Source organism: Acidobacteriota bacterium, assembly GCA_039028635.1.
Lineage (GTDB): Bacteria > Acidobacteriota > Thermoanaerobaculia > Multivoradales > JBCCEF01 > JBCCEF01.
Window position 1 is genome coordinate 1 of the sequence record JBCCHV010000019.1, and the last position, 97972, is coordinate 97972.

The following is a 97972-nucleotide window of genomic DNA, read 5'->3' on the forward strand; positions in this document are numbered from 1 at the left end:
CGCCGATCACCCAAACGCTGGTGCGCCCGATGCCCGGTCGGCGCCGGAAGTAGGCCACCCCGAAGCCCCAGATGACGAGCGCCGCCAAGGTTTCGTAGAGCTGAGTCGGGTGCACCGCCATCAGTTGCGAGTCGGGAATCGAAGCCGGGATGTCGACGGCGAAGCTGTCGCGCAGGACACCGGCGGTGGTTTCCGGCAGACCATGGGGAAAGGCCACCCCCCAGGGCAAATCGGTCGGCACGCCATAGTCGTCGCCCACCAAGAAGCACCCCACCCGGCCGACGGCGTAGCCGAGGGCGAGGCCCAGGGAAGCGGCGTCGATGGTCGGCCAGGGCGCCAGGGAACGGCGCCGCACGGTCCACACGATGGCCACCACCGCGAGCACGAAGCCGCCATACCAGACCAGTCCCGAGCGGGCGAACAGGAGTTGCCAATCGCCGTAGAGCATGGCGTAGTAGGCCTTGGCTCCGACGATGCCGCCAACGCCCCCCGCGAAGACCAGCGAACTGGCATCGTCGTCGGTTCCGGCACCGCTGCGCAGCAATCCCCAGCGCAGTTGGTAGTAGGCCGACAAGAAGGCGAGCACCATCATCACCCCGAACGGACTGATGGCGAACGAGCCAACACGGAACAGCTCAGGAATCATCGCGGAATCTCGATTGACGGGCGGACGGAAAAGTCTCGAAGGGCAGGGTGAAGATGGATCGCCGACGGTCGCTCGCCGATCCGGAAGCAGGCCCCGGGCAGCAGGCGAGGGCGCCGATGCTACCACCCCCGGTGCGCCCCGACGAGTCGTCGTCCGAAGTGCTAAAATAATCGATGGAGGAATTCATCGCGCACCGCAACAGCCGGCCGTCACCCCCTCCACCCTTCCCCGAAATTTCCCGGACCCAAGGCTCACCTGAGCGCTAGATAAAAAGATGCATAGTTCTAGTGCGCGCCGAGAACGAAACCGGGACAGGAAATTTGTGCTACCCTTAGGACGTGATTGCCTAACGAGGGAATGGAGGGTGACAACATGGGGATGGTCAAAGAAGAAGTCAAGCAGATCGTCGAGCAACTGCCCGAGGATGCCACCTGGGACGACTTGATGTACGAAATCTACGTCAAGCAGAAGGTCGAAGTGGCGGAGACCGCCGTTGCCGGAGGCAAGGTCGTCTCCCATCAAGAAGCCCGTAAGCGCATGGGGCGGGCGTGAGCCTGGCCTGGGCCGAGCCCGCTCTCACCGACCTGGAAGCGATCCAGGAGGTCCTGGGCCGGGACTCGGAACCCTTCGCCTCGCGGGTCCTCGATCGTCTGATCGACGGCGTCGAGCGGGTCGTCACGGTGCCGCGCATCGGTCGTATCGTCGCCGAGATCAGCGACGAGCGGGTTCGCGAGCTGATCTTCCACAGCTTTCGGATCATCTACCGCGTCGAGCCGTCGCGCATCGTCATCTTGGCGGTGCTGCAGGGCGGACGGACCCTGGCCGACCGGCGCGAGCCGCGACGCTGGGAAGTCGTCTAGTCCAACCTCCTCGCCAGGGCCGGTTCTAGGCTCTGGAAGCGCGGGGACGACCGATCGCCCTCCCCATCCCCGATCGGATCCGTCCCAAGGAGCTCCGTCTCCAACCCTTCGCGCCAGAGTAATCTCCGCCGTTCTCAGGCGCCCTTCTCCTGCGAGCCGCAAGCTTCCCACTACTCCCACTCGATCGTGCCCGGCGGCTTGCTGGTGACGTCGTAGACCACCCGGTTGACCCCCGGCACCTCGTTGACGATGCGGCTCGCCGCCCGACCGAGCAGCTCGTACGGCAGGGGGCTCCAGTCGGCGGTCATGAAGTCCTGAGTCTCGACGGCACGCAACGCCACCACCTTCTCGTAGGTCCGGTAGTCGCCCATCACGCCCACCGTCTTCACCGGTAGCAGCACGGCGAAGGCCTGGCTGGTCTTGTCGTAGAAGCCGGCGGCCCGCAGCTCGTCGATGAAGATGGCGTCGGCTTCGCGCAGCAGGTCCGCCGCCTCTTCCGTGACCGGGCCGAGCAGGCGCACCGCCAGCCCCGGCCCGGGGAATGGATGCCGCCCCACCAGATGCTCCGGAATCCCGAGCTCGCGACCGAGCTGCCGGACCTCGTCCTTGAATAGGAAGCGCAGCGGCTCGATGAGCTCGAAACCGAGCTTCTCGGGCAGACCGCCGACATTGTGGTGGGTCTTGATCACCGCCGACGGACCGCGCACCGAAACCGACTCGATGACGTCCGGGTAGAGCGTCCCCTGGGCCAGGAAGGCCATGTCTTCGAGGGCCGCGGCCTCTTCCTGGAAGACGGCGATGAACTCGCCGCCGATGATCTTGCGCTTGCGCTCCGGATCGGCCACGCCGTCGAGGGCGCGATAGAAGCGTTGCCGGGCGTCGACGGTGCGGATGGGGATGCCGAGGCCGTCGCGCAGGCTCTCCTCCACCTGGCGGCGCTCGCCCTTGCGCAGCAGTCCGTGATCGACGAACACGGCCAGAAAGCGATCACCGATGGCGCGCGCCAACAGCGCCGCCACCACCGAGGAATCGACCCCTCCGGAAAGCGCACACAACACCTTGCGCTCCCCCACCTGGCGGCGAATGTTCTCGACCGCCTCGTCGAGGTACGAAGCCATGCCCCAGTCCCCCGTCGCGCCACATCCCTGGTAGAGGAAATTGTGCAGCACCTGACGCCCGGAGACGGTGTGCGACACCTCGGGATGGAACTGAATCCCCCACAGGCGGCGATCGAGGTCCTCGCACGCCACCACCGGCGCGTTGTCCGTCGAGGCGATGACGCGGAAGCCCGGCGGCGCGGTGCCGACCCGATCGCCGTGGCTCATCCACACCGTCTCTCGCCCCTCGAGGCCGGCGAGCAGCATGCCGGGCTCGTCGACCTCGACCTCGGCGCGACCGTACTCGCGCTCCCCGGAGGCCTCGACCACGCCGCCCAGAAGGCGGGTCATGAGCTGCAGCCCGTAGCAGATGCCGAGCACCGGAACACCGAGGGCGAAGAGCTCGACGGGCGCCTGCGGGGCGCCCTCGGCATAGACACTCTCGGGACCGCCGGAGAGCATGATGCCGATCGGATCGCGGCGCCGGATCTCGTCCAGCGGATGGTCGAAGGGATGAACCTCACAGTAGACCCCGAGCTCGCGAATGCGGCGGGCGATGAGCTGGGTGTACTGACTCCCGAAATCGAGAACCAGCACCGTCTGGTGGGGTGCGGTGGTCATAGGATGGTCTCCGGTTTGAGCTCACGGGTCATCAACTGCTCGAGGGCACGTCGAGGGTCCTTGCCCTCGTACAACAGGGCGACCACCTGCTCGGTGATCGGCATGGCGACGCCGAGGTCGGCGGCGAGGCGGGAGATCGCCAGCGAGGTGCGGATGCCCTCCGCCACCATCTGGGTTCCGCCGGTGATCTCGTCGAGGGTCTTGCCGGCGGCCAGCTCGATGCCGGTCTTGCGATTGCGCGACAGTCCGCCGGTGCAGGTCAGGACCAGGTCGCCGAGGCCCGCCAGGCCGGCGACGGTGCGCTCGTCACCGCCGCTCGCCACCACCAGGCGGGTGATCTCGTGCAACCCACGGGTGATCAGGGCGGCGAGGGTGTTCTGTCCCAGGTCGAGGCCGGCGACCACTCCGGCGGCGATCGCGATGACGTTCTTGGTGGCGCCGGCGAGCTCGGCACCGACGACATCACTCGAAGAGTAGAGGCGCAGCGCCGGCGACGCCAGGCGCTCGCGCAACAGGGTCGCCAGGCTCTCGTCGTGGGCTGCCACCACCAGCACCGTCGGCAGACCGCGGCCGAGCTCGGCGGCGAAGCTCGGTCCGGTGAGCACCGCCGAGCGCACCGCCGCACCGCTGGCTTCGCTTTCCTCCCGGGCCACCCGACTCATCCGCGCCAGGGACTCGACTTCGATGCCCTTGGTCGCCGACACCACCGCCAGAGGCTCGGGGTCACGACGCCGGTCGAGCAGCGCCCGCAGCGCCTCGCGGTAGCCGTGGGAGGGCACCGCCATCAAGGCGATGTCGCAATCCACCAGATCGTCGAGGTCGGCCGTCACCCGAATCGTCGGCGAGAGCTCGACGCCGGGCAGATAGGTGGCGTTCTCGCGCGCCGTGGCGAGGGCATCGGCCAGCGGCGGGCGACGGGCCCACAGGCGAACATCGTCGGCGACGGTGGCGGCGTGCACGGCGAGGGCCGTGCCGAAGGAGCCGGCCCCCAGAATGGCAATCGATTTCAAAGCCTCATGTCCCCCTCTTCTGCCACAGATGACTCAGAGGCCGCTCATCGCCGGAGCGCAGGCGGCGAAAATTCGAAAAGTGCATCACCAGAACCAGTAGTGCCACCACCGGCGAAGCGATCCAGAGGGCCGCCTCGTCGCCCACCCAGCCGAGGCGCTGGAGCCCGTAGAGCAAAGCCGGGTAGGACGCGGCGCCGAGCATCGACCCGAGGGAAACATAGCGCGTCACCAGCACCGTCAGCAGAAAGACCACCATCACCGCCAAGGCCACCAGCGGCGCCATCACCCCGAGGGCTCCGATCGCCGTCGCCACCCCCTTGCCGCCACGGAACCGGAAGTAGAGCGGAAAGATATGGCCCACGACCACGGCGATGGCGGCGGCGGCCACCACCACCGGCGCCAGGCCCAGCCGTTCCGCCAGCCAGACCGGCAGCATGCCTTTGGCGACGTCGAGGAGGAGGGTCGTCAGGGCCGGTGCCAGACCGGCGGCGCGCAGCACATTGGTGGCGCCGGCATTGCCGCTGCCGATGGTCCGCACATCGCGGCGACGCACCGCCCGCACGATCAGGAAGCTGAACGAAACGGAGCCCAGAAGATAGGCCCCGAGCACCAAGAGGAGGGCGCCCGTCATGGCTGGAAGGCGACCTCCGACAAACTTCGGTAACGCACTCCTCCAGGTTCCTGGAGGCTCTCGAAGAGGGCTGCGCCGAGGGCGCGGAAGGGCTTGCCCCAGGCGCCGGCAGCCCGCCCGACGAAGGCTTCGCGGGCGCCTCGCGGCCAGGGCCGGCGGCAGCGGGCGACGGTGACGTGAGGGCGAAACGGACGAGCCTCCGGACCGTGATCGAGGGCCTCTCGAACGGCGGCATCGACGGCGGCCTTGAGCGCCATCAATGGCGGTACCGGCTCGACCCCGGCCCACAGCACGCGACCGCCGAAGGAGCCGCCATCGACGAGCTGCAGAGAGAAGCTCGTACAGGGCTGCAGGTGCCGGTGCAGGGCCTCTTCGAGGCGCCGCCGGCCGTCCTCCCCCAGCTCGCCGAGAAACCGCAAGGTGACGTGAAGATTGCTGGCCGCGATCCAGCGCGCCTGCGGCAGCTCGCCACGCCATGGCCGCGTGCGATCGATCAGCCCCCGACGCACCACCGAGGGCAGCGGCAGCGCGACGAAACTTCTCACGGCAGCAACCTTCGGCGCAGCATTTCGAGGGCGATCTGGCTGGTCAGCCAGCGCACCCGGCCGCGATCGCCGGCCAATCGAACGCGTCGATGGTCGACGCCCTCCGGCCCAGCGCAGGCCAGGTGAACGGTGCCCACCGGCTTTTCTTCGCTGCCGCCCCCGGGTCCGGCGACGCCGGTGACGGCGAGGGCATAGTCGCCGCCGAGGCGGGAAAGGGCTCCCGCCGCCATCGCTCGGGCCACCGCCTCGCTGACCGCGCCATGGGCAGCCAGCAGATCCTCGGCTACGCCGAGCTGCGCCGTCTTGAGCTGGTTCGAATAGGTCACCGCCCCACCGAGGAAGTAGGCGCTGCTGCCGGCGGTCGCCGTCAGCCGCTCGGCGATCAGGCCGCCGGTGCAGGATTCCGCCGTCACCACCGTCCGGCCCCGTTGCCGCAACAGCTCGCCGACGGTCCCCTCGAGGGTCTGGTCACCATCGTCCGTGAACACCGCCGGCCCGACCAGCTCGCGCAATCGCCGGGCGATGGTGGCGAGCCGGCGCTGGCGCTCCCCCTCGCGCCCGAGGGCGTGGAACTGGAGGCGCACCTCCCCCGGCTTGGCGAGCACCGAGAGGGTCTCCCGACCAAACTCCTCATAGGCCGGCGCGATGCGCTCCTCGACCGTCGATTCGGGCAGGCAGGCGACCTTCAAGGCGGCGGTCTCGAGAACCTGGTCGAGGCCCCGGGAGCGCAGCCAGGGCTCGAGGTGATCGCCGATCATGGCCTCGAGCTCGACGGGCACGCCGGGAAACAGGAAGACCGCTGTCCCGTCCGCCTCCAGGCGCTGGCCGGGAGCCGTGCCACGCCCATTGGCGAGCACCTCGGCGCCGGCGACGACGAATCCCTGTCGTTGATTGACGGCCGGCATCTCGAGACCGTACTCGCGGAAGCGACGGCGCAGGCCGGCGACGATGTCGTCGTCGAGAGCGAGCTCGCGGTCGAAGGCATCGGCGGTCGCTTCCCGCGTCAGATCGTCGGCCGTCGGTCCCAGGCCGCCGGTGATCAGCAGCAGCCCGTGGACCGCCGCCAGCCGCCGAATCTCGGCCCCCAGGGCGGCCCGATCGTCTCCCACCACGGCCTTGGTGGCGAGCTCGACACCAAAGGCCTCGAGCACCTGCGTCAGGCGAAGTGAGTTGGTATCGAGGCGATCCGTCCCGAGGAGCTCGGAACCGACCGCGAGAATCGCCGCCTTCATAAGCTCGGCATGATACCCGCCGCCAGCGGAAGCGCAAGACGATCACGACGTTGACAGCCGGCAGGGCGTCTTCGATACGATGCTGGCGTCTATGAATACTGCTCGCCAAGCCTCCCTCCTGCTCGTTTCCGGACTTTTCGCCTTCAGCCTCGGTGCGCTCGCCGATAGCGCATCCGCGGCACCCCAGGCGGACTCCTTCCAACGCACCGCCACGGTGCGCCTCGCCGGCGATGGGGAACGTCTCGACGCCGGCATTCGCGAGCGCTCGGGACGCCAGGAGCTCGTCCTGTGGCGGGTGACCGACGGCACACGACGGCGGGTTGCAGCGCCCCCGGGCCAGAAGGCCAAGCTGCGCAGCGAGCCCCTACCGATCGTCGAGGACGGCTCCCTCACCGCCCTCGCCTGGCTCGAAGGGGATCGACCGTCGGCCATGGCGGTGCGCTTCGCGGCCCGCCTCGGCGATGGCTGGGCTCCGGTCCAAGTGGTCGCTCCGCCGGGCCCCGGCACTCAGATCGGCCTCGCCGGCGCCGCCCTCGACGAGGGCAGCCTGCTGCTGCTGTGGGCGGCCTTCGATGGCCAGGACGACGAGATCCTGTGGAGTCGCTGGAGCGGTGGCACCTGGAGTGACGCCCGGCCGTTGGCGGGCGACAACGCGGTTCCCGACATCACGCCGGCGGTGCTCGCCGTCGACGGCGGCGCGCTGGCCGCCTGGAGCCGCTTCGATGGCCGCCAGTACCAGCTCGTCACCGCTCGCTTCGACGGCCGTCGCTGGAGCGAGCCGATGGCGGCGGCGCCACCGGGCTCCCTCTATCCGTCCTTCGCCGAAGGCCCTGCCGGGCGACACCTGATCTACCGCAGCGCCGCGCCCCGGGGTTGGGGCTCGCTGGCTCTCGACGGCAGTGGCCGAATCGTCGCCCGCACCGTGCTCCCCAGTGCCGAGCTGGCCCGCCCCAGCATCGAGGCGCCGGACCGCTGGCGCTTCCCGAGCGGTACGGCGGCGACGATCCGCTGGGAGGTGACGCCGTGATTCGCCTCCTGCTGATCGCCTCGCTCCTCGCCTTGGCTCTGGTCCCGGCCGCCCAAGGGCAGCGCTATATCGCCTTCGGCGACTCCATCACCCAGGGCGTCGGTGACGACCCGGATCGCGCCGAGCAGGGCTATCCGCCCCGCCTCGAGGATCTCCTCACCGCCGGCGGGGCCACCGCGACGGTCGAAAACCAGGGGCTCGCCGGAGAGACCACCGCCGAAGCCCTCAGCCGCATCGACGGCGTGCTCGACGGAGGCGGCGACATCCTCCTGTTGATGGAGGGCACCAACGACATCAACGATCGGGTGAGCAAGGAGACCATCCGCTTCAACCTCGATCAGATCTCCCGGCGCGCCGGCGGTCGCGGCATGGAAACGGTGCACGCCACCCTGGTGCCTCGCCTGTCGACGGCCAACTTCGACGGCAGCAACCGGGTCACCGGCGAGGTCGCCGGCGAGATTCGCAACCTCGCCTGGTCCAACGGCGAACGCCTGGTCGACCCCTTCGAGAGCTTCTTCAACGGCTCGACGCCGTTCGCCAGCTTCTATGTCGGTGGCTCCGACCGACTGCACCCCAACCCCGAGGGATACGATCGGCTCGCCCAGGTCTTCGCCGACCTGCTCGGCGGCAGCGACAACCTGCCGCCGGTCACCGGCCTGGTGTTCCCGAGCGATGACCAGCAAGGCCTTCCCGGCGACACCGAGGTCGAGGTGGAGCTGTTCGATTTCGGCGCCGGCATCGATCGCAACACCACCGACCTGTTGATCAACAATGAAGTGGTGACGGCGCAGGAAACCGGTGACGCGCAGCGGCTGGTGATGCGCTATCGGCCGACCGATCCCTTCGTCGGCGTGGTTTTCGTCGGCCTGCGCACCCAGGACCTGGCGAGCCCGAGCAACAGCCGCAACACCACCCTGGCGCAGTTCGTCGTCGCCGGCACCGACTTTTTCCGCGGCGACATCGATCGCGATGGTCGGGTCGACGGTGCCGACCTGATCAACTTCGCGCGCCGCTTCGGCGCCCGCCGCGGCGATAGTCGTTTCCGCGGCTTCGCCGATTTCAACGGCGACGACATCATCGACGGCCAGGATCTCGCCATCCTGGCGGCCAGCTTCGGCCAGACTTCCTTCTAGGGAAGTCCGCCTATTCGGCGGTGATGCGGGTGCGCAGGAGGGTGGGTGGCTCGAGCCCTTCCGGCGAGATCTCGAAGCATTCCCGGAAGGCCGCCATCAGGGCCGGATCTTCGCGCCGTAGATAGACCCGGGCAAGCTCTTCCCCGCTCTCGACGGAGTCGCCGAGGCGTTTGCGGTAGTGCACCGCGACCCCCTGGTCGATGGTGCTTCCACCGGCCCGACAGGCGTCCGACAGCAGCATTCCGAGCCGTCGGTTGTCGACCCCTGAAAGGTAGCCATCGGCAGGACCCTCGAGGGCATACTCGATCGGAGCGAGCTCACACTCCGGCGACGCCAGCCAGGCTGCTTCGGCCCCCTGCAGCTCGGCCCAACGGTCGAAGCGCTGGCGCGCCCGCCCCGAGGACACCGCCGCCTCGAGATCGGCGGAGCTGCGATCGCAGCCGGCGAGAGCCGCCACCTCGACGCCGAGGGCGTAGGTCACCGCCATCAGATCGGCCGCACCGCGGCCCTCGAGGGCCTCGAGGGTGGCGAGGACCTCGGCACCATGACCGATCCACTCGCCAAGGGGCTGACTCATATCGGTGATCAGGGCGCTCGAGCGGCGCCCCAGCCCTTCCACCGTCGAAACCAGCAGTTGGGCGAGCGACTCGGCGTCCTCCTGACGCGGCAGGAAGGCGCCGCTGCCGGTTTTGACGTCGAAGACCAGAGCGCTGGCGCCGGTGGCGAGCTTCTTCGACACGATGCTGGCGGTGATCAGGGGTAGCGAGTCGATGGTCGCCGTCTGATCGCGCAGGCGGTAGAGACAGCGGTCGGCGGGGGCGATCTCGGCGGTGGCGATGCCGATCGCCATGCCGACCTCGTCGAGCAACCGGCAGCAGCCGGCGCGATCGAAGTCGAGCCGCAAGCCCGGGATGCTCTCGAGCTTGTCGGCAGTGCCGCCGGTATGGCCAAGGGCCCGGCCCGTCAGCATCACCACCGGGACGTCGCAGGCGGCCAGGATCGGCGACAGAATCAGCGACACCGTATCGGCGACACCGCCGGTGGAATGTTTGTCGACCAGGGTCGGTATTTGCGCCGCCAGATCCCAGGTCTCTCCGGACTCGAGCATGGCGACGGTGAGAGCGCGGGTTTCGTCGCCATCCAGCCCATGGATCGCCGCCGCCATCAAGAAGGCGCCGAGCTGAGCCTCGCTCCAGGAGCCATCGGAGGCACCGGCGGCAACCGCCCGGATGTCGTCCGTGGACAGGCCTTGGCCGGCCCGCTTGCGTTCCAAGATGTCGAAAGGTTGGGTCACTTCAAAGCTCCGCGCGCCGGCCGACCAGCGTCGGCCGGACCTGCCAGCCGCGCCGGTGGGAGGACCGGACTCAGGCCCCGAGGCCGGCCGTCGGTCCGCTCTTCTGCCGCGCCACGGCGGCGAAGGCCGACTCCGGATACTCCTCGACCAGACGCTGGAAGGCGGACTTGGCGTCGTCGCCGCGGTCGAGCTCTTCGTAGGTGGTGCCGAGCTCGAACAGAATGACGTCTCCCGGCAGAGGGCGAGCCTCCGGATTGAGCTCCATCATCGCCTCGAGCTCACTGGCCACCTCCGCTTGCTTGCCTTCGGCGCGGTCGAGGGCGAGCAGGTTGCGGCGCACCTGACCGGCGAGCAACTGGCCCTCGTGATCGGTCAGGAAGCCCTCCCAGTGCTGACGGGCACCGGCGAGATCGCCGCGATCGGCGGAGATTCGCCCCAGGTAGACGGCGGCGACGCCGCCGGGGCCGGTCGCCCCATAGCGCTCCACCACCTCCTGGAAGCTCACTTCGGCGGCGTTGCGGCGGGCCTCTTCGTCGCTGAAGGAGGGCTCGTCGGCATCATCCCCGGTCTCGCCTTCGGCGACGATCGGGGCGTCATAGGTCTTCATCGCCTGCTCGAGGGCATCGCCCGCCTTGCGCACCTTGCTGGCGTTCCACTGCACCAACGCGACGATCAGCAGGACCAGCGCGATGACGCCGGCGAGAGCGCCGACCAACAGCTTGACGTGGCCTTCGGCGTACTCCACGGTACGGCCCAAGGCCTCGGCGAACTCGTCCTTCTTGATCTCCTTGCGCGTCAACTTCTGGGCCATGGCCGACTTCTCCCTCGAATGGAACCGGGCTCATCGCCCGAGCTTTTTACCCAACCTCGGCTCTCGAAACGCCCGCGGGCGCAGAAACACGGGACCGATACCGCCCTCGTTCTCCTGCGCACCGCTTTCCGGATACGGCGGGGGGCGCCTCGCGGAGCCGCCTGAATTCTTCAGGCGCCGGGGCGAGAAGCCCCGGGCCAGGACGCCGGATCGGCGCCCGCATGAGGGCCGAAAGCTACCACAAAACGGCCCCTTTTCCGCAGTCCCGGGCGACGGCCGCGAGAGCCCGGAACGTGACCTGACCTAAGGACAGAGGTCGAAGGTCGAGGTGTCCTGGATCGCTGTGAAGGCAGGACCCTCGTCCTGACGGTAGACCCGCGAGCGGCCGGTCGAGAGATCCTCGACGGTCAGCTCGACGCCGCGATTGGTCAAGCCGCTGGCGAAGACCCAGGAGCCGCCCACCGTCGAGCAACCGTCGATCGCCTTGACCACCACCTCGACGTTCTTGCCGTCGAAGAACCAGAAATAGCCGGTGTCGGCGGTCCAGTTGACGGCCTGGGCCGAGCGCAGCTCGGTGCCCTCCCTCCAGCCGAGGGTGACCCGGAAGCGGCCATCGAGCAAGCACAGGGTGGAGGCACTGGGGACGCAACCACCGGTCACCTCGAAGGCCCCGATGTCACAACCGTCGCCACTGCCGCGGCGCTCGCCGCGCTGGTCCATTTCGGCACAGGCCACCGCGGCCACGGCGTCGCGAGCCGGGCTCGACGGCAGCAGCGAATGGGTCGGCGTGCCGCCACCATTGAGGGCCAGGGGCCCGAGCTCGGGCTCGAGGATGGTCGCACCACCCACCAGGTCTCCCGCCACCCCGGCGACCACTCCCTGGCAACCACCGCCCTGGCCCACCAGATTGAAGCCGGCGCTCTCTACCTGGCCGTAGCAGTCGGTGCCTCCCGCCCAGGTGAGATTGCGCGCCAAGATCGATGCCTGGACCCGTGCCGAGGCCAGACCGTGCACGTAAACTCCACCGCCGACCTTCATGGCGCGGTTGGCGTGCAGCGTGCTGTGCCGTAGGTCGAGGTCGCCACCGGACGCGACGTAGAGGCCGCCGCCATACTCGTACTCGGCATTGTTCTCGGAGAAGGTCGAGCCGGCGACCTGCAGGCTGCCGGAGCCGGCCACCGCGCCGCCGGAGCTCCCCGCCTGGTTGCGAATCAGGCTGCTGTAGGTGATCTCGACCGCCCCCTGGCTGTAGATGGCACCGCCCAGGGCGTGGTCGGCGAGGGCCTGACTGTCGGCGATCACGCTGCGATCGAGCACCACCGTGCTGTCATTGTCGAGGGCGCGCACGGCGCCTCCGGAATGGCTCCCGGAATCACCGTTCTCCAAGCGCACAGCGACCAGCTCGAGACGCACCGCGCCGCGCAGGTCGAACAGTCGGTCGAGACCGCGGCCATCGATGCGGGTGCGGTCGGCGCCGGCACCGATGATGGTCAGGTCATCGGACAGATCGAGGTCACCGGTGGCGGCTTGATCTTCGCCGCGGCCACCCAGGGTCAGGAAGTAGGTGCCCTCACCGAGAACCACCACGTCCGCACCGGGGCGGCGATTCGCCGCCCGCACCGCATCGCGCAGGGTGCAGTCGGCACCGCAGCGACCGGAGATGCCGTCAGCAGTGTCGGTAGGGGTCCACACGGTGCCGTGGGCGACACCGGCGAGCAGAACGAACAGCGACAAGAAGAGAATGCAGCGCAATGCCATGAGGGAGGCTCCTCTGAAGCAGTTTCCGCGAGCGATGAAGAGGGTAGATTCGGCGCGGATCCTAACATCTCGCGCCGGCCGGCGGGCCCGGACGGCGCCGCTCGGACGAGCTCGAGCTCAGGCCTCGTAGGCGCGCAGGGCGTCGCGCAGCTCGTCCGGAATGCGCACCGGTACCATGCCTTCTCCCTCCCTCTGCATGCAGGCGACCTCTTGCTCGCCGCGGGCGATCAGCTCGAGGTCGTCGCCGTGCACTCGGAAGTAGTCGAACAGGAGACCGATGCGATTCTGCTGGATCTTGCCCAAGGTCATGCGCAGCAGGATTTCATCGAAAGCCTCGAGCTCGGCGAAGTAGTCGCAGGACACCCGCACCGTCGCCAGGGCCAGACCGTCGGCGATCTGCTGCACCACGCCGGGAGCATGGGTCTTGAGGAACATCTCGCGGCAGCGCCCCTGCCACTTGAGGTGATTGACGAAGTAGACGTTGCCCACCAGGTTGGTCTCTTGAAACCCGATGATGTGGCGCAGCTCGAAGCTCTTCATCGCTCGGCACTCGCCAGCACCGCCAGGGCGAGACCGCCTTCGAAGCCTTCGACCGGCGCCACCAGAGTGCCGATCACCAGATTGCCGGAGCGCAGCATCAGCCAACCGTCATCGGTCGCCGACTCGAAGACCAGCGGCGCATTGTGTGGCGTGCCGGCCTTGCGCAGGCATTCGCCGGCGGCCCAGATGCGGGTGGCGGCGGCGTCCGGATTCTCGCCCTCCTCCCCCACCAAGCGCTCCGCCAGGTGGTAGCGATCGGCGCCCAGCATCTCGCTCCACAGATCCGGCGGCCGCGCTTCGATGGCCTCCGCATCGCACCCCAGGGGGCCTTCCCCGGAGATCGCCAGCACCAGCTCGCCGGCATGGGCGACGGAAACGTCGGCGCCGGCGGTCTCGGGCTTGCCGTCGGGGCGGCGATGGACCTCGCCCTCGGCGCCCTGGCCGTGGACCACCTCGAGGATGGCGCGATCGCTGTCCTCCTGACGAACCTCCGCTTGGCGCTGCCGGATCACCACCTTGGGCTGCTCGCCGGGGAGCAGCTCCTGCAGCCGGCGCTCCACGTAGGGCGCCAGGATCGGCGCCTTCCAGGGCTCGGCGACGCGGTTGCGATCGACCGCCTGGAGACGCAGCCCGACCCAGCGCTCGCGCACCTTGCCCTGGGCGTCCACCAGCTCGACGTCGTAGGTGAAGAGATCGCCTTCGCGCCGCCGCTCCTTGGCCGCCAGCACGAAGTCCTCGGCCGGCGACAGATCGCCCAGCTCGATGCGGTCGACACCCACCGGCAGAATCGTCGAGTGGGGAACGCAGACCTGAATGCCGTGCAGCAGAGCATCGCGCACGGCGGCGTCGCCGAGCAACATCTGCGGCGGCAGGTAGCGACCGAACCAGGGCACGGCGCCATTGCCGGAGATCTCGGCAATGCACTCGCGGGCCGACAGGCTGCGGTAACCGCGGATGCGCCGGAAGCGGCCGGTGTGGAAGAACAGCGGACCGTAGAGATCGCCCTCGGCTTCGAGGGGCAGGACCTCGCCGGCGTCGGGCAAGGCCGCCGGCAGGCCGGTGGCGCGCTCGCCGGAGAAGCGGCAGAGGGCGCGAAAATCGTCGGTGCGGAAGTCGCTGGCGGAAGACCTCACCACCAGCTCGATGCGGCCGTCGAGGCGGCCGATGGCGGCCACCCGCAGAGTCAGGGTCTGGCCCTCGGCCACCACCAGCGGGCGCCGAAACTCGACCTCTTCGAAGATCGGAAGATCCCGCCGGCCGATCATGGCCGTCGCCGTCTGGGTCATCGCCTCGAGGCCGATCACCGCCGGCAGCAGACGCTCGCCGCGGAAGACGTGCTCGGTCAAATAGGGGTCACTCTCCGCCGAGACCTCGCTGTCGACCACCAGCTCGACGCCCGGGAAGAACACCCGCGGGCTCTCGAGGAAGCGCAGCAGCGGCAGCTCCGGGGTCGCCATCTCCATGGTCGGAGGCATGCCGAAGCGGCTGCTGACCACCAGCGACACCGGCGAGGTCGGCAACTGCAAAAGACGCGCCAAGAGCTCGACGCCGAGATCCGGGGGAATCGGATGGATGCCCTCCTCGATCAGGGTCTCGACGCGCCCCAGGCGCTCGCCCATGCCGACCCCGGACCACACCGACCATTCCAGGCACAGGCAGCGGCAGTCCGGGTTATCGCTGGCGAAACGCTCCGTCTCCATCGCCATCCATTCGTTGGCGGTGGCATAGTCGGCCTCGCCCCGTAGGCCCATCCGGGCGATGATCGAGCCGAAGGTCACCAGCAGGCGCAGGGCGGCCGGATCGACCGCCGCGAGGACATTGTGCAGACCGGTGATCTTGGGCGCCAGGGTGCGACGGAAGGCCTTGCCGTCGAGGGCGGCGAGGAGGCGCGGCGTGTTGAGCCCGGCGCCGTGCAGGATACCGGTGACGGTGCCGATCTCGGCCGCCGCCCCGGCGACCGCCGCGGCCACCGCCGACGCATCGTTGACATCCGCCGAGACGTAGCGGAAATCGATGCCGGCGGCACTCACGCGATCGAGATTGGCGGCGAGCTCGGGACTCTCCTCAGGTCGCGAGCGGCCGAGCAGAATCAGCCGAGCGCCGGACTTGCGGGCCAGGCGCAGCGCGCACTCCGACGCGATGCCCTTGCCGCCGCCGGTCACCAACACCACGTCGTCCGGTCCGAGCACCGATTCGCCCTCGCCGGAGAGGATCGGGTAGTGGTCCCAGAGGGGCACTTCGCGGCGGCCTTCGGCGTCGTAGCGAGCCTCGCCGTAGCCCGTGACGGCCACCGCCTCGGCCGCCGCCCAGAGGGCCGCTTCCGGACGATCGAAGGGCACGTCCACCACCGCCGTGTCGACCTCTGGAAGCTCGAGATGGAGAGTGCGGGCGAATCCCGCACCGCCACCACCGGCGTGCACCACCAGCAGGCACTTGGCGGCGGAACCGTCGAGCAAGGGGCGAGCAGCTTCGAGATAGAGGTCGACGCAGCCCGGCTCCAGTTGCGCCGGCAGACAGAGGGCGACGCCGCCGCCACCGGCTTCGCGCAGGGCGGCCCGCAGGCCGGCGACCAGCGGGTGATCCTCCGGCGCCACCACCTGCCAGCCGGTGGCCGGCGGCGGCGCCGCGCCGACGGCGAGGGAACGTTCTTCCCACAGCAGATCGAAGGCGGCGATCCAAGATCCGGCACCGGCCACCTGGCCCTCCTCGACCTCTTCGCCCGCCGCGCCGTCCCGCGCCTCGCCCTGCAACAGCGCTTCGGCGACCTCGGCGACGGTGGCATCGGCGAAATCGTTGGGCGAAGCCGGCGACTCGCGCCCCAGGCGCCGCGCCGCTTCGACCACCAGTTGGCCGACGGAGATCGAGTTGAGGTGCAGGTCGCTGAGCAGCCGGCTGTCCTCGGCGATGGCGCTCGCCGGCAGCTCGGCGCGATCCGCCACCAGCTCGCGCACCAGGTCGATGGGTGCCAGGTCATCTTGTGGCTCCACCGCCGGCGCCGGCTCGTCGGCCGCCGCCACCGGGCTGGCCACCACCGCGACACCGTCGGCGCGCCGCTCGATGTCCTCGCAGGAATTGGCGAAGAAGCGCAGCGGCTGATCGGGATCGAAGGGCCGGCTGAAGCGGCCGGCGAAGAGGGCCGTGGGATCGACCGGCGAGCCGAGGCAGTAGGCCGCGCCGGCGGCTTCGAGAAGGCCCTTGAAAGAATCGCTGCCGGCATCCAAGGACAGCGCCGCGCCGAGGTCGCCGAAGTCCTCCAGCAGACCGCTGAGCACCCAGCCGGGGCCCACCTCGAGCCAGAGATCGACCTCGCCGCGCAGCGCCTCGATCGCCTCCGTGAAGCGCACCGGCGAAGTCACCTGGTCGACCAGCAGGCGACGCAAATCGGAATCCCCGGTGAGCACCTCACCGGTGACCGTCGACACCACGGTGCGCTGCGGCGCGGTCAGATCCTGCACCGCGAGGCAGCTCTCGAGGGCACCGGCAGCGGCCGCCACCAGCGGCGAGTGGAAGGCGTGGGAGACCTTGAGACGGGTGGCATTGAGGCGTCGGCTGCGGGCCTCCGCCACCAGGTCTTCGATCGCCTGCTCGTCGCCTGAGATCACCGTCCGCCGAGGCGAGTTGAGACCGGCGATGGTCACCCGCTCCCTACCGCGCAGGGCGGCGAGCTCGTCCGGCCCGACGCCGATGGCGGCCATCGCCCCGGAGGCGTCGCCGAGATCGGCCATCGCTCGGCCGCGGGCGGTGGCGACCTCGAACAGGGTCTCTTCGTCCATCGCGCCGGCCCAGTGCAGGGCCACCAGCTCACCGAGGCTGTGACCGACCGCCGCCGTCGCCTCGATGCCGAGCTCCGCCAGGGCGAGCAAGGCCGCCGTTGACGAGGCGGCGATCGCCGGCTGCGCCACCGCGGTGTTGACCGCGTCCCCGGCCGGCAGCTCGAAGTCGTCGTAGAGGTCGACGACATCCTCGAAGCGGCGTCCGAGGGCACCCGCCGAGGAGCGCGAGGGCGACCCCTGACCGGGAAACAGGAAGGCGATGCGCGGCGTCCGGGTGCCGCCACCGAGGAACACCCCCTGGCGCACGTCGAGGCGCTGATCGACCCCCTGTTGGAGCCACTCGCCGAGCAGCTCGAGGCGACCGTCCAGCTCGCGCGGCGTGGCGGCCACCACCGCCGCCCGCACATAGCCCGCCGTCGAACGGCGAGCCAGCTCGGCGGCGAGGTCCGTGAGCTCGGCGCGAGAGATCCGGCGGGCCGTCGCTCGCAAGGCTTCGACCCGCGTCGCCAGCTCGCCGGTGCTGGCGGCGTAGAGCAGGAACAGCTCGCTGTCCTGGGGCGTCGCCAGCAAAGTGCGCTCGCGCGCCGACAGCTTGCGCCGCCGGTCCTTCGAGCGTCCCTCCATTACGATGTGGGTGTTGATACCGCCGAATCCCATCGCCGAGACTCCTGCCCGCACCGGCCCACCGCGCGGCCAGATCTCGGCCTCGAAGGGCACCCGCAGGGCCGGCGCTTCGTCCTCCAGCACCGGGTGCGGCGTCTCGCAGCCGGTGATCGGCGGGATCAGGCGATGCATCACCGCCTGCGTCGCTTTGATCAAACCGGCGACGCCGGCGGCCGCCTTGGTGTGGCCGAAGTTGCCTTTGATGGTGCCGATGGGCGTCGGCCGCCCGTTGGCTCCGGCCTGCCGGAGGGAGCTCGACAGGGCCGACAGCTCGGTCGAGTCGCCGACCGCGGTGCCGGTGCCGTGGCCTTCGAAATAGCCCACCGTCTCGATGCCGAAACCGGCGCGCCGATAGGCCCGCCGCAGAGCCAGGGCCTGGCCTTCGGCTTCCGGCCGGGTGATACCTCCGGCGCCGTCCGAGGACACGCCCCAGCCGCGGATCACCGAGTAGATGCGCCGCTGCTGGGCGATCGCGTCCTCTTCCCGCATCAAGAAGACGAAGCCGCAGCCCTCGCCCGGGAAGAAGCCCGCCGAGCGGGCGTCGTAGACCCGCATCTCCTCCGGCGCCAGGGCGCCGGTCTGGGAGAAGCCGACCAGCTCGAAGGGATCCATCGAAAGATCGACGCCGCCCGCCAGGGCGTAGTCGAGATCGCCCGCCACCAGGGCCGAGCAGGCCTGGCAGGTGGCCAGCAGAGAGGAGGCGCAGGCGCCGTCGACGGTGAAGCCACCGCCGTGAAAGTCGAAGTAATTGCACACTCTGCCGGCGATGGTGTTGGACAGGCCACCGGCGAGGGTCTCCTCGGTGATCTCCGGGAAAGGCTGTTTGTAGGAGGCCTCGAGGCGGGCCAGGAACTCGGCGGCCTTCTCCTGATCCCAGCCTTCGGCGAGCAGCGAGGCGCCCACCACATGGCGTACATAGGGCCAACGCAGTCGCATCTGGTTGGCGCGCGAGAACTCTCCTGTCAGGGTGTTGCCCAGCAGCACCCCGGTGGCCTCGCGCTGCAGTCCCTGGCCTTCCGGAAAGCCGGCGTCGGCGAGCGCCCGCGAGGCGACGTCGAGGGCCAGCCAGTGGGCCAGGTCGGCGGAGCGAAAGGCCCGCCCGGCGACGCGGAAGCGCACCCGATCGAACTCGTAGCCCTCGATGAAGGCGCCCTCGGTGCCGTAGGTGCGGTCCGGCAGGCGATCCGGGCTCTGATAGTCGTCGAGGCGCAGACGCTCATCCGGAAAGCGGCGGAAAGCCCGGCGCCGCGCCAGCACCGTTTCCCAGAGATCGCTCGGCGAGTGGATGTCCGGATACTCACAGGCCATCCCGACGATGGCGATGCCTCCCGTGCGGCTCATGCTGTCTGGCTCATGCGGCGACTCCCGCGCTGGTCAGGGTGTGCTGGATCTTGGTCCGCCAGTGCTCGAAGGGCGGCCGTTCCTCGGTGAGTCCATGACCCGACGGCAGGTCCGTCAGGGCGTGATCGGTGGCCGCCGCCGCGTCTTCACAGGACAGACCGCAGAGGACCTGCGCTCCGCGGGCGGTGTTCTGGTCCGCGAAGCCGCCACGCAGCCGCGCCTTGGCAGCGAAGGCGGCTCCCTGGGCGAGGGCCGGCCGATGGCCGCCGGCGGCCTGCCGCAGGCGCTCGAGGTGCTCCACCGGCACGCCGCCGGCATAGGTCGCCGCCAGGCCGACGCCGCTCCACAGGTCGTGGTGGCGGCTGGGGGCGAAGGTTGCGAGGCGCGCGATCACGCGCTCGACATCGGCCGCCTCGCTGAACCACAGGCTGCGGCCCAGCCCTTGGTCGAAGGCGCGCCGAGCGTAGCCCTCGAGACGCCCCGGGACGCGCGCCTCGACCACCGTCCGGCGATGGTGGAAGAAGCCTTCGTGGAAGCCATAGCCGTCGAGGGCCAGCCAACCGAGGAGCGGATCGAGGCGCCGCAGCAGCCAGCCGGTGGGCAGGCGCAGCCGCGCCATCGCCCAACCGGCGCCGACGTGGATCAGGTAGGTGTAGGAATCGCCGGAATCGGCCAACAGGGCGTCGAAGCGGCGCAGCGGCCGCCAGGGGGTGAAGGCATCGAGCACCGTCAGACCCATGCCGGCGCCCTCGTAAACCCAGCCGCGAAACTCGTCCGAGACCGCGCCGAGGCGGACCTTCAAGCTCTCTGGAGACGGATCTTCGAGGGCCGCGTGATAGCCGTCGAGAAAGGTCGTCGCGACCCGCTCGAGGCGCTGACGAACCTCCGGCGCGCCGTGAAAACCGCGTTTGGCGAAGGATCCCTCGCTCGGATCGACGCCGAAAATCCGTCGGGTCAGCACTCCCATACGCTCTCCTCCGGCTGTCTCCCTCGCGGCGACGACGCGACCCATTTCCCGGCGTCGGCGAGCCGCCCCGAGCTGGTTCCTCGGCTTCGGTCGAGGGCCATTTCTAGCATGGCCCCGAAGGCGCCGCAATTCCCCCCTTGCGCAATGCAGGGCGGAGTTTCGGAGCCATCCGCCGGAACGACTGCCCACGCCGCGAAGCCGTCGACCTACGTCTTCGAAAAGCGTATTTCCACCATAGAATCAATAGTTTGATATTACCAAACCCACGAATATCTTTCAAGCTCGAAGCTTCCCCGGAAGGCCCTCTCGGCATCCCTCGACGGCGCCTCCGAATCGGAATACTATTGCGGCGTCCCACGACGACCCACCGATGACCACCTCCTACGACGCCTCATCGATCGAAGTCCTCACCGGTCTCGAACCGGTGCGCAAGCGTCCGGGGATGTACACCCAGACGGAGCGCCCCAACCATCTGGTGCAGGAGGTGGTCGACAACAGCGTCGATGAAGCCATCGCCGGCCACTGCCAGGAGATCGTCACCACCCTGCATGATGACGGCTCGATCTCGGTGCAGGACGACGGTCGCGGCATGCCCGTCGATCAGCACCAGGAGGAAGGCGTCTCCGGCGTCGAGGTGATCCTCACCCGGCTCCACGCCGGCGCCAAGTTCTCGCACAAGGACTACCGCTACTCCGGCGGTCTGCACGGCGTCGGCGTGTCGGTGGTGAACGCCCTTTCCCGCCGTCTCGAGGTGGTGATTCGCCGCAGCGGCCAGGAGCACGCGATGAGCTTCGCCGACGGCGAGAAGGCCAGCGAGCTCGAGGTCGTCGGCAGCGTCGGCCGGCGCAACACCGGCACCCGCATCCGCTTCTGGCCGGACCCGCAGTTCTTCGATTCGGCGAAGGTCAACGTGTGTCGTCTCAAGCACGCCCTCGAGGCCAAGGCGGTGCTCTGCTCCGGCTTGCAGATTCGCTTCGTCCACGAAGAGGATCCGAGCCAGAACGAGGAGTGGTGCTTCGAAGACGGCCTCGAAGACTATCTGCTGCAGGAGCTCGGCGACGTCGAGCGGCTGCCGGAGCGTCCCTACCGTGGAAGCTTCCAGGAGGCCGATCGCGAGGTCGACTGGGCGGTGCTGTGGCTGCCGGAGGAAGGCGAGCCGGTGGGAGAGAGCTACGTCAATCTGATTCCCACCGCCCAGGGCGGCACCCACGTCAACGGCTTCCGCACCGGCCTGACGGAAGCACTGCGGGAGTTCTGCGACTTCCGCAATCTGCTGCCGCGGGGCCTCAAGATCAGCCCCGACGATGTCTGGTCGCGCTGCTCCTACATCCTGTCGGCGCGGGTCAAGGAGCCGCAGTTCTCGGGTCAGACCAAGGAACGACTGTCGAACCGCGATGTCGCCCTGTTCGTCGCCGGCGCCGTCAAGGATGCTTTCAGCCTGTGGCTCAACCAGAACGTCGAGGCCGCCGAGGGCATCGCCCAGATCGCCATCGACAACGCCCAGGCGCGGGCCCGGGCGGGCAAGAAGGTCAAACGCAAGAAGGTCACCACCGGTCCGGCGCTGCCTGGCAAGCTCGCCGACTGCAGCGGCCAGGACTTCGAGACCACCGAGCTCTTCCTGGTCGAGGGAGACTCCGCCGGCGGCTCCGCCAAGCAGGCCCGCGACCGCGAGACCCAGGCCATCCTGCCGCTGCGGGGCAAGATCCTCAACACCTGGGAGGTCGACTCCTCGGAGGTCCTCGGCTCCCAGGAGGTGCACGACATCGCCGTCGCCATCGGCGTCGATCCGGGATCCCCCAAGCTCGACGACCTGCGCTACGGCAAGGTCTGCATCCTGGCCGACGCCGACTCCGACGGCGCCCACATCGCCACCCTCCTCTGCGCCCTGTTCGTGCGTCATTTCCGGCCCCTGGTGGAGGCCGGCCGGGTCTACCTCGCCATGCCGCCGCTCTACCGCATCGACCAGGGCAAGAAGACCTACTACGCCCTCGATGACGAAGAGCGTCGCGAGCTGATCGCACGCCTGGAGTCGGAGGGCGGCCGCGCCAAGATCGGCATTCAGCGCTTCAAGGGCCTCGGCGAGATGAACCCGCTGCAGCTGCGCGAGACGGTGATGGCGCCGGACACCCGCCGCCTGGTGCGCCTGACCGTCGGCGGCCGCGACCGCACCGACCAGAAGATCGACATGCTGCTGGCCCGCGGCCGCGCCGCCGATCGCCGCCGTTGGCTCGAGACCAAGGGCAACATGGCCGACGTCTGATCCCCTACGAGCCCGCACCATGACCGACCTCACACCCCCCGACGACCGCCTCGCCGCCGACGGCGTCGAGGAGATGGCCCTCGCCTCCTTCACCGAGAAGGCCTACCTCGATTACTCGATGTATGTCGTCCTCGACCGCGCCCTGCCGAGCATCGCCGACGGCCTCAAGCCGGTGCAGCGCCGCATCGTCTACGCCATGTCCGAGCTCGGCCTGTCGGCCAACGCCAAGTTCAAGAAGTCGGCCCGCACGGTGGGCGACGTGCTGGGCAAGTTCCACCCCCACGGCGACAGCGCCTGCTACGAGGCGATGGTGCTGATGGCCCAGAATTTCAGCTTTCGCTACCCGCTGATCCAGGGCCAGGGCAACTGGGGCTCGCCGGACGATCCCAAGTCCTTCGCCGCGATGCGCTACACGGAGTCGCGCCTCACCCGCTTCGCCCAGACCCTGCTGTCGGAGCTCGGCCAGGGCACCGTCGAGTGGGGCAGCAACTTCGACGGCACCCTGCGCGAACCGGAGCGGCTGCCGTCGCGCCTGCCCCACGTCCTGCTCAACGGCGCTTCGGGCATCGCCGTCGGCCTGGCGACGGACATTCCGCCGCACAATCTCCGCGAGCTGGTGGCGGCCACCATTCATCTGCTGGAGAACCCCAAGGCGCCCCTCGAAGAGCTCCTCGCCCACCTGCCGGGACCGGACTATCCAACCGCCGCCGAGATCATCACCCCGGCTGCCGAGATCGCCGCCATCTACGAGACCGGCAACGGCTCGGTGCGGATGCGCGCCGCCTGGCGCCGGGAGGATTCCGAAACGGTGGTGGTCGACGCTCTGCCCTATCAGGTGTCGGGGTCCAAAGTGCTGTCCCAGATCGCCACCCAGATGCAGGCCAAGAAGCTGCCATGGGTCGACGACCTGCGCGACGAGTCGGACCACGAGAACCCCACCCGACTGGTCCTCGAGCTGCGCTCCAACCGGGTCGACGTCGAGCGCCTGATGGGTCACCTGTTCGCCTCGACGGACCTCGAGCGCTCCTACCGCGTCAACATGAACGCCATCGGCCTCAAGGGCAAGCCGCGCCTATACGACCTGCGCACCCTGCTCGCCGAGTGGCTCACCTTCCGCACCGAGACGGTGCGCCGGCGCCTGCAGTTCCGCTTCGACAAGGTCAGCGAGCGGCTCCACATCCTCGAGGGCTTCCTGGTCGCCTTCCTCAACATCGACGAGGTGATCGCGATCATCCGCCAGGAGGAAAAGCCGAAGCCGGTGCTGATGCAGCGCTTCGACCTCACGGACACCCAGGCGGAGGCCATTCTCGAGCTCAAGCTGCGCTTCCTGTCGCGCCTCGAGGAGATGAAGATCCGCGGCGAGCAGGACGAGCTGATGGCCGAGCGCGACCGCCTCGACCGCATCCTCAAGTCGCCGGCCCGCTTGCGCAAGCTGATCCGCCAGGAGCTCGAGGAAGACGCCGAGACCTTCGGCGACGATCGGCGCTCGCCGATGGTCGAGCGCGACGCCGCACAGGCCTTCAGCGAATCGGACCTGCTGCCGTCGGAGCCGGTGACGGTGGTGCTCTCAGAGCGCGGCTGGGTGCGTGCCGCCAAGGGACACGAGGTGCAGGCCGAGGAGCTCAACTACAAGGCCGGCGACGGTTACCTGGCGGCGGCCCGCGGCAAGAGCAACCTGCCGGCGGTGTTCTTCGACTCCACCGGCCGCTCCTATGCCTTGCCGGCCCACGGCTTGCCCTCTGCCCGCGGCCATGGCGAGCCCTTGACGGGGAGCCTCAACCCGCCGCCGGGAGCCGCCTTCACGGCGGCGGTGATGGGGGACGACGAGGATCGCTTCCTGATCGCCTCCGACGCCGGCTATGGCTTCGTTGGCCGGTTCGCCGACTTCGTCACCCGCCAGACCAAGGGCAAAGCCCTGCTCAACCTGCCGGCCGGCTCGAAGCCACTGCCACCGGCGGCGATCGAAGGCGCCGTCGAAGACTTCCTGGTCGCCGCCGTCACCACCTCCGGCTACCTGCTGCTCTTCCCCCTCGCCGACCTGCCGGAGCTCGCCCGAGGCAAGGGCAACAAGATCATCAACATCCCCAAGAAACGCTTCGTCAGCGGCGACGAGGTGACCGCCGCCGTCGTCACCCTGCCGCAGGGAGGCGGCCTGCGAGTGCATGCCGGCAAGCGCTACATCAACCTCTCCGCCAGGGACCTCGCCCCCTTCCCCGGCAGCCGCGCCCTGCGCGGCTCGAAGCTGCCGCGCGGTTTTCAGAACGTCTGGGGACTGGAAGTCCTCTGAAGCGATCGCGGCGGCAGTTCAAGAACCCACTCCGGCGGCGGTGCGGGTTGCCGGCGAGTCTTAGGATCGGCTAGCGGCTGAGGACGCGATCGAGATTGAATCGCGCCCGGCGATCTCCGGGACGCTCCGCCAGGGCCTTCCGAAAGCAAGCTTCAGCATCCTGGTAATCCGCTCGCATGGCGGCAGCCAAGCCGAGGCGCATCGCCCGGTCGTAGTCGCCCCTCGGCTCCGGAGGCTTCACCGACTCCGTGGGACGGTGAGCTTCCGGAGTCACCGGCGAGGTGGCCAAGTCTTCCGGTGGCGACGAAGACACACCGCGCCCACGCACCAGGACCTCCGTCACGACCCGGTCCGCGACCGCCGCCACGGCATCCCTTCCCTCGAGCTCGTGGAGAACGGCGGAGAAGATCTTGCCCTCGGATAGGGCGAGGTAAAGGCGCCTGGCGAGCCCTTCGACGCGTAGCTCGAGCTGCGCCGAAACCCGCGTGAAATAAGCCAAGGCGAGGTAATCCACCAGAACCTGCGCCTGCCAGCGGTCGGGGCAGAGGCCAACTTCGTGGCACATCTCCGTCAGCATGCCGGCCAGCCAGCGATCATCGCGCGGCCGCGCGATCGGCAGCACCACCCGCGCCTTCGAGGCCCAGGGCGGAAGCTCGATCTCCGGGTTACAGAGAGCGACGATGGGGAGCTCGTGGCGAACCTGATTGGCGACCGCCAGCAGCTCGAGCGCCTCGAGACCGGCGCCGGAACAGTCGACCACCGCCAAGGATGGTCGACGCTCGGAGGCGGCGTGATCGAGGAGGCTTTCCGCCTTGTCGAGACAGTCCACCTGGACACCAGGCTTCTCCCCCAGCAAGCGGACCAGCTCGGCCTCTCTCCCGCTTTCCGCCCCTCCAAGGTAGACGATCTGAGCGGTTTCCGAGATCTCAGCAGGCAGCGTCGATTCGCGGCTTTGACTCATTCGCTCGAAAGTCCCAACTCTCCATAATTGACAACCTTTCCACTCATCAGTATACCCTATGCAAGACGCATAAATCATTGATTTTGCTGCACTTGCACCTTGTTCGCTTTTCATGTTTTCGACAGTTCAAAAGGAGGATGCCCCATGCCAAAGAGCCAGCTGGGGGAGTTGGTCTCGGATCTGCCGCCGATTCAGGCGGTTTTCGTGACCGTCATGCCCGATTGTCTGCTTTACGACTCCTGGATGAAATCCGAGGAAGATTGGGAGGTCGAAGATGTGGCCGCCTACTTCGGCGATCTCGTCCGCGCCAACCGTGAAGGTTTGAAATCCCTCGGCTCTTGGTCCGATGAAATGCAGGTCACCATCGAGTCGGCGGACAAGCTGATCGTCATGCGAGAGATCCAGAAGAGCTTTGTCTGCTCGTGCGTCTTCGAGCAGGGCACTGCTCTCGGCATGGTGCGCCTCCACCTGCGCCGACTGCTCGAGCGCTTGCCCCCCCTGCTTCCCACCTTCGAGGTCGAAGAGCGCCCGCGCGGAGTGCGCATTCTCGAGTTCCTGCAGCGCTACGCCCCGGACCCCCACGCCGTCCTCCTGCGCGCCTCCCTACGAACGGGACTGAGCCTCGACCAGCTGCAGTCTCCGGCCGATCTCGAGGCCGAGGAAGTAGAACGACTGGAAGCCGCCGCAACGCGAATTCTAGGCCTCCGGGCGCTCAACCTGTAGGAGGGCTGTGATGCGATTCAATGAATTTCGCTCCGAGCTGCCGGAGCATGGGCTGACCTTTCTGGCCGAAATCCCCTACGTCTACCACTGCCATCACTTCAACCTGTTCCACGACCAGTCGATCGAAGACGCCTTGGGCGAAGACGAGGCCAACCAGCTCAAGGTCGAAGCCGCCCATGAAGCCTTCCGCGGCCTTCTCAGCCGCGTGATCTCGACCAGCGGGGCGTCCACCCCCGCCGAGCGGCTCGAGCTCGCCACCGCCCTCTTCGGCTGGATGGGTCATGGCCGGATGGAGCTCCTCGTCGACGGCTCCGCCGGACATGGCCGCGGCGAGTTCTTGCACTACTCCTTCGCTTGGCGCGAGAAGTACGGCTCGAAGGTCAAGCGCCTCGACCCTCTCGATGGCGTCGCCGCAGGGTTTGCCGCCGCCGCCGTCGAGGTCGCCCACGATCTCCCGTTCGGGTCCGTGAGCAGTCGCGAATCAGCCTGCTACGGCAAGCGCGATCCGTTCTGCGAGTTCGAGCTCACGCCGACGTCGGCCCGCCCCGCCCCCAAGCAGGTCGACCAGGCGGCCGAAGCCGGTGAGGTCGGATCCCCGCTCCAGGGGCTCGACGAGGATAGGATCGCCGCCATCTCCCAGGGCCTCCGGGAGTTCCTCTCCGGTGTCGAAGGCGACGAGCGCGGCCTGGTACAGGCCTTCAACGTCTTCGCTGCCATGCACCTGCCGACTTACTACAACCGCACCGCCTACGAGGCCCTGAGGCGGGTCGCCGAGCGTGCTCCAGCGGCGCTCCCTGCAGCCCAAGCGCTGTTCGGAGAGTCAGGCCATGTGTGCGTCTTCTACACCTTCGGAAACCTGTTGTTGTCGGCCGAGTGGGAAGGCCTCGTCGGCCCCTTGAGCGGCGCTCCGGAGGACACCGTGGCGTACTGCTGTGCGATCGCTCGCGGCCTCGGCTTCGGCCATTGGGCGCTGGCGTCCTTCGAGCAGAATAACCACCTGGTCCTGCGCACTCCGAGCAACTACGAATCGCCCTTCTATCGCGTTCACTGGGGCGCCGCAGACCAACCCTGCTGCCATTTCTTCTCCCATTCGGCCCGGGCGATGATGCACCTCGCCCACGACATCAATCTCGGCTCGAAGCCCCAGATCGACGACGAGCTCTATCAAACCCTCTTCCGTTCCGGTGTCCGCTGGAACATGGAAGAGACGCGGTGCGTCTCGCGCGGCGACGACCACTGCGAAGTCGTGGTGGAAAAGGCCTAGGGCCACCTTTTGGGAACGCCATCCTCGCCGCTCTCCCCTCTCGCGCGGGAGAGCGGCTGCATCGGCCAGCTCAACTGGCGCACGGACTTACCGCCCGAGGTCTCCCTCGACAGCCTCGCCGCAGTCCTCGGACTGGCCGGCTGGTCGGTCGCCGCTCGTCACCGAATTCTCTGGGTCCTTCGGCGCACCGATGGCTGTGAGATCAGCATCGTTCCCAAGACTCGACGCGTCCGCCTGCGTGTCCACTACCTGATCGATCAAGAGCGGCGTTCGGACACCGCCCGCAGCCTCTACCGGGAGCTTTCGGTAGCCTGGGAGTGGGCGCAACGTGAAGGCTGATGCGATCGGGATCGGCTTTGCCCACGTGCTCATCGAAGCATTGAAGCATCTCTCCAGCTCTTCCAATCTTTCAATTATCTTATATTTCTAATATTTGACATAAAGTAAATCTTGAATTAACGTCTCCTCGTCCATCAACCAACCGCGAGGAGGCTCGAATGACCAAGTCCCGACTCCCCAAACTGATGATGCTACTTTTACTGACGCTCGCTGTGGGCATGGCCTACTCGGCGCTGGCCGAAGACTCCAAGGGCAGCGAGGAACCGGCTGAGGAAAAAGTCGCTCAGTCCGTAGTCATCGGAGACTTCCGAGTTGAGGAAATCCCGGAGACCAGCAACCTGTGCTTCATCACCTGCTCCGACGGCGAAACGGATCTCACGCTCGACAACGACGTGGGCTCTTGTGCCTGCGCTTGCGCAAGCTTCTGTGGCGAGTTCTGCTCCAGCACTGATGGCGAACTGATTTCGTTCTGTGCGCCACTCTAAGGCGCCGATCGAGATTCCACCAAGCAGCCGATTCGGCACCGCCGATCGGACCCAAAACGCCCTCGCCTAGCCAAACGAGAACTCGGAAACCTGGCCCTCTAGTTCCCCAAGGTCCGCTCGTCACTACGGTCGGTGGCGGGCGACGCTGGGGCGACCGGGCGCTGATCGTGTCGGAGGTCGCTTCGTCGAGCTCGATGTCGACGGCGGCCAGGCCGGTGTCGGCCGACCCGCCAGCCCGAGCTCCCCCTAGCCGTAGCGCCCTTCGATGTAGTCGGCGGTCTCCTGCTCTCGCGGGGTGACGAACATCTCTTCGGTGGCGGTGTGCTCGACCACTTTGCCGAGGAGCATGAAGATGCACTCTTCGCTGGCCCGCCGCGCCTGCGCCATGTTGTGGGTGACGATCAGGATGGTGTAGTCACCCTTGAGATCCCAGAGCAGCTCCTCGACGGCTTCGGTGCCGGCGGGATCGAGGGCCGAGCAGGGCTCGTCCATCAACAGCACCGTCGGCTTGTTGGGCAGCAAGCGGGCGATGCAGAGCTTCTGCTGCTCCTCGAGGGAGAGCGCCGTCGCTTCGCTCCGCAAGCGATCCTTGACCTTGTCCCACAGCAGTACCTGGCGGAGGGCACCCTCGACGATCTCGTCCTCCTGAGATCGACTGAGCTTCTCCCCCTTCTCGATAGCCAGGCGACTGCCGAACAGAACGTTGTCGCGGATCGACAGGGGCAGCGGATTGGGGCGCTGGAACACCATCCCCACCTGCCGCCGCACTTGGACTTTTTCAACCGTCGGATCGTAGATGTCGTGGCCGAGCACGTGGATGCTGCCGGTGGTTCGCACGTAGCCGAGGCGCTCGTTGATGCGGTTGACGCTGCGCAGAAAGGTCGACTTGCCGCAGCCGGACGGCCCGATCAGCGACGTGATGGCCCCGGCCCGGATGTCGAGGTCGACATCGAAGAGAGCCTGGAAGGTGCCGTACCAGAGGTTGAGGTCACGGGTCCGAATGGCGAGCTCGGCAGCGTCCTGCGGGGTGGTTTCGGAATCAGCCAAAGCGCCCCTCCAGGTAGTCGCGGGTGCGGGTGTCCTCGACCTCGCCTTCGAACAGGGCCTCGGTCTCCCCCACCTCCACCAGCTCGCCGGTGAGGAAGAACGCGGTGCGATCGGCGAGGCGGCGGGCCTGCTGCACCAGATTGGTCACCAGCACGATGGTGATCTCGCTCTTGAGCTCCTTGAGGACATCTTCGATGCGCATGGTGGTCACCGGATCGACGGCGATCGAAAACTCGTCGAGGAGCAGCAGCTCGGGGTCCTGGGACAGGGCCCGGGCAATGGTCAAGCGCTGCTGCTGGCCGCCGGAGAGCAAACTGCCGAGGGAGTCGAGACGGTCCTTGACCTCATCCCACAGAGCGGCTCGGTGCAAACAGCGTTCCACCACCACGTCGAGATCCGCCTTGGCGCGCACGCCGGCCAGCCGCGGCGCCAGGGAGACGTTGTCGTAGATGGTCATCGGCAGCCCCACCGGCAGCGGAAACACCACCCCGATGCGGCTGCGCAGGGCATAGACGTTGCGCCAGCGGCGAATGTCCCGGCCGTTGAAGCGAATCGAGCCGTCGACCCGCATGCCAGCGGTGAACAGGTCCATGCGGTTGAGGGCGCGCAGGAACGAGGTCTTGCCGCTGTTGGCCGGCCCGACGACGCCGAAGATCTCGTTCTCGCGGATCTCCAGGTCGACCCCGCCGAGGGCGAGGTGCGAGCCGTAGCGAATCGACAGCCCTTCGACCTCGACCTTGGGCCGGTCCGGCGCCGCCTCGGAAGCCACCGCTACCACTTCTTCTTCCCCCGCAGGTAGGTGCGGAAGGCGATCGACAGAGCGTTCATGGCGAGCACCATGCCGATCAAAACCAGGGCGACGCCGAAGGGCAGCCGCTCCGGCACCCCGGGCACCTGGGTCGAGATGACGAACAAGTGGAGCGACATCGCCATGGTCTGGTCGAAGACGCTCTGCGGCAAGAAGGGCAAGAAGAAGGCCGCGCCGGTGAACATGATTGGCGCGGTCTCACCGGTGGTGCGCGAGACCTCCAGGATGACGCCGGTCAGGATGCCGCTGATCGAGTTCGGCAGCACCACGTGGCGGATCGTCTGCCAGCGCGTCGCGCCCATATTCCAGCAGGCCTCGCGAAAGGCCTGCGGCACCGCCTGCATCGACTCCCGGGCCGACACGATCACCACTGGCAGAGTCATCACCGCCAACGTCAGGCTGGCCGCCAAGATGCTGGTTCCGAAGCGGAAGAAGAGCACGAAGGCACCGACGCCGAAGAGGGCGTGAACGATCGACGGCACGCCGGCGAGGTTGATGATCGCCAGGTTGATGGAGCGGGTCAGCCAGTTGTCCGGGGCGTACTCGCTGAGGTAGAGGGCGGCCGCCACGCCGATCGGCACCGAGGCCAGCAGCGCCACCGCCACCAGCCAGACGGTCCCCACCAGGGCCGGGAAGATTCCGCCGGCGGTCATGCCATCCTTGGGCTCCGTGAAAAGGAAGTCGATCGACAGCACCGGACCGCCTTCCCACAGCAAGACCCCGAGGATGATGATCACCGGCAGGATCAGCACCACCGTCATCCACAGGAAGAGGAGCTTGTAGAGGCGCTCGATCTTCTGATTTCTTTGGTCGAGATGGGTTGCCGCGAACATGGCGCGCTACCTCTTGCGGATACCGCGGACCACGAGGTCGGCGGTCAGGTTGATGACGAAGGTGACGATGAAGAGCAGGATGCCGAGGGTAAAGAGAGCGCCGTAGTGATCCGATCCGACGGCCGTTTCGCCGAGCTCGGCGGCGATGGTGGCGGTCAGCGCGCGCACCGAGTCGAAGACGCTGGTCGGCAAATTCACCGAATGGCCGCTCGCCATCAACACCGCCATGGTCTCGCCGAAGCCTCGCCCCACGCCGAGCAGCACCGCCGCCACCAGGCCGTTCTTGGCCGCCGGCAGCACCACCCGGGAAATCACCTGCCAGCGCGTCGCGCCGAGCGCTTCGGCGGCCTCGCGATAGCTCTCCGGCACCGCTTTGAGGGCGTCCTCGGCGATGGTGGTCATGATCGGCGCCGCCATCAGGCCCAGGATCACGCCGGAGTTGAGGATGTTGAGGCCCACCGGCACATTGAACAGATCGATGATCAGGGGGTTCATGATGCTCAGACCGATGAAGCCCCAGACCACCGACGGAATCGCCGCCAGCATCTCCACCAGAACCTTGAGAATCTCGCGCCGCCGGCCGGTGGCGAACTCACCGATATAGATCGCCGCCCCGAGGGAGAACGGCACCGCCACCAGCATCGCCAGACCGGTGACGCTGGCGGTGCCAGCGATCAGTGCCAAGGCGCCGTAGGTCGGGTTGTGATCCGAGGTCGGGCGCCAGCGCGGCGAGGTCAGCAGCTCGCCGACATCGAGGGTCGAGAGAATGAACGGCAGCCCCTCCTTGGCGATGAAGGCGAAGATGCCGAGAATGAAGAGAACCGCCGAGATGCCGCCGAGGAAGACCAGCACCTGGACTCCCTTGTCGACATACCAGGCCGCCGTGCGACGATCTTCCGCCCGTTCCACGGTCAGAGGTTCTCCGCCCCGCGCAGGCGCTCCATCAGCTCGCGCAATCGATGGGCCAGATCGCGATAGCAGTTCTCGAGGCGCGGCGCCGCGCGTTCCGGATCGAGGTCGCCGAGATCGAGGGCGACGTCCCAGGACAGCAGCACGGTGCGGAAGGGCACCTGCAGATGCCCTCGGCCGTCACCGGAGAGATCGACGATCACGTGGTAGGCCTCCAGCTCGTCGCCCTGCGGCTCGAGGGCTTTGGGCTCGAGAGCGGCGAGGTCGAAGCCGCGACGGGAAAGAAAGGCGGCGACGCGCGAATCGGCGGCCGTCGCCGGCGCCCAGCCGGCAGAGGCGAACTCCCCGGAATCGGCGAAGGAGTCGCGGGCCAGGGCCTCGGCGATCAGGCTGGCGCCATCGTTGGCGGCCTCGACGAAGAGCACCCGAAAGTGCTTCGGGGCCTTGGTTTCGCCGGTGACGATGAAGATCGTCTCCTCGCAGAGGTTCTTGGCCTGGTCACTGACCCGCTCGAGGCCCTTGAGGGCGGCCTGCAGGGCCAGCAGGTCCTGCAGCTCCTGTTGCCCCTTTTCGCCGGCCTGCAGCAGGTCGGAAAGCACTTTGCGGTAGAGGGCATCGGACTGCCGCGCCATCGGCAGGGTGCCGCGGGCGAGGTCGCTGTTGCCCTCGCGGAAGGCGGCGATGGCCTGGCGCAGCATCGCCCGGCTCTGCTGTGCCAGCAGCTCGACGTCGTCGGCGAGGAGCTCCGGCAGCGGCGCCGAGATGCGCACCGCTTCGCGCGAGATGGTCACGGCGTAGTCGCCGATCCGCTCGAGCTCGAGGTTCAGGCGCAGCACCGAGGAAACGAAGCGCAGGTGACCGGCGCTGGGCAGGTGCAGGGCGACGAAGGAGTGGCAGCGCCGATCGATCTCGCGGCTGGCGCGGTTGATCGCGTGATCCCCGAGAATGGTCTCCCCGGCGAGCTCGAAATCGCGCCGCACCAGGGCCTGGACGGCATCGCCGAGGGCCGCCTCGACGGCCTCCCCCATCGCTCCGACGCGTGCCCGAATGTCCTCCAGGTCGGCCTCGAGGCGTTGTTCCAAATGACTCATGTCAACCTTCTTCCTTTGACTTCCCGACGGCAGCGCCGGAGGACCAGCGGAGAGGTGGTCTCGGAGCCCGGTCGGTGAGCAGCGAACAGCGCCGGGGCGAGCCCCGGCAGAGATCTAGACGCAGTCGACCTCGACCGCCGGGGCGTAGCCCTTCTCGGCGATGATGCACTGACCGGTCGGGCTCAGAATCCAGTCCAGATAAGCCTTGACGGCGCCCTCCGGCTCGCCGGAGGTATACATGAAGAGCGGTCGCGCGATCGGGTAGGAGCGATCGACGGCGGTCTCGACGGATGGTGAGACGCACCCGGATCCGGCCTCCTCACCTTCTTCTCCCTCCGCCGACTCGCCGGTGACGATGCACGCCATCTTGACGCCATGGGTGGCGTAGGCCAGGCCGGAGTAGCCGATCGCGCAGGGGGTCTTCTCGACCAGGTCGACGACGTCCTTCGAGCCGTGCATGTCGCGGGTGCCGAGACGGTAATCGCGCTCCTTACCGAGTACCGTGTCTTTGAAGTAGACGTAGGTGCCAGAGTTGTTCTGGCGGCTGACGATGACGATCTCGTCGCTGTCGCAACCCGGCACCTCGACGCCGAGCTGGCTCCAGGACTCGACCGTCGCCCCCTCGCCGTAGATGTCGGCGAGCTGCTCGAGGCTCATCGTGTCGATCGGATTGTCGGCGTGCAGATAGACCGCCAGCGCGTCATAACCGACGATGTGCTGCTTCGGTTCGACGCCGTTGGCGCGCGCCGACTCGAGCTCCCGATCCTTCATCGCGCGGCTCGAGCTGGCGATGTCGACGGTGCCATTGATCATCGCCGAGATACCGGTTCCGGAGCCACCGCCGGTAACCGCCACGGCGACGTTCGGAGCCACCTCTTTGTAGTTCTCGGCCCACGCCTGGGCGACGTTGACCAGGGTGTCCGAGCCCTTGTTCTGAATGATCGTGCGGCCCGCCCGGCTGCCGTCCTCGGCAGGCCGTCCACAAGCGGCGAGCAACAGAATTGCGCATACAGCGGCCAGGTGTCTCATAGAGACCTCCAGGTTCATGATTCCAGATTAGAGAAAGGCTCAGAAGGCCAAAAATCAAACCAAATCGAAGAGTCGCCCCAACAGCATCTGAAGCGGAAACCGCTGAAGACTACCACCCACGGCGGCGTGCTCGTCATAGACCTGCACGGCGTCCGCCTCGATGCCTTCTCCCCAGATCAGAACCGGCAGCGGATCGGCGGCGTGCTGACCGCTTTCGGAGAGGGTGGCGTGGTCCGAAGCGACCGCCACCCGGAGCGGCCCGGAGGTGCTCTCGAGCAGCTCACCGAGGGCTCCGTCGACGCGCTCGAGGAACTCCACCTTGAGATCCGGCCGGCGATCGTGGGCCGCGATGTCGGCCCCCTTGACGTGCACGACCACCAGGTCGCCGCGGCGCAGATGATCGGCCGCGAAATTCAGCTTGGTCGCCAGGTCGGTGTCGAGATTAGCGGTCATCGCCGGCGTCGAAACGATCTCGGCGCCGAGCCAACGCGCCAGGCCGAGCACCGTGCGATCGCCGGAGATGCAGGCCAGGCGTAGTGGATCTCCGCCGGACTCGAGAGGGATCAAGCGGTGGGGCCGGCCGGCACCGCGGGTCAGTACGGCATTGGCCATCGGCTGACCGGCCCCGTGGCGGCGGCGGTTCACCGGATGGTCGGCCAGCAGGCGACGCGCCTCTTCCTCGAAAAGCGCCAGAATCCGCGCTGTGTAGACCGCCCGCGGATCGTCCGGATCGGTCGATTGCGGCGTCAACGGACGCTGCCCGAGGGCCCCATCGCCGGGATCGCTGCCGCCGATGGCCGACGACAGTCCCTCGCCCCGGAGGACCACCGCCAGGCGATGCTCCGTCGCGGCCTTGACCCGCACCTCGGCCTCGTCCGCCAGGCTGCCCGGCAGGGGCAAGCGGTCGAGCACGGCGGCGAGCTCTTCCGTATCGAGGCGAATGCGTCCGGCGCGGCGGTCGATCACTCGCCCGTCGGCGTCGAGGGTGGCGAAGTTGCCGCGCAGGGCGACATCGCCGGCGGAGAGCTCGACGCCGGCCCCGAGGGCTTCCACGGGACCACGCTTGAGGGCCAGCGGAGACTGTCCGAAAAGGGCCAGGCTGCCGGCCGCCGTGTCCGGGACCACTCCCGGAGAGATGGGGTCGGCGAGGCCGCAGCGACCTTCCCGGGCGAGGCGATCGAGGGTTGGCGTCTCGGCCGCCTGCAGCGGTGTCCGCCCGCCGAGGGAGCGCACCGGCCGATCCGCCATGCCGTCGATGATCAGCAGCAGGGTCGGCCCCTTGACGCTCTCCGGCTCGACCTCTTCCTGGGCCAAGGCGGGCAGCCGGCGTTCGAGCAGACCGGTGATCAGGCGCAGGCTCTCGGCCACCGGCAGCTCACCTCGGGAGGTGTCGAGGAGTGGCACGTCGTGCAGCTCCGCCTGCTGCAAGACGTGGTCGTGAATCGCCCGGATGGCGCCGAAGCTCTCGACGTAGCGTTCCGCCCGGCGCCCGCCGAGACGAGCGCGAGAGAGAAAGCGCGGTCGATGGGCCTCGGCATCGAGGGTGCCGAGGATCAAGGGAACTTGATACACCGCGCCCTCGAGGTCGCCGAAAGGAATCAGTGGCGGATAGAGATGAACCCCTTCCACCAGGACGCTGAGGTTTTCAGCGATGGCGCGTTCCACCACCGCCCGCACGCCGACGGCGACGCGCGTCGCCTGCTCCTCGAAGGAGGCCAGCAGGCGCTCTCCCCCTTCGAGACCGTCCGTCGCCGCGACGCCGTCGGCGGTCTCGAAGCTGGATGTATGGAGCGCCGGCAGGATGGCCGAAGAGAAGACCATCCGCATCACCTGGCGAATGGTGTCGGTGGCGGTGACGCGGTAGATGCGCAGCAGCGGCGCGAGCTCGAGGGCGAGGGTCGACTTGCCCGTCCCGCTGGCCCCCCCGAGGTAGATCACCAGCGGTCGCGGCAAGCGCGAGATCCGCCGCACCAGGCGGTAGCGACGGGCCGCGTCGGGCCCTTCGAAGCGCTCGAGGAGGGCGCCCATGCGGCGGGCGATCTCGGCGCTCGGCAACACCTCGACGCCCTCCGCCCGCAGCTCACCGCGCAGCTCGACGACCAGCCGATAGGCGCGATCGAGGTCGACGCCGGCAGCGAGCACGCTGCGCGCCAATAAGCCACGAGAAAAGGGCTGCTTCTCGCCGTGGTAGACAACGAACAGGTCCGGCGCCGGCCGCGCCGGCAGGACCGCTTCGCCGGCCAGACCCTCGAGATGGAGGTCGACGAGGTCGCGAATCTCCGCCGTCGTCACCTCGTCGCGATCACCGAAGTGATCCCGAATCGCCCGCGCCGAGGCGTAGGCGCTGTCGAAGTCGAGACCGCGCTGCATCAAATCGTGGGTCACCATGCCGCGCAAGAATCGCTGTCGATTACCGCGCGAGGTCACCACCGTCAAGGCGCGGCGTCGGCCGCGCTCACCACTGCTGCTCTGGCGACTCAAGGTGCCTCCTCCCAGCGCTGCAGGATTTTCGGGGTCACCAGCCAGCGCAGCTCACCGCGGCCGGCCGCCGGCTCAGCCCAGCTCTCGAGGGGTAAATCGATGCGCGCCAAGGCCGCCGTCGGGAAACGAAAGTCGCCGCCGCCGACCAGGCGGCGCAGCAGCTCCGAGAAGGTCGGCTGGTGACCGACCAGCAGAACCCGGCGCAGGGAGTCATCGAATCCCGGCAGCCAATGCTCCAACAGGCCCTCGACGGACTCGGAGTAGATCTCTTCGGCCACCGCCACGGGGCGATTCCAAGCCCCCGCCGAGGCCGCCAGCTCGAGGGTCCGCCGGGCCCGCTCGGCCGGCGACGCGATGGCGAGATCGGGCAACGGCCCGGCCGCGGCGAGAAACCGTCCGATGGTGAGGGCTGCCCGCCGCCCCCGAGGATTGAGCGGACGCTGCCGGTCGTCGTCGTGCTGCACCGTCCAGTCGGACTTACCGTGGCGGAGCAGGAGTAGGGTTCGTCGCGTCACCAGTCATCCGAGTCCTATGCAAGGCGGCAACTCGCCGGCCGTGGGTCTGAATCGCCTACAATTTGACAGGCTTCCCAAGGCAGAGCAACCGCCGCTGCTGCAACACCGCTGTCACAGCCCTCTGCTAGCTTCCGAAAGGCGCCCGAGTGGTCAAGAAAACCAAGAAAGCCAAAGCTTTGAAGAGCACTGCCACCTCACTGGAGAGCAGCCCCCCGGAACAGCCGGAAGCCGTCGACGCGGAATCCCCCTCGCAGTATCTCAACCGCGAGCTGAGCTGGCTGCGCTTCAACGAGCGCGTCCTCGAAGAAGCCCTGGACACCCGCCATCCGCTGCTCGAGCGGGTCAAGTTTCTAGCGATCTTTTCGAGCAACCTCGACGAGTTCTTCATGATCCGCGTCTCGGGCCTGCGCCGCCAGCTCGCTGTCGGCGCCCTCGAGCCACCGCCCGACGGCATGACGCCGGCGGAGCAGCTCGCCGCCATTCGCGAAGCGCTCACCCCGCTGATCGAGAGCCGCGCCCGCTGCTGGAACGACGACCTGCTTCCCAAACTGCGCCACCGCGGCATCCGGGTGCTGCGCTATGACGATCTCAAGAGCAAGCAGCGCAAGCTCCTGCGGCGCCACTTCCGCAGCGAGATCTTCCCCACCCTGACGCCCCTCGCCTTCGACCCGTCGCACCCCTTCCCGCACATCTCGAACCTGAGCATCAATCTGGCGGTGGTGATCAACGACCCCGGCCACGGCGACCGCTTCGCCCGCCTCAAGGTGCCCAACAGCCTGCCACGGCTGCTGCGCATTCCGAGCGAGGACAAGGCCGGCAGCTACCAGCGTCTCGGCCTCGAGCTGCCCCAGGCGACCCATTTCGTGTGGATCGAGGAGGTCATCGCCGCCAACCTCGACCTGCTCTTCCCGGAGCTCGAGGTGGACGCCGCCTATCCCTTCCGGGTGACCCGCGACGCCGACCTCGAGATCGAGGAGGACGAGGCCTCGGACCTGCTGTCGGCGATGCAGGAGGTGGTCGGCCTGCGCCACTTCGGCTCGGTGGTGCGACTGGAGGTCGACGAGCGCATGCCGGAGCGCATTCGCGAGATCCTCACCCGCAACCTCGAGCTCGCCCCCTACCAGGTCTATGAAGCCGAAGCGCCGCTCGGCATGTCCGACCTCTTCGAGCTCACCAAGGTCGAACGACCGGAGCTCAAGGACCCGCCGTTCCTGCCTTTGGTGCCGCCGGAGCTGAGCGGCGAAGAGAGCCTGTTCGCCGCCATTCGGCGCCGCGACGTTTTGCTCTATCACCCCTACGACAGCTTCACGCCGGTAGTCGACTTCGTGCGCCAGGCGGCCGAGGACCCGGACGTCCTGGCGATCAAGCAGACCCTTTATCGGGTGGGCCCCAACTCTCCCATCGTCGAGGCTCTGATGGAGGCGCGCGAGAACGGCAAGCAGGTGTCCGCCCTGGTCGAGCTCAAAGCCCGCTTCGACGAGGCCAACAACATCGTCTGGGCGCGCGCTCTGGAGCGTGCCGGGGTGCACGTGGTCTACGGCCTCCTCGGCCTCAAGACGCACGCCAAGATGTGCCTGGTGGTGCGCAAGGAGCACGAGGGAATCCGTCGCTATGTCCACCTCGGCACGGGCAACTACAACCCGGAGACGGCGCGCATCTACACCGACCTGGGCTTCTTCACCGCCGACGAGGAGATCGCCTCCGACGTCTCCGACCTGTTCAATGCCCTCACCGGCTACTCGCGCAAGGATCGCTACCACAAGCTGCTGGTGTCCCCCCACTCGATGCGCCAGCAGCTCCTCGACCGCATCCAGCGGGAGATCGACCTGCATCGCGAGAGCGGCGATGGCCACATCGCCTTCAAGATGAACTCGCTGGTCGATCGCGCCTGCATTCGCGCCCTCTACGAAGCCTCCCAGGCAGGCGTCCGGATCGACCTCCAGGTGCGCGGCATCTGCTGCCTGCGGCCCGGCGTGCCGGGCCTCTCCGAGAACATCACCGTGACCTCCATCGTCGGTCGCTTCCTCGAGCACGCCCGGATCTACTACTTCCACAACGGCGGCGCCGAAGAGATCTATCTCGGTAGCGCCGACCTCATGCCGCGCAACCTCGACGGGCGCGTCGAAGTGCTCTTCCCGGTGAGCGATCCCGCCCTGCGCGATCCGCTACGGGACGAGATCCTCTTCCTCCACCTGCGCGACAACCAACAGGCCCGCCTGCTCGAAGCCTCCGGCACCTACCAGCGGCTGACGCCCGGAAAGCGCCGTCACGGCGACGACACCCAGAGCATCCGCCTCGCCGAGCGCGGCTCCTGGCACCTCGAAGACTAGGCTTGATTCTTTCGCAGCATCTTTATCTAGCCGAGCTCACGGGCAGGTGCCAGGGGTCGCCGAGAAGGTGTTGGTGACCGCAGTCCCGGGCCCCAGGGCGGTAGCCGGCGACACCATGTGGACCCCCGCCCCATCGATCTCCAGTCCCGGACCGAGGGTGATCGAGTTGCTTGCGGTGAAGGTCGCGGCAGCGCTCAGGGTGGTGTTGGCGATCACCGCGTTTGCCGGGCAGCCGCCAAAGTCCAGAAGCCAGGCGCCTCGCCCCAGGGTTCCCGCCAGCAGCACATCGTCGGCGGGATCGTAGTCGAGCTCGTAGACCGGGGCGTTCGGCAAGCTGATTCCCAGCGGCGTCCAGGTCGAGAAGCCCGCGCCCTCGCTGGCGGCGTAGACGCCGGTGTCGGTGCCCACCACCAGCAGGTCGCCGCCGGGACCGTTGACGTACTCGGCGAAGTTGATATTTCCGGCGTTGTTGCCCGGAGCGGTGAACAGATCGCCGGTGACGGCGCTCCAGGTGGATCCGGCATTGTTGGTGCGGAAGACGTTGGCGACGTCGACGGCAAAGGCCACCGTGTCGCTGTCCGGATCGAGCACCACCGCGGTGATGCCACGGAAGTCGGCCGTCAGGGTGGTGCAGGAGACGGCGGCGCCCGGCGCACCGATGCGCTGGCAGACCTGCGTGGCGGTTCCAAAGTAAAGCAGCTCCGCATTGCCCGGCCGACCGTAGGCAATCGGGCTTCCGCCAGTGAACGAGGTGATCCTGGCGGTCGAGATGCGGTTGATGGTGTCGAGGCGGGTCAGGCTCTCGTAGACGCCGTTGGCACCCCCCGCGATCAGCCGAGTGGGGTCCAGCGCATTCACCGCCAACGGGGTCTTGAACTGCGGCGCGATCGCCGGCGAGCCGCCGATCGGCGTCAGGGTCGGCTCCATCGCCGTCACCAGGACGTTGGCGGCATCATAGATGCGGCGGGTCAGGGATTGCAGGTTCTGGGCGCTGGCGTAGCGGGTCGACTGGCTCGCCAGGGGATCGCCGGGCGCCACCACCACGTCTCCCCCGTCCCCTCCCCGCACCGTGGCCCACACCGAGCTCGCCGGCAGCAGTTGCTCACCGCTGCCGTTGTCCTGGTTGCCGGAGATGATGATGTTACTGAGCGAGTCGTAGGCGCTGTCGTGCTGCTCGATGGCCGCCAGGTTGCCGACCACCGACTGCCAGTCGCCAGCGCCACCGAGGGGATCCGTGTGGCGATAGACACCGCCGTCGTCGACCTCGATCAGGTCACCGTTGGCGTCGAACACCATCTCCCGCGAGTCGGCGTGGGGAGCGCTGTCCGATGCGGTGCTCGCCTGACCGCCACAGGCCGCCGGCAGAGGCGGTGCGCAATGGGTGATCGGGCGCGCCTGGCTGCCCGGCGCCAGATCCGCGTCGACCCTGAACAGACGACCGACGAAGCCGCTGGCGCCGATCGAGTTCGGGAAGGCATTGCCTTGGAGCGCCTCGTTGGCGGCAGGCTGACGGTCGCCGCCGACATAGACCACCGAGTGGTCCAGCGGATCGGCGACCAGCGAGAGATGGGGGTTGCACTGCCCCCCCGGGTGAACTCCATAGACGGCGCCGAACAGCTCGGTAGTCTGCGGCAGGTCGAGGCTGGACCAGTTCGTCCCGCCATCGGGCGAGTGGAACAGTCCCGACAGGCGGCCGCTGGCGCAGGTCGCCACGAAGAGGTTTCCACCACCGCGGCCGGCCACCACCTGCACCACCGCCGGCGTGGCTTCTAGCGCCATGTCCATCACCGAGCCGGCGCCGACCTGGGTCCAGGTCGCCCCGGTATCGCTGCTGCGGTAGAGACCGTCCTCCGCCAGGCCGAGGCCGGTCGAAGGGACGTACAGTCGCGTACTCAGGGTGGGATCCTGGGCCAGGTCGAAGGCGAAGCCGCACGGCAGCCCCGCGGCGCTGAGGCCGCCGAAGAGGTTGTGAGACAGCCGGATGAAGGTACTCCCCGAATCGGTACTGCGAAAGATCCCCAGAGACGAGCAGCTCGAGAACGGTCCCCGGACCGCCGCCACCAGAGTCGAGCCCCGGGGGGCCACCCCCCGCAGGTCGAGTCCGACGAGATTTGCCGACGGCAGGAGAGTCCAGGAGACCCCACCGTCGGTGGTCCTCATCACCCCCTCCAGCGCGCCGCCGATGCCACCGTAGGCACTGGTGTGGCCGATCCCCGCCACCAGTGTCTGATGGCTGCCGTCGGTGGGATCGAGCTCCAGGGCGGCGATCGAGAGGGACCGCAGGTGGTCCGTCTGGGCGGTCCAGATCGGAATCGAAGCGGTGGCATCGAGGGTGCGGAAGACGCCTCCGTTGACTGATCCGACCCACAAGATGTCGGGATTCGTGGGATGCGCCACCACCGCCTCGAGGGCGCCCGCCACCGGTCCGGCGGAAATGTTCTCCACCGAGCCGAGAAGGAGCGGCGCCGGGCCCTTGGCCTCCCAGACCAGCTGTCCTTGAGCCTCCACACTAAAGGCGGCTGCGAAGCAGAGGATCGCGACGACGATCCGGTGGTGATTGCGAGCGGTATTTTTCATTCTCCCTCCAGCGCCAGTTTCTCGATGCGAGTTTCTGCAGCTCCGACCAGGACCGCTGGGAGCGCTCATGGCGGCATCGGTCCACGCAGCTGCGTGGACCGGAGGGTCCGTTCCCACACCGAGCTGCCGCTGCCGAGGACGATCGCGTGCAGGCGCCGTGGCGATTCCTCCCACTCTTCTCCCGAGCGGCGACCGAAGGGCCGCTCGATCAGGACGACATGATCGTCGTCGACGAAGAATGGGGAATGCGCCTGGCGGTGCCGTAGGCGCCCCACCGACTCTCCGGTTTCGAGGGACAACAGCGACCACTCGTACTCCTCCGCCTCCCCCCGGGCGTGCCGCTGGGTAACCAGCAGATGGCGGCCGTCCGCCGAGGGAAATTGCAGCAAGTGGGGGCCGCGAAAGAGCTCGTGATCCGGCAGCGGCTCGCCGCCGGATCGCTGCCAGCGCTTGAGGATGATCCTGCTGTCCGGCGCGGTCTGGCCGCCGACCACCTCGGTTGCCGCGATCACCACTCCCGCCGCCACCGGCCCCACGGCGGAGCGACCAGCGGCACGCCAGGCTTCAACCGAGGGCGGCCAGGCCGGCGCCGGCGGAGCGTTCTCGACGGCGACCAGCTCACCGGCCTGTCGATCCCACTGCAGGGCGCCGCGGCGGAGCGTCTCCGGCGGTGCGCCGGCGCCCGGCGCGACCCCTTGGGCGTAGCGTTCGGTCTGAGTCCAGACGAGCTCGAGCTTCCCCGTAGAGCGCCGGCTGGTGAGCTCGAAACGACGACCGATCGCCTCGTCCAGGGTCGCCCGCACCCCCGCCGGCAGGGTCACCGAGAACGACTCCTCGAGCCGGCCGGCGGCCGCATCGAGCAAGACGACATGCAAGCGCGACAGGGCGCCCGGACGAATCACTTGAGCCACCAGCCGGTCGCCGTCGAGCGCTACCGGCTGGTCCGCCTCGTCACTGGTCCAGAGGACACTGCCGGACGCCAGCGAGATCTTTTCCAGTCCGCCCTCCGGGCGCATGGCGTAGAGCGCCCCGTCCGCCGGATCCACCACCACACCGAGGGTGAGCTCGAAGGCCTCCTGAGTGGCCGCAGAGCTCCACGCCAAGGCCCATCCGACGACGACGAGCGTCACCCTCCGGCGCCACCGACCGGCCCGGCGAGCCACCGGCGCGCCGGCGCGCTCCCCTGGCCCCTGCGGGGCCGCCCCTGAGCGGCGCCTCACGGCGCGCCTTCGAGGCGGGTGGTCAGCTGGCGAATCTGCTCCTGCTGTCGCTCGAGCAGATGCTGCTGCTGGATGGCGTAGAGGGTGAGCTCCTCGACCTTCTCGAGCAGCTTGAGCTGCATCGTGGTCATGTCGAGGCCCTGCGCCGAGATGTCCTGCGCCGACGGCACGCCGGGCAGGTGGCGATGGCGGCGAACGAAGGCTTCGACCTCCGCCAGCGGCCGCAGCTCGTACTCGGCGTCGAAGACGTAGTCCGGAATCGAGCTCCCCGGCTGCTGGGCGGTGATGTTGCCGGCGAAGATCACGTTGCCGCCGGCCATCAGCCGCATCTCGTTGACCCCAGAGGCGGCGGCGGTGATGATGAAGCCGTTGCCCGCCAGGGCATTGCTGAAGGTCCAGGAGCGGGCGCCGGGCGCGGTGTCGGTGATCCGAAACTCCGTGCGGCCGCGGTTGCGAAGCTCGAACAGGTCGCGGATAGCGGTGGTCGTCGCCGCCTCCTCGACCAGGATCCGAGCGCTGCCGTCATCGCGCAAGACGTGAAGCGGAGTGGTCGGAGTCTCCGTTCCGACGCCTACCGCGCCGGCGCCGTCGACGAACAGGCCATCGCTCTGGGCACCGGCAGAGCCGATCGGCGCGCAGGCCAGAAGCATGATGATGATGAGCGGCGTCGAGCGCCGCCGGGCTGCGAGATTTTGCATAGATATCCCTCCATTCTGGTCGTTCCTGCTACCGAAGAACGGTGCGTACCGGACCCACTGCCTGCTGGAGAGATACAGAGAAGAAACCGAATCAGCGATCAGACCATACACTACTTCGAAATAAAACAAAAACGGATGACCGACTCGGTCCATGGTTCCGCGGAGCAACCTGGCGGTAGGCCTCGCTTCGATGGAGTGTCGAAACTTCGTCCTCGCCGGCGCGTTGGAGAAGCCATGGCAAAATCTCGTCGTGCCCCCTCCTGTCGGCTGACCCGATCTACTCACCACCTTCCTGCTGCTCGAGGCGCCCACTCCGCAGCGACCAAGTCTTCGCCCCTGTGCACGACGTTGGAGGGATCATGACCGCTCCCAATCGGGCCCTTTCTTGGCCGCTGGTGTTGATTCCCGGCCTCAAGCTCCTGCTCCATGCCCTGACCTTTCGCGGCTACGGCATCTTCCGCGACGAGCTCTACTACGTCGCCTGCAGTCAGCGCCTCGACCTCGGCTACGTCGATCATCCGCCCCTCTCGATCGCCCTGCTCGCCGCCTGGCGGGGGCTCTTCGGCGAGTCGCTGCTGGCGATGCGCCTGGCGCCGGCCCTCGCCGGAGCCCTCACCGTGCTGTTGGTCGGCCTGATCACCCGCCAGCTCGGCGGACGCTCCTTCGCCCAGATCCTCGCCATGACCGCTGCCGGCACCGCTCCGGTGATGCTGGCCCTGCACCACTACTACTCGATGAACGCCCTCGATCTGCTGGTCTGGGCCGCCGCCGGGTGCTGGCTGTTGCGTCGTCCCCAGGCCGGTCCGCGAGCCACCTGGTTGGGCCTCGGCGTCCTCTGCGGCCTCGGTCTGCTCAACAAGATCAGCGTCCTTTGGCTCGGCGCCGGTCTCCTCGTCGCCATTCTCGCCACCCCCTTGCGCCGCGACCTGCGCCAGCCCTGGCCGTGGCTCGGCGGCGCCGTTGCCGGGGCGATCTTTCTCCCCCACGTCCTGTGGCAGATCGGGCACGGCTGGCCGACCCTCGAGTTCATCGCCAATGCCACCGGCGAAAAGATGGTCAGGGTCGCCCCGCTGGACTTCTTGCTCGGCCAGGTCGAGATGATGAGCTTTTTCATCGCACCCCTCTGGCTGGGGGGCCTGGCCTGGCTACTCCTCAGCCGCCGCGGTAAACCCTTCCGAAGCCTTGGCTGGATTTACTTGACGGTGTTCGTGATCCTCGCCGCCAGCGGCAGCTCCAGGCCGAGCTACCTGGCTCCCGCCTACGGCTTCCTGCTCGCCGCCGGAGCCGTCGCTTTGGAGAACCTCACCAGCGGCAGGCTCGGTCGGTGGCTGCGGGCTGGAGTGGCGGTGATCGTCGTCGCCGCTGCCGCCCTCGTCGCGCCCTTCGGCATGCCTCTCCTGGCCGTCGACGACTACATCACCCACGCCCAGCGGCTGGGAGTCGAGCCTTCGACCTCGGAGCGCCGCGAGCTCGCCGCCCTGCCGCAGTTCTATGCCGACATGCACGGCTGGCAGAGGATCGCCGACGCCGTGGTCGAGGTCTATCGCAATCTTCCGGAGGCCGAGCGCCGACAGGCCGCCGCCTTCGCGCCCAACTACGGGGTCGCCGGCGCCATCGAGGTGTTGGGCGGCGACCTCGGCCCGCCGGTGATCAGCGGACACAACAACTACTGGCTCTGGGGCCCCGGCGAGGCCAGCGGCGAGGTGGTGCTGGTGGTCGGCGGCGAGCGCGACGAGCTGGCGGAGAGCTATCGCTCCGTCGAGCTCGCCGCGGTGGTCGACTGCGGCCACTGCCTGCCGTCCGAAAACCAACGGCCGATCTTCGTCGCTCGCGGCCTGCGCGCCCCGGTCGACGACGTCTGGCGGTCCGTCAAGCACTTCGACTGAGCTGCGCCGGCGAGGGCGTGTGCAGCGAGGGCCGAACCCAGGGGCACGCCGGCCGCCGTCAATCGGGCTCGGTGAGCTCCGCCACTTCTCGAATCCAGCGATCCGAGCGCCGCTCGCGATGGCGCCCGGCGATGCGCTCGCGAGCTTCGCCGAGGGTCTCCGGAAACTCGACGAAGACGGCCGCCAGCAAGCGCTCCTTGGGCGGGATCCCCAGACGCTCGAAGGCTTCCGGCGAGCGCAGCTGACCGCCGCTCGACCAGTAGGTCCCCATGCCGTGGGCGGTCAGCATGAGAAGCAGGTTCTGGACCATCGCCGAGCTCGCCGCCAGGTGCTCCTCGTCGGTCGTCACCTGACTGTCCTTGCGTTCTTCGAGGTGGTAGAACTGCGGCACCCAGGTCACCACGACCAGCGCCCCGCAGGCGTACATCATGTTGGGCAGCTTGTTGGACGGCGTCATCTCCGGGAACCAGTCGCGCATCTTCCCGGCCAAGCGCTGGCATTCCGGATGCCACAGGACGTGGGCCCGCCACGGCTCGGCGAGGCCGCCATCGCCGCGGAAGAAGTGGAACGGAGCCCAGCCGGCGACACGCAGGGACTCGAGAACTCGCTGCCGGTTGGTCTCCACCGCCGCCGGCGAGAAGGCCGCGGCATCGTCCGCACTGCCCATCACTTTGAAAGTCTTGCGGCCACGGATGGCGGCCGCCACAGCTTGCGGATCGGTTAATGATTGATCTGCCAATTTGAAGTCCTCACGCGGTCGGCGATCCGTCGCCCCGGTGGGCCGCCACCAGCTTCTCCACCACCGCCGGGTCGGCGAGGGTCGAAATATCGCCGAGATCGTCGTAGTTGCCGGCAGCGATATTGCGCAAAATGCGGCGCATGATTTTGCCGGATCGTGTCTTCGGAAGGCCCGGCGCGAGCTGAATGCGGTCTGGACGGGCGATCGGCCCGATGGCGTGCCGCACCTGTTCCTTGAGCATGCCGATCAGCTCTTCCGGATCGGTCTCGTGGTAGTCCGGCGTGATCAGCACATAGGCGAAGATGCCGGTCCCTTTGATTTCATGAGGATAACCCACCACCGCCGCCTCGGCGACGGCGTCGTGGGCCACCAGCGCGCTCTCCACCTCGGCGGTACCGAGACGGTGCCCGCTGACGTTGAGGACGTCGTCGACACGGCCGGTGATCCAGTAGTAGCCATCGGCATCGCGATGGCAGCCATCGCCGGTGAAGTAGAGCCCTGGGTACTGGCTGAAGTAGGTCTCCCGGAAGCGCTCATGGTCGCCGTAGAGGGTGCGCGCCTGGCCCGGCCAGGAACGCGCCATGCATAGGTTTCCACGCACGTCGTCGCCGGCGATGACGGCCCCGTCATCGTCCACCAGCACCGGCTCGACGCCGAAGAAGGGCAAGGTCGCCGAGCCCGGCTTGGCCGGCGTCGCTCCCGGCAAAGGCGTGATCAAAATGCCGCCGGTTTCGGTTTGCCACCAGGTATCGACGATGGCGCAGCGGCCGCCGCCGACGACATCGTGGTACCACTGCCAAACCTCCGGATTGATCGGCTCGCCGACGGTGCCGAGAACGCGCAGCGAGTCACGCCGAGAGCGACTCACCCACTCGTCGCCCTCACGGGCGATAGCGCGTATCGCCGTCGGCGCGGTGTAGAAGACGGTGACTCCGAGATCGTCGACCAGCCGCCAGTAACGGCCGGCATCGGGATAGAGCGGCGTCGACTCGAACATCACCGTCGTCGCGCCATTGGCCAGCGGCCCGTAAATGATGTAGCTGTGGCCGGTGATCCAACCGATGTCGGCGACGCAGGCGTAGACATCGTCCGGCCCGACATCGAACACCATCTCGTGAGTCAAGGCGGCATAGACCAGATAGCCACCGGTGGTGTGCATCACGCCCTTCGGCTTGCCCGTCGAGCCCGAGGTGTAGAGGATGAAGAGCGGCGACTCGGCGTCCATCCACTCGGCCGGACAAACCGGCCGCTGGCGCGCCAGCTCGTCGTCCAGCCAGTGATCGCGACCGGCCTCCATCGCCGGCTGGTGGGCGGTCCGCCGGGCCACCAGGACGGCGTCGATGGCGAGGCCGCGAACGGCTTCATCGGTGGTCTCTTTGAGGGGAATGGTCTTGCCGCCCCGCAGCCCCTGGTTGGCGGTCACCACCAGACGGCAACCGGCGTCTTCGATGCGCTCGCGCAGCGCCTCCGCCGAAAATCCGGCGAAGACGATCGAGTGCACCGCCCCGATGCGGGCGCAGGCCAGCATGGTGTAGGCGAGCTCCGGAATCATCGGCAGGTAGATGCAGACGCGGTCGCCGCGGCGAACGCCGTGGGCCTTGAGCACATTGGCCATGCGCCCGACCTCACGCTGTAGCCGGGCGTAGGAGATGTGCTCGTACTCGCCGGCCTCGTCGCGAGCCCAGATGATCGCCGTCTTCTCCGGCTGCCGGGCGGCATGGCGGTCGACACAGTTCCAGGCGACGTTGAGGCGACCTCCGGCATACCAGGAGATATCGACCTCGTGATAGTCCCAGGTACCCGCCCGGCGCGGCTCCTGGAACCACTCGAGACGCTCCGCCTGCCGTTTCCAGAAGCCCTCGGGATCGTCCAACGACTCGCGGTACAGACGGCGATACTCCTCCAGGGACGGCACGTGGGCATTCTTGGCGATCGCAGGCTTCACCGGAATCATGGGCTTCCTCCTCCGAGATCGATCAGTCGGGCTCGAACCCGCCCATCGAACCGCAGGAGGGTCGCGGCCGTCAAGGGGTGGCGCCTTCGAGGCCTGGTCGTTACCTGTAACGGACCGGCCCGGCGGCGAGCCCTTGACCGGCGAAGGGCGCCTTCGACGGCCTTCCCGGGAGATCTCGCCGAGCCCTTCAGAGCCTCCTCGAACAACCCTTAAAGTGATTGAATCTATGAGCCTTACGCTATCCAGCAGGGAGCGCCGGAAGGCTTGCCAGGAATTTCACGACCGGATAGCCTGACCCCAGAGATTGCCGTGATCTATCGCTTCGCCGAATTCGAGATCGACCGCGCCGCCTATCGGCTGACCCGTCAGGGGGAAGCGGTACGGCTCGAACCGCGAGTCTTCGATCTGCTGGTTTATCTCCTCGAGCACCGCTCGCGGGTGATCGCCAAGGACGAGCTCTTCGCCGAGGTCTGGCAAGGGCAGGCGGTCACCGACTCGGTGCTCACCCGCGCCGTCTATGAGCTGCGCAGCGCCCTCGGCGACGACTCCAAGCAGCCGCGCTACCTGGCCACCGTCCACGGCCGCGGTTACCGCTTCGTCGGCGAGGTTCGAGAGGGCGTCGGCGATGCCAACCCGAGCCCGACGCCGGAGGCAGACGAAACGCCACCCCCGGCCAGGCCCGAAGCGCTGCCCTCATCGCGGCCCAGCGGCCGTCCCCGGTGGACGCTCTGGGCCGGAATCGGTGCGCTCTCGCTGCTCGTCGGGCTGGCGGCCGCGCAGCTCCTGCGGGATCCCGGCACGGCCACCTCGCGAGCCGATTCGGCACCCGAACCCGAGCGCGATCGGACGACTCGTCTGGCCCTGTTGCCCTTCACCACCACCACCGACGACGCCAACCGCGATCTGCTCTCGCTGTCGATGACGGACCTGCTGTGGGCCCGCCTTTCGGCCCAGCCGGGGCTGCACGTTCCGATGCCCGACTACGGCGGCGGTCGTGAGCTCTCCAGCGAGAGTATCGCCGCCTACCTGCGCGACCTCGGAGCCGAGGCCGCCGTCACCGGCCGCCTGGCGCCGATCGGTGCCGAGCCGCGAGCGCGCCTGACCGTCGAGCTCTACCGGGTGGACCCGCAGCGCGGGGTCCAGACCCTGACCCTCGGGGGTTACGATCTCCCCCACCTCGAAGACGATGCCGATCTCGCCTTCTTCACCCGGGTGCGGGAAGCGATCGCCGCCAACGTCATCGAGCAGCTCGGCGGCGCCTTCTCCTTCACCACCGGTGACGGCAGCTCGCCGAGCGACCCCGAGGCCTTCCGCCTCTACCTCGAAGCCCGCTCCCGCCTCCTCGACCTGACCTGCGGTGATCGCGAATGGGTGGTCAACCTGCTCGACCGATCGATCGAGCGCGACCCCAACTTCGGCCTCGCCTGGCTGGCCCTGGGCTTCGCCCACTACAGTCAGCTCTGGTCCTGCGGCCGGGAGGCGGAGTTCGCCCTCCAGGCCTTGGCCGCCGCCGAGCGCGCGCTCGAGGTGTCCCCGGAGATGAGCCACGCCCTCTTCCTCCAGACCTGTGTGCTGACCGACCTGGGGCGAACCGAAGAAGCCTGGCAGCGGCTCCAAGGGAGCTCCGTGCGACGTTCCCCTCAGACCCTCGTCGCGCGTGCCTACGTGCTGCGCCACGCCGGCCTTCTCGACCTGGCGGCCAACCACGTCCGGGACGCCCTCGAGCTCGATCCTCTGGTCTTCGAGGAGCTCGGCGAGGTGCCCCTCACCTTGCTCTATCGCGGTGAGTACGACACCTTCCTGGCCTACCTGCCCGGCCTCGACAGTCCCTACAATCTGTTCTACCGCGGCCTCACGGAGAGACTGCGAAATCGCCCTCAGGTGGCGCGGGAGCTGCTCGAGCCGGCCTTCCGGCTGAATCCCAACGACCTCTTCGCGCGCTACTCCTCCAGCCTTCTCGCCCTCCTCGAAGGGGACCGCGACGCGGCCGGCGACATCGTCCGCCAGGTGGTGCATCAGCGCCGCACGCTGGCGGCGGCGGGCGGCGAGCTGACCTTCAAAGAGGCCCAGCTCCTCGCCGCCGCCGGCGACCAGCGCGGCGCCGTCGAGCAGCTCGAGCTGGCCGTCGATCAGGGCTTCTTCTGCTCGCCGTGTATGGCCTCCGACCCGCTGTTGACGAATCTCACCGGAAACGACGCCTTTCGCCTCGCGGTGCAGCGGGCTGAAGAGCGCCGGGCGCGCTTCGTCGAGGCCACGGGAGCCGGATCCAGCCTGATTCCAGCTCCCTGAAGAATCCCCGAAATCGCCCGTCCCGCGGGCCTTCCGTAACTCCCTGAGATCTTCATCAGAACCTCCTGAGGGTTCGCTCACGAGCCCGTCACGGCGCCCTCAAGCGCGCTCACCGAGGGCTGCCTAGGCTCCGTCTCGTCGTCGCGGCAATCCCGCCCGGCGACTGACCACGGAGCCCGCAATGCCTCGACGGAGGTCTTTCACCGCCCACCTGGCCGGAGCCCTCACCAGCGCTCTGACCCTCGCCCTCGCGATCATCCCGGTGGCGATCGCCGACGGCAACCCGCCGCCGGACCTGCGCCTCGAGTGGCGCCTCGGCGACCGCACCTCACGCCGCGCACCGGCCGTCCAAGGTCGCCCGGGCGAGGTCGTCACCCTGCCCTATGTGCTGCGCAACGTCGGCGGACAGGCGGCCCACGGAGTGGTGATCGAAGCCTTCACCCAGCTCGGACCGGTCGGAGCCAGCAAGCGCCTGCGACCGGGACCGCGGCCGGGCCAAGAGGTGGCGCGACGTCTCGATCTGCCCCTCGCCCGCGGCGTGCGCGAGGTGTGCATCGTGGTCCGGCTCCAGACCCTCGAAATCGAAGATCCCCGGGATCCCCATCCCGACGACAACCGGCTGTGCCGCCCGGTCGCCATCGCGACCGGCGCAGACCGCCACCCATCGACCCCAGATCTATAGACCAGAGACCCCATAGACAAGAGAAAGGAACCACCATGAAGCCTTTTCACCGCATCTTCGTCCTCGCCACGGCCCTCACGGCCCTGGTCGCGATGAGCGCCGCGGCGCCGCCCGCGGCCGCCCAGCCAGACCTCGTCATCAACAACGTCCAGGTGCTCGACTGCGGTCGCATCCAGGTCACCATGCGCAACCAGGGCAATCAGCTCAACAACACCATCACCGCCGCCTCGGTGGTGGTCTATCCGGCCGGCACCCCGAACCTGAACGTCTGGCGCAAGAACGTCTTCTTCAGCGCCATCGGCGCCGGCCAGTCGCGCACCATGACGGTTTCCGGACCGTCTCCCAATCCCCCCAACGGCACCGGCAAGCAGCGCGCCTTCACCAACGACGGGGCGCACACCATCCAGGTGGTGGCGGACGGCACCGAGGTGGTCAACGAGACCAATGAGAACAACAACATCTTCAACACCAATCACAACGCCAACGGCTGCTCCCTGGCCGAGCCTTGCGAGCTGGCAGCGGTGTTCTCGTGGCCGACCTACTCGAACCTTCCGGCCTCCAACCCCGCCAAGCTGACCGCCAAGTTCACCAACAGCGGCGGCGAGAGCTGTCCGGCCAAGACCCTGGTGCTGCGGCGCTACTCCGGCTCGAGCCCGTCCGGCCCCGCCGTCACCGTCGGCAGCTCCCAGCTTCCGACCGTCGCCGCCAGCCGCACCAAGAAGGTGTCCTGGGTCGATTCCAACCATCCGACCAGCGGCACCTTCACCTATGCCTTCACCTATCAGGGTGGCTTCAGCGACGGCAACAACGGCAACCACTCGCCCTCGAAGACGGTCACCTTCACCTCGCCGGTGCGGCCCGGCGGCGGGGGCGGCAGCGGTGCCGGCTGTGACTTGAGCGCTCAGTTCACGGCACCCAACGGCTCGAACCTGCCCGGCGGCGGCACCATCTCCTGGAATGTGCTGTTCAAGAACCAGGGCAGCGGCCAGTGCAAAGCCGCCAAGGTGCGCCTCAACCGCTTCAAGGGCAACACCTGCAGCGGCTACGGCAGCCTGATCGGCGGCTCCGGCAACATCCAGATGGTGCAAGAGCTGGCCCCCGGCCAAAGCCAGACCGTGGTGTTCACCGAGCGACGGGCGCCACGCTCCGGCCGGCACTGCTACCAGCTCAAGTACTCCTCGCCCTTCAACGACAGCAACAACAGCAATCACCGCCCGCAGCGGAAGGTCAACTTCCAGTGAGTGGTGACGGGGGCGAGAACCTCGCCCCCGGTCCCTCCCGGAGAGCCCAAATGATGCTCATCGATCTCAAGCTGGGACGCCCCCTGGCGGTGCTCCTGGTCGCCCTCGGGCTGACCACCGCCACCGCCGCTCAGACGCCATCACCGATCACCGCTTCGGCCCGCTGGAGCGACGCCTGGCTGCCCTCCGACGAGCCCATCGTCCTCGAGCTTTCACGCCTGCCGCAGCTCGGCGAAGGGCGCCTTGCGCTGGTCCTCGGCAACCTCGACGTGACCGATGTCTTCCAGCGCCGCGGCACGACCTGGACTTTCCGGCCGGAGCTCGCGGTCCTGCCCGCCGGCGAGTCCGAGCTGGTGCTCTATCAGGTCGCCGACCAAGGTAGCTGGCAGGAGCTCTCCCGCCTGCCGGTGAAAGTGCTCACCCGGCGGGGCTTCGAGTCACGCCAGGTGACACCGCGCCTCGACCTGCAGTCAGAAGGGCTGCTCGATTCCGGCGGCGACGCCGAGGCCGGCGCCGAAACCGGTCTGCGCGATGTCGGCGGCCAGATCGACCTTCAGGGCCAGCTGGTGCGCAACGGCTGGAACCTCCGTTTCGGAGCCAACGTCCTGGCCACCACCGACCGCCAGCGGGCGCTGCGCTTCGCCAGCGAGGGCGAGGACGCGCCGCGCGCCGATCTCGCGAGCTACGCCCTGCGCCTGGCGCGCGGCAGGACGGCGCTCGAGGTCGGACACCTGACCTGGGGCCGCCATCCGCAGCTCATCGACAGCTTCTCGACCCGCGGCGTCGCGGTCTCGCTGCCGATGGGCCGAGCCCTGCGCTTCGCCGGCGGCGCCTTCGCCGGCTCCAGCCTGGTGGGATGGGACAACCCCCTCGGCCTGTCCGAAAGCGACCACCAACTGGTCGCCGGCCGCCTGGAGATCGAGGCTCGCCCCGCGCAGCCGGGTGCCCTGACCTTCGGCGTCACCTTCCTCGATGGCTCGAAACGCCCCTTGCCGGGCTTCAATCAAGGGGTGATCGACGACCGCGAGGAGTCTTCCGGCCTCGGTCTCGCCGTCGACGCGCGCGGCTGGGACGGGCGCCTGCGCTTCACCGGCCGCTGGGCCGAGAGTGAGTTCGTCAATCCGGCGGACCCGGCCCTCGCCCAAGGCGCCGACCTAGTGGCGGTCCGGCCCGAGACCCGCGAAGGGCGATCGGCGAGCCTCGCCGTCGACCTGCTGCGGGACGTCGCCGTCGGCCCGCGCCATCGCCTCGGCGGCACCCTCGAGTTGCGCCACGAGCAGACCGACCCGCAGTACCGCAGCCTCGGAGCCCTCGGCATCCTCGCCGACCGGCGCCACGACCAGGCGACCCTCAACGGCACCCTCGGTCCGGTGGCCCTGTCCGTCAGCCACAGCGAAGCGCGCGACAACCTCGACGATATCCCGTCGATCCTCACCACCCGGACCGACCGCGATGCCGCTTCCCTGACGCTGCCGCTGGCCGATCTGCCGGCCGAAAGGGCGCCCTGGCTGCCGATGCTCAGCGCCGCCTTCGACCGCACCCATCAACGGGGCGACGGCATTCCCGTCGACAGCGGCTTCAACGCCTCCCACGTGCCGGATCAGGTGTCCGACAACCGCAATCTCGGCCTCGAGTGGTCCGGCGCCCGCTGGCGCCTCGGCTGGATGGTCAACGGCAGCGATCAGGACAACCGCCAGCCGGGCCGCCAGGGCAACGACTTCGAGACCCGGGTGCAGGAGGTCAACGGCTGGTTCTCGCTCAACCCGAAGATCGACCTCGGAATCGCCCTCGGTCTCGAGGCGAGCGACAGCCAGGCCACCGGCGAAGAGACCGAGAACCAGCGCATCGGTCTCGACCTCGCCTGGCGGCCCGCGGAGCGCTGGGCCTTCGCGGCGCGCCTCTCCCTCAACGACGGCGAGATCCTGGCGCCCGATGGCCGCGCCGAGAGTGAGAGCTTCACCGGCAACGCCGAAGGCACCTATCGCTTCGAGCACCGCCGCGGTGAGCACCACGGCATCGGCGGTCAGCTCTTCCTACGCTTTTCCAGCCAGGCCTACGAGGCCGTCGATCGTCGCTTCAGCCTGTTCGAGGACCGGGATTCCTGGACCCTGCGGGCCGGCATCAATCTGAGCCTGTTCTAGGAGACGCCATGCAACACTTCAAAGCCCTCCTCCTCGCCGGCACCCTGGCTCTCGTTGTCGCCACGCCCAGCGTGGCGGACATCTCGCGCGACCCGAACGGAGTCAACGTGTCGAGCCAGGGCGCAACGACCGTCTTCATCACCTTCGGCAATCTGCAAAACCAGGTACCGGTAGAGGCCACTTGGTGCGGCGAGCTGATCCCCGCCGCCCCGGACCTCGGCCTGCGCTGTGATCCGGCCACCGTCTTCGGGCGCCTGCCGATCCGCTTCGACCAATCGCGCCTCGCCGGCAGCGCCTTCACCGACATCATGTCGATTCCGCCCTCCGTCGCGCGCCGCGCCTACCAGGCGGCGGCCGCCGGCGAGACCTCGTCCTTCTTCTACGTCCGACGCTTCGTCTCAACCGTCGGCGGACCGGACGAGTACGTCTTCGTGACCTGCCGCCTGGCCGGCGGTGGCGCACGGGTGCCGCTCGCCCTGCTCGACGTCCAGCTGCGCTTCGCCAGCGACCTGCCGGTGGTTTCGGTGTTGACCGGCGACCTGCCACCGCAGCTCGAGGCGGAGATCTCCTACAACGGCACCGGCCGTCTCGAGGGTCGCTGGGAAGTGGTGCTGCCGGGGGATGATCCGCCGACCAGCCGCGACCTGCTGACGGAGGCCTCGCTGCCCATCGAGGAGCGTCCCCTGCAGCGCCGCTACCTGGAGATCGGCCGCTTCAACGAGTTCCTGCCGCCCACCGGCCGGGTGGTCTTGCCAGGACCGGACCCACAGCTCCTTCCGACCGAAGTCGAGGGCCTGCACCAGGTCCTGCTGCGCATCGAGGCGAGCGACGATAAAGAAGGAGACTCGAATCTGGCCGCCGCCGGGGCCGGCCAAGGGGTGGTCCACAGCGGTGCGGTGGCCGGCTTTCCCCTGCCGGCGCTGCGCTACTTCGTGGGCAGCGCCCCGACCGGCTGGGCCGCTTCCGCCGGCAACGGCCTCGAGCTGATCGCTCCGCCGCAGGACTCCGAGGTCGCGGCCACCGAGCTGATCTTCCGCTGGCACCTCGCCCGCGATGCGGTGGTCTACCGCCTCGAGATCGAAACCGCCGCCGGCGGGGCGCTGCACTCGGCCCTGCTGCAACAGGGCATCGGCAGCTACCAGGCGCCGACCTTCGTTGCCGCGGCGGCGGCCGACAAGGAGCTGCGCTGGCGGGTGCTGGCGCTGCTGCCGGAAGACCGCGAGCTCGGCCGCACGGACTGGCGTGGACTGCGCCTTGCCGCCCCCGAGGAGAGCGATTCGCCGTAACAGGTCGCGCAGCCGACCGTCCCCGGCCAAGGGGTCCCCGGAAACCCGCCGCGGGAAACGGCCGCGGGCAAAAAAACAAACGCCGTGCCTCTCACCGGCACGGCGTTTGTTCATCCCTGGGGTGAACTCAACGGCCTATCCGAACTGCGCCTCCTCCGTCGAGCCGGCCAGTGCTCCGGTCGTCGCCCGGCCACCGGAGATCACCTGGCGCACCTGGTCGAAGTAGCCGGTCCCGACCTCGCGCTGGTGACGGGTCGCCGTGTAGCCCTGCTCCTCGCTGGCGAACTCGCGATCCTGCAGCTCCGAGTAGGCCAGCATGCCGCGCTCGCGGTAATCCCGCGCCAGCGTGAACATGCTGTAGTTGAGGGCGTGGAAGCCGGCCAGGGTGACGAACTGGAACTTGTAGCCCATCGCCCCCAGCTCCTCCTGGAACTTGCGGATCGTGAAGGCGTCGAGATGGGCCCGCCAGTTGAAGGACGGCGAGCAGTTGTAGGCCAGCATCTTGCCCGGAAACTCGGCGTGGATGGCCTCGGCGAAGCGCCGCGCTTCGTCGAGATCCGGGGTCGAGGTCTCGCACCACAGCAGATCGGCATAGGGAGCGTAGGCCAGGCCGCGGGCAATCGCCGTCTCGAGACCGCCGCGGATGCGGAAGAAGCCTTCCACGGTGCGCTCGCCGGTGAGATAAGGCCGGTCGTAATCGTCGACATCGGAGGTCATCAGCTTGGCCGAGCCGGCATCGGTGCGGGCGATGATCACCGTCGGCACCCGACAGACGTCGGCCGCCAGCCGCGCCGCCACCAGCGTGTCGACGAACTGCCGCGTCGGCACCAGCACCTTGCCGCCGAGATGACCGCACTTCTTCTCGGAGGCCAGCTGATCCTCGAAGTGGACGCCAGCGGCACCGGCCTCGATCAGCGCCTTGGTGAGCTCGAAGGCGTGCAGCGAGCCGCCGAAGCCGGCCTCCGCGTCGGCCACGATGGGCGCCATCCACTCCTGCCCGTCCTCGCCCTCGGCATGGTGAATCTGGTCCGCCCGCAGCAGCGTGCGGTTGATCTTGCGCACCACCTCGGGAACGCTGTTCGACGGGTAGAGGCTCTGATCCGGATACATCTGGCCCGCCAGGTTGGCGTCGGCGGCGACCTGCCAACCGCTCAGGTAGATGGCCTCGAGGCCAGCCTTCACCTGCTGCATCGCCTGATTGCCGGTGAGGGCTCCCAGGGCCTGGACGAAATCCCGCTGCTCCAGCAGCCGACGCAGGCGCCGCGAACCGCGATCGGCCAGCGTATGGGCCAGCGTGAAGGAGTTGCGCAGCCCCTCGACCTCGGCCGGCGAATAGGGACGCCGCAGGTCGGCGGTCCAGCGGGTGAAGTCCTCGAGGTTTTCGTTCTGCCCTTCCACGGCGCGGTCTTCCATGGTTCGATCCCCCTTGACGGTCAGTCCATCCCCAACGATTAGCAACGACAGCGAGCGATCACCGGTCCCGCCCTCAGGCGAGGTCCGGACCTGCGGTGAGGAACGGCCGAAACCGCTCCTCCAAGAACAGACGACGGGCGACGTCGCGGGCCTGGCCGAAGGACGGCGCCGGAGCCCCCAGCTCGCCTTCGATGCGGCGCAGCTCGTCGTCGAACAGGCGCGACACCAGGTCCGCGGTGACCTCGGACCCGTCGTCGAGGACGACCCGATGACGCAGCTGCTGCCAGACCTGAGCGCGCGAGATCTCGAGGGTCGCGAGGTCTTCCATCAGCCCATCCCAGGCGACACAGCCGACGTCCCGTAGCCAGCCTTCGAGGTAGGCGATGCCGACCCGCAGATTGGTGCGCAGGCCGGTGACGGTGCGCGGGCCACCGCCGCGCGGCAGCAGATCCGGCGGAGCCGACAGCTCCGGCATCACGTCGAGCTGGTGGCGGCGCGGGAAAGCGGTCAGGGCGGGGGCGATGAAGTACGGATGGGAGACCCAGCAGCCGTCGTGGCCCTGGGCCGCTTCGGCCCCCTTGTCGGCCATCACCTTGGCGGTCTGGCGCTCGCGCTCCTCGGCCGTGCGTCCGGGCGTGAAGGCCGCCATGCCACCCATCGCGAAGGCACCGTGGCGGTGGCAAACGTGCACCAGGTAGTCGGCATAGGCCTTCATCCAGGGGCTTTCCATGGTGACCGCGGCGCGATCCGCCAGCACCCGGTCGGGATGCTCCTTCAAGACCTTGATATCGCTGAAGATCTTGTCCCAGCGGCCGACGTTGAGGCCGGCGGCGCGGTCCCGCAGCTGCCACAGGATCTCCTCGACCTGGAAGGCCGCCGGCAGGGTCTCGATGAGGAAGGTCACCCGCAGGCAGCCCGCCGCCAGCCCGAGGGACTCCTCGAGGAGGCCGAAGAGGCGATGCCACCAGGCGGCCTCGCGATGATGCTCGACCTTCGGCACGTAGTACTTCGGCGTCCGCCCCTGCTCGAGCAGCTCGCGGGCGGTCCAGAAAACCGCCAGGGCGAGGTCGAAGAGGCCGGCGCAAACCGCCTCGCCGTCGACCGCGACATGGTCTTCGTCGAGATGCAGGCCGCGGCAGCGCACCATGATCAAGGGACGGTCCGCAGGCTCCAGACGATAGACCTTGGCCGGCCGCTCCGCCGTCGCCGGCCGCTCATGACTCAAGGTGCCCGCGACCGCCCGGTCGAGGTTCTGGACTCCCTGGACGACGTTTGCCCAGCACGGCTTCATGGAGTCCTCGAAATCGAGCATGGCGGCGTCGGCGCGAGCGCCATCGGCCTGCCGGCTGAGCATGTTGATCACCATCTTGGGATCGTGGATCGGACCGGTGATCTCGACCCGCCGCTGCAGCAGGTCGTCCGGCAGCGGAGCGATCTGCCACTCGCCGCGGGCCGCCGGCAAATCGTCGACAAAGCCGGGCAGAGCGCCGCCGTCCCAGCGCTGCTGGCGCCGTCGTCGGGCCGCCAGCAGCTCCCGGCGCTCGCCCTCGAGGGCACGGTGCAGGCGGACCAGAAGCTCTTGGACGGGCTGCGGCAAGATCTCCTCAGCTGCCGCAGTGCGACTTCCAGCGGCCCAGCCGAAGGAAGAGACCTCTCGGATCGATTCAACGGGCATTTCATCCTCCTCGCATGACGATGAAAACATCGTAGCGGCAACGCCGCAACGCGTCAAGAGAGGGCAAAATGCCGCAATAAGACGTGAGACCTCGGACGCTCCGAAGGGCGATACGGCTACGAGGTCGACACCACTGCCCTCGCCGAAGAGCCGGATCCACGCGCAACAGCGCCAAGAGCCCAAGAAAGCCACCCTCGAGGGGCTCCTCGGCGGGGAGTGAGCCGGACGCTGCGACCGCCTGCGCTGCTGGACCTATTCCACCGCGGCCGACCAAGCCGTGGTGTTGCCGGTTTCGAAGCCATCGTCGAAGATCTCGCGGTTGCCCACGGCACCGATGAACTCGTCGAATCCCAAGTCGAAGGTCCCGATGCCATTGATGTTGCCGGCGCTGTCGTAGCCTCGCTGCTGCAGGTCGATGTCGGTCCAGGTAGGTAAGAAGTTCTCGTTGCAGAAATCGATCGCGGGAGAGGTCGAGTCGAGGTGCAGGTTGCCGCCGTCGGGGTCCACGAAGCGCGGATCCGCGCCGACCACCGAAACCCCCGCCACCATGTTAGTGGCGTCGTCCATCAACAGGCACCACCCGGTGTTGCCGGGACCTTCAGAACCCCGGGTGTCCTCCAGAATGCTGGCTTGGATGTCGATTGTCGCGCCGCTCGACGAGCTCGCCGCAAAGCTCCAGGCGAGCGTTTGACCGCCGCCGTTGACCAACCAGGCGTTGCGCGCCAGCGAAAGGAAACCGGCCTCGACCTGCGCTCCGTTGGCCGCCTCGAGAACCGCCGAACCACGGTTGTTCCAAAATGCCATGCCTTCGAGCAGAATGCGAGAGGAAGGTCCATTCGCGCGCATCACCGGTCCGGGAGAACCGCTGCCATAGTTTTCATTCACAAAACCTCGCGACAATTCAGCCCGGCCCCCGGAGTCGACATAGAGCGCGCTGCCGTTCAGGGCATCGCAGCGATTGCCGACCAACGTGTTGCAAAAGGGCGCCTCAGGACATGCCACGGAACTCGATCGATTGAGCCTGAGAGCGGCCCCGTCCACCACCGCCACACCGCCACCACCGAACAGAGCCTCGTTGTCATGGATCTCGAGATTCGAGGCTTGCGCCGTCGTTCCGGCTCCCTGGAGGTAGATACCGCCGCCAAAGTCGGCGAGGTTTTCTTGAATCCTGGTCGCCGCCACTGCATCACCTCCAGCGAATAGGTCAGCCCCTGTCGCCAAAAAGATTCCACCGCCATTGTCGCTGGCCCGGTTTTGCGCCACCAGCGCTCCGGGACCTAATGCGATAGTGCACCCCTCGCTGGCCGAGATCCCCCCTCCGTTGACCGCCCGATTGCGCAGTACCCGACCGTTGATCTGGATGTGAACCCCATGACCGGTTCCTGCCCTGGAAAGAATGCCACAGGAGATACCGCCGCCCGACTGGTCCGCATTGTCCGGGCCCACGTTCTCATCGATCAATGATCTGAAATCGACCGAGATCGTCGCCCCAAAGGTCGCGCGCATCGCCGGCGCCCCGTGAAAGATCTCGACGTTCTCCAGATCGACGCGAGCACCGGAAATGTCCACGGCGATACGGGTCGAATCGTCGCTGGGGTTTTCTCCGACAATGAACAGATCGCGCAGAATCACCCGACGCTGCTGGACACCGTTGCTCAGGATCGCAAAGGGCCCCCAGAAATTTCCATTGCGACTGCCTATGACCAGAGTCCGGTGTTGACGTGCATCTCCTCCACAGCTCAACCAGCCTCCACTGATGACCAAGAGATCATCGCTTTGAGCGTCGTTGATCAACACATCTTCCGGGAAGAGCTCGTTCGCCGTCAGACGGATCTCATGAGCTCCGGCCACGGAATTCGCCAGATTCACGGCGTTCTGGATCGAAGTGGCATCGCAGTCCGGGCCCATACCAACGCGATAGATTGCAGCTTCGATCGGACCACAGGCCAGCCCGGTCAAGAAGAAACCCAACAGAGCACCGACCCTCCGGAAGACGGTGCAGGATCTTGAGGTGAGCATCGATTCAGCCTCCTAGAGAGATTGGACATCGGCCGAAGGGCCGGTGGCCCTTTTCGGGGACCGTCGCCCTCGCCCTCCGGCCGTTACCTCGGTTCGTCTACCGGACCCGAGGCGCTACTACTCCACCGCCGCTGACCAAGCCGAGGAATCGCCGGATTCGAAGCCGTCTTCGAAGATCTCGCGGTTGCCCACGGCACCGACGAACTCGTCGAATCCCAAGTCGAAGGTCCCGATGCCGTTGATGTTGCCGGCGCTGTCGTAGCCTCGCTGCTGCAGGTCGATGTCGGTCCAGGCGGGAAAGAAGTTCTCATTGCAGAAATCGATCGCCGGCGAGGTCGAGTCGAGGTGCAGGTTGCCGTCGTCGGGGTCCACGAAGCGCGGATCCGCCCCGACCACCGAAACCCCCGCCACCATATTGGTGGCGTCGTCCATCAGCAGGCACCACCCGGTGTTGCCGGGACCGGCAGAACCCCGGGTGTCCTCCAGAATGCTGGCTTGGATGTCGATTGTCGCGCCGCTCGACGAGCTCGCCGCAAAGCTCCAGGCGAGCGTTTGACCGCCGCCGTTGACCAACCAGGCGTTGCGCGCCAGCGAGAGGAAACCGGCCTCGACAGTCGCCTCGTGGACCGCCTCCAGCACCGCCGAGCCACGGTTGTTCCAAAACGCCACCCCTTCGAGCCGCAGGTGCGAGAAGGCTCCCTCGACCCGAATCACCGGCCCCGGTGAAGGAGAACCCACGTTTTGGTTGACGAAGGCGCGCGAAATCTCGGCACGCCCCCCGGGGGCGACGTACAGGGCACTGCCATTGAGCGCATTGCAGCGATTGCCGACCAAGGTGTTGCAGTACGGCGCGTCGGGGCAGCTCACCGCACTCGACCGGTTGAGCCTCAACAGGGCATTCTGATTCACCAGCACCCCGCCACCGCCGAAGAGGGCCTCGTTGCCGTGGATCTCGAGGTTCGAGGCTTGCGCCGTCGTTCCCGAGCTTCGCAGGTAGAGCCCGCCGCCATAATCCGCCAGGTTGGAGTGGATCCTGACCGTCGAAACAGAGTCGCCGCCGGCAAAGAGATCGGCACCGGTCTCCAGATAGAGGCCACCGCCACTTCCGCTAGCTTCGTTGGAATGGACGAAGGCTCCCGGCTCCAGAACGACCGTACAGCCGTGGCGGGCCAAGATGCCCGCTCCATTCACCGCTCGATTGAGCTGCACCCGACCGCGAATTCGCACCACGGTGTTCTCACCGCTGTTCGCGTCGGAACGGGAGCCACAGGAGATCCCCCCTCCGAGGAATTGATCATTGTCCGGCGAAAAATTCTCCGAGATGGTCGAGGCGGAGTCAACGAAGACGTTGGCCCCGAAGAGCGCCTGAAGTCCCGGTGATCCATGGTAAATAATCGACGACTCGAGCTCGACCCTGCCCCCCCGGACATCCACCGCGACCCGGGTCAGCTCCTCACCGGGAGTCAGGGTGAGCCATTCGCCCACGATGAACAGGTTGCGCAGAATCACTCTGCGCTGCGGCGCACCGAGATCGGATCTGGCGATTTGCAACGGCCCCCAGGTGTTGCCGTTGGGCAACCCCGCGATCCCCGTATCCCCGGACGCCGTCGAGCTGGTGCAACGGTTCCAGCCACCGCTCAAGACCAACCGAGCCGCGTTGATGTCGTTGTCGATTCGGACATCCTCGCGAGCGAGCTCGTTCTCCGTCAGGCGAATTTCGTGCTCGCCCGGAGCATTCGCCCATTCGACCGCCTGCTGGACCGAGGACGTATCGCAACCGGCACCGGTGCCGACGCGAAAAATGGCGCCCTCGGCGGAACCGCCAAATCCCAGGGCACCCGCCGCCAGCAAGAATCCGCAGGCACTTTTCAAGCATCCAGACATAGCATTCTCCCAGGCGAGATAGGGTTGACTGCACGGCCCTCGAGGGGCTCCAACGCTCTTTCCTGGACCGTCGCTCGTACTCGGCGGGTGTTACGCCTATACTCTCGAGAACTCCTCCAAGCCCCGATGACACACTTCGCTCCATCCCCCCGAGAGACTTCGAAAGGGACCTCGGAGAGCCGCCAGCAAGTGATGCCAGGCCAGGTCCGATGGCTCCGGGCACTGCTGGGGGCCGCGCTGTTGGCAGCGGGCCCTCTGGTGGCGCAAGCCCCCTTGCCCGCGGCGGGCGGTGTCCTCGACCTCGACCTCGATGCCGGCGAGGAACGGGCCTTCTCGGTCCCGTTATCGGCCGGAGAGCTCCTCCATGTCGTGGTCGAGCAGAGGACCGCAAACGTCGAGCTGGAGCTGTTCGAGGCTGCCACTTCGGTGAGACGCACCGACCTCCGACCCTGGGCCTGGGGCGAGGAGTTCCTGTTCGCCCTGCCGACGGAGGAGACGCTCTATCGGCTGGTGGTTCGATCGCTGAGCAGCCGCGCTGGCAGCGCTCGCCTGCGCGTCGCAAGTCGTCGCCTCGCCAGCAGCCGAGACCGGCTACGCTTCGAAGCCGAGTCCGCCTACGCTTCCACCCGCTTCACCCGCGCCCAACGGGGCCTGGGGCTGGTGACCGACCAATGGGTCCAGCGGGCCGAACGAGCCGCCCGGATGTTCGAGGCTCTCGATCTCCCGGAGCGGCAGGCCTTCGCCCTCAAGCGGGTGGGCGACCTCCAAATTCAGCTCGGACGCCCACTCGACGCCCTGGCTCCGCTCGAAGAGGCCATCGCCATCGCCCAACGCGACGGCTACCCCTGGGCCGAGTGCCGAGCGCGGCTCACCTGGGCGGAGGCGGTCTACGCCCGCAGCGTCGATGAAGCGCTGGCCGAGGAGGAGCGCATTCTCTCCCTGACCGCCGCCGGAAACCTCCTTCCCTGCCAGCTATCGGTGATCCGTCTCCTGATCTACGACCTCAATCAGAAGGGCGACCACCGGCGATCGATCGAGCTCTTCGAACAGGCCTTGCCGATTGCCGACCAGCTCGATGCTCCCTGGTACCACAGCGCCTTGCACATGAATGTGGGCAGCGCCTATCTCGCCCGCGGCCAACTCGTCGAGGCGATCGAGGTCTTCTCCATCGCCCACCAGGGCTATCGAGATCTCGGCGACCATCGCAGCGCCATCGCCGCTCTCGACAACCAGTTGACCGCCCGCCGGGCTCTCGGCGACGAGGAAGGCTTGCTCGCAGCCCACCGGAAGATCGTTGCCTTCGTTGCGAATCACGGCGAGATTCAGGACGTTCTCGGCGCCCAGGTCAACTACGGTGAGACCCTCCTCGACCTCGACCGGCCAGCCGCCGCCGAAGAGGTCTTCCGACGCGCCTCCAGGCGCGCGGAGGGCGCTCCCGTGGAGGCCCAGGCGCCGGTCTGGAGAGGACTCGGTCAGGCGCTCTTGGAGAGCGGAGCCCTGAGCGCTGCCAAACCCTTCCTGGATCGCGCACGCCGAGCTCACCAGGCGTCCGGCAACGTGCCTCGTACCATTCGCGACCAAGAGCTCCTGGGACGCTGGCAGGAGGCATCGGGCCAGCTGCAAGCTGCCACCAGCTCCTACCGAGCCGCCGCCGGCCGGGCGGCGCAGCTTCATCTGCCCCCTCTCGAGCTGAGCTCGCGAGTGCGGGCGGCGGAGCTCCTCTGGCGGCTCCAGGACCCACGGGCCCAGGCCGAGCTCAAGCGCGCCATCGACCTGGTCGAAGACGTTCGCAAGCGCCTCTTCACGGATCGCTTCCGATCCTCCTCAGCCAAGCTCCTCCGCCGGGTCTACGATCTCGCCCTCGAAATGGAGCTGTCGCCACGCGAATCATCGGCGACCGGAGGCCAACCTTCCGCTGGTCAGATCGAGCGCGCCTTCTTGCTCGCGGAACGCTCCCGCGCGCGCTCTCTGAGGGAATTTCTGGAGGCCTCCCGAAAAGCCGTCACGGCGACCATCGATCCACGGCTCGTCGAACGCGAAAGCCGCCTCCTCGAGCGCGCCGAAGGCCTTGCCCAGGAGCGCTTCGAGCTCCTTCAGGAGCCGCTCGATCCGAACCCCGAAAGGCTCTCTGAGCTCGATGCCGAGATCGCGGAAACGGAGCTCGGTCTCGAAATCCTCGCCGCCGAACGGTTTCGACGCGACCCCCGGCGGGCGTCCCTCCTCGATGCTCGGCCGCTCGACCTCACCGAGGCCCAAGAGAGCCTCGGTGAGCGCACCCTGGTTTCCTATCACCTGCTCGAGAACCGGCTGCTGGTCTTCCTGCTGAGCAGAGAGGGCCTGGCGATGGAGACGCTGCCGGCGGGCGAAGACCTCCCCGCCACGGCCATCACCCTTCGTGAAGCCCTGAGTCAACCTTCACGCTTCACGGCACGCTTCCGCGACGCATCCCTGCACTTGGGTCGTGCCCTCTTGACGCCTCTCGCCGGCCATCTCGACGGCAAACGGCTGATCATCAGTCCCGATGGTTGGCTGCACCACGTACCCTTCGAGACCCTCCTGCTCGAGGCACCACAGGCCGAGGACTCATGGGCCGACCTCAAATTCGCCGTCAAGGCCTACGAGATCAGCTATGCGCCTTCGGCCGGGGTCATGGCCAGCCTTGGGCAAAACTCGAGCGGCGAGCAGAAAAGCACCCTGGTCGCCCTCGGCGACGCCCTGGCGAACGGTGCGGAGCCGGTAACCGACGGGCCCGGAAACGCCAGCGGCAGGGGCCTCTTCGGCTCTTTGCCCCACGCTCGGGAGGAGGTCGAGAACCTCATCGGACTCCTTTCGCCCGAGAGCGTGGACCCCGCGCCTGTTGAGATTCAAGGCCATCTCTTCGTCGGCCACCGAGCCACCGAAACGGTGGCCCGCTCGGACCTCGCGAAGGCGGCTCGTTTCCTTCACTTCGCCACCCATGCCTTCGTCGATTCCGACATCACCAGTCAATCGGCGCTGGTCCTGACGCCGGATCACGCCCACGACGGCCTCCTGCAACTCGGCGAGATTCTCCGTCTCCGGTTCAACGCCGACTTGGTCACCCTCTCCGCCTGCCAGAGTGCCGTCGGCCGGCAGCAGAGCGGTGAGGGGATCATGAGCTTGGCGCGAGGCTTCCTTTTCGCCGGAGCCTCGTCCCTGGTGGCAAGCCTTTGGGAGGTCTCGGACCGTGCCACCGGCGACCTGATGGGCAGTCTCTATCGGGGAGTCTTGGCAGAGAAAACGACAGCAGAGTCCTTGCGCGAGGCCAAGCTCGAGCTGCTGCAGAAGCCGGCATCGGCGCATCCCTACTACTGGGCTCCGTTCATCCTGATCGGCGACCCGAACTGACCTGGCCGTCTCTCCAACTTGCAGCGACGAGAATGTATGTCCCTGAATCTGCGGCGTGATCCCACCCTCCTGCTCCTCGCACTCCGGCGACGACGACGCCGGCACGCCGGGGGCGACCGCCATGCAGCTTCAGAACCGAGACCCTCTCGCCGAGAAACCTGGTGAGAAATCCGGGCTAGCCATGGCCATCGAGGGAATCGAAGCGACGGACCAAGACCGCCTCACCATCGAGGGCTTCCTCGCCGGCGACCGTGAGGCCGTACAACAGGTGCGCAGCTGGATTCGACTCGCTGCGGGGCGATACCGTCGTTTCCTGGCAAACGACCTCGAGGATCTCGAGCAAGAGACCTTGACCACCCTGCTGGTCAAGCTGTCGAGCCAGCACTTTCGCTTTGCGAGTCGACTGGAAACCTATGTCAGTCGCATCACGCACTACAAGTGCATTGATCGCCTGCGGGCGCGCTCCCGACGGACGTGGGTCGATCTCGAAGAGCTGGGTCTGATCGCTGCGGAGCGATCGGCCTTCGAAGCCATCAAATCCCAACAGGACCGCGAAATGGCGATTCGGGTCGTCACCAGCATGACGCGAAGCTGCCAGGAGCTCTGGTCCATGATTCGCCAGGGACTGAGCTATCTCGAGATGGCGCGCCGCACCGGCGTGGCGCCAGGAACCCTGAGGGTCCGGGTCCTCCGTTGCCGGCAGAAAGCTATCGCCGAGCGTGAACGGCTGATGGCATCTGAAAACCCGCGGGGAGGTAACGAATGAAGATCCTTAGCGACCGTCCCTTCGGAGGTGAGGGCGCCCTTCCACTGCGCCGAAGTCCCTTGGAGTCGGGACGCCGCCAACCGTCTGCTGACCGGTCTGACTCGGAAGGCAAATAGCCCCATGGATTGCAAGGCCACCCGCGAGCTCTTACCTTTTCTGTTGAATGGGAGCCTGGCCGACTCCGAGCGTCGGGAGGTCCTCGACCACCTCCACCAGTGCTGGGATTGCCGGGAGGACTTGCGTCGGGCCGCCGTGGTCTGGGTTGCCACCGAGAGTCACCCGACGGCAGAGATCCTGCTCGACTACGCCGAAGGACGTTCCCTCGACAGCTTCCCGCGCGACCTGCTGGAACAACACCTCGCGACCTGCGACGCCTGCTCCAGGGCCGTCGAAGCGGCCAGCGGAGCGATGACGGCACGAGTCGCCTGGCCTGGGCCCCCGATCGACACCGCGATGAGCCCTCCGCCTCGCCGCCCTCGCCGACCCCTGCTGGGTATCGCGGCGGGCTTGGTCTTGCTGACCGCCTCGGCAGGGTGGCTGGGTTCGCGGTTGTCCCCGGAGACCCCCGTGGCCAACGTGCACATCGCCGAATTGTCGGCAGTTCAGGAACGGGTGCGAAACCTCCGGATTGGGCGCCTCGAGATCCCGCGCTCCCAGGCGGCCGCCCTCATCCTGATCCATCCCCTCGACCTTGCAGCCGACGAGTCGACGGACGAAGTGCGATTTCGCATCGTGGTGACCGACGATGGCGGTCTCGGGGTCTTCACCCTCGAGGACCTCGAGCGCAGCGAGAATGGTGACTTCACCCTGCTCATCCCTGCCGACACGCTGCCGCTCGGCTCGCTGAGCCTCGAGCTCGAACAGCAGATCCTTGGGGAGTGGTCGCCGGTTGGCGAGTACCAGATCCAGAGTACCAACTGACCGCGCCGGGTCCTGAACCCGAACCGAATGGTACGGCTAGGAGGACTTGAACCCCGAACCTCGAGTTCGGCTTGCGCATCTCCGCCAAGGGCAGGAAGAGCTTCGTCTTCCAATACCGCAACGCCCAGAACCGGACACGCCGGCTCACCCTCGGGGCGGCTTCGCGAACCGCAATCGGCCAGCGCGAAGGAGTTGCCCTAGGCGATGCGCTGGCGCAGCATCAGCACCGCCACCGCGGCGACGGCGCCGACGGTCAGGTGACCACACCAGGCGATCGCACCCTGCGCCACCGGCAGGAACCAGAGGTCGACGACGAGGGCCAAGGCGAGCAGCGAGAACCCGGCGACGCGCAGCCCCCGCGACGCACCGGCGGAAAGGCGGCGGCCGAAGAGATCCCCCTGATGACGGGGCATCGAGCCACACAGGCAGGTGAATCCCAGCCCGGTGAAGAAGATTCCCAGCAGGGCGCTCACGAGGCAGCGTCCGAAACCACCTCGCCGGCGCGCTGCCGCGGCCGACGACGCACGGTGGCCGATCCCCGCGCCGCCGTGCGCGCCGCGGCACCGTAGGCGAGAGCGAGGACCAGCATGGTCAGGTCGAAGACCACGAACACCCAGTCACCGGCCCGTAGGCTGGGCAGCAAACCCCGGCTGGTCGACAGGGCGTTGACCAGCGGCACCGCGGCGAACAGCAGGGCCGTGGCCAGCAAGGACTCGGTCCAGGCCCGCCGGGCCGGACGCACCAGCGCCCACAGGGCCACCCCACCCCAGGCGAGGAAGAAGCAGTGGACCTCCCAGTCGGAGCGCGACGGCAAGGCCGGCGGCAGCAGCCGGTTGGCCAAGAAATAGCCGGCCAGCGCCGCCCCGAGGCCGGCGATGGCGGCGATGTTCAATCGCTCGACGACGCGGAAGCCGAAATGGGGCCGCTCCGGATCGGGCAGGCGATTGCGCCGGCGGACGGTCCACTGCACCAGCCCGGTGGCGATCATCGCGATTCCCAGCAGACCGGAGAGGAAATAGAGCCAGCGCAGCGCGAGGGGAGCGAAGCGCCCGGCGTGGAGGCCGACCAGCACGCTCTCGGTGGCGTAAGCGCCGCCGCGCCGCGCCGTCTCGCCGACGGCCTCGCCGGTGGCGCCGCGGTAGGTCAAGGTCGGCGTGCGGGTGCCGACCGTCGCGCCCCGAGAGCGCCGCGCGTGGACCAGGGCGTTGGCGTCGCCCGGATGCTGCACCTGGAGGCTCGCCAGAGCGGCGCCGTCCCAGACGGCGCTGGCCTGCTCGACGATCGTCGAGAGGGGAACCAGCTCGGCCGCCTCGCCCGCCGCCTCGGCCGCCGGTGGCCGAGGAAAGGCGGCGGCGAAGTAGGCCGCGCGGTCCGGAAAGTTGGCGCGAGCCCCGAAGGGCATGTACTGGTGGGCCAGGGTCACCAGCCCCGTATAGGTGATCATCACCACGAAGGGCAGGGCGAAAATCGACGCCATGTTGTGGCCGTCGTACCAGGAGATCAGGCCCTTGCGCAGGGTCAGGGAGAAAAAGCGGGCGAAGACCTTCTTGTGGGTGATGACGCCGGAAATGATGGCCAGCAACATCGCCATGGCGGCCACTCCCACCACGTACCGCGCCCACAGCGCCGGCACATAGTGCAGGTCGAAGTGGAAGCGATAGAGGAAGTTGCCGCCCCGGGTCGAGCGCACCGTCACCGCCTCGCCGCGACCGTCGAGCAGTTGCGAGCCGCTCCCCTCCGCGCCGCGCCAGCGGACCTGGCTGCGCACCCGGCGCTCGCTGGGCAGGGTGATGGTCCACGAATCGGCCTGCGGCGCCACCTGCTGCAGATAGGCCACGGCCTGATCGGCGGCCGCCCCCTGGGAGGCCCGCGGCGCCGCCAGCTCCGGCTCCATCCAGCGGGTGATCTCGTGCTGAAAATAGGCCGAGGTGCCGGTCGTGAACATGGCGAGCATGAGCCAGCCCAGGAGCAGGCCGGTCCAGGTGTGGAGCTCGGCCATCGACCGCCGGAAGGTCTTTTTCACAGGCGCCCTTCCGCCGCCAGGGAGAGCCACAGCAGAAGAGCCATGGGCCCGCCGGTGGCGGCCAGAAAAAGCCACAGCCTGGAGATCCTACGGATCGAGAAGGCCACCATCACGAGGTTCGCGAAGAGCAGGAAGGAAGCAGTGGTGGCGGCGACGCTCGCCGGCCCCGGGTCGAGCGGTAGGTAGCGGGCGGCAAAGGCCGTCGCCAAGGCGGTGTAGCCATAGTTGACAGGTATCGCCGTCAGCAGGCGCGCGACGAAAATCCAGCGCGACGGTGACGCCGGGATCTTGGAAGGTCGGCCGGGAGCGGCGGCCTGACGACGCTCGCTGGGGCTCAACGAATCCTCCTTCGGGGCCTGGGCCCGCCCGGGTGAATCCCGGACGAGCCCGTTCATGACTCGACCGCCGGAACGGTCAGAAGCGATAGCCGATGCGACCGACCACCGACCGGCCGGCGCCCGGGAAGCAGTCGCCGCGCGCCAGGCAGGTACCGTAGTAATCCTCGTCGGTCAGATTGCGGGCGTTGAGGGTGAAGCGCCAGTCCGCCGCGTCGTAGGCGAGCAGCGCATCGAGGAGCACGGTCTCGTCGGTCACCACTCGCACCGGCCCGAGCACCGAGCTGAAGCCGTTGCTCTCGCGCTCACCGAGGTAGCGAGCCCCGAAGCCGAAGCTGAAGGCGTTCCACCACGACGACCGAGGCCGATAGCGGATCCAGGTCGAGACCTGATCCTCGGCGATCGAAGGAAAGGGCAAGCCGTTGGCGTCTTCGGTGTCGAGCAGGCTCAGGTTGCCTTCGATCGTCAGCGGCCCGAGCTGGGTCAAGAGCTCGAGCTCGAAGCCCTCCGTCGTCGCGATCCCCTCCTGCTGGGAGTTGGGCTGGCCGATGAGGGCCGCCGGATTCGGCAGGTTGGACTCCTCGGTTTCGAAGTAGGCCACCGCCAGATAGGTGTTGCCGCCCGCCAGGTCGTACTTCACGCCGACCTCCACCTGCTCCCCCTCGCGCGGCTTCAAGGGGTTGCCGGTGAAGCCGTCGGTGCCGATCACCGGCTCGAAGGACTCGGCGTAGCTGGCGTAGGGAGTCAGGCCGTTGTCGAAGCTGTAGCCGACGCCGACGCTGAGCGAGGTGGCGTCGTCCGTCTGGGTGGTGGCGGCGACGGTTTCGACCTCGTCGTAGCGCGCCCCGAGGTTGAAAAACCAGCGGTCGACGGAGATCAGGTCGCTGAAGTAGAAACCCGAGTCCTCGGTGGTCGAAGGGTTGGGATCGCTGAGATTCCCGGGATCGAAGAAGATCGCCGGGACGCCGTCGAAGGTCGGGTTGAAGGGATCGATGACGTCCTGCCCGCGCAGGAAGATCAGGGCGTTGTCGATGGTCACGTCCTGATAGGCGGCCCCGATGTAGAGCTCGTGCTGCAGAGCCCCGGTCTTGAAGCTGAAGCGCGCCCGCACGTCCGCCGCCGTCTGCTCCGACGAGGCGTCGCTGCGGTAGATGGTGCGCGTCGCCAGACCGGTGTCGCGGATCCGCGGCACGCCGGTGCCGAGGAAGTCGATCCAGGCCTGCCAGTAGTCGGCCTCGCCCTCCTGGCGCCGCACCGTGCCGCTCAGGGACACCTGGTCCGTGAGCTGGTGGGAAGCGATCAGGGTGAGGTTGTCGGAGCGGGTATCGAACAGGTTGAAACCGGGCTCGCCGTGGTAGGTGTCGCTGTCGATACGCCGGCCGTCGGCGTTGACGCACACCGCGGAGGGCACGATGGTGACATCGCCGTCGACGCAGCCGGTGCCGGTGAGCGGCAGGAACTGGGACGAGGTGTCGCTTTCGCGATCCTGGTACTCGTAGAGCAGGGTCACCCGCGACCGCCCGTTGTCGTAGGTCAGCGACGGCATGATGATCAGGGCATCGTCGGTGACCTCGTCGACGAAGTGGTCGGCGTCGCGATAGATGCCGACCGCCCGGACGTAGAAGTTCTCCCCCAACTGGCGATTGAAATCGGCCGCGACCTGGCCGCGGGACTGGGTTCCGAAGTCGACCAGGATCTCATTCGACTTGTTGGCGCCGGCCAGCTTGGAGACCATGTTGAGCAGCCCGCCCGGCGTGCCCTTGCCGAAGCGCACCGACGCCGGCCCCTTGAGGACCTCGACCTGCTCGAGGGTGTAGATATCCGTGCGGGTGTTGTTGTAGAAGCCGAAACGGATTTGCTGACCATCGCGATACTCGGACGCCGAGGTACCGCGGATGCGCGCCGAGTCGATCCGCGTCGCCGGCCCGAAGGTGTTGGAATCGACGCCCGCCGTGTACTCGAGCACATCGGCCAAGGTGAGGGCGCCCCGATCGCGGAACGCATCCGCCGTTTCGATCGACAGGGAGCGGGTGGTCTCCAGAATCGGCGTCGCGCTGATCGAGGGCTCGGACTTCGGTAGCTCCCCGACCACCACCAGCTCTTCCTCGATCTTCTCGACCGGTGGCTTCGGCTCGTCGTCGGTGTCGGTGTCGGCCTCCTGGGCCAGGGCCAGCGGGCTCGCTCCCAGCACGAAGGCCAAGAGGAGCGGAAAAACGCCTCGAACTCTATTCATCTCATATCCCCTCGAACGGCACGAACCCCTCGAGATGCGAAGCTCCAAAGCAGCGCAACGGCGCGATTCGCTGCCGTCAGGAAACTGCTGTTGATATCTATTGAGACTTAGTCTCATTAACATAAACCAATCAGTACCATAACAGTCCTGATTGCGGCGGACAATGCCTTCAAGGGCTTCCGGGAATGGTTCGAGGAGCCGAGATCGGACGCGGGCAGCGCCCGCCGCCGCCGGCTCGCCATGGCGAGGCGGGCGACCGACCGAGAACGGGATGAGGGAGGCGGGTTGGTGCGGCTAGGAGGACTTGAACCCCCGACCTTGAGTTTAGGAAACTCCTGCTCTATCCACCTGAGCTATAGCCGCGAGGGCGCCGATTATACGCCCACCGGAACGACCCGGCCAACCGCCCCGGGGGCGTCCCCGCCCCGCCACAGCCACAACTCGAGGCCTGCCCCGGAACGGCCCGCTGCGATCGAGGAGCGGGTGCCAGCGACAGCGAAAGCCGGATACGATCGAGCCGATGACCTTCGCCGCCGTCCTCCTCATCGTCTTCCTGCTCGCCGCTCTGTCGAGCTTCGTCTTCGAGCTGCTGCCGGTGGACGTCACCGCCCTCTGCCTGCTGGCGGCGCTCTTGCTGTCCGGCTTGGTGCCCCTCGACCGCGCGATGCTGGGCTTCTCGAATCCCGGCGTGTTGACCATCGGCGGTCTCTTCGTGATCAGCCACGCGCTGATGCGCACCGGCCTCATCGAGCTCGTCGGCGAGCGCCTGAGCAGCCGCTTCAAGCACCAGCGATGGGTCGGCATCGGAGTGCTGCTGGTGGTGGTGGCGGTGATGTCCGGTTTCCTCAACAACACCGCGGTGGTGGCCATGACCATTCCGCTGGCGGTGGATCTCAGCCGGCGCCTCCAGCTCAGCCCGAGCAAGGTGCTGATGCCGCTGTCCTTCGCCGCCATCCTGGGCGGCACCCTCACCCTCATCGGCACCTCGACCAATCTGCTGGTCAGCACCCTGATCGAGGAGTCCGGCGAGCAGCCCCTCGGGATGTTCGAGTTCACACCCCTGGGTGGCCTCTTCCTGGTCGCGGGCCTCACCTACGTGCTGCTTTTGGCGCCACGCTTCCTGCCGGAGCGAGCCCGCATCGAGTCCCTGACCTCGGACTTCGAGATGGCCGACTACCTCACCGAGCTGCAGGTGGTCGAGGACTCGAAGGTGATCGGCCAGACGGTCCAGGAGCTGCGCCTCAGCGAGCGCTTCGACGTCACCCTGCTGGCCGTCATCCGCGACCAGCAGCGATTCTCCGAGAACCTGCGCAACCTGCGCTTCGAGGCCGGCGACCTGCTGCTGGTGCGGGCCGCCACCTCCTCCCTGTTGCGCTTGCGCAAGGAGACCGGGGTCGCCTTGCTGAGCGACTTCAAGATGTCCGACGAAGAACTCCTCGCCGACCGCCAGGTGGTGGTCGAAGCGCTGGTGGCGCGCAACAGCAGCCTGATCGGACGCACCCTCCAGGAGTCCGACTTCCGCCGCAGCTACGGCGCCTTCGTGCTCGCCATCCGGCGCGACGCCGCCACCCTGCGCAAACGCCTGGCGCGCATCCGCCTGCGCTTTGCCGACACCCTGCTGATCATTACTCCCAAGGAGCGCCTCGACGAGCTGCGCCGCAACGACAACCTGATCGTGGTCTCGGAGCTCAACGTCCAGCTCCGCCGGGAGCGCCTGTGGTGGCTGCCGCTGGTGCTCATCCCGATGGTCATCCTGCTCGCCGCGGTCAATGTTCTCGATCTGTTGACGGGGGTTCTCGCCGCGGTCGCGCTGCTCCTCGCCATCGGCGTGATCAGCCCGCAGGAGAGCTACCGGGCCGTCGACTGGAAGGTGGTGGTCTTCATCGCCGCCTTCATCCCGGTCGGCGACGCCATGCTGAGCACCGGCCTTTCAGATCTCCTGGCCAGCGCCATGCTGCTGCCGGGCAGCCTGTTCCCGGCCTGGCTCGCCCCCTGGGTGGCGGTGTCCTTCCTCTACCTGCTGACCTCCTTGATGACCGAGACGGTGACCAACAGCGCCTCCGCCATCGTGCTCACTCCCGTAGCCCTGAGCATGGCGGCGGAGCTCGCCATCGACCCTCGGGGCCTGATCTTCGCCATCTGCTTCGCCGCCTCCGCCTCTTTCATGACCCCCACCGGCTACCAGACCAACATGATGGTCTACGGCGCCGGCAACTACCGCTTCGCCGACTACACCCGCTTCGGCGCGCCCTTGAACCTACTCTTCTGGGTCGCGGCGACCTTCCTGATTCCGCTGATCTTTCCGTTCCATCCCTAGAAGCCGTCCCAAGCGGGCTGATCATGCCCCGCGAGGCGAAGGGATGCGATGTTCGACAGCTCCGCCCGCGGCTCAGCCGCCGCGCCTTTGCAGGCTGGCTTCGAGGGACGCCGTGCGGGCCGACGGAGCCAATGGCACGGCCGGCGCCTCGAGCCTGCGGGCGCGCCACTGGGCCGGCACGGCGCCGCTCTCGAAGGTGCCCTCGAAGCTGCCGTCGCCGAGCACGCCGGAGAGCTCGACCTTGCCGACCGGGCGGCCGAACCAGGCGTCGAGCTCGACCCGCGCCGGACTGCCGAAGATCAGCCGCCCGGAGACCCGTGTCGCCGGTAGCTGCCAGTCCATGGTGGCGTTGCGCAGCTCCAGGCGGGCTCGACCCGAGAGGCGCTTGCCGCGCTGATCGAGATCGAGGATGACCTCCACCCGCAGGTCCTGCTCCGGCAGGAAGACGTTCTCGAGCTCCGCCAGCCACTCCCCCGCCACCGAGCCGACGTGCCTCGGGACCGGTAGCAAGGCCTCCGCCAGAAGCCGCCGCGGCGTCGCGTCGAGGGCCTCGAGATCGCTGTCCTCGGGACGCCCCGAGCCGCCGGCGGCGAGGTTCGCCTCGACCAGGCCGTTGAGGGCGACGGCGTAGGGCGGCAGCACCAGATCGTCGGGGGTCAGCTTGCGGCCACGGCTGAAGACTTCCAGGAAGTCGTTCCACACCCCGGCGATCCAGTGGCAGAGCATCTCGGCGCTGATATCGCTGCGTTCCGGACTCATCAGGCGCACCAGCTCTCCGGCGCCCCAGCGAGCGAGCTCGAGGGGGGCTTCGAAGGACTCGGCGCTCGCCACCAGGGCCAGGCTGTCGCGGCGCGAGCGGACGGCGATCTCCAGCTCCGGATCTTCCGCCGCCAGCTGGAAGACGACGTCCCAACGCTCGAGAATGCGCTCGATGGTCGCCGGCGCCTCACCCGCCGCCGGCGCCGCGCCCGGGATCCACAACGCCGTGCCGAGAGGGTGATCCAGTCGCCAGGCGCCGCGGGAAGGATCGAACTCGGCCGTGAAGGTGAAGGCGAGAGGGGCCTCCTGACGCGGCTGCACCGGCACCAGGCTCGGCGCCGGCGCCTCCCACTCGCCAATCACCACCTCCACCGGCACCCGCACCTCGAGGGAGCGGGTCACCACCGGCACCCGCACCTCGATGCGCTCCGGCGTGCTGCTGGCGGCGGCGACGATGCGGTCCCCGAAGCGCACTCGCACCTCTTCCACTTGCTCCGAGAAGCCGCTCCCGGTGAGGGTCAGCAGCTCGCCGACGGTGGCCCGCAGTGGGCGAACGGCGCGAATGCGCGGTCGCACCGAGTAGCGGGTCATGCGCTGATAGATCTCGCCGCCGTTGCGCCGCACCACCAGCGGCACGTCGTGGATGCCGCTGGTGGCTCGGCCGAGCTCCGGCACCCGCAAGGTCAGGCGACCGCGTCGCTGGTCGAGAACCTCCGTCGCCTTGCCGGCCAAGGTCACGGTGAGGGCATCGCTGGGATAGATATCCGGACTCTGCAGGATGAGATCGCCCTCCGCCTCGGCGATCGGCGGCGACACCTGGACCGAGCGCCAGGCGGTCGAGGTCGGGCGCAGCCAGGTGAGCAGGCCCCAGGTGGCGAGGACGAAGGCGACCATCGCGACCAGGCCTCCGAGGGCGGCTCGGCGACGATCGAAGCGCCGCACCATCGGCCGCGCCGCGACGGCCGCCGGTGGCATGACGGCCCGCGCCGGCTCGGCAGCGCCATCGTTCGCTCCCGCCGGCGCGCTGATCGGCGATGGATCGGACGACTCCGCCGCCGGCAAACCGAGCTCCGTGAGCAGCCGAGCGGCCGGATCCTCGAGCTCGATCCACCAGGGCTTGGCGACATCCGCCTGACCGAGCAGCACCCGTTCGCGATCGCCCAGGCGGGTGACACCGGCGATCCGGCGGCCGCCGACGAAGGTGCCGCCGGAAGTGCCGATGTCCTCGATGAAGACCTCGCCGCCGGCGACGAACAGGCGCGCATGGTGCAGCCCGACGGAAGGGTGAGGCACCACCAGATCGGCACTTTCACCGCGACCAACGATCCACTCGTGACGATCCCCGGCGAGCTCGAGGCGAGCCACCTCCTCGTCGTTCTGGATCATGCGCAGGACCGGATTCGGAATGTCGTTCATGACGGCAGCTCCTTCGAAACGGGGCTCACAGTAGGAAGACGGCGAGAAGGAAGACGAGGGCGGCGAAGATGGTGGCGACGGCGAGGCCCTGGAGCAGGAGAGGTACCGGCAGCCGCACCGTCGGAGGCCCCGGGGCACCGGTCGAGGCATCGAAGCGCACCGGCAGGGGCCAGGCGTCATCCGGCGGCTCGTCCTGTGGACGACCGCGCGCCGCCCACAGGGTCCACGGCTCGAGGCCGGCGGCCCGCGCTCCGGGTCGTTGACAGCGATCGTCGGACGAGAAGGCGGCGAGCTCCGGTGTCGGAGCCGGCGCAGCCTCTTCGACCACCTCGCCCTCGAGGACCTCTTCGAGGCGCAGCTCGAGGGGGCCCAGACGCAGGACCCAATCCCCGGCCGTCACCTCCGGGTAGATGAGGTAGGACCGGTGAGCCACCAACCGCTCGTGGTTCAGCCAGGTGCCCTCCGGCGAGCCCAGATCGGTGACTTCGAAACCGGCGTCGAGGTGGCGAATCATCAGATGCCGGGGGGCCACTCGCGGATGGCGCAAGATCACCTCGTTGCCGGCGCCGCGGCCGACGTAGAGGGTGCGTCGCCGGCATCCGTGGCTCGCTTCCCGGCCGTTGGGGTAGCGCACGTGAACGTAGCAAAGCCGCTGGTCGTCGGCATCCGGTCCGCCGAGCCAGCGCTCGATCTCGCGCCCCCCGGGATCGGCATCAGGCTTCAAGGCGAGCCTCCTCGGCGGCCAGCAACGAGCCCTCCGGCAAGGTCACCCGGCCCACCGGCTGGATCTGGAGGCTGGGCGGCAGCTCCTGGAAGGACAGCACCGCGACGTGGGGGTACTGGAACTCGAGCAGGCGCTTGATGAAGTAGCGCACCTCCATGTGGGTCAAGGCCACCACCTGGCCGCTACCGCCGCCGTTGCCGCTCCCCCCGCGGCTCTTGCCGAAGGCCTCGCCGAAGGCGTCGAGCAGAGCCCGGCTGACCTCCGGCTCGAGGGAAAGGGAGCTGCCCGAGGAAGACTGCTGAACGCCGTCGCGCACCGCCTGCTCGATGCGCGGATCGAGCAGATAGACGGACATCATGCTGCGTCCGGCGGCATAGCGGTGGGCGATGTACTGCTTGAGATTCATGCGCACGTACTCGGTGAGGTACACCGGGTCGCTCTCGAAGCTCGCCCACTCCGCCAGGGCCTCGAGGATGGCGCGCATGTTGCGGATCGAGATGTTCTCCCGCAGCAGGCGCCGCAGCACGTCCGTCAGGCGCTGCACCGACACCAGGTTGGGCACCACGCTCTGGGCGAGGGCGCCGTAGCCCTGACCCTCGAGCAGATCGAGCATGTTCTGCACCTCTTGGATGCCGATCAGCTCGTCGACGTGCTTGCGCAGCACCTGGGCCAGGTGGAGGGCCATGTACTCGTCCGGCTGAATGCGCACGCCGACGCCGGCAGGAATGCGCTCGGCATCGGCCAGGCTGACCCACAGCCCCTTGCCCTGGCCCGCTGGATGGGGGCCGTGGACACCGTCGATGCCGAGCATCGCCACCTGGTCGAGCTGGCCCGAGACGAACACCTTGTCGGGATGCACCACGCCGTTGGCCACCGGCACCTCGTTGACGTAGACGCCGTAGCCGTTCTCGGTCAGATTGTCGGCATCGCCGCGCACCCGGACGCCTGGGAAGATGACCCCGAGATCGGAGAACAGCCACTCCCGCATCTGCGGAATGAGCTCCGAGATGAAGCGCGCCCCGTCGGCCTCGATGTCGACCAGCGGAGTGATCTGGGTGCTGGTCTCGAGAATCACCGGCACCGCCATCGGCAAGCGCTTCTCGGCGGCTTCCGAGTCCTGCTCCTTCGAGCCCATGACCTCCGCCCGGCGGGCCTCGATGTCCTTCTTGTCGCGGGTGCGAGAGATCCCCCAGGCGAGGCCAGCGGCCGCCAGCGAGAGCACCAGGAATGGCAGCACCGGCAGCCCCGGAACCAGGGCGAGAACGAAGAGCAAGCCGCTCGAGATGGCGATCGCCCGCGGCTGGGCCAGAATCTGGACGCCGATCTCGCGGCCGAGGGAGGACTCCTCGCCCGGCGCCGACGCCACCCGGGTGGTGATGATGCCGGCGGCAGTGGCGATCAGCAGCGACGGGATCTGCGACACCAAGCCATCGCCGACGGTCAGCAAGGTGAAGCGCTTGGCGGCCTCGGCGAAGGTCATGTCGCGGGCCAAGATGCCGATGCCGAGGCCGGCGGCGATATTGATCAAGGAGATCAGAATGCCGGCGATCGCGTCGCCCTTGACGAACTTCATGGCTCCGTCCATGGCGCCGTAGAACTGCGACTCGCGGCCGAGCAGCTCGCGCCGGCGGCGCGCCTCCTCGATATCGATGATGCCGGCTCGCAGGTCGGCGTCGATCGACATCTGCTTGCCCGGCAGGGCGTCCAGGGTGAAGCGCGCCGAGACCTCGGAGACCCGTTCGGCGCCCTTGGCGATGACCACGAACTGGATGATGGTGATGATCAGGAAGACCACGAACCCGACCACGTAGTCGCCGCGCACCACGAAGGTGCCGAAGGCACCGATGACCTCGCCGGCGTAGCCCTGCAGCAGAATCAGCCGCGTCGACGAGACATTGAGGGCGAGGCGGAAGAGGGTCGCCACCAGCAGGATGCTGGGGAAAGAGGCCAGCGCCATGGCATTGGGGATGTAGAGGGAGATCATCAACATCACCACCGCCAGGGTGATGTTGGCGGCGAGGAAGAGATCGAGCACCGGCGCCGGCATCGGCACCACCAGAATGCCGACGATGGCGATCACCAACAGGGCCAGGAAGATGTCGCTGTAGCGGGTCAGGACCTGATTGAGGTTGCCCTCGAGCAGGTAGCCGCGCAGGCTGCGGGGATCCAGCGGGGGCAGTTTGATCGACAGGCTCATGGCTCGCCTCCTGGGGTCTCTGCGACTCGCTTTTTCAGGCCGTCGACCGACGCAGGCGGTAGACGAACATCAGGACCTCGGCGACGGCGGCGTAGAGGTCCCGCGGCACCAGGTCGCCCTCCTCGGTCTCGAACAGGGCGCGGGCCAAAGGCACATCGCGAACCACCGGCGTGCCGTGCCGGCGGGCGAAGTCCTTGATCCGCTGCGCCACCCGATCGCGCCCCTTGACCGTCACCAGCGGCGCCGGCACCCGCTCCTTGTCATAGAGCAGGGCGACCGCAAGGTGGGTCGGGTTGACCACCACGGCGTCCGCCGCCTGGATCGCCCGCGACAGGTCTTGCTGGGTCATCTCCGCCTGCAGCACCCGCCGCTGGTTCTTGATCAGGGGATCGCCCTCGGTGTCCTTGTGCTCGCGCTTGACCTCGTGCTTGCCCATCCGCTGGTCGCGCTGGAACTGCCAGCGCTGAAACAGCAGATCGACCGCCCCGAGGCAGAAGAACACCACCCCGACGCCGATCAGGAAGCCCTGCGCCACGCTTCCCACCACCTGGAAGATCTCCGGCGGCCCGGCGAGGCCGAGGCGCAGGATCACAGCCATCGCGCTCCAGATGGCGAGGTAGGCCACCACCACGATGGCGGCCAGCTTGAGCAGCGTCTTGAGAAACTCCATCAGCCCACGGGCCGAGAAGATCTGCTTCAGGCGCTTCATCGGGCTCAGCTTCTTGAGCTCGGGCTTGAGCGGATGGAAGGAGAACAGGCCCTGAGTCTGGGCGAAGCCCGCCACTACCCCCGCCACCAGCACTGCCAGCAGCATCGGCGCCAGCAGCGTCGGCACCGCGCGCAGCGCCTCGACCAAAAAGGCCTGCAACACATCGACCCCGAGGTGATCCTGGGCGGTGACCGCCACCAGGTCCGTCCAGCTACGCCGGAAGAGCTCCAGCAGGCCACCGCCGAGGGCGAAGACGGCCAGGATCCCGACCAGATAGATGACCACGCCATTGGCGTCCCGGCTGAACGAGGCCTGGCCCTTCTTGCGCGCTTCGCGCAGTCGACGCGGCGTCGGTTTCTCGGTCTTCTGCTCGCTGCTCACGGTGCCTCCGCGGGCGTCGCCAAGCGCTCGACCAGCTCGTCCAGGGTGTGCTGCTGCTGGACGAAGCGATCGTTGGCGATGGCGGCGATGAAGTAGATCGACAGACCGATGGCGAGGGCGCCGAGGGCCGACTTCAAGGACAGGCTGACGAAGAAGACATCGAGCTGCGGCGCCATGCGATTGGCGACTCCGAGAACGAGATCGAGCATCATCACCACCGCCAGGGCCGGGGCGATCATCTTGACCCCGATCACCAGCACGTCGGCGGTGGCGTTGATCAGTCCGCCGACGATGTTGCCGAGGGCGGCCTCGGAGAACGGCGGCAGCAGACGGTAGGAATCGAACATCCCGGCGAGGAACCAGCGGTGGCCTCCGACCAGCATGAAGAGCACGATGAGGAGCTGGAAGTAGAAGCCGCCAAGGAGTGACGACTGCACCCGGGTCTGCGGCAGCAGGGTGTTGGCGACGGTGGTGCCGCGCACCGAGTCGATGAAGCGCCCACCGGCCTCGCCGCCCCAGAAGACCAGTCCCGAGACGAAGCCGAGCAGCAGGCCGAGGGCGAGCTCGCGCAGCAAGAGCACCCACCAGGCGAGGTTGTCGAGGTTCAGCGGTGCGGGCGCCTGAGAGCTCATCCAGGGCAGCAGGAAGAGGGCCATCACGATCGCGAACCCCATGCGCACCGGCGCCGGGGCGCTGCGCGAGCCGAGGAATGGAGCCACCGTGAAGACCGGCACCCAGCGCGCCAGGGCGAGGGTGAAGAGGGCGGCGCTGTCGAACAGTCCGTGACGCAGGCCGGCGGCTTCCGCCAGGGGCTGGTAGAAGCTCTCGAGGGGAGTGGCCATGGCGAGCCTCGCGGCCTACCCCACCCAGTGTCCGAAGTTGTCGAAGATCAGGCGAGTGAAGGTGTAGAGCTGGCTGCTCATCCAGGCCCCGGCGAGGAACAGCATGCCGAAGACGGCGACGATCTTGCCCACCACCTGGGTGGTCTGCTCCTGGATCTGGGTCAGCGCCTGGATCACCGCCAGCCCCAGCCCAACCACCAGAGCGAGCAGGATCGGCGGCGCCGAGATCAGCACCGTCAGCAGGATGGCGCGCTGGGCGAGGCTGAGGAACTGGGTCTCCATGGGCACGTCTCCTGGGTGGTCGGGCGGCGAGGGCGCTGGGCGCCGGCGCCTAAACCACCATGTAGGGCTGCAGCAGACCTTTGCTGAGCAACTGCCAGCCATCCACCATGATGAAGAGAAGCAACTTGAAGGGCATCGACACCACCACCGGCGGCAGCATGTGCATACCCATCGCCAGCAGGATGTTCGACACCACCATGTCGATGATCAGGAAGGGGAGAAAGATCAGGAAGCCGATGGCGAAGGCCTCCGCCAGCTCGCTGATCGCGAAGGCCGGCAGCAGCACCATCAGGCCGTCCTCGGCGACCTCGTCGGCGGCCGCCGGATCGCCGGCGCGCTCGGCGGCGAAACGCCGCGCCTGACCGAAGAACACCGCCACGTCGTCCTGATGGGCATGGCGCGCCAAGAAGCGCTGCAGCGGCGGCTTGGCCTTGCCGAGGGCCTCGACGATGGTGCGGGCGCCACCGCCACTGAGGGTCTCGACCCGCTGGCTGGCGGCCATCTCCTGGCGCAACACCTCGTAGACCTCCTGCCCCACCGGCGCCATCACGTACATGCTGAGCACCACCGACAGCCCCATGATCACCGGCGTCGGCGGCACCTGCTGGGTTCCCAAGGCGGTGCGCAGGATCGATAGCACGACCGAGAACTTGAGGAACGAGGTGGTCATCATCAGCAGGAAGGGCAGCAGCGACAACAACCCCAGCATGAGGACCGTGGTGATCGGGTTGGCACCGAGCTGGAAGGGCGCCGAGACGCTCAGCAATGCGCTCACGGCAGGCTCCGCAGGCGGCGGCCATCCCCGGAGGCGGAGTCACCGGTGCCCTCCACGACGGAGTCCTCGGCATCGGGACCGCCTCCTTCCCAGGCATCGAGGCGCGCCACGCCGCCGGGCCCGAAGGCCGCCAGAACCTGCCGGCCCGCGACCTGCAGCAGCGCGACCTTGTGCTGTCGATCGATGGCTCGTACCTCGAGCACTTCGAGGCGGCCACCGCGGCGGCCACCGGCGACCATCAGCCGCGGCAGGAGATAACGGGTGACGATCACCGCCAGTCCCACCACCACGATCAGAGAGCCGAGGAGGCGGAGGCCGAGCACCAGGCCCTCGCTCAAGACGAGACCTCCGCCGGCGGCAGCCACTCGTCGATGCGAATCCCGAGGCGGCCGTCGATCACCAAGGCGCGGCCGCGGCCCAGGCGGCGCGAGCCGTGGCCCTGGCGCAGCAGGATCTCGACCGGCTCGTCGGCCTCGCGACCGGCTTCCAGAACGGTTCCTTCGCCCCAGCCCTGGAGCTCCCGCAGGGGCACCGCGAGGCGGCAAAGCTCGAAGGCCAGAACCACTTCGAGGTCCTGCGGATCGAACGGCTCGTCCACCGGCTCCTCGGCCACCGGGGCTACTTGCGGTTCGGAATTCATCGCCTCTCCTTTCTCCGTCCGGCGCCAGGCGCCGGCGGTTAGATCGAGCTGGCCGTCGGCGCTCCAACGCCCTTCGCGCCAGCGGTCTTGCAGCACCAGACGCACCTTCGGCCCCCAGCCCTCGGCCTCGGTGCCGGCCTCGAATCCCGCATCGGGCAACAAGATGTCGCCCACCTTGAGGGCTCGCAGCTCCCCCAGCGTGAGCTCGAGGGTGGCGCCGAGCACCGACACTGCGAAGCTCAGGTCGCGGGTCCAGTCCATCGGCATCGGCGGCTCCGAGTCGTCGCGCCACAGCAGGCAGACCTCCCAGTCGCCCCCGGCGAAGGCGACGGGCACCCGAGCCGCGAACCAGGCGTCGCCCTCGGGTAGCTCGAGGACTCCGCCGGGCACCACACCCGACACCTCGACCGGCGATTCGAGGGCGGTCGCCAGCCGACGGGCGGTGTCTTCGAGCAGATAGGAGGTCACCGCGAGGTCGACGCCGCGGTCGAGGTCCGGAGCGGCGGGATCCGCGCCGTCATCGGCCAGGCCGTGGTGCCGATGGGCCCAGGCGAGCCAGCCGACGGGCAGCCGGCACCAGCCGCTCCAGCGACCGAGGCGCAGCCGAAACCAGGGATCGCCGTCGGCACCGAGCTGGTCCTGCGGCCGCTCCGCGGTGATCACCTGGCCGCTGACGGTGCCGATCTCCGGAGGCTCCATCGCGACCCGATCGCCCGGCCCTTGGTAGGTCAGGCGGTGCTCGCCGAGCTCGAAGTCCTCGTCCACCGCCAGGGGACGAGTGTCCCCGCCGGTCCTCAGCGCAGCCGCGCCGTCCTCCGCCCAGCGCACTTCGACGGCGAAGGGCTCGCCGTCGTCGGCCAACCGCAGGTGACAGTCGGCCCGGTTTCCGATGCGCAGGGGATCGGCCGCCAGCTCGCAGAGGGTCTCGCCGCCGGCGGCGTCCACCACCCGCCAACGGGATTTCTCCCCGGCCATCTGCCAGGCCTGCGCCAGTGCCGCGGCCAGTGGCTCTCGCCAGCGACTCAGGGCCGCCCCGAGTCGCCGATCGAGGGAGGCCTGCAGGCGTTGCATCGCCAGCTCCAGCGGTTGCGGCCGCGGCAGGAGCTCGCTCCAGGGTTCGGCCCGGGCCACCGCATCCGCCGGCCAGACCAGCGCCGCCGGGCGACGCCGCGGGCGAGCCGCGGCCGGGCGTGGCGCCGCCACCTCCGACCGCGGCTGTGGCGCGAGCTTCACCGAGAGCTCTCCCGAGAGTCGCCTTGACGGCCCTGATCGCCGCCCTGGCCACCGCCGCCACCGCCGGCGTCGCCACCGTGCTGGCCGTCACCCTTCTGCCGCTGCTCACCGGCGACGGGCGCCTCGCCGCTCAGGAGCTCGCCGGCGGGTCGGGTCTCGACGCTCACCACCGCGCTGCTCAGGCCGCGCTGTTCGAGGGCCGCCGACAGCCCTTCGAGGCGCGCCTCGACGGCACGCCTCTGATCGACCGTTTCGGTGATCAGAGCAATTTCGAAGCGCCCTCCACCGTGGCGCACGATGCGCGCACCGCGGATGCCGCTGTCCCCCCCGGCGAGGCGCAGATCGAGCTGCACTCGATCGCCCACCCGCACCAGCCGCGTCGCCGTCACCAGCCGTTCGGCGAGCTCCGCCGTCATCGCCGCCTCGGCCTCGCCGAATGCGATCGCGTCGGAGCCGGCGATCGCCTCCGCCTCGACCGTGCGATAGCCCGGTAGGGACGGTAGAGCGTCCCGCCCGTCGGCCTCCGGCTCCGGAACCGGCAGTCCGGCGCCGGCCGGTGCTTTGGTCTTCGCCGGCGCCGCCGGCTCGCGCTCCAGCGCAGCCAGCAGCGCGGCGAACTCGCCTCCATCGGCGGGCCGCTCCAGCGTCAGTCTCTTGGATCGTGCCTTCTCGGCGGGCGCCGGCAGCGGCGCCTGAGTCCGCGGAACCTGGGGTCCCCGTGTCTTCATCGGCTCTCTCCCGTGTGCAGCACCCAGCCGCTGGTCACAAAGTCCGCCACCGCTTTGTTCTCGCGGCCGGCGAAGGAGCGCAACCGGCGGCGGCGCCAGATCTCGAAGTGCTTCTCGACGGCTCGCACCTCGCGAGCGCGGGCCGCCAGCCGCCGCTGACACTGCGCGAGCTGCTGCTCCTCGTCGGCCAGCTCCCGACGCCGCCCTTCGGCGGCCGACCAGGCTTCATCCACCTGACGCCGCAGACAGGCCAAGCCGGAGCTCGAAGCGGCCAGCCAAAAGGCGTGGCGCGGCCGCCGCGGGCTACTGCCGAAGAGATCTCGCTCGGCCAGACCGAGACTGGACCGGCGGCGCTCCGCCAGCTCCTCGGCGGCCTGCAGCCGACCGCTCGCCGCCGCCACCGCCGCGACCTGGGCGGCGAGGGCGCGACGCGCCTCGTCGCGACGCCCTTCGCGGTGACGACGCAGGGCCTCCAGGGGATACGCCGGCAGCTTCATGCCACCGTCTCCGCCAGGCCCGTCAGGGCGCCATCGAGATCGCTCGGCTCATCCGGCCGCTGGCGCAGGAAGGCATCGATGCGCGCGCGGCGGGCGAGGTACTCGTCGACCTCCGGCTCACTGCCCTCTTGGTAGGCGCCGATGTGGATGAGATCGGCATGCTTGTCATAGGCCGCCAGCAACCCCCGCAGGCGCAGCGCTCGCTCCTCCTGGTCGATGACGGCGAGGCGCGAGAACAGCCGGCTGGTGCTCTTCAGCAGGTCGATCGCCGGGTAGTGGCCGCGTGCCGCCAGCGACGAGGTCAGAACGATGTGGCCGTCGAGAATCGAGCGCACTTCCTCGGCGATCGGATCGTTGAGCTCGTCATCCTCCACCAAGACCGTGTAGAGGGCGGTGACGGAGCCCCGCTCGGCGTTGCCGGTGCGTTCGAGCAGGCGGGGCAGCACGGCGAAGACGGACGGCGGGAAACCGTTGCGAGCCGGCGGCTCGCCGGCGGCCAGACCGGCCTCCCGCTGCGCCCGCGCGAAGCGCGTGACGGAGTCCATCAGGAACAGCACCCGGCGTCCCTGGTCGCGAAAGCTCTCGGCGATGGCGGTGGCCACGTAGGCCGCCTTCAGCCGGATCAGGGACGGTTGGTCGGAGGTCGCCACCACCACCACCGAGCGCGCCAGGCCGTCTTCGCCGAGGGACTCGCGCAGGAAGTCGAGCACCTCGCGACCGCGCTCCCCGACCAGGGCGATGACGTTGATGTCGGCCGCCGTGTTGCGGGCCATCATGGCGAGCAGCGTCGACTTGCCGTGGCCGGCGCCGGCGAAGATGCCGACCCGCTGGCCTTCCCCGAGGGTCAGGCAGGCGTCCACCGCCCGCACTCCGACGCTCAGCGGTCGCTCGATGGCGCGCCGTCGCATCGGCTCCGGAGGCGCACCGTCGACCGCTCGGCCGAGGCCCGCGAGGTCGCGCAAGGGACCGAGATCATCCATCGGCCGGCCGAGGCCGTCGAGCACCCGGCCGAGGAGGCCATCCCCCACCGGCACCCGCAGCGTGCGGCCGTCCGGCGAGACCCGGCTGTCGGGGCCGATGCCCTCCATTTCACCGAGGGCCATCAGATGGACCTCGGAGCCACGAAAGCCGACCACCTCGGCGCTCACCGGCTGAGCTACCCGCGGGGTATGGATGGTGCACAGCTCGCCGAGGCGTACCCCCGGGACGCGCGCCCGGATGAGCAGGCCGGTGACGTCCGTCACCCGCCCGCGGATGTCACATGGCGACAGGCCCGCCAGGCGCTGCTGCCAGGCCCCCAGGTCGACCACCGGCGCCGCCTCCTTCACGCCTCGTCCTCCGGCTGCAGCAGCACCCGGCGGATCGCCGTTGCCTGGGTCTCGAGGGAGGCGTCGATCTGCCCGAACTCGGTTTCGAGGACACAGCCGCCGCGGCTCAAGCCGTCGTCGACGGCGACGCTCAGGACCTCCCAGCGCGGGTGCCGCTCGAGCAGCCGTTGACGCAGCCCGCGGGCGACCTCCGCGTCATCCGGATGAACCGTCATCACCAGCCGGCCAAAGCTGCGATGGGGCAACAGCTCGAGGGTCTCGACGAAGGCCGCCTCGACCAGTGAGGGGTCGATCTCGAGGCTCTGCCGCAGCAGCTTGGCGGCGATTGCCAGGGCCATCTCCACGACCTGCGGTCGGGCCCTTTCGAGCACCTCCCGACGGGCCTCCGACAAACGCCCATAACGCTCCTGCCAGCGCGCCAGGCAGGCCGCGGTGACGCCTTCGACGGCCGCTTCACTGCGCAAGCGGGCCTCCTCTTCGGCAGCCGCCAGAATCGCCACCGCCCGGGTCTCGGCCCGCGCCACGATCTCCTCGGCGCGCCGTTCCGCCGCGAAGATCTCGCCGGCGATGACCCTCGGGGCCGCCGTCGGCGACGCCGTCTCCGCCGGCACGTACTCGGCCTTGATCCAGCGACTCACGACGGACCTCCCGGCAGCTCGCCGATCAGGCCCTGGGCCCGCAAGCGCCCGATCTCCATCGTCAGGGAGCGCTGCCACTGCCGGCCATCGGCCACCACCAGAGTTTGATTGGGCTGCGCCAAGCGCTCTCGGAGACGTCGCCCGAAGACCTGCGGCAGGCGCAGCGCCAGGCGCTGGCCAGCGGCCGCCTCACCGCCCGCCGAAGCTTGCGCGGCGAGGTCTTCGAGGGCGAGCACGAGCGGCACCTCGCGGCCTTCGCGGCCGGCCTCCAGCTCGCGCCGCAACAGGTCGCCCCAGGCTTCCGCTTCGCCTTCGCCAGCGGAGGACTCCCGTCGGGAGGCGTCGCCCATCGTCCCGGGCGAGGCCTTGCCGCCGTCGGCGGCGCGCTGCCGCAGCAGGACGCGCAGGGCCACCGGCAGGGAAAAGACCGCCGCCAGGGCGGCGCGATGACCGAGCCTCGGCAAGCCGGCGGCCAGTCCACGCAGGCCGAAGCGCTCGAGCAGGAGCAGCAGCTCCCCCGCCGGCAGACGATCGAGGTAGCTCCAGGGCCGGGCGGGGTCGATCGCCGCCGGCCAATCCCTCGGATAGGCCAGGGAGCGCTGCAAGCGACGCTGCCACCAAGCCTCGAACCAGGGCGGCGGTGACCCCACCGCCCAGGCTCTCGAGGTGTCGTCGAGGTGCTCCAGCACCGGCCGCCGCAAAGACTCTGGCAATCGATCGAGGGCCCACAGGCGGAGCAGCGGATCGGCCGGCAAGGCATGCGCCAGCCACGAGCTGTCGATGCGCTCCAGGGGCGGGTCGTCGAGGCGGCGGCGCAACGCCTCGAGGGCGCGCCATCGCAGGCCGCCTTCGACCCCTTCGAGAGCGCTCACCCAACCGGCGGACGCCGCGCCCGGGGCCTCCTGCGGCGGCCCTTCGGAGCCGTCCGCCACCGGCCCCAGCCAGTGACCGATGACCTGCGTCAGACCGCGAGCGGTCGCCGCCGACAGGCTCACTCGGCGGCCTCCTCCGGCGTCGCCACCAGACCGGTGCGTTCGACCACCAGCTCGTCGCGCAGCTCACCGATCATGCGACTCTGCCAGAAGACCGCGAACCCGAGTCCGGCGATGATCAAGACCGCCAGCGTAATCAAGCCTTTGAGGGTCGGCAGAGTGCCCTCTTCGACCACCAAGGCCCCCACCTTGACCAGATTACCGTCGCTCAGGGGAAGAGTCCCCGGCGCAGCGATGGAGGCCGGTTTCTGCACCACCGCCACCAGCTCCGGGGTCATCTCCTCCACCGAGTTGGCGACGATCTTCTGGATCTCGACGTTCTGGATCGGCGCCAATCCCTGGGAGGTCGGTTGATACTCGACCACCACCGACGCCTTGGCCTGGCCGGCCGGTCGGCCGGCGAGATCGACCTTCGGCCGCACCAGATGCACGCGGGCGTCGATCACGCCGTCGATGGATTCGAGGGTGTGGGCGATCTCGCCCTGCAGCGCTTCGAGGTAGAGGGCCTGCTCTTCCATCGGCGTCATCACCAGCTTGCTCTTGCCGAAGACGTCCTGGAAACGCCGGTCCTGTACCCGCGGCAGCTTGTACTCGGCGAGCAGGGAGAAGGCGCGTCCGGCGGAGCCGCGGGAGGTGATCACCCGCCAGCGGTTGCCCTCGGCATCGTCGAGCTCCTTGTGGGCCTCGATGCCGTGATGCTGCAGCACCGCCAGAATGCGGGTCGCCTCGTCCTCCGGGATGTCGTGCAGGAGCTCGGCGCTGCAGGCGCCCAGGGCGAGCGCCAGGAAGACGATCGCGAGCCGGCCCAGGGTTGCTCTCCGCATGGCCCTAGATCTGCTGCTGGAAGAGCTGTTTGGCGCCATTGACGACCTCCGAAACGCCCTTCGTGGTGGTTTCGATCTGGAGGGTGATCTTGTGGATCTCGAGCTGCATGCGGAGCAGCTCCTGGGGGCTGTAGGGACGCGCCGACTCGAGCTCACCGAGGAGCTTCTCGAGCTGCACGAAGCTCTCCTCGGCGCCATCGAGGAAGGAGGTGGCAGGGGGCGCCGCCTCGCCGGCGTCGACCTCCGGCGGACGCGACACCAGGGAGCGCTCGCCCCCCGGACCACTGAGCAACAGCGGCCCGCGGCCCGCTCCTTCCGCTCCCCGCTCGGCCGCCGACAGGAAGGCTTCGAAGGTCGGTCCCGGCGGCACCGACCAGGAGCGTTGGCCGCTGGCGGCGCCGGCGGCACCCTGAGCTTCGGCGATGGCTGCGATCGATTTCACCGTCATGGCAACTCCTCCTGCCGCTCTAGACGCGCTGGAACATGCCCTGCTCGAGGCCCGTCTTGAGGGCCACGGCAAAGCGGTGGGAGACATCCGAACGCCCTTCGGAGATGAGCTCCGAGAGCACTGTCAGGGCTTCGCGCCAACGCCGCTGGGCGACCAGCGCCTCGCCCAGGAAGACGCGCAGGGTGCGATCGCCGGGACGCTTCTGGAGGGCCTTGCGGTAGGCCTGCTCGGCGCGCCGGTAGCGGCCGCGGAAGAACTCGAGCTGGCCACCCAGCCAGTGGGTCGCGGCGGCCTCCGGCGCCAGCCCTTCGAGGGCTCGAAGGAGCTCGTCGGCGCGCTCGACGCGGCCGAGCTCGAGATGGGCTTGGCACAACTCTTCCAGCAGGGTGATCAGCTCGCTGCGCTCGATCTCGGGCATGGCACCAACCTTTCCGCTCGTTGCCTCTTCCCTCGAAGGGCCCCGCAAGGCCCGCGGATCCACCGGACGACGGCTGCCCGAAGGCTTAGCCGCTGCGCATGTTGCGCACCGAGTTCTGGGCGGTTTCGTGGCGCGCCTTGATGATGTTCGAGAAGGTGGTGAAGAAGCGCTGCTCGGCCATGATGCGCATCTGGAGCTGGAGGTAGAAGACCATGTCCTCGACCCCACCGGTGGAAGGGTCGGTCATGTGCTGAGAGAAGTCTTCGCCATCGATTTCGAGCGGAACGTCGACGTTGTTGAGGTTCGAGCCCTCGGTCTGGCGAGGAAACTTGAGGTCGGTGGGGACGGTGGTCATCGACATTGGCATCCTCCTGGCTCAGCGGAGCCCGGCTAAGGATTGGGAGGCCCGCAGGCCGTAGAGCTCATCGAGTGCGTCGACGGTGATCCCGGCGACGGCATTGAGGTCGGCCCCGGCGGCAGGCTTGCGCAGGGCGGCCGAGAGGCGCTTGAGGCGGGCCCGGAAGTCGGCCGGTGGGGCGGCCAGCCAGGGGGTCAGGGTGGGAAAGGCTCGCCGATGGAGCTTGGGAAGGTGGTCTCCAGGGGACCGGCTGGGAAGCATGCTGGCCATCCTTTCGGCAGTTCCGGCGCCAACCTTCGGCGCCTCTTCGGGTTGGCATCGAGGCCCGCGGGTGATCCCGTCGGGAGCCCGCGGGCCTCGCGCCAAGACTTGGCTCGAACCCGATCCCGCTCGGGATCAGGCGTGCCCCTCGTTTTCGAGGCGCACGATGCGGGCTCGGATCTCGTCGAGGGCGCCAGGGCCCTTCTCTTCGATCTCCTTGGCCACGGCCACCACCACCATCGCCAGACTGCGCGCCCGATTGGCGTGCGGATCGCGGCCCTCCGGATCGAGGGTCACCGCCCGCTCGAGGAGCGCAGCCGCACTTTCCAGGTCACCCTTCTCGAGAGCGAGCTCGCCGAGGTTGGTGGCTGCCGCGATGTCGTTGGGGTCGAGATCGAGGGCCCTCCGGAGCGAGACCACCGCCTCCTCCTTGTCGCTCATCTGCATCTGCAGGGCGCCCAAACAGGAATGAAGGTAGGCGTTGTCCGGCTCGAGGCCGGCGAGGGTCTGTAACAGAAGGCGTGCACTATCCGGGCGTCCTTGATCGGCCAGCTCGTGCGCATAGAGCGCCATCGCCAGAATCCGATCGCTGTCCAGGCCAATCGCCTCGTGCGGCGTTTGCCCTTCGAGGAAGCCATCGATCGCCTTCCTGAGCTCCGCGTGGACTGCTTCGATCTCGTGGTGTGCCATGGTTTCAAGCCCCAATCAAGCTAAGCGTTCTGCTTCGGGATGTTCTGAGTGATCGCCTGGATCGTCGCGTGCAGCGCCTTGAGGGTGTTCGAGGCCGCCGTCATCGCGTTCTGTCCACGGTTCATCTCAGCCTGGCCGAGGAAGATCTCCTGCATTCCCTCGGGTGTCGAAGGGTCGGCATCGGCGATGCGCTTCAGACCGCTCTCCCAGGCTTCGACGCCGCGGGAGAACAGCACCACCATCGGGTGGTTGCGCAGATCACCCCAGCCACCGGCGGTGGCCGGACGACCGCCTCCGCTGCCCGACGAGCCGGCGGCACCCTCGGCGGATTCGCCGCCTTCGCCGCCTTGCGAGCCCCCGGCCTCTTCGGATCCGGTGAGATCGCCTTCCTCTTGCATCATCTTGTCCTTGAAGAGCTGCAGCAGAGCGTCCACGAACCCGCCCACGCCCTCGGTGAAGTTCTGGACCATCTGCTCGATCTGCCCAAGAATCTCCTCGAGGCCGTTGATCGGGTTGGTGAGGTTGTCCAGGAGTCCCTGGATGTCCTGGCCCGAAAGCCCCTGCGGCGACGGCAACGAGCCGTAGCCGGCGATGTTGTTCTGGCCGGTGAGCTTGTTCAGAACGCCTTGCCCCACCGTCGCCGTCAGGTTGAAGGCCTGTCCGACGCCGGCTATGCGGGTGAAGGTGTCCAGCACGCCACCGAGGCCACTGGCCTTGAGGAAAGCGCTGCCCAGATTGCTCAGTCCGATGGCATTGAAGAGGGCTCCGCCCCCACCACCGAAGACTGCGCCAATCAAGTTGCCAAACATGCTGTGTTCCTCCTTGGTTTCGGCCTCTTCCGGGAGGATTTCCTCCCTTCCGAAGACCCGGTGTTGGTGACTGCCGCTCGCGCTCGATCGAGCGCCAGGTCAGCCACGGACTGTGACGGGACCGGGGGGTCCGCGGAATCGAATGATCCCCGCGGGGAAAGGCGTCCATATCGACCGGTCGCGAAGCTCCGAGGCGGGCTCCGGGTAGCCTGGGCTCCAAGATCGGAGTCGGTCTGGACGGCCGGCATCGGTCCCCAACGCCGGCACAGGACGAGGGTTTGGCTCGTCGTGTCTGTGATTCGAGTTCTGCATGGCTTCGACCTGACGGGACCCTAACCAAGTCATAGATAAATGTCAATAGATTAATGTTATGGAATAAAGAAAAACCTCTCTCTGCTTCGGCTCCCGGCAATACCTACATATATTGACATTGATGAATTCTATTGATATCAATCAATCATCGTTCTCCAAGGGCTCCGGTGAACCGACCGAATCCTGCCCCGATGCAGGGAAGGAAGAAGCCATGAGCACGATCGGGAACCTCCAGCTCGGAGGTCAGAACATCACCATCAACATCAACAACTTCGGGCTCCCGCCGACGCAGGTCGATGCGGCCACCGGACGCCTCGCCCTCGACCTCCTCGATTCCGTCGCCGGCGGCGGCACCGGCAACCTGTTCTCGGCCCACTCGGCCCTGCCGTCGTCGGCGTTCTTGCCACCACCGGCCGTCGGCCTCGCCGGCGCTCCGGCGGGTCGCGGTCTCCAGGTGGCCGACAACGGTGCCATCACCACCGCCGGGGGCTACCGCCTCGAGGCCGAAGGCCGAGGCGCCTCCCTGAAGATCTTCGATCCGCAGGGTGAGCTGGTGGTCAACATCAAGGGCGACCCTCACCTCTACGCCAAGAACGGCGACCAGATGAAGCTCGAGTTCGACTTCACCCGGGACAGCAATCTCAAGCTCGGCGACGGCACCCTGGTCTATCTCGACACCACTTCCCAAACCGGGCGCTCGCTGCTCGAGAACGTCACCGTCGTCAACGGCAGCGACCGAGCGACCATCCAGGGCATCAACACCTCGTCCCCGGAGACCAGTGGAGTCACCTTCGATGGCTACGAGTGGCGCGCCGACCATCTGGCCGAGCACCAGGCGATGGATACCTTCGTGATGGGTGGCTCGAGCGAGAACGTCGACTTCTGGATGGAGCACGACGGCGTCTCCAAGGGTCGCATCGTCGACTCCCATTTCGATCGCGAGCAGAATGCCTATGTCCAGACCCTCGACAGCGGACAGCGCTACTGGGTCGACGCCGGTCTCAAACCGGCCTGGGGATCACCGGCCTGGGGCAATGAGCTGCGCGGCGAGCTCAACGATTTTCTCGCCGAGCTCGGGCTTCCAGAGACCACCCGCGACCTGTTCTCTTCCTATATCCATCTCGATCACGCCATCGCAGAGCTGACGACACCGGCTGGCGGATCGCCCTTCGGCGGCCTCGGCGAGTGGTTCCCCAGCCTGCCCAGCGCCACCCAAGCGGTGCACAGCCTGGCCCACTTCCTGATCGATCTCGGCACCCTCAACCAGGCCCTCGGCGCCGGCCAAGCCGGCACCGTCCTCAACTGAGGAGGAACGATGAGCCAAGCACGATCGCAACGCCACCGCCAGCGTCGAGCCGACGATCGCCCGGTGGGCTTCGACCCGCGGGCCGGGCGCCAGTTCATCCTCGGCCAGCGCACCCTCGGCGAGCTCGAGGGCATCTCGAAGGGAGAGCAGTACGACATCGCCCGAGTCGGCTATGCCCACCTCGAAGACGGTCAGCTCGGCGAAGCCGAGACCGTCTTCGAAGGGCTCCTCGCCCTCGATCCCTACGACGCCTACTTCCTCACCGCCCTGGGGGTCATCGCCCAGCGTCAGGAACGCCTCGAGCGGGCCGACCGCTGTTTCAGTCGGGCCCTCGAGATCAATCCCTTCTCGACCACCGCACTGGCCAACCGTGGTGAGGTGCGGCTGAAGCAGGGCCGCCTGGTCGAGGCCGCCGATGATCTGGTGCGGGCCCTCGAAGAAGACCGCCAGGGCGAACAGCCGAGCACCGTTCGTGCCCGCGCCTTGGTGGCGACGATGCAGTCAGAGATCCGAAACGCCGTCCGCTGAGGGCGACCCTGAGGTATCGAACGATCGCGGGAGGGGCCGCCCCAGGAAGGGCCGCCCAGGTGGGGCCGCCCAGGTGGGGCCGCCCAGCTGGGACCGCCCAGGTGGCTCCTCCCGTTAGCCATAGAAGGAGTATCCATGACCATCGAACCCACCACCGGCACTTCGGTGATCGACGGCGGAAGTAGCGTCGACACCGGAGGCCTCGACCACGCCTCGACCGTCGGCGGCAGCACGCCCGACAGCTCGGTCGTGACGGACACCTACTCGGCCGCCGACGAGGCGACCCTCTTGGCGAGCCTGCCGACGCCCTCTGCTCCGCCCCAGGAAGCCGGTGGCGTCACCGCCGAGGAAGCCGCCGAGCTGGTGCGGCAGAAGTCCGATCCGGCCGACAAGGCGGCGGTGCTCGACGCCGTCCTGACCGCCTCGCAGGACGAGCCGGCCTGGCGCCAAGACGTGCTGCGTCAGCTCGGCGGCGAGGAGATCGGTCGGGCACTGTCCTCCTACAGTGCCGAGCGCCTGACCGCCGATCCGGTTGGCGGACGCGACGTCCGCCGTGCCATCGACCTGCTGTCGGGAGCTGCCGAGGCCCTGCCGCCGGCGGAGCTCGACCGCCTACTCGGCAGCGCCGGCGCCGACACCATCGCCAACATCCTCGACTACGCCACCGACAACCTCGGCCGCATCGACGCTCCCGGCCTGAGCGATCAGCTCGACGGCGTCGCCCGTGCCTTCGGTGCGCTTGCCGACAGCGGAGCCGGCAGCGGTCAGGTGCAGGCGACCCTCGATCGCCTGATGACCGCCGACCGCCCGGTCACTTCACCCTTCCTGGTCGATCGACCGCGCGCCGAAGTCGCCGGCCGGCTGGTCGCCGCCTCCGGCTCCGAGAGCCTCAAGCAGCAGTTCGTCGAGCAATACCTGCCGGCCTACCGTCCGGGTCAGGAGGGCAGCGCCTCGAGCGCCCGCGCCATCGCCGGAGTGCTCGGCTCGATGGCCGACCCGAGTGCCCTGATCGAGCGCATGGCGTCCTATGAATCGCGCTTGCCGGTCACCATGAGCCACCTGCAGGATTCCCTGGCGCTGGCACCGGCGGAGATGCGCTCCTTCCTCCACGACGCCCTGGCGGTGAGCGATGTGCCCGAGTACATCCTCGGCATCGACGGCGTCGTCCAGGGCAACGAATGGGTCAACTTCCAGTCCCAGCGGGCCGACTTTCTAGAGGCCTTCGCCACCTCGCCGGAGGTGCGGGCCGACTTCCGCGCCATGGCATTTTCGGAAGGTGCCCAACGCCTGGCCGCCGACGGTCCCGAGCACTGGCTCGGCCGCCACGAGGTCGAGGACGCACTGGCACGGGCCTTCTCCTCCGATGTCGACCGCTATCTGCAGCAGCTCGGCGGCGAGCGGCCGCCGGACACCATCATCAGCCGCCTGGCCGGCCTCGGCGAAGCCGATCCGGACGCCGGCTGGGCCGACCCGGCGCGCGATGAACGCGCTCTGTCGCAGTTCTTCGGCGAAGTGCTCCATGGCCGGGGCGAGAGCAACGCCACCGAGGTGCGCCAAGCCCTCGAACGCTTCATCGGCGTCGGCGCCGAGCGCGACGGCTTGGCGGACCACATCGCCGAGGCCTTCTCGCAGGGCCGCGAGTGGGATCGCCTGGCGGTGCGCGACCTCGGCTTCACCCTCGGCGCCACGCTACGCGGTGGTGTCGATGCGATCGATGACCTGAAGGGCATCTACGACTCCGAAAAGGAGATGTTCGCGGTGGTCGGCGACGTCGTCGACTACGCCATCGGCAAGTTCGGCAAGGGCACTCCGGCGGGCACCCTCTACGAGACCATCGACAGCGCCAGCGGCGGCCGCCTCGGGGCCGGCAGCGTCATCGAACAGCTCTACGACTGGATGCGCGGCGACGACCTCAAGGCGCAGCAAGGGACGATCGCCGAGGTCGGCGACGACCTCCTCGCGGGCGCCGCCCGGCCCTTCGCCGAGAACAGCGTCCGCCAGGGCGACGGCGCCGCCCCGAACGAGAACGAGCTGCTCTATATGGCCGATCTCCTCGAGCACGACATGCGACGGGGGTCGGGCGTGGTGTTCTTCGAGTAAAGCAGAAGCAGGCCGGCGAGGAGTGCTGAAGCTTTCCCTGATCGGTCCGCCGGCGGCGGTCCGACGAGGCCGGCGGGCCCTTGGCGAGCCCTTCCCTTCACTCCAAACCTGGGACCGAGAAGGGGCTCCAGGAAGGCAAGAGTAGGAGGGGCGAAGCCAGGCCGACGAGGGCCAGAGCGATGGCGACCGGCGGCGGACTTCGAGCTGACGGCGCAAGGCAATGTCGAAAGCGGGCGAAAAGTCCGGCGCCGGCAGGTCGGCGAAGGCGGCTGCCAGGGCGGCATGGGCGGCGCCTTGCCGCCCACAGCGGTCGCAGCCCTCGAGGTGCTCCTCCCAGGACGCTCTTTCCCGTTCCGTCAATGGAGCGGACGGGTCCATCATGCACTCGAAGTCGTCGCAGGTCGGTTTCACGGCGTTCGCTCCTTCTCGCCCATCAGTTGGTGGAGGCGCTGGCGCCCCCGATGGAGATAGGACTTGGCGGTTCCCTCGGCCACCGCCAGAGTCTGCGCGATCTCCTCCACCGAGTAGTCGAACCAGTAGAACAGACGCAGCGGCGCAGGTTGCCGATGACTTTCTCAGCAACCTGCTAGCAGACTGCTGAAAAGTCCGCTTCGCGACTTTTCCAGCGCTGCTAGCCGTTTTTTCCGAGAGGGGCTACGCGCCCCTGACTACGCGTCCCGCTCCGTCCCAAGAAGCGCGGTTCTTGGGCCTCCTCTCCCGTCGCGGCGGCCTTGCCGCCGCCGAGCCGGGGGCGCCGAGCACTCCCCGGCTCAGTCGCAGGTTGCCGATGACTTTTTCAGC

79 protein-coding genes, 1 tRNA gene and 1 pseudogene are annotated in these 97972 nt (G+C 68.1%); 24 read left to right on the forward strand and 57 right to left on the reverse strand.

Going from position 1 to position 97972, the window contains the following annotated elements:
- Window positions 1-646: prolipoprotein diacylglyceryl transferase family protein (locus AAF604_09650; protein MEM7049915.1), on the reverse strand; the 646-nt coding region annotated here is incomplete at its 3' end.
- Between the two features lie 378 nt (window positions 647-1024).
- Here AAF604_09650 and AAF604_09655 point away from each other — a divergent pair.
- Together AAF604_09655 and AAF604_09660 are read left to right on the forward strand one after the other, a co-directional pair.
- Window positions 1025-1198 (forward strand): hypothetical protein, encoded by a 174-nt coding sequence (locus AAF604_09655; protein ID MEM7049916.1) that lies wholly within the window; start codon window positions 1025-1027, stop codon window positions 1196-1198.
- Window positions 1195-1506: a type II toxin-antitoxin system RelE/ParE family toxin gene (locus AAF604_09660; GenBank protein MEM7049917.1), complete on the forward strand. Its 312-nt coding sequence runs from the start codon at window positions 1195-1197 to the stop codon at window positions 1504-1506. The genes AAF604_09655 and AAF604_09660 overlap by 4 nt, the downstream gene beginning before the upstream one ends.
- A 170-nt stretch (window positions 1507-1676) precedes the next feature.
- Here the strand turns inward: AAF604_09660 and guaA are convergent, their stop codons facing one another.
- From guaA to AAF604_09685, 5 genes are read right to left on the reverse strand one after another with little or no spacing between them, the layout of a single operon-like run.
- On the reverse strand, window positions 1677-3224 hold the full coding sequence (gene guaA / locus AAF604_09665; GenBank protein ID MEM7049918.1) for a glutamine-hydrolyzing GMP synthase: 1548 nt from the start codon (window positions 3222-3224) through the stop codon (window positions 1677-1679).
- Window positions 3221-4234 carry an NAD(P)H-dependent glycerol-3-phosphate dehydrogenase gene (locus AAF604_09670; GenBank protein MEM7049919.1) on the reverse strand — a complete coding sequence of 338 codons (1014 nt, stop codon included), beginning with the start codon at window positions 4232-4234 and terminating at the stop codon, window positions 3221-3223. Before AAF604_09670 ends, guaA begins: the two co-directional genes overlap by 4 nt.
- Window positions 4235-4238: 4 nt before the next feature.
- Window positions 4239-4865: a glycerol-3-phosphate 1-O-acyltransferase PlsY gene (gene plsY, locus AAF604_09675; protein ID MEM7049920.1), complete on the reverse strand. Its 627-nt coding sequence runs from the start codon at window positions 4863-4865 to the stop codon at window positions 4239-4241.
- Window positions 4862-5410: an RNA 2',3'-cyclic phosphodiesterase gene (thpR, locus tag AAF604_09680; GenBank protein ID MEM7049921.1), complete on the reverse strand. Its 549-nt coding sequence runs from the start codon at window positions 5408-5410 to the stop codon at window positions 4862-4864. Before thpR ends, plsY begins: the two co-directional genes overlap by 4 nt.
- Window positions 5407-6642 carry a CinA family nicotinamide mononucleotide deamidase-related protein gene (locus tag AAF604_09685; protein ID MEM7049922.1) on the reverse strand — a complete coding sequence of 412 codons (1236 nt, stop codon included), beginning with the start codon at window positions 6640-6642 and terminating at the stop codon, window positions 5407-5409. Before AAF604_09685 ends, thpR begins: the two co-directional genes overlap by 4 nt.
- Window positions 6643-6733: 91 nt before the next feature.
- Here AAF604_09685 and AAF604_09690 point away from each other — a divergent pair, with 91 nt between their 5' ends.
- Both AAF604_09690 and AAF604_09695 read left to right on the forward strand, forming a co-directional pair.
- Window positions 6734-7669 (forward strand): hypothetical protein, encoded by a 936-nt coding sequence (locus AAF604_09690; protein ID MEM7049923.1) that lies wholly within the window; start codon window positions 6734-6736, stop codon window positions 7667-7669.
- Window positions 7666-8802: a GDSL-type esterase/lipase family protein gene (locus AAF604_09695; GenBank protein MEM7049924.1), complete on the forward strand. Its 1137-nt coding sequence runs from the start codon at window positions 7666-7668 to the stop codon at window positions 8800-8802. Before AAF604_09690 ends, AAF604_09695 begins: the two co-directional genes overlap by 4 nt.
- A gap of 10 nt (window positions 8803-8812) precedes the next feature.
- Here AAF604_09695 and AAF604_09700 read toward each other — a convergent pair whose 3' ends face one another.
- The 6 genes from AAF604_09700 to AAF604_09725 all read right to left on the reverse strand — a co-directional run bounded on the left by AAF604_09700 (window position 8813) and on the right by AAF604_09725 (window position 19949).
- Window positions 8813-10096: a thymidine phosphorylase gene (locus tag AAF604_09700; protein ID MEM7049925.1), complete on the reverse strand. Its 1284-nt coding sequence runs from the start codon at window positions 10094-10096 to the stop codon at window positions 8813-8815.
- A 70-nt stretch (window positions 10097-10166) separates the two neighbouring features.
- Window positions 10167-10907 carry a tetratricopeptide repeat protein gene (locus AAF604_09705; protein ID MEM7049926.1) on the reverse strand — a complete coding sequence of 247 codons (741 nt, stop codon included), beginning with the start codon at window positions 10905-10907 and terminating at the stop codon, window positions 10167-10169.
- A gap of 303 nt (window positions 10908-11210) precedes the next feature.
- The gene (locus tag AAF604_09710; protein MEM7049927.1) at window positions 11211-12665 is read right to left on the reverse strand and encodes a right-handed parallel beta-helix repeat-containing protein; all 1455 of its coding nucleotides are present in this window, start codon (window positions 12663-12665) and stop codon (window positions 11211-11213) included.
- 117 nt (window positions 12666-12782) lie between these two features.
- Entirely contained in the window at window positions 12783-13205 is a 423-nt protein-coding gene (locus AAF604_09715) for an acyl-CoA thioesterase (protein MEM7049928.1), read from the reverse strand.
- Window positions 13202-18982, reverse strand: a complete 5781-nt coding sequence (locus tag AAF604_09720) for an SDR family NAD(P)-dependent oxidoreductase (protein MEM7049929.1) — start codon at window positions 18980-18982, stop codon at window positions 13202-13204. The genes AAF604_09715 and AAF604_09720 overlap by 4 nt, the downstream gene beginning before the upstream one ends.
- A gap of 10 nt (window positions 18983-18992) precedes the next feature.
- Window positions 18993-19949 carry a DUF1702 family protein gene (locus AAF604_09725; protein MEM7049930.1) on the reverse strand — a complete coding sequence of 319 codons (957 nt, stop codon included), beginning with the start codon at window positions 19947-19949 and terminating at the stop codon, window positions 18993-18995.
- A gap of 370 nt (window positions 19950-20319) precedes the next feature.
- Between AAF604_09725 and parE the strand changes: the two genes are divergently transcribed.
- Both parE and parC read left to right on the forward strand, forming a co-directional pair.
- Window positions 20320-22209 (forward strand): DNA topoisomerase IV subunit B, encoded by a 1890-nt coding sequence (gene parE, locus AAF604_09730; GenBank protein ID MEM7049931.1) that lies wholly within the window; start codon window positions 20320-20322, stop codon window positions 22207-22209.
- Window positions 22210-22228: 19 nt separating this feature from the next.
- Complete coding sequence (parC, locus tag AAF604_09735; GenBank protein ID MEM7049932.1) at window positions 22229-24496, forward strand: DNA topoisomerase IV subunit A; 2268 nt, start codon at window positions 22229-22231, stop codon at window positions 24494-24496.
- 70 nt (window positions 24497-24566) lie between these two features.
- Here the strand turns inward: parC and AAF604_09740 are convergent, their stop codons facing one another.
- On the reverse strand, window positions 24567-25457 hold the full coding sequence (locus AAF604_09740; protein MEM7049933.1) for a hypothetical protein: 891 nt from the start codon (window positions 25455-25457) through the stop codon (window positions 24567-24569).
- Window positions 25458-25601: 144 nt separating this feature from the next.
- Between AAF604_09740 and AAF604_09745 the strand changes: the two genes are divergently transcribed.
- The 4 genes from AAF604_09745 (at window position 25602) to AAF604_09760 (ending at window position 28268) form a co-directional block, all read left to right on the forward strand.
- The gene (locus AAF604_09745; protein MEM7049934.1) at window positions 25602-26180 is read left to right on the forward strand and encodes a hypothetical protein; all 579 of its coding nucleotides are present in this window, start codon (window positions 25602-25604) and stop codon (window positions 26178-26180) included.
- 10 nt (window positions 26181-26190) lie between these two features.
- A complete protein-coding gene (locus AAF604_09750) occupies window positions 26191-27444 on the forward strand; it encodes a hypothetical protein (GenBank protein ID MEM7049935.1) in 1254 nt (417 codons plus the stop codon).
- Between the two features lie 9 nt (window positions 27445-27453).
- A complete protein-coding gene (locus tag AAF604_09755; GenBank protein ID MEM7049936.1) occupies window positions 27454-27783 on the forward strand; it encodes a hypothetical protein in 330 nt (109 codons plus the stop codon).
- Between the two features lie 158 nt (window positions 27784-27941).
- Window positions 27942-28268 (forward strand): hypothetical protein, encoded by a 327-nt coding sequence (locus AAF604_09760; GenBank protein MEM7049937.1) that lies wholly within the window; start codon window positions 27942-27944, stop codon window positions 28266-28268.
- 246 nt (window positions 28269-28514) lie between these two features.
- On the opposite strand, the gene AAF604_09765 is transcribed toward AAF604_09760, so the two are convergent.
- The 8 genes from AAF604_09765 to AAF604_09800 form a co-directional block, all read right to left on the reverse strand.
- Window positions 28515-29315 (reverse strand): phosphate ABC transporter ATP-binding protein, encoded by an 801-nt coding sequence (locus AAF604_09765; GenBank protein ID MEM7049938.1) that lies wholly within the window; start codon window positions 29313-29315, stop codon window positions 28515-28517.
- Window positions 29308-30084, reverse strand: coding sequence for a phosphate ABC transporter ATP-binding protein (locus AAF604_09770; protein ID MEM7049939.1), 777 nt, complete (start codon window positions 30082-30084; stop codon window positions 29308-29310). Before AAF604_09770 ends, AAF604_09765 begins: the two co-directional genes overlap by 8 nt.
- A gap of 2 nt (window positions 30085-30086) precedes the next feature.
- Window positions 30087-30956: a phosphate ABC transporter permease PstA gene (pstA, locus tag AAF604_09775; protein MEM7049940.1), complete on the reverse strand. Its 870-nt coding sequence runs from the start codon at window positions 30954-30956 to the stop codon at window positions 30087-30089.
- A 6-nt stretch (window positions 30957-30962) separates the two neighbouring features.
- Window positions 30963-31865 carry a phosphate ABC transporter permease subunit PstC gene (pstC, locus tag AAF604_09780; protein MEM7049941.1) on the reverse strand — a complete coding sequence of 301 codons (903 nt, stop codon included), beginning with the start codon at window positions 31863-31865 and terminating at the stop codon, window positions 30963-30965.
- Between the two features lie 2 nt (window positions 31866-31867).
- Window positions 31868-32956 carry a phosphate signaling complex protein PhoU gene (gene phoU, locus AAF604_09785; GenBank protein MEM7049942.1) on the reverse strand — a complete coding sequence of 363 codons (1089 nt, stop codon included), beginning with the start codon at window positions 32954-32956 and terminating at the stop codon, window positions 31868-31870.
- A gap of 114 nt (window positions 32957-33070) precedes the next feature.
- Window positions 33071-33985 carry a phosphate ABC transporter substrate-binding protein gene (locus AAF604_09790; GenBank protein ID MEM7049943.1) on the reverse strand — a complete coding sequence of 305 codons (915 nt, stop codon included), beginning with the start codon at window positions 33983-33985 and terminating at the stop codon, window positions 33071-33073.
- A 54-nt stretch (window positions 33986-34039) separates the two neighbouring features.
- A complete protein-coding gene (gene apgM, locus AAF604_09795; protein MEM7049944.1) occupies window positions 34040-36466 on the reverse strand; it encodes a 2,3-bisphosphoglycerate-independent phosphoglycerate mutase in 2427 nt (808 codons plus the stop codon).
- Window positions 36463-36981 carry a histidine phosphatase family protein gene (locus tag AAF604_09800; protein ID MEM7049945.1) on the reverse strand — a complete coding sequence of 173 codons (519 nt, stop codon included), beginning with the start codon at window positions 36979-36981 and terminating at the stop codon, window positions 36463-36465. Before AAF604_09800 ends, apgM begins: the two co-directional genes overlap by 4 nt.
- A 176-nt stretch (window positions 36982-37157) precedes the next feature.
- On the opposite strand from AAF604_09800, the gene ppk1 reads away from it, so the two are divergent.
- On the forward strand, window positions 37158-39311 hold the full coding sequence (gene ppk1, locus AAF604_09805; GenBank protein ID MEM7049946.1) for a polyphosphate kinase 1: 2154 nt from the start codon (window positions 37158-37160) through the stop codon (window positions 39309-39311).
- A 36-nt stretch (window positions 39312-39347) separates the two neighbouring features.
- On the opposite strand, the gene AAF604_09810 is transcribed toward ppk1, so the two are convergent.
- The 3 genes from AAF604_09810 to AAF604_09820 all read right to left on the reverse strand — a co-directional run bounded on the left by AAF604_09810 (window position 39348) and on the right by AAF604_09820 (window position 43806).
- Entirely contained in the window at window positions 39348-41888 is a 2541-nt protein-coding gene (locus tag AAF604_09810; GenBank protein ID MEM7049947.1) for an RTX toxin, read from the reverse strand.
- A 65-nt stretch (window positions 41889-41953) separates the two neighbouring features.
- Window positions 41954-42991, reverse strand: coding sequence for a hypothetical protein (locus AAF604_09815; protein ID MEM7049948.1), 1038 nt, complete (start codon window positions 42989-42991; stop codon window positions 41954-41956).
- A 113-nt stretch (window positions 42992-43104) separates the two neighbouring features.
- Entirely contained in the window at window positions 43105-43806 is a 702-nt protein-coding gene (locus AAF604_09820) for a hypothetical protein (protein ID MEM7049949.1), read from the reverse strand.
- 359 nt (window positions 43807-44165) lie between these two features.
- On the opposite strand from AAF604_09820, the gene AAF604_09825 reads away from it, so the two are divergent.
- Entirely contained in the window at window positions 44166-45692 is a 1527-nt protein-coding gene (locus tag AAF604_09825; GenBank protein MEM7049950.1) for a glycosyltransferase family 39 protein, read from the forward strand.
- 58 nt (window positions 45693-45750) lie between these two features.
- Here AAF604_09825 and AAF604_09830 read toward each other — a convergent pair whose 3' ends face one another.
- Together AAF604_09830 and acs are read right to left on the reverse strand one after the other, a co-directional pair.
- On the reverse strand, window positions 45751-46398 hold the full coding sequence (locus tag AAF604_09830; GenBank protein ID MEM7049951.1) for a nitroreductase family protein: 648 nt from the start codon (window positions 46396-46398) through the stop codon (window positions 45751-45753).
- Window positions 46399-46441: 43 nt separating this feature from the next.
- Entirely contained in the window at window positions 46442-48385 is a 1944-nt protein-coding gene (gene acs, locus AAF604_09835) for an acetate--CoA ligase (protein MEM7049952.1), read from the reverse strand.
- Between the two features lie 309 nt (window positions 48386-48694).
- Here acs and AAF604_09840 point away from each other — a divergent pair, with 309 nt between their 5' ends.
- The 5 genes from AAF604_09840 (at window position 48695) to AAF604_09860 (ending at window position 56024) form a co-directional block, all read left to right on the forward strand.
- On the forward strand, window positions 48695-50674 hold the full coding sequence (locus AAF604_09840) for a winged helix-turn-helix domain-containing protein (GenBank protein MEM7049953.1): 1980 nt from the start codon (window positions 48695-48697) through the stop codon (window positions 50672-50674).
- A 181-nt stretch (window positions 50675-50855) separates the two neighbouring features.
- The gene (locus tag AAF604_09845) at window positions 50856-51356 is read left to right on the forward strand and encodes a hypothetical protein (protein MEM7049954.1); all 501 of its coding nucleotides are present in this window, start codon (window positions 50856-50858) and stop codon (window positions 51354-51356) included.
- Between the two features lie 35 nt (window positions 51357-51391).
- Window positions 51392-52597: a CARDB domain-containing protein gene (locus tag AAF604_09850; protein MEM7049955.1), complete on the forward strand. Its 1206-nt coding sequence runs from the start codon at window positions 51392-51394 to the stop codon at window positions 52595-52597.
- A gap of 50 nt (window positions 52598-52647) precedes the next feature.
- The gene (locus tag AAF604_09855; protein MEM7049956.1) at window positions 52648-54738 is read left to right on the forward strand and encodes a hypothetical protein; all 2091 of its coding nucleotides are present in this window, start codon (window positions 52648-52650) and stop codon (window positions 54736-54738) included.
- An 8-nt stretch (window positions 54739-54746) separates the two neighbouring features.
- Window positions 54747-56024, forward strand: coding sequence for a hypothetical protein (locus AAF604_09860; GenBank protein MEM7049957.1), 1278 nt, complete (start codon window positions 54747-54749; stop codon window positions 56022-56024).
- Between the two features lie 135 nt (window positions 56025-56159).
- Here AAF604_09860 and aceA read toward each other — a convergent pair whose 3' ends face one another.
- The 4 genes from aceA to AAF604_09880 form a co-directional block, all read right to left on the reverse strand.
- Window positions 56160-57437 (reverse strand): isocitrate lyase, encoded by a 1278-nt coding sequence (aceA, locus tag AAF604_09865; protein MEM7049958.1) that lies wholly within the window; start codon window positions 57435-57437, stop codon window positions 56160-56162.
- Window positions 57438-57510: 73 nt separating this feature from the next.
- Entirely contained in the window at window positions 57511-59112 is a 1602-nt protein-coding gene (locus AAF604_09870; GenBank protein ID MEM7049959.1) for a malate synthase A, read from the reverse strand.
- Between the two features lie 252 nt (window positions 59113-59364).
- A complete protein-coding gene (locus tag AAF604_09875; protein MEM7049960.1) occupies window positions 59365-61083 on the reverse strand; it encodes a hypothetical protein in 1719 nt (572 codons plus the stop codon).
- 165 nt (window positions 61084-61248) lie between these two features.
- On the reverse strand, window positions 61249-63015 hold the full coding sequence (locus AAF604_09880; GenBank protein ID MEM7049961.1) for a hypothetical protein: 1767 nt from the start codon (window positions 63013-63015) through the stop codon (window positions 61249-61251).
- A 192-nt stretch (window positions 63016-63207) separates the two neighbouring features.
- Between AAF604_09880 and AAF604_09885 the strand changes: the two genes are divergently transcribed.
- The 3 genes from AAF604_09885 (at window position 63208) to AAF604_09895 (ending at window position 68068) form a co-directional block, all read left to right on the forward strand.
- Window positions 63208-66381: a CHAT domain-containing protein gene (locus AAF604_09885; GenBank protein MEM7049962.1), complete on the forward strand. Its 3174-nt coding sequence runs from the start codon at window positions 63208-63210 to the stop codon at window positions 66379-66381.
- Window positions 66382-66436: 55 nt separating this feature from the next.
- Window positions 66437-67147 (forward strand): sigma-70 family RNA polymerase sigma factor, encoded by a 711-nt coding sequence (locus AAF604_09890; protein MEM7049963.1) that lies wholly within the window; start codon window positions 66437-66439, stop codon window positions 67145-67147.
- A 120-nt stretch (window positions 67148-67267) separates the two neighbouring features.
- The gene (locus tag AAF604_09895; protein MEM7049964.1) at window positions 67268-68068 is read left to right on the forward strand and encodes a zf-HC2 domain-containing protein; all 801 of its coding nucleotides are present in this window, start codon (window positions 67268-67270) and stop codon (window positions 68066-68068) included.
- A gap of 197 nt (window positions 68069-68265) precedes the next feature.
- On the opposite strand, the gene AAF604_09900 is transcribed toward AAF604_09895, so the two are convergent.
- The 5 genes from AAF604_09900 to AAF604_09920 all read right to left on the reverse strand — a co-directional run bounded on the left by AAF604_09900 (window position 68266) and on the right by AAF604_09920 (window position 73022).
- Window positions 68266-68541, reverse strand: coding sequence for a DUF3325 family protein (locus AAF604_09900; GenBank protein MEM7049965.1), 276 nt, complete (start codon window positions 68539-68541; stop codon window positions 68266-68268).
- The gene (locus AAF604_09905; GenBank protein MEM7049966.1) at window positions 68538-70091 is read right to left on the reverse strand and encodes a PepSY-associated TM helix domain-containing protein; all 1554 of its coding nucleotides are present in this window, start codon (window positions 70089-70091) and stop codon (window positions 68538-68540) included. Before AAF604_09905 ends, AAF604_09900 begins: the two co-directional genes overlap by 4 nt.
- Window positions 70088-70429 carry a hypothetical protein gene (locus AAF604_09910; protein MEM7049967.1) on the reverse strand — a complete coding sequence of 114 codons (342 nt, stop codon included), beginning with the start codon at window positions 70427-70429 and terminating at the stop codon, window positions 70088-70090. The genes AAF604_09905 and AAF604_09910 overlap by 4 nt, the downstream gene beginning before the upstream one ends.
- Window positions 70430-70505: 76 nt before the next feature.
- Window positions 70506-72659, reverse strand: a complete 2154-nt coding sequence (locus AAF604_09915; protein ID MEM7049968.1) for a TonB-dependent siderophore receptor — start codon at window positions 72657-72659, stop codon at window positions 70506-70508.
- Between the two features lie 286 nt (window positions 72660-72945).
- Window positions 72946-73022 (reverse strand) — tRNA-Arg (locus AAF604_09920).
- 148 nt (window positions 73023-73170) lie between these two features.
- Here AAF604_09920 and AAF604_09925 point away from each other — a divergent pair.
- On the forward strand, window positions 73171-74976 hold the full coding sequence (locus AAF604_09925) for an SLC13 family permease (GenBank protein ID MEM7049969.1): 1806 nt from the start codon (window positions 73171-73173) through the stop codon (window positions 74974-74976).
- A gap of 72 nt (window positions 74977-75048) precedes the next feature.
- Here the strand turns inward: AAF604_09925 and AAF604_09930 are convergent, their stop codons facing one another.
- The 21 genes from AAF604_09930 to AAF604_10030 all read right to left on the reverse strand — a co-directional run bounded on the left by AAF604_09930 (window position 75049) and on the right by AAF604_10030 (window position 92925).
- Window positions 75049-77151 (reverse strand): FHA domain-containing protein, encoded by a 2103-nt coding sequence (locus AAF604_09930; protein MEM7049970.1) that lies wholly within the window; start codon window positions 77149-77151, stop codon window positions 75049-75051.
- A gap of 25 nt (window positions 77152-77176) precedes the next feature.
- Complete coding sequence (locus AAF604_09935) at window positions 77177-77875, reverse strand: FHA domain-containing protein (protein ID MEM7049971.1); 699 nt, start codon at window positions 77873-77875, stop codon at window positions 77177-77179.
- Window positions 77865-80072, reverse strand: a complete 2208-nt coding sequence (sctV, locus tag AAF604_09940) for a type III secretion system export apparatus subunit SctV (protein MEM7049972.1) — start codon at window positions 80070-80072, stop codon at window positions 77865-77867. The genes AAF604_09935 and sctV overlap by 11 nt, the downstream gene beginning before the upstream one ends.
- A 34-nt stretch (window positions 80073-80106) precedes the next feature.
- Complete coding sequence (locus AAF604_09945) at window positions 80107-81162, reverse strand: EscU/YscU/HrcU family type III secretion system export apparatus switch protein (GenBank protein MEM7049973.1); 1056 nt, start codon at window positions 81160-81162, stop codon at window positions 80107-80109.
- Window positions 81159-82004 (reverse strand): flagellar biosynthetic protein FliR, encoded by an 846-nt coding sequence (locus tag AAF604_09950; protein MEM7049974.1) that lies wholly within the window; start codon window positions 82002-82004, stop codon window positions 81159-81161. Before AAF604_09950 ends, AAF604_09945 begins: the two co-directional genes overlap by 4 nt.
- A 15-nt stretch (window positions 82005-82019) precedes the next feature.
- A complete protein-coding gene (gene sctS, locus AAF604_09955) occupies window positions 82020-82286 on the reverse strand; it encodes a type III secretion system export apparatus subunit SctS (protein ID MEM7049975.1) in 267 nt (88 codons plus the stop codon).
- A gap of 49 nt (window positions 82287-82335) precedes the next feature.
- Window positions 82336-83061, reverse strand: coding sequence for a type III secretion system export apparatus subunit SctR (gene sctR / locus AAF604_09960; protein MEM7049976.1), 726 nt, complete (start codon window positions 83059-83061; stop codon window positions 82336-82338).
- Complete coding sequence (locus AAF604_09965) at window positions 83058-83399, reverse strand: flagellar biosynthetic protein FliO (protein ID MEM7049977.1); 342 nt, start codon at window positions 83397-83399, stop codon at window positions 83058-83060. The genes sctR and AAF604_09965 overlap by 4 nt, the downstream gene beginning before the upstream one ends.
- Window positions 83396-84934: a FliM/FliN family flagellar motor switch protein gene (locus tag AAF604_09970; protein ID MEM7049978.1), complete on the reverse strand. Its 1539-nt coding sequence runs from the start codon at window positions 84932-84934 to the stop codon at window positions 83396-83398. Before AAF604_09970 ends, AAF604_09965 begins: the two co-directional genes overlap by 4 nt.
- On the reverse strand, window positions 84931-85662 hold the full coding sequence (locus AAF604_09975) for a hypothetical protein (GenBank protein MEM7049979.1): 732 nt from the start codon (window positions 85660-85662) through the stop codon (window positions 84931-84933). The genes AAF604_09970 and AAF604_09975 overlap by 4 nt, the downstream gene beginning before the upstream one ends.
- On the reverse strand, window positions 85659-86159 hold the full coding sequence (locus AAF604_09980; GenBank protein MEM7049980.1) for a hypothetical protein: 501 nt from the start codon (window positions 86157-86159) through the stop codon (window positions 85659-85661). The genes AAF604_09975 and AAF604_09980 overlap by 4 nt, the downstream gene beginning before the upstream one ends.
- Complete coding sequence (locus AAF604_09985) at window positions 86156-87469, reverse strand: FliI/YscN family ATPase (protein MEM7049981.1); 1314 nt, start codon at window positions 87467-87469, stop codon at window positions 86156-86158. The genes AAF604_09980 and AAF604_09985 overlap by 4 nt, the downstream gene beginning before the upstream one ends.
- A gap of 14 nt (window positions 87470-87483) precedes the next feature.
- On the reverse strand, window positions 87484-88125 hold the full coding sequence (locus AAF604_09990; GenBank protein ID MEM7049982.1) for a FliH/SctL family protein: 642 nt from the start codon (window positions 88123-88125) through the stop codon (window positions 87484-87486).
- Window positions 88122-89120, reverse strand: a complete 999-nt coding sequence (locus tag AAF604_09995) for a hypothetical protein (GenBank protein ID MEM7049983.1) — start codon at window positions 89118-89120, stop codon at window positions 88122-88124. Before AAF604_09995 ends, AAF604_09990 begins: the two co-directional genes overlap by 4 nt.
- Window positions 89117-89941: a hypothetical protein gene (locus AAF604_10000; protein MEM7049984.1), complete on the reverse strand. Its 825-nt coding sequence runs from the start codon at window positions 89939-89941 to the stop codon at window positions 89117-89119. Before AAF604_10000 ends, AAF604_09995 begins: the two co-directional genes overlap by 4 nt.
- 4 nt (window positions 89942-89945) lie before the next feature.
- Window positions 89946-90389 carry a hypothetical protein gene (locus AAF604_10005; protein MEM7049985.1) on the reverse strand — a complete coding sequence of 148 codons (444 nt, stop codon included), beginning with the start codon at window positions 90387-90389 and terminating at the stop codon, window positions 89946-89948.
- Between the two features lie 19 nt (window positions 90390-90408).
- On the reverse strand, window positions 90409-90807 hold the full coding sequence (locus AAF604_10010) for a tetratricopeptide repeat protein (GenBank protein MEM7049986.1): 399 nt from the start codon (window positions 90805-90807) through the stop codon (window positions 90409-90411).
- An 85-nt stretch (window positions 90808-90892) separates the two neighbouring features.
- A complete protein-coding gene (locus tag AAF604_10015) occupies window positions 90893-91168 on the reverse strand; it encodes a hypothetical protein (GenBank protein MEM7049987.1) in 276 nt (91 codons plus the stop codon).
- Window positions 91169-91183: 15 nt separating this feature from the next.
- Entirely contained in the window at window positions 91184-91426 is a 243-nt protein-coding gene (locus tag AAF604_10020) for a hypothetical protein (protein ID MEM7049988.1), read from the reverse strand.
- Window positions 91427-91561: 135 nt separating this feature from the next.
- Window positions 91562-92116 (reverse strand): tetratricopeptide repeat protein, encoded by a 555-nt coding sequence (locus AAF604_10025; GenBank protein ID MEM7049989.1) that lies wholly within the window; start codon window positions 92114-92116, stop codon window positions 91562-91564.
- A 20-nt stretch (window positions 92117-92136) separates the two neighbouring features.
- A complete protein-coding gene (locus tag AAF604_10030) occupies window positions 92137-92925 on the reverse strand; it encodes a hypothetical protein (GenBank protein ID MEM7049990.1) in 789 nt (262 codons plus the stop codon).
- 523 nt (window positions 92926-93448) lie between these two features.
- Here AAF604_10030 and AAF604_10035 point away from each other — a divergent pair.
- From AAF604_10035 to AAF604_10045, 3 genes are all read left to right on the forward strand, one after another.
- A complete protein-coding gene (locus tag AAF604_10035; protein MEM7049991.1) occupies window positions 93449-94543 on the forward strand; it encodes a DUF1521 domain-containing protein in 1095 nt (364 codons plus the stop codon).
- 9 nt (window positions 94544-94552) lie between these two features.
- A complete protein-coding gene (locus AAF604_10040; protein ID MEM7049992.1) occupies window positions 94553-95071 on the forward strand; it encodes a tetratricopeptide repeat protein in 519 nt (172 codons plus the stop codon).
- Between the two features lie 135 nt (window positions 95072-95206).
- The gene (locus tag AAF604_10045) at window positions 95207-97171 is read left to right on the forward strand and encodes a hypothetical protein (GenBank protein MEM7049993.1); all 1965 of its coding nucleotides are present in this window, start codon (window positions 95207-95209) and stop codon (window positions 97169-97171) included.
- 407 nt (window positions 97172-97578) lie between these two features.
- Here AAF604_10045 and AAF604_10050 read toward each other — a convergent pair.
- Window positions 97579-97725 (reverse strand): annotated as a pseudogene (locus AAF604_10050) (sigma factor-like helix-turn-helix DNA-binding protein).
- Window positions 97726-97972: the final 247 nt, after the last annotated feature.

Bases quoted from the DNA above. Each gene is read 5' to 3' on its own strand.
- AAF604_09850 (MEM7049955.1), top strand. From the start codon at position 51,392: ATGAAGCCTTTTCACCGCATCTTCGTCCTCGCCACGGCCCTCACGGCC.
- AAF604_09980 (MEM7049980.1), bottom strand. From the start codon at position 86,159: ATGAAGCTGCCGGCGTATCCCCTGGAGGCCCTGCGTCGTCACCGCGAA.
- AAF604_10030 (MEM7049990.1), bottom strand. From the start codon at position 92,925: ATGTTTGGCAACTTGATTGGCGCAGTCTTCGGTGGTGGGGGCGGAGCC.
- AAF604_10000 (MEM7049984.1), bottom strand. From the start codon at position 89,941: ATGCGGAGAGCAACCCTGGGCCGGCTCGCGATCGTCTTCCTGGCGCTC.
- sctS (MEM7049975.1), bottom strand. From the start codon at position 82,286: ATGGAGACCCAGTTCCTCAGCCTCGCCCAGCGCGCCATCCTGCTGACG.
- sctV (MEM7049972.1), bottom strand. From the start codon at position 80,072: ATGAGCCTGTCGATCAAACTGCCCCCGCTGGATCCCCGCAGCCTGCGC.
- AAF604_09810 (MEM7049947.1), bottom strand. From the start codon at position 41,888: ATGAAAAATACCGCTCGCAATCACCACCGGATCGTCGTCGCGATCCTC.
- AAF604_09720 (MEM7049929.1), bottom strand. From the start codon at position 18,982: ATGAGCCGCACGGGAGGCATCGCCATCGTCGGGATGGCCTGTGAGTAT.
- AAF604_10020 (MEM7049988.1), bottom strand. From the start codon at position 91,426: ATGCTTCCCAGCCGGTCCCCTGGAGACCACCTTCCCAAGCTCCATCGG.
- AAF604_09860 (MEM7049957.1), top strand. From the start codon at position 54,747: ATGCAACACTTCAAAGCCCTCCTCCTCGCCGGCACCCTGGCTCTCGTT.
- AAF604_09705 (MEM7049926.1), bottom strand. From the start codon at position 10,907: ATGGCCCAGAAGTTGACGCGCAAGGAGATCAAGAAGGACGAGTTCGCC.
- AAF604_09715 (MEM7049928.1), bottom strand. From the start codon at position 13,205: ATGAAGAGCTTCGAGCTGCGCCACATCATCGGGTTTCAAGAGACCAAC.
- AAF604_09915 (MEM7049968.1), bottom strand. From the start codon at position 72,659: ATGAATAGAGTTCGAGGCGTTTTTCCGCTCCTCTTGGCCTTCGTGCTG.
- AAF604_09745 (MEM7049934.1), top strand. From the start codon at position 25,602: ATGCCAAAGAGCCAGCTGGGGGAGTTGGTCTCGGATCTGCCGCCGATT.
- AAF604_09655 (MEM7049916.1), top strand. From the start codon at position 1,025: ATGGTCAAAGAAGAAGTCAAGCAGATCGTCGAGCAACTGCCCGAGGAT.
- AAF604_10010 (MEM7049986.1), bottom strand. From the start codon at position 90,807: ATGCCCGAGATCGAGCGCAGCGAGCTGATCACCCTGCTGGAAGAGTTG.
- plsY (MEM7049920.1), bottom strand. From the start codon at position 4,865: ATGACGGGCGCCCTCCTCTTGGTGCTCGGGGCCTATCTTCTGGGCTCC.
- AAF604_09750 (MEM7049935.1), top strand. From the start codon at position 26,191: ATGCGATTCAATGAATTTCGCTCCGAGCTGCCGGAGCATGGGCTGACC.
- AAF604_10045 (MEM7049993.1), top strand. From the start codon at position 95,207: ATGACCATCGAACCCACCACCGGCACTTCGGTGATCGACGGCGGAAGT.
- AAF604_09820 (MEM7049949.1), bottom strand. From the start codon at position 43,806: ATGCAAAATCTCGCAGCCCGGCGGCGCTCGACGCCGCTCATCATCATC.
- AAF604_09790 (MEM7049943.1), bottom strand. From the start codon at position 33,985: ATGAGACACCTGGCCGCTGTATGCGCAATTCTGTTGCTCGCCGCTTGT.
- AAF604_09950 (MEM7049974.1), bottom strand. From the start codon at position 82,004: ATGGCCACTCCCCTCGAGAGCTTCTACCAGCCCCTGGCGGAAGCCGCC.
- guaA (MEM7049918.1), bottom strand. From the start codon at position 3,224: ATGACCACCGCACCCCACCAGACGGTGCTGGTTCTCGATTTCGGGAGT.
- AAF604_09710 (MEM7049927.1), bottom strand. From the start codon at position 12,665: ATGGCATTGCGCTGCATTCTCTTCTTGTCGCTGTTCGTTCTGCTCGCC.
- AAF604_09975 (MEM7049979.1), bottom strand. From the start codon at position 85,662: ATGAAGACACGGGGACCCCAGGTTCCGCGGACTCAGGCGCCGCTGCCG.
- AAF604_09885 (MEM7049962.1), top strand. From the start codon at position 63,208: ATGCCAGGCCAGGTCCGATGGCTCCGGGCACTGCTGGGGGCCGCGCTG.
- AAF604_09880 (MEM7049961.1), bottom strand. From the start codon at position 63,015: ATGTCTGGATGCTTGAAAAGTGCCTGCGGATTCTTGCTGGCGGCGGGT.
- AAF604_09930 (MEM7049970.1), bottom strand. From the start codon at position 77,151: ATGAACGACATTCCGAATCCGGTCCTGCGCATGATCCAGAACGACGAG.
- AAF604_10015 (MEM7049987.1), bottom strand. From the start codon at position 91,168: ATGTCGATGACCACCGTCCCCACCGACCTCAAGTTTCCTCGCCAGACC.
- aceA (MEM7049958.1), bottom strand. From the start codon at position 57,437: ATGGAAGACCGCGCCGTGGAAGGGCAGAACGAAAACCTCGAGGACTTC.
- parE (MEM7049931.1), top strand. From the start codon at position 20,320: ATGACCACCTCCTACGACGCCTCATCGATCGAAGTCCTCACCGGTCTC.
- acs (MEM7049952.1), bottom strand. From the start codon at position 48,385: ATGATTCCGGTGAAGCCTGCGATCGCCAAGAATGCCCACGTGCCGTCC.
- AAF604_09740 (MEM7049933.1), bottom strand. From the start codon at position 25,457: ATGAGTCAAAGCCGCGAATCGACGCTGCCTGCTGAGATCTCGGAAACC.
- AAF604_09855 (MEM7049956.1), top strand. From the start codon at position 52,648: ATGATGCTCATCGATCTCAAGCTGGGACGCCCCCTGGCGGTGCTCCTG.
- parC (MEM7049932.1), top strand. From the start codon at position 22,229: ATGACCGACCTCACACCCCCCGACGACCGCCTCGCCGCCGACGGCGTC.
- AAF604_09870 (MEM7049959.1), bottom strand. From the start codon at position 59,112: ATGCCCGTTGAATCGATCCGAGAGGTCTCTTCCTTCGGCTGGGCCGCT.
- AAF604_09825 (MEM7049950.1), top strand. From the start codon at position 44,166: ATGACCGCTCCCAATCGGGCCCTTTCTTGGCCGCTGGTGTTGATTCCC.
- AAF604_09690 (MEM7049923.1), top strand. From the start codon at position 6,734: ATGAATACTGCTCGCCAAGCCTCCCTCCTGCTCGTTTCCGGACTTTTC.
- AAF604_09760 (MEM7049937.1), top strand. From the start codon at position 27,942: ATGACCAAGTCCCGACTCCCCAAACTGATGATGCTACTTTTACTGACG.
- phoU (MEM7049942.1), bottom strand. From the start codon at position 32,956: ATGAGTCATTTGGAACAACGCCTCGAGGCCGACCTGGAGGACATTCGG.
- AAF604_10005 (MEM7049985.1), bottom strand. From the start codon at position 90,389: ATGACGGTGAAATCGATCGCAGCCATCGCCGAAGCTCAGGGTGCCGCC.
- AAF604_09845 (MEM7049954.1), top strand. From the start codon at position 50,856: ATGCCTCGACGGAGGTCTTTCACCGCCCACCTGGCCGGAGCCCTCACC.
- AAF604_10040 (MEM7049992.1), top strand. From the start codon at position 94,553: ATGAGCCAAGCACGATCGCAACGCCACCGCCAGCGTCGAGCCGACGAT.
- AAF604_09725 (MEM7049930.1), bottom strand. From the start codon at position 19,949: ATGGGAGTGCTGACCCGACGGATTTTCGGCGTCGATCCGAGCGAGGGA.
- AAF604_10035 (MEM7049991.1), top strand. From the start codon at position 93,449: ATGAGCACGATCGGGAACCTCCAGCTCGGAGGTCAGAACATCACCATC.
- AAF604_09895 (MEM7049964.1), top strand. From the start codon at position 67,268: ATGGATTGCAAGGCCACCCGCGAGCTCTTACCTTTTCTGTTGAATGGG.
- pstA (MEM7049940.1), bottom strand. From the start codon at position 30,956: ATGTTCGCGGCAACCCATCTCGACCAAAGAAATCAGAAGATCGAGCGC.
- AAF604_09685 (MEM7049922.1), bottom strand. From the start codon at position 6,642: ATGAAGGCGGCGATTCTCGCGGTCGGTTCCGAGCTCCTCGGGACGGAT.
- AAF604_10025 (MEM7049989.1), bottom strand. From the start codon at position 92,116: ATGGCACACCACGAGATCGAAGCAGTCCACGCGGAGCTCAGGAAGGCG.